74 protein-coding genes and 1 pseudogene are annotated in these 93503 nt (G+C 69.5%); 34 read left to right on the top strand and 41 right to left on the bottom strand.

Annotated elements, in window-relative coordinates; genetic code table 11:
* From ACWDNU_RS18155 to ACWDNU_RS18130, 6 genes are all read left to right on the top strand, one after another.
* On the top strand, nt 1-1768 hold a 1768-nt coding region (locus ACWDNU_RS18155), incomplete at its 5' end, for a prenyltransferase/squalene oxidase repeat-containing protein (protein ID WP_449669706.1).
* Nucleotides 1769-1795: 27 nt separating this feature from the next.
* Nucleotides 1796-2203, top strand: a complete 408-nt coding sequence (locus ACWDNU_RS18150; RefSeq protein ID WP_370937616.1) for a hypothetical protein — start codon at nt 1796-1798, stop codon at nt 2201-2203.
* Nucleotides 2200-2502, top strand: coding sequence for an acyl carrier protein (locus tag ACWDNU_RS18145; protein WP_449669705.1), 303 nt, complete (start codon nt 2200-2202; stop codon nt 2500-2502). Before ACWDNU_RS18150 ends, ACWDNU_RS18145 begins: the two co-directional genes overlap by 4 nt.
* Entirely contained in the window at nt 2499-3512 is a 1014-nt protein-coding gene (locus ACWDNU_RS18140; RefSeq protein ID WP_449669704.1) for a hypothetical protein, read from the top strand. Before ACWDNU_RS18145 ends, ACWDNU_RS18140 begins: the two co-directional genes overlap by 4 nt.
* The gene (locus ACWDNU_RS18135) at nt 3512-4918 is read left to right on the top strand and encodes an amidase family protein (RefSeq protein ID WP_449669703.1); all 1407 of its coding nucleotides are present in this window, start codon (nt 3512-3514) and stop codon (nt 4916-4918) included. The genes ACWDNU_RS18140 and ACWDNU_RS18135 overlap by 1 nt, the downstream gene beginning before the upstream one ends.
* A 24-nt stretch (nt 4919-4942) precedes the next feature.
* Complete coding sequence (locus ACWDNU_RS18130) at nt 4943-6142, top strand: 3-deoxy-7-phosphoheptulonate synthase (protein WP_449669702.1); 1200 nt, start codon at nt 4943-4945, stop codon at nt 6140-6142.
* A 19-nt stretch (nt 6143-6161) separates the two neighbouring features.
* Here the strand turns inward: ACWDNU_RS18130 and ACWDNU_RS18125 are convergent, their stop codons facing one another.
* Nucleotides 6162-6725: a MarR family winged helix-turn-helix transcriptional regulator gene (locus ACWDNU_RS18125; protein WP_370937621.1), complete on the bottom strand. Its 564-nt coding sequence runs from the start codon at nt 6723-6725 to the stop codon at nt 6162-6164.
* Between the two features lie 95 nt (nt 6726-6820).
* Between ACWDNU_RS18125 and ACWDNU_RS18120 the strand changes: the two genes are divergently transcribed.
* From ACWDNU_RS18120 to ACWDNU_RS18105, 4 genes are all read left to right on the top strand, one after another.
* A complete protein-coding gene (locus ACWDNU_RS18120) occupies nt 6821-7546 on the top strand; it encodes an SDR family NAD(P)-dependent oxidoreductase (RefSeq protein WP_370937622.1) in 726 nt (241 codons plus the stop codon).
* 17 nt (nt 7547-7563) lie between these two features.
* Nucleotides 7564-9036, top strand: coding sequence for an MFS transporter (locus tag ACWDNU_RS18115; RefSeq protein ID WP_449669701.1), 1473 nt, complete (start codon nt 7564-7566; stop codon nt 9034-9036).
* Nucleotides 9033-10622 (top strand): tyrosine 2,3-aminomutase, encoded by a 1590-nt coding sequence (gene cmdF, locus ACWDNU_RS18110; RefSeq protein WP_449669700.1) that lies wholly within the window; start codon nt 9033-9035, stop codon nt 10620-10622. The genes ACWDNU_RS18115 and cmdF overlap by 4 nt, the downstream gene beginning before the upstream one ends.
* 69 nt (nt 10623-10691) lie before the next feature.
* On the top strand, nt 10692-11696 hold the full coding sequence (locus ACWDNU_RS18105; protein WP_449669699.1) for an aldo/keto reductase: 1005 nt from the start codon (nt 10692-10694) through the stop codon (nt 11694-11696).
* A gap of 157 nt (nt 11697-11853) precedes the next feature.
* Here the strand turns inward: ACWDNU_RS18105 and ACWDNU_RS18100 are convergent, their stop codons facing one another.
* Nucleotides 11854-13713 (bottom strand): hypothetical protein, encoded by a 1860-nt coding sequence (locus ACWDNU_RS18100; protein ID WP_449669698.1) that lies wholly within the window; start codon nt 13711-13713, stop codon nt 11854-11856.
* A 288-nt stretch (nt 13714-14001) separates the two neighbouring features.
* Entirely contained in the window at nt 14002-14997 is a 996-nt protein-coding gene (locus ACWDNU_RS18095; protein WP_449669697.1) for a hypothetical protein, read from the bottom strand.
* A gap of 227 nt (nt 14998-15224) precedes the next feature.
* Here ACWDNU_RS18095 and ACWDNU_RS18090 point away from each other — a divergent pair, with 227 nt between their 5' ends.
* Nucleotides 15225-18146, top strand: a complete 2922-nt coding sequence (locus ACWDNU_RS18090; protein ID WP_449669696.1) for a tetratricopeptide repeat protein — start codon at nt 15225-15227, stop codon at nt 18144-18146.
* 3 nt (nt 18147-18149) lie between these two features.
* Here the strand turns inward: ACWDNU_RS18090 and ACWDNU_RS18085 are convergent, their stop codons facing one another.
* Both ACWDNU_RS18085 and ACWDNU_RS18080 read right to left on the bottom strand, forming a co-directional pair.
* On the bottom strand, nt 18150-19343 hold the full coding sequence (locus tag ACWDNU_RS18085; protein ID WP_449669695.1) for a helix-turn-helix transcriptional regulator: 1194 nt from the start codon (nt 19341-19343) through the stop codon (nt 18150-18152).
* 114 nt (nt 19344-19457) lie between these two features.
* Nucleotides 19458-19631 (bottom strand): hypothetical protein, encoded by a 174-nt coding sequence (locus tag ACWDNU_RS18080; RefSeq protein WP_449669694.1) that lies wholly within the window; start codon nt 19629-19631, stop codon nt 19458-19460.
* 237 nt (nt 19632-19868) lie between these two features.
* On the opposite strand from ACWDNU_RS18080, the gene ACWDNU_RS18075 reads away from it, so the two are divergent.
* Nucleotides 19869-20771, top strand: coding sequence for a hypothetical protein (locus tag ACWDNU_RS18075; protein ID WP_449669693.1), 903 nt, complete (start codon nt 19869-19871; stop codon nt 20769-20771).
* 56 nt (nt 20772-20827) lie between these two features.
* Here ACWDNU_RS18075 and ACWDNU_RS18070 read toward each other — a convergent pair whose 3' ends face one another.
* The 5 genes from ACWDNU_RS18070 to ACWDNU_RS18050 all read right to left on the bottom strand — a co-directional run bounded on the left by ACWDNU_RS18070 (nt 20828) and on the right by ACWDNU_RS18050 (nt 29243).
* Nucleotides 20828-24001 carry a helicase HerA domain-containing protein gene (locus ACWDNU_RS18070; protein WP_449669692.1) on the bottom strand — a complete coding sequence of 1058 codons (3174 nt, stop codon included), beginning with the start codon at nt 23999-24001 and terminating at the stop codon, nt 20828-20830.
* Nucleotides 23998-24603, bottom strand: a complete 606-nt coding sequence (locus tag ACWDNU_RS18065; RefSeq protein ID WP_449669691.1) for a hypothetical protein — start codon at nt 24601-24603, stop codon at nt 23998-24000. Before ACWDNU_RS18065 ends, ACWDNU_RS18070 begins: the two co-directional genes overlap by 4 nt.
* 11 nt (nt 24604-24614) lie before the next feature.
* Nucleotides 24615-26264: a KGGVGR-motif variant AAA ATPase gene (locus ACWDNU_RS18060; protein ID WP_449669690.1), complete on the bottom strand. Its 1650-nt coding sequence runs from the start codon at nt 26262-26264 to the stop codon at nt 24615-24617.
* A complete protein-coding gene (locus ACWDNU_RS18055) occupies nt 26261-26854 on the bottom strand; it encodes a TIR domain-containing protein (RefSeq protein ID WP_449669689.1) in 594 nt (197 codons plus the stop codon). The genes ACWDNU_RS18060 and ACWDNU_RS18055 overlap by 4 nt, the downstream gene beginning before the upstream one ends.
* 493 nt (nt 26855-27347) lie before the next feature.
* Nucleotides 27348-29243 carry a dihydroxy-acid dehydratase domain-containing protein gene (locus tag ACWDNU_RS18050; RefSeq protein WP_449669688.1) on the bottom strand — a complete coding sequence of 632 codons (1896 nt, stop codon included), beginning with the start codon at nt 29241-29243 and terminating at the stop codon, nt 27348-27350.
* Between the two features lie 709 nt (nt 29244-29952).
* On the opposite strand from ACWDNU_RS18050, the gene ACWDNU_RS18045 reads away from it, so the two are divergent.
* Both ACWDNU_RS18045 and ACWDNU_RS18040 read left to right on the top strand, forming a co-directional pair.
* Entirely contained in the window at nt 29953-33894 is a 3942-nt protein-coding gene (locus ACWDNU_RS18045) for an nSTAND1 domain-containing NTPase (RefSeq protein WP_449669687.1), read from the top strand.
* Between the two features lie 38 nt (nt 33895-33932).
* Complete coding sequence (locus tag ACWDNU_RS18040) at nt 33933-34472, top strand: DUF2165 domain-containing protein (protein WP_449669686.1); 540 nt, start codon at nt 33933-33935, stop codon at nt 34470-34472.
* Here the strand turns inward: ACWDNU_RS18040 and ACWDNU_RS18035 are convergent.
* The 5 genes from ACWDNU_RS18035 to ACWDNU_RS18015 form a co-directional block, all read right to left on the bottom strand.
* On the bottom strand, nt 34414-35139 hold the full coding sequence (locus ACWDNU_RS18035; RefSeq protein WP_449669685.1) for a hypothetical protein: 726 nt from the start codon (nt 35137-35139) through the stop codon (nt 34414-34416). The two genes, ACWDNU_RS18040 and ACWDNU_RS18035, sit on opposite strands and share 59 nt — an antisense overlap.
* A 57-nt stretch (nt 35140-35196) precedes the next feature.
* Nucleotides 35197-36192, bottom strand: coding sequence for an outer membrane protein assembly factor BamB family protein (locus ACWDNU_RS18030; protein WP_449669709.1), 996 nt, complete (start codon nt 36190-36192; stop codon nt 35197-35199).
* 13 nt (nt 36193-36205) lie between these two features.
* Nucleotides 36206-36388 (bottom strand): hypothetical protein, encoded by a 183-nt coding sequence (locus ACWDNU_RS18025; RefSeq protein ID WP_449669684.1) that lies wholly within the window; start codon nt 36386-36388, stop codon nt 36206-36208.
* A gap of 388 nt (nt 36389-36776) precedes the next feature.
* Entirely contained in the window at nt 36777-37220 is a 444-nt protein-coding gene (locus ACWDNU_RS18020; protein ID WP_449669683.1) for an enediyne antibiotic chromoprotein, read from the bottom strand.
* A 267-nt stretch (nt 37221-37487) separates the two neighbouring features.
* A complete protein-coding gene (locus ACWDNU_RS18015; protein ID WP_449669682.1) occupies nt 37488-38543 on the bottom strand; it encodes a ParB/RepB/Spo0J family partition protein in 1056 nt (351 codons plus the stop codon).
* 497 nt (nt 38544-39040) lie between these two features.
* On the opposite strand from ACWDNU_RS18015, the gene ACWDNU_RS18010 reads away from it, so the two are divergent.
* The 3 genes from ACWDNU_RS18010 (at nt 39041) to ACWDNU_RS18000 (ending at nt 44526) form a co-directional block, all read left to right on the top strand.
* On the top strand, nt 39041-39370 hold the full coding sequence (locus ACWDNU_RS18010; RefSeq protein ID WP_449669681.1) for a trypco2 family protein: 330 nt from the start codon (nt 39041-39043) through the stop codon (nt 39368-39370).
* Between the two features lie 42 nt (nt 39371-39412).
* Nucleotides 39413-43198: a P-loop NTPase gene (locus ACWDNU_RS18005; RefSeq protein WP_449669680.1), complete on the top strand. Its 3786-nt coding sequence runs from the start codon at nt 39413-39415 to the stop codon at nt 43196-43198.
* Nucleotides 43199-43764: 566 nt separating this feature from the next.
* A complete protein-coding gene (locus ACWDNU_RS18000; protein WP_449669679.1) occupies nt 43765-44526 on the top strand; it encodes a hypothetical protein in 762 nt (253 codons plus the stop codon).
* 364 nt (nt 44527-44890) lie between these two features.
* Here the strand turns inward: ACWDNU_RS18000 and ACWDNU_RS17995 are convergent, their stop codons facing one another.
* Complete coding sequence (locus tag ACWDNU_RS17995) at nt 44891-45541, bottom strand: response regulator transcription factor (protein ID WP_449669708.1); 651 nt, start codon at nt 45539-45541, stop codon at nt 44891-44893.
* A 5-nt stretch (nt 45542-45546) separates the two neighbouring features.
* Entirely contained in the window at nt 45547-46758 is a 1212-nt protein-coding gene (locus ACWDNU_RS17990) for a sensor histidine kinase (RefSeq protein WP_449669678.1), read from the bottom strand.
* 153 nt (nt 46759-46911) lie between these two features.
* On the opposite strand from ACWDNU_RS17990, the gene ACWDNU_RS17985 reads away from it, so the two are divergent.
* Both ACWDNU_RS17985 and ACWDNU_RS17980 read left to right on the top strand, forming a co-directional pair.
* Nucleotides 46912-47673, top strand: a complete 762-nt coding sequence (locus ACWDNU_RS17985) for an ABC transporter ATP-binding protein (RefSeq protein ID WP_449669677.1) — start codon at nt 46912-46914, stop codon at nt 47671-47673.
* Between the two features lies 1 nt (nt 47674).
* Nucleotides 47675-49564, top strand: coding sequence for an FtsX-like permease family protein (locus tag ACWDNU_RS17980; protein WP_449669676.1), 1890 nt, complete (start codon nt 47675-47677; stop codon nt 49562-49564).
* A gap of 98 nt (nt 49565-49662) precedes the next feature.
* On the opposite strand, the gene ACWDNU_RS17975 is transcribed toward ACWDNU_RS17980, so the two are convergent.
* The 11 genes from ACWDNU_RS17975 to ACWDNU_RS17925 form a co-directional block, all read right to left on the bottom strand.
* Nucleotides 49663-51201, bottom strand: a complete 1539-nt coding sequence (locus tag ACWDNU_RS17975) for a PucR family transcriptional regulator (RefSeq protein ID WP_449669675.1) — start codon at nt 51199-51201, stop codon at nt 49663-49665.
* Nucleotides 51202-51309: 108 nt separating this feature from the next.
* Complete coding sequence (gene fgd, locus ACWDNU_RS17970) at nt 51310-52329, bottom strand: glucose-6-phosphate dehydrogenase (coenzyme-F420) (RefSeq protein WP_449669674.1); 1020 nt, start codon at nt 52327-52329, stop codon at nt 51310-51312.
* 76 nt (nt 52330-52405) lie between these two features.
* Complete coding sequence (locus ACWDNU_RS17965; RefSeq protein WP_449669673.1) at nt 52406-53983, bottom strand: helix-turn-helix domain-containing protein; 1578 nt, start codon at nt 53981-53983, stop codon at nt 52406-52408.
* Nucleotides 53980-55254 carry a hydantoinase/oxoprolinase N-terminal domain-containing protein gene (locus ACWDNU_RS17960; RefSeq protein ID WP_449669672.1) on the bottom strand — a complete coding sequence of 425 codons (1275 nt, stop codon included), beginning with the start codon at nt 55252-55254 and terminating at the stop codon, nt 53980-53982. Before ACWDNU_RS17960 ends, ACWDNU_RS17965 begins: the two co-directional genes overlap by 4 nt.
* Nucleotides 55251-56315, bottom strand: coding sequence for a DUF917 domain-containing protein (locus ACWDNU_RS17955; protein WP_449669671.1), 1065 nt, complete (start codon nt 56313-56315; stop codon nt 55251-55253). The genes ACWDNU_RS17960 and ACWDNU_RS17955 overlap by 4 nt, the downstream gene beginning before the upstream one ends.
* Before the next feature lie 29 nt (nt 56316-56344).
* The gene (locus tag ACWDNU_RS17950; protein ID WP_449669670.1) at nt 56345-57490 is read right to left on the bottom strand and encodes a M20 family metallopeptidase; all 1146 of its coding nucleotides are present in this window, start codon (nt 57488-57490) and stop codon (nt 56345-56347) included.
* Nucleotides 57487-58425 carry a DUF1028 domain-containing protein gene (locus ACWDNU_RS17945; RefSeq protein WP_449669669.1) on the bottom strand — a complete coding sequence of 313 codons (939 nt, stop codon included), beginning with the start codon at nt 58423-58425 and terminating at the stop codon, nt 57487-57489. The genes ACWDNU_RS17950 and ACWDNU_RS17945 overlap by 4 nt, the downstream gene beginning before the upstream one ends.
* A complete protein-coding gene (locus tag ACWDNU_RS17940; protein ID WP_449669668.1) occupies nt 58422-59222 on the bottom strand; it encodes an alpha/beta fold hydrolase in 801 nt (266 codons plus the stop codon). Before ACWDNU_RS17940 ends, ACWDNU_RS17945 begins: the two co-directional genes overlap by 4 nt.
* 8 nt (nt 59223-59230) lie before the next feature.
* Nucleotides 59231-59668: a nuclear transport factor 2 family protein gene (locus ACWDNU_RS17935; protein WP_449669667.1), complete on the bottom strand. Its 438-nt coding sequence runs from the start codon at nt 59666-59668 to the stop codon at nt 59231-59233.
* A gap of 14 nt (nt 59669-59682) precedes the next feature.
* Nucleotides 59683-60690 carry an LLM class flavin-dependent oxidoreductase gene (locus ACWDNU_RS17930; protein WP_449669666.1) on the bottom strand — a complete coding sequence of 336 codons (1008 nt, stop codon included), beginning with the start codon at nt 60688-60690 and terminating at the stop codon, nt 59683-59685.
* Between the two features lie 309 nt (nt 60691-60999).
* Nucleotides 61000-64803 (bottom strand): nSTAND1 domain-containing NTPase, encoded by a 3804-nt coding sequence (locus tag ACWDNU_RS17925; RefSeq protein WP_449669665.1) that lies wholly within the window; start codon nt 64801-64803, stop codon nt 61000-61002.
* Between the two features lie 192 nt (nt 64804-64995).
* Between ACWDNU_RS17925 and ACWDNU_RS17920 the strand changes: the two genes are divergently transcribed.
* Nucleotides 64996-65298 carry a DUF6355 family natural product biosynthesis protein gene (locus ACWDNU_RS17920; RefSeq protein ID WP_449669664.1) on the top strand — a complete coding sequence of 101 codons (303 nt, stop codon included), beginning with the start codon at nt 64996-64998 and terminating at the stop codon, nt 65296-65298.
* 165 nt (nt 65299-65463) lie between these two features.
* On the opposite strand, the gene ACWDNU_RS17915 is transcribed toward ACWDNU_RS17920, so the two are convergent.
* From ACWDNU_RS17915 to ACWDNU_RS17905, 3 genes are all read right to left on the bottom strand, one after another.
* Nucleotides 65464-65589, bottom strand: a complete 126-nt coding sequence (locus tag ACWDNU_RS17915) for a hypothetical protein (RefSeq protein WP_449669663.1) — start codon at nt 65587-65589, stop codon at nt 65464-65466.
* 483 nt (nt 65590-66072) lie between these two features.
* Nucleotides 66073-66918, bottom strand: a complete 846-nt coding sequence (locus ACWDNU_RS17910; RefSeq protein ID WP_449669662.1) for a hypothetical protein — start codon at nt 66916-66918, stop codon at nt 66073-66075.
* Nucleotides 66915-67496 (bottom strand): RNA polymerase sigma factor, encoded by a 582-nt coding sequence (locus ACWDNU_RS17905; RefSeq protein ID WP_449669661.1) that lies wholly within the window; start codon nt 67494-67496, stop codon nt 66915-66917. The genes ACWDNU_RS17910 and ACWDNU_RS17905 overlap by 4 nt, the downstream gene beginning before the upstream one ends.
* Before the next feature lie 343 nt (nt 67497-67839).
* Between ACWDNU_RS17905 and ACWDNU_RS17900 the strand changes: the two genes are divergently transcribed.
* Nucleotides 67840-68406: a dihydrofolate reductase family protein gene (locus ACWDNU_RS17900; RefSeq protein ID WP_449669660.1), complete on the top strand. Its 567-nt coding sequence runs from the start codon at nt 67840-67842 to the stop codon at nt 68404-68406.
* Between the two features lie 27 nt (nt 68407-68433).
* On the opposite strand, the gene ACWDNU_RS17895 is transcribed toward ACWDNU_RS17900, so the two are convergent.
* The 4 genes from ACWDNU_RS17895 to ACWDNU_RS17880 all read right to left on the bottom strand — a co-directional run bounded on the left by ACWDNU_RS17895 (nt 68434) and on the right by ACWDNU_RS17880 (nt 72287).
* The gene (locus ACWDNU_RS17895; protein WP_449669659.1) at nt 68434-69420 is read right to left on the bottom strand and encodes an RNA polymerase subunit sigma-70; all 987 of its coding nucleotides are present in this window, start codon (nt 69418-69420) and stop codon (nt 68434-68436) included.
* Nucleotides 69421-69547: 127 nt separating this feature from the next.
* Nucleotides 69548-70588 (bottom strand): ABC transporter substrate-binding protein, encoded by a 1041-nt coding sequence (locus ACWDNU_RS17890; protein WP_370937650.1) that lies wholly within the window; start codon nt 70586-70588, stop codon nt 69548-69550.
* A 35-nt stretch (nt 70589-70623) separates the two neighbouring features.
* Nucleotides 70624-71490: an ABC transporter permease gene (locus ACWDNU_RS17885; protein ID WP_370937651.1), complete on the bottom strand. Its 867-nt coding sequence runs from the start codon at nt 71488-71490 to the stop codon at nt 70624-70626.
* Nucleotides 71487-72287, bottom strand: a complete 801-nt coding sequence (locus ACWDNU_RS17880) for an ABC transporter ATP-binding protein (protein ID WP_449669707.1) — start codon at nt 72285-72287, stop codon at nt 71487-71489. Before ACWDNU_RS17880 ends, ACWDNU_RS17885 begins: the two co-directional genes overlap by 4 nt.
* A gap of 274 nt (nt 72288-72561) precedes the next feature.
* Between ACWDNU_RS17880 and ACWDNU_RS17875 the strand changes: the two genes are divergently transcribed.
* The 5 genes from ACWDNU_RS17875 (at nt 72562) to ACWDNU_RS17855 (ending at nt 77116) form a co-directional block, all read left to right on the top strand.
* A complete protein-coding gene (locus tag ACWDNU_RS17875; protein WP_449669658.1) occupies nt 72562-74163 on the top strand; it encodes an ATP-binding protein in 1602 nt (533 codons plus the stop codon).
* Nucleotides 74160-74831 carry a response regulator gene (locus tag ACWDNU_RS17870; RefSeq protein WP_449669657.1) on the top strand — a complete coding sequence of 224 codons (672 nt, stop codon included), beginning with the start codon at nt 74160-74162 and terminating at the stop codon, nt 74829-74831. Before ACWDNU_RS17875 ends, ACWDNU_RS17870 begins: the two co-directional genes overlap by 4 nt.
* Nucleotides 74832-75035: 204 nt before the next feature.
* Nucleotides 75036-76175, top strand: a complete 1140-nt coding sequence (locus tag ACWDNU_RS17865; RefSeq protein ID WP_449669656.1) for an alkaline phosphatase family protein — start codon at nt 75036-75038, stop codon at nt 76173-76175.
* A 152-nt stretch (nt 76176-76327) separates the two neighbouring features.
* Entirely contained in the window at nt 76328-76798 is a 471-nt protein-coding gene (locus tag ACWDNU_RS17860) for a hypothetical protein (RefSeq protein ID WP_449669655.1), read from the top strand.
* A 3-nt stretch (nt 76799-76801) separates the two neighbouring features.
* Nucleotides 76802-77116, top strand: a complete 315-nt coding sequence (locus ACWDNU_RS17855) for a winged helix-turn-helix domain-containing protein (RefSeq protein WP_370937656.1) — start codon at nt 76802-76804, stop codon at nt 77114-77116.
* 21 nt (nt 77117-77137) lie between these two features.
* Here the strand turns inward: ACWDNU_RS17855 and ACWDNU_RS17850 are convergent, their stop codons facing one another.
* Nucleotides 77138-80050 carry an AfsR/SARP family transcriptional regulator gene (locus ACWDNU_RS17850; RefSeq protein WP_449669654.1) on the bottom strand — a complete coding sequence of 971 codons (2913 nt, stop codon included), beginning with the start codon at nt 80048-80050 and terminating at the stop codon, nt 77138-77140.
* A gap of 179 nt (nt 80051-80229) precedes the next feature.
* Here ACWDNU_RS17850 and ACWDNU_RS17845 point away from each other — a divergent pair, with 179 nt between their 5' ends.
* Nucleotides 80230-81927, top strand: a complete 1698-nt coding sequence (locus ACWDNU_RS17845) for a CHAP domain-containing protein (protein WP_449669653.1) — start codon at nt 80230-80232, stop codon at nt 81925-81927.
* 47 nt (nt 81928-81974) lie between these two features.
* On the opposite strand, the gene ACWDNU_RS17840 is transcribed toward ACWDNU_RS17845, so the two are convergent.
* Together ACWDNU_RS17840 and ACWDNU_RS17835 are read right to left on the bottom strand one after the other, a co-directional pair.
* Complete coding sequence (locus ACWDNU_RS17840; protein WP_449669652.1) at nt 81975-82787, bottom strand: oxidoreductase; 813 nt, start codon at nt 82785-82787, stop codon at nt 81975-81977.
* A 3-nt stretch (nt 82788-82790) separates the two neighbouring features.
* Nucleotides 82791-83972, bottom strand: a complete 1182-nt coding sequence (locus tag ACWDNU_RS17835) for a cytochrome P450 (RefSeq protein ID WP_449669651.1) — start codon at nt 83970-83972, stop codon at nt 82791-82793.
* A 161-nt stretch (nt 83973-84133) separates the two neighbouring features.
* Between ACWDNU_RS17835 and ACWDNU_RS17830 the strand changes: the two genes are divergently transcribed.
* From ACWDNU_RS17830 to ACWDNU_RS17820, 3 genes are read left to right on the top strand one after another with little or no spacing between them, the layout of a single operon-like run.
* Complete coding sequence (locus tag ACWDNU_RS17830) at nt 84134-84835, top strand: helix-turn-helix domain-containing protein (RefSeq protein WP_449669650.1); 702 nt, start codon at nt 84134-84136, stop codon at nt 84833-84835.
* 33 nt (nt 84836-84868) lie between these two features.
* The gene (locus ACWDNU_RS17825; protein ID WP_449669649.1) at nt 84869-85681 is read left to right on the top strand and encodes a hydrolase; all 813 of its coding nucleotides are present in this window, start codon (nt 84869-84871) and stop codon (nt 85679-85681) included.
* A 32-nt stretch (nt 85682-85713) separates the two neighbouring features.
* Nucleotides 85714-86121 (top strand): hypothetical protein, encoded by a 408-nt coding sequence (locus ACWDNU_RS17820; RefSeq protein ID WP_449669648.1) that lies wholly within the window; start codon nt 85714-85716, stop codon nt 86119-86121.
* A gap of 134 nt (nt 86122-86255) precedes the next feature.
* Here ACWDNU_RS17820 and ACWDNU_RS17815 read toward each other — a convergent pair whose 3' ends face one another.
* Nucleotides 86256-86675 carry a BP74-related protein gene (locus ACWDNU_RS17815; RefSeq protein ID WP_449669647.1) on the bottom strand — a complete coding sequence of 140 codons (420 nt, stop codon included), beginning with the start codon at nt 86673-86675 and terminating at the stop codon, nt 86256-86258.
* Between the two features lie 462 nt (nt 86676-87137).
* Between ACWDNU_RS17815 and ACWDNU_RS17810 the strand changes: the two genes are divergently transcribed.
* The gene (locus ACWDNU_RS17810) at nt 87138-87308 is read left to right on the top strand and encodes a hypothetical protein (protein WP_370937667.1); all 171 of its coding nucleotides are present in this window, start codon (nt 87138-87140) and stop codon (nt 87306-87308) included.
* A 20-nt stretch (nt 87309-87328) separates the two neighbouring features.
* On the opposite strand, the gene ACWDNU_RS17805 is transcribed toward ACWDNU_RS17810, so the two are convergent.
* Complete coding sequence (locus tag ACWDNU_RS17805; protein ID WP_449669646.1) at nt 87329-88054, bottom strand: alpha/beta fold hydrolase; 726 nt, start codon at nt 88052-88054, stop codon at nt 87329-87331.
* 199 nt (nt 88055-88253) lie between these two features.
* Here ACWDNU_RS17805 and ACWDNU_RS17800 point away from each other — a divergent pair, with 199 nt between their 5' ends.
* A complete protein-coding gene (locus ACWDNU_RS17800; protein WP_370937669.1) occupies nt 88254-88667 on the top strand; it encodes a hypothetical protein in 414 nt (137 codons plus the stop codon).
* Nucleotides 88668-88685: 18 nt separating this feature from the next.
* Here the strand turns inward: ACWDNU_RS17800 and ACWDNU_RS17795 are convergent, their stop codons facing one another.
* Entirely contained in the window at nt 88686-91802 is a 3117-nt protein-coding gene (locus ACWDNU_RS17795) for a BTAD domain-containing putative transcriptional regulator (protein ID WP_449669645.1), read from the bottom strand.
* A 371-nt stretch (nt 91803-92173) separates the two neighbouring features.
* Here ACWDNU_RS17795 and ACWDNU_RS17790 point away from each other — a divergent pair, with 371 nt between their 5' ends.
* Both ACWDNU_RS17790 and ACWDNU_RS17785 read left to right on the top strand, forming a co-directional pair.
* Nucleotides 92174-92794, top strand: a complete 621-nt coding sequence (locus ACWDNU_RS17790) for a hypothetical protein (RefSeq protein WP_370937671.1) — start codon at nt 92174-92176, stop codon at nt 92792-92794.
* Between the two features lie 50 nt (nt 92795-92844).
* Nucleotides 92845-93468, top strand: a pseudogene (locus tag ACWDNU_RS17785) (segregation/condensation protein A); the annotation flags it as partial.
* Nucleotides 93469-93503 lie beyond the last annotated feature (35 nt).

The following is a 93503-nucleotide window of genomic DNA, read 5'->3' as shown; positions in this document are numbered from 1 at the left end:
CCGGCTCGGCCCGCTTACGCCGAAGGAGTTGGCCGAGTACGCCGGGCTCGCGCCCGCGTCCGTCACCGCGCTGGTCGACCGGCTCGAGCGCAAGGTGTGGTGCACCTACGCCGCGATCCGCACGGCCGCGTGGCTGGACCGGATCCGCGACCTGCCCGGTCAGGCGGCGACCGCCGGCTACCTGAGCAGCCGCCGCAACAGCGACGGCGGCTACGCCTGGAGCAAAGGGATGGCCTCCGACGCGTGGGCGACGTTCTACTGCACCCAGGGGATGGCCGAACTCGGCGCCGGACTCCCCCGGCCCGGCTCGACGCGGGACTGGCTGCGCCGCACCTGGTCCGGCGACGCGTACGCGATGCTGCCCGGGCAGGCCCCCGACGTATGGGCCACGCATTTCTCGGTGCGCAGCACGGTCGAACTGTGCCGGGACGACCCGCCGGACCGCGGCCGCCTGGTGAGCTGGCTGCGCGCGTTGCAGGCGCCGGACGGCGGCCTCGGCTGGTCGCCGGAACACGCCAGTACCACGGCTTCCGACGTCCGTGCCTGCTTCTACGGCGTGATGTCCTGGCGGGCGCTGCGCATCGCGGAACCGGAACTGGAGCTTCCCTGGGACGGCGCCGCGCTGGTGCGCTGGCTGCGGGATCAGCAGCGGGCCGACGGCGGTTTCCGGTTCGGGGAGTCCGCGGACGTCCCGTGCCTGTGGGCCACGTACCGGGCCACCGCCGCTCTCGAAGCGCTGGGTGCGGCCCCGGACGAGCGGCAGCGCTGCCTCGACTGGATTCTGGACCGGCGGCTGCCCGACGGCTCGTTCGTCCGGTGGGCCGGTTACGACGTCGCCGACGTCTGGGCGCAGTTCTGCGCGATCGGCTCGCTGCGGGCGCTGGGCGCGGACACCGGTGAGCACGCGGGTCCGGTGCTGCGCCGGCTGCACGCGTTGTCCTGTCCCTCGGGCGGTTTCACCTATCGCGAGCCCGAGCACGCCGGGGACGCGCTGAGCACCGCGGCCACCGCGCTGCTCTCGCCCGGCGACGACCCGCGGCAGCAGCAGTGGCGTGCCTGGCTGGCCGGATGCCGGCTGCCGAACGAGGGCGGCGTCATGTACATGCCCGCCCGCGGCAGCGAGGTGCGGTGCACGCTCTGGGCCCTCGCGGCGGGCTCGGCCGCCGCCGACCCCGCCGCGCCCCGGGAGATCGCGGGCTGGCTGCGCGATCTGCAGAACCCGGACGGCGGTTTCGGCTACTGGGAGGGCCGCGGATCGGATCTGGTCTCCACCGCTGCCGCCGTGGAAAGCCTGCGGCTGCTGGGAATCCCGGTCGCCGAAGCGCTGGATGCCTTGCGGCTGCAGGACTTCGTCGCGGGTTGCCGCGCCGAACAGGGCTACCGCAACGTTCCCGGGGCGGAACCCACTCTCCGCGCCGGGCTGCAGGCGGTGCGGATCTTGGCGGAACTGGGCCAGAGCGTGCCCGGCGAACTGGCCGGTCTGCTCGACCGGCACCGGGTGACCAGCGGCGGTTTCGCCAACACCGGTTCGCGCATGCCGGATCTGCTCAGCACTTACGAGGCGGTGGTGACCGCCGACCGGCAGCGGATCCCGGTGGATTCCCCGCGGCTGGCGGTGTTTCTCGACCGGCTCGGCCGCGCGGACGGCACCGCGTGGACACCGCTCGCGCCGGGCGGCGGCGGGGTGCTGGCCGACTGTCTCGGCACTCTGCTGCGCGACCGCGTCGCCGGGCTCCGGACCGCACTGCCCGCCCTCTCCTTGTCCTGAGGGAAAACCGTTCGTCCTGGGGAAATCATGCCCACTGTCACCATTCGCACCGCCGAATTGCCCACCGCCGAACGCCGCGCCATCGCCGTGCGGCTGACCCGCTGGTTCTCCGACCACGACAGCGACCGCAGGCATGTGGTCGTGCGGTTCGAAAAGACCGAAGAGGGCACGGTGTTCGTCGGCGGCATGCCGATCGAGGCTCTCCCGCACGACAGCGAAGGACTGCACCACGCGAGTGTCGTCTGCTGCGTGTCGGTCGGGCGGGATCACGTCTTTTACGAAGAGCTGGCCGCCGTGCTCGCCGACGCGCTCGGCATGACCGCCGGAACTCCGTTCCTCTACCTGGAATTCCGGCCCACGCCCAAGGAATCCGTGTACTTCGGCGTCCAGGGACGACTCCGTCGCGCGGACGCCACCGGAAAGGGAAACCGATGACCTCCTCCCCCGTGCCCACCCTCGACTCCCTCCGGACCCGCACCCGCTCCGTGCTGGCCGGTCTGTTCGGCCCGGAAATCGACGACCTGCCCGAGGACGCGCCGCTCCCGGAGACGCTCGGCGACCGCTACGACAGCCTCGGCGCGATGGAATGCGTCACCGCCGTGGAAAAGGAATTCGGCATCGAGGTCGACTTCGTCGAGCACGACGTCCGGTACACCTTCGCGCGGATGGACCGCATCGCCGAGTTCGTGCACTCCCAGCTGGAAGACCGGGCCGTGTTCGGAGGCACCCGGTGACCGCGCCGGAAATCGAGTTCCGCACGTCCGGGCACACCGGTTCGCCCGCGGTGTGGCTGCGCACGCCGGACCAGCTGCGGGCCGAGGCCGGACTGATCGCGGACGAACTCGTCGGCGACGTCGAGCAGATCGCGAGCTTCGCGCCGGTGGAGCACCTGTTCGGCAGGCTCTTCGCGCAGGTGCTGCCGGAGATCCGCGGCATTCCCGTGCACCACCTCACCCACGCGCCGGCGGGCTTGCCGCCCGAACTGGAGCAGAAGCGCACGCTGTTCGTCTGCCTGCCCTCCAGCTGGCTGGTGCTGCGGCACCTGCTCGGCCAGGTCAAAGCGCTGCCGTCGGCGGTCGCCCTGCACGGGACCGGGCCCACGGTGCAGGCCACCGGCGAGGTGCTGGCCGCGCTGTCCGGCACCGGTTTCCGGGCGTTCGAACTGTTCGGGTCCACCGAGACCGGCGGGGTCGCGCACCGGGAAATCGCGCCGCCGGGCAGCGAAACGGGACGCTGGCAGCTCCTGCCCGACGTCGAGTTCGCCGATCCGGACGAGGGCCCCGGCCAGTGGCTGCACATCCGCAGCCCCCGGCTGGCCCGGCGCGGCGACATGGCCGCCCGGCCCGAAACGTGGCGGCTGCCCGACGTGATCCGCCGCGAGGGCCGGTCCTTCGAGTTCCACGGGCGGGCCTCGGCCCTGATCAAGGTGAACGGCGAGCGGGTGAACCTGGAAGAGCTCTCGGCCGCGCTGCGGAACTCGGTCGACGGCCTGGACGTGGCCTGCCTGCCCGTGCGCGATCCGGTCCGCGCCGAGCACTACGAACTGTTCTACAGCCTCGACCGGGAACACTCGCGCCAGCAGATCTCCGCCCGGCTGCGGGCGGTGCTGCACGATTTCACCCCGCCGCGGGCGATGCACCGGGTGCGGCGCATTCCCCGGACCGCGACCGGGAAGATCGCGGTCACCGCCCTGTACGCGCTCGCGCAACAGGGACCCCGCGCGGCGCTGGAAGAGGCGATCTGATGGCCGCCTCGGCCCGTCCGCTCCCGTCCGATCCCGCCGCGGCGGTCAGCGGCTACGCCGAGGCCGCGGGAATCTCCTGGCCGGACGACCGCCCGGCGCTGCCGGATCTGCTCGGGCTTCCGCTCGCCGACCGGTGCCGCCTGCACGAGCTGGGCGAATGGGACGACCGGAAATGGGCGGAGCAGAATGAAACCTGGCACGCCGTCGCCGACGCCCGGTACCGGGCGGTCACCGCGCGGCGGGGCCCGGGGGCGGGCACGCCGCTGATCCGCGTCGGCGTGAAAGACACCGTCGACGTCGCCGGCCTGCCGACCTCGCTGGGCCTGCGCCATTACCGGCACCATCCGGCCGCGTCGGCCGAAGCGCTCTCCCGGCTCGCCGGGGTCGAGCGCCAGGTGATCGGCAAGGTCGTGAGCACCGAGCTGAACATCGGCGTCGGCTCCGGCTGCGTGAATCCCTATTTCCCGCACATCGACCCCGCGGGTTCGAGTACCGGCGCGGGCGTCGCCGTCGCCGCGAACCTCTGCGATCTCGCGCTGGGCACGGACGTCCTCGGGTCGGTGCGCTGGCCGGCCGGGCACTGCGGCACCGTCGGATTGCGGATGACCCACGATCCGGGGCTGCTGCGCGGCATCTTCCCGCTGTCCCCGCCGATGGACGCGGTCGGCTGGGTGGCGCGCACGGCCGAGGATCTCGCGTTTCTGTGGCAGCGCCTGGGTTTGCGTGCCCTGCTCGGACCGGCCGGGCAGCCGTTGCCTTCCCGTTGCCGCATCGGCGTGCCCGTCCACGTCCGGGAAGGCTCGTGCAGTCCCGAAATGCTGGAAACGCTCGACCTGGCCGCGTCCGCGCTGGCCGACGACGGCAACGAGATCGCCGACCTGAGGGTGGACGACCTCTGGCAGCACCGCGGCTCCGCCTGGCAGCTCTGCGCCCGGCAGGCATGGGACGGCTACCAGCTCTGGCGGCACTGGATCACCGTGCCGTTGCACGCGAGCACCGAACAAGCGCTGGAAGTCGGCGCCCGGGTCAGCGACAGCCAGTACGCGGAGATCCTCGACGCGATGTTCTCCTGCCGACAGGAGAACGCCGCTCGCTTCGGCGACCGCACGCACGCCTGGCTGCTTCCGCTGGATCCCTCTCCCCCGCCCGATCTGCGGACCAGCCGCCCGGTCGCCACCACCATTCCCGCCCCCGGCGAGCCCGGCTACGACCGGCGGATCGGCTACACCCCGATCGCCAGTTTCGCCGGACTGCCCGCCATCGCCGTGCCCGTCCGGCTCAGCCCGGTGAACCGCGCCCCGCTCGGGGTGCAGATCGTCGGGCCGCCCGGCGGCGAAGAACGCCTGATCGACCTGGCCCGGCAGATCCAGCTCCGGCTGGCGCCGTCCGACCTCCGTCCCGCGTGATCACCCCCTCACCAGGAGACCGCGATGATCCCCCGCGCAGTGCTGGAAATCGCCGCCGCCCATCAGCCCGCATGGCCCGCACCGGACGCGGTGGCCGCGGTGCGCAGCGAATTGCGCGCCAGGCCGCCGCTCGTCGACGCGCAGTCCTGTCACGCGCTGGCCGGCGAACTCGAATTCGTCGCCCGCGGGGAGGCCGTGGTGATCCAGGCGGGCGACTGTGCCGAACTGTTCGCCGATTCGGCGCGGCACCGGATCCAGGCCAAGGCTTCCCAGCTGCACCACCTTTGCGAAACCGCCGAAACCGCCGGAGTCCCGACGGTGCGGATCGGCCGGTTCGCCGGGCAGTTCGCCAAACCTCGTTCCTGTGCGACGGAAACCCTGGCGGACGGCGAGGAAATCCCGGTCTACCGCGGGGACGCGGTGAACGGCCTGAGCCCGACCGCCGAGGCAAGGCGGCCTGATCCGGCTCGCATGCTGACCGCCTACGACGTCGCGGCGCGCGGCCTGGACGCTCTTTTCATGCGGCAGCTGCTGCTTTCCGAGGGCAGCAGCGGAATCAGCTCGATGCTGGCGCCGACCTACATCAGCCACGAAGCGCTGTTGCTGGACTTCGAGCAGGCGCTGCTCCGCCACGACCCGGCCCGCGGCGGCAGCTACGCTTCCTCGGCGCACCTGGTGTGGATCGGCGAGCGCACCCGGCAGCTGGATCACGCGCATCTCGCGTTCGCCGAGCAGATCACCAACCCGGTCGGGGTGAAGATCGGCCCGACCGCGACCGCGGACGAGCTGAACGCCGTCGTCGACCGCCTGGCCGCAGGACATCGGCCCGGCCGGCTGAGCCTCATCATCCGCATGGGCGCGGAGAAGATCGCCGGCCGGCTCCCCGCGCTGATGGCCTCGCTCGGCTCGCGGGCCGGGCACGTGACCTGGCTCTGCGATCCCATGCACGGCAACACCCGCAAGACCGGGAGCGGGCGGAAAACCCGCGTGGTGACGGAGATCCAGGCGGAGATCGGGCACTTCTGCCGGATCCTGCGCGAGCACCGGGTGCATCCGGGCGGACTCCACCTCGAGGTGAGCCCCGACCCGGTGACCGAATGCGTGGACACGCCCGCCGAGCTGACCGGCGCGCTCGCACTCGACCGGTACGAGTCCGCCTGCGATCCCCGGCTGAACCCGGTTCAGGCGCAGGAGGTCGTCCGGCATTTCACCCGGCTGCTGTGAGTCCTGGCGGCGGCCGGCCCTAAATCGCCGAGCCCACGTCGCCGACGTGCGAAATGCCGTGGTCGCCGCACCGCGTCTGCACTTCGCCGAGGAGGGTCCGCAGCAGTTCGGCGAGCTGGGCCCGCTGCTCGCCGCTGAGCCCGGAAACCAGTTCGAGTTCCCGCTCGAGCACCCGGTCGACGGTCTGTTCCACCAGCGCGTGCCCGGCCGGCGTCAGCGTCACGTACACGCTCCGCCCGGGCGGTTCGGTGTGCCGTTCGACCAGTCCTTCGCGTTCCGCCCGTGCCACCCGCTGCGAAATCGCCCCCGCGGTGACCAGGGTCAGCCTCGCCAGTTCGCGGGTCGTCAGCGAGTACGGCGGCGAACTGCGCCGCAGCACGCTGAGCAGGTCCAAAGTGGCCGAATCGACGCCCGAGTCGAGCAGCACCCGGCGGCGGTCCTCGCCGAACAGCTTCGCCAGCTGCCACAGCCGGGTCACGATGCCGATGGACTCGGTGGACGTGCCCGGCCGTTCGCGCTGCCAGGCGGCCTCGATCTCGTCGGCCGCGTCCGGCGCGGGGGCATTCCCGGACGCTGCGCTCATCCCGGACCTCCACCTCGGTTGTCGGCTACGCTGCGGGCAGCCTATCATTTAGGCCTAAACGTCAATCCAGGCCAGCGAACACGAAGGAAGGCTAGATGACTCGGACAATCCTGGTCACCGGCGGGGGCACCGGCATCGGCCGGGCGGTGGCGGCGAAGTTCGCCGCCGCGGACGCGGTCGTGCACATCACCGGGCGACGCGAAGAAGTGCTGGTCGCGACCGCCGCCGAACTGGGCCCGGCGGTGCGTCCGGTCGTCTGCGACAGCACCGACCCCGATCAGGTGACCGCCGCGCTGGCCGGGCTCGAAGGGCCGATCGACGTGCTGGTCAACAACGCCGGCGGCAACACCGACTTCGATCTGCCCGAGCAAGACGGGCTGGCCGGGGTGCTCGCGCGCTGGCGGGCCAATCTGGACGCGAACCTGATCAGCGCGGTGCTGACCACCGCCGCGGCCGAGCCCCGACTCGCGGAGGGCGGTTCGGTGATCCACATCGGGTCGATCGCCGCCGACCAGGGCTCCGGGTCCTACGGCGCGGCCAAGGCCGGGCTCGCGTCGTGGAACGTCGACCTGGCCCGCCGTCTCGGCGCGCGCTCGATCACCTCGAACGTGGTCGCGCCCGGCTACGTCCGTGAGACCGAGTTCTTCCGGGACAAGCTGCCCGCCGAGCGCGCCGAGCAACTGGTCGAGGCGACCAGCACCGGTCGCGCGGGGATTCCCGCCGACATCGCCGAAACGGTGCACTTCCTCGCTTCCGCCGGCGCCCGGCACATCACCGGGCAGACCTTCGGGGTCAACGGCGGCGCTCACCCGACCAGGTAGAAAGACACGAGAAGAAAATGGTTGCCTCCGCGGAAGCGCCTCCCTCCGCCGCGCCCGGTTTTCGCGACTGGGCCGGCATCGGGATCGTGCTGCTGGCCACGTTCATGGGCCAGATCGACATGTTCATCGTGAACGTGGCCAGCCCGCCCATCCAAGCCGACCTGGGAGCCAGTTTCGGCCAGATCCAGTTCGTCATCGACGGTTACGTGATCGCCTACGCCGCGGGCATGGTCACCGGCGGCAAACTCGGCGACCGGTTCGGCCGCAAGAAGGTCTTCCAGTACGGCGTGGCGTCCTTCACCGCGGCGTCGCTGCTGTGCGCGCTGTGCCCCACCGCGGAGCTGCTGATCGCGGCGCGGGTCGTGCAGGGCGCGGCTGCGGCCGTCCTGATGCCGCAGGTGCTGTCGATCATCCAGGGCACCTTCGCCCGGCAGGAAGACCGGCGGCGGGCGATCGGGGCCTACGGGTCGGTGATCGGGCTCGGCGTCGTGGCCGGGCTGATCGGCGGCGGCCTGCTCTTGGAGGCGGACGTCGCCGGCCTGCGCTGGCGGACGATCTTCCTGATCAACGTGCCGATCGGGCTGGTCATCCTGCTGATCGCGCCGTCGACGGTGCGGGAGAGCCGCAGCGCGGCCGCCGCACCGCTGGACATGGTGGGCACCGTGCTGACCGCGTCCGTGCTGCCCGCCCTGCTGATCCCGTTGTCGATCGGCCCGGAACAGGGCTGGCCGCTGTGGACCTGGCTCTGCTTCGCCGCCACCGCGCTGCTGACGGCGGTCCTGTTCCGGTTCGAGAACCGGCTCGCCGCGCGGGGCGGCGATCCCCTTCTGCCCGCCCGCCTCCTGCGCAGGCGCGGGTTCCCGGCCAGCATGGCCACGGTGACGGTGTTCTTCGCCGGCAACGCGGGCTATTTCCTGGTGCTGACTTACTATTTGCAGTCCGCGCTGAACCTGAACCCGATGAGCACCGGCGTGGTGTTCGTGCCGCTGGGCGCCGGGTTCGCGGTGGCGTCGGCGGCCGGCCGCAGGCTGGCCGAGCGCTACGGCACGCGGGTGCTGATCACCGGCGCGCTCCTGATGGCCTTGAGCTTCCTTCCGATGCCGTTCATCGTGCATGCCGAGACCGGCACTCAGGCGTTCGCGCTCGCGGCCACCATCGGCCTGTCCGGAATCGGGCAGGGCCTCGTGGTTTCGCCGTTGATCGGCATCGTCATGGCCCAGGTGCCCGCGGATCTGACCGGGGCGGGTTCGGGCGTGCTGAACACCGTCACCCAGGCCGCGATGGCGCTCGGGGTCGCGGGGATCGGCACGCTCTACCGCGCCGCGCTGGGCCGCAACCCGCAGGACACGGCGTCGGTCCCCGCAGGCGGCTTCGGCACCGCGTTCGTAATCACCTGCGGGGTTCTCGCGCTGCTCGCCCTGGCCACCGCGGCGCTGAGCTGGTTGCTCGGCCGCCCGGGAACCGCGAACGAGGCAGGAGTGACATCGTGACGGCAGACGGCGATCAGCCGGTCGAACTCGACGGCACCAAACTGGATCTCGACAGCGTCCGCAGGATCGCCGAGGGCCGGGCGCCGTGCGCGGTGACCCCGGCAGCGCTGGCCGCGGCCGAAAAGAACCGCGCGTCGTTCGAGAACCTGGTGCGCCGAGGCGTTCCGGTTTACGGCGTCACCACCGGGTACGGAGAACTGGTGCACCACCCCATCGGCGCCGGAGACGAGGTGGCGCTGCAGACGAATCTGATCCGCAGCCACAGCACCGGCGTCGGACCGCTCTTCGCCGAGGACGAGGTGCGGGCGATGCTCACCGCCCGGCTCAACGCACTCGCGAAGGGCTGTTCGGCCGTGCGCCCCGCGGTCCTCGAACGGCTCGCGGCGTACCTGAATCTGCGCATCACCCCGGCGGTGCCGGAAATCGGGTCGCTGGGAGCCAGCGGGGACCTCGCTCCGCTCGCGCATGTCGCCGGCACCCTGATCGGCGAAGGCTACGTCCTCGAGAACGGCGAGCGGACTCCGACCGGCCCGGTGCTGCGGCGGCACGGGATCGTGCCGCTGCAGCTGCGCGCCAAGGAAGGCCTCGCGCTGATCAACGGCACGTCGGCGATGACCGGGATCGGCGCACTGGTCGTCAGCCGCGCGCTCGACCAGGTACGGCAGGCGGAGATCATTTCCGCACTGGTCGTCGAAGTGCTGCGGAGCTCGACCGGGCCGTTCCTCGCCGAAGGCCACGAACGGGCGCGTCCGCACCCGGGCCAGATCGACACCGCCGCCAACCTGCGCACGTTGCTGAGCGGAACCGGGCTCGCCGTCGACCACGCTGAGCTGTCTCGCCAGGCTCGCAGCGGCGACGAAGAGGTCTACTTGCAGAAGGCTTACACCCTGCGCGCCGTGCCGCAGGTGCTCGGAGCCGTCCGCGACACGCTCCGGCACGCCGAGACCGCGTTGCGGACCGAACTCAACTCCGCCAACGACAATCCGCTCTTCTTCGGCGGGGACACCGAAGAAGCGATCTTCCACGGCGCGAATTTCCACGGCCAGCCCATCGCTTTCGCCATGGACTTCTGCACCATCGCGCTCACCCAGCTCAGCGTGTTCTCCGAGCGCAGGACGCACCGGCTGCTGAACCGGCACCTCAACGACGGCATGCCCGAATTCCTGATCGCACAGAGCCCCGGCCTGCACAGCGGGCTGGCCGGGGCGCAGTATCCCGCGAGCGCGCTGGTCGCCGAGAACCGGACGATCGCCCCGGCCAGCACGCAAAGCGTGCCTGCCAACGCGGACAACCAGGACGTAGTCAGCATGGGCTTGATCAGTGCCCGCAACGCCCGCCGGGTGCTGGCGAACAACAACTGGATCCTCGCCGTGGAACTGCTCGCCGCGGCCCAGGCCGTCGACGTGTCGGACCGGTATTCGCATCTCAGCCCGCTCGGCCGCGTGACCTACCACCACGTCCGGGCGATCGCCCCCGCCTTGCGCGAAGACAGATATCTGAGCGACGAGATCGAGGCACTGGCCGCGGCGATCGCCCGCGGCCACTTTCTCGACGCGATCGTTCACCACGGGGCCGCCCTGCGGTGACCCCGGCCGCATCGCCGGCCCCTCGACGCCATGGCCTCGAACCCCGTTGACAGCCAAGGGAGGCTCCCGTTGACGTTCGACGACGTCTTGCCCACCCGCGTCCTCGGAACCGACGGTCCCCTTGTGTCCGCGCTCGGACTCGGCTGCTTCGGCATGAGCCACGCCTACGGAAACGCCGACGAGGCCGAATCGATCGCCACCATCCATCGGGCGCTCGACCTCGGCTGCACCTTCTTCGACACCGCCGAATGCTATGGCCCCTTCCACAACGAGGAACTCCTCGGCACGGCGCTGCGCGGCAGACGCGACAAAGCCTTCATCTCGACCAAGTTCGGCTGGGAATACACCCCGGCCGGCGCCCGCGGCAAGCTGAACAGCCGGCCCGGCCACATCCGCCGCACCGTCGACGCGATGCTGACCCGCCTGCGCACCGACCGCATCGATCTGCTGTCGCAACATCGGGTCGACCTCGAGGTCCCCATCGAAGACGTGGCAGGCGCCGCGGCCGAACTGATCACCGGCGGCAAGATCCGGTACTTCGGCCTTTCCGAAGCCGCCCCCGCCACGATCCGGCGAGCGCACGCGGTCACCCCCGTCACCGCGCTGCAGACCGAGTACTCGCTATGGGAACGCCACGTCGAAGCCGAGATTCAACCCCTGTTGCGGGAACTGGGCATCAGCCTGGTCGCCTACTCCCCGCTGGGCCGCGGATTCCTGACCGGAACCGCCAAACCCGCCGAAGAGTACGCCAAGGGCGACCACCGCAGGACGGACCCGCGCTTCCGACGCGAGAATTTCGCCGCCAACACCGCCATCGTCTCGACGGTCGGCGCCGTCGCCGCCCGCGTCGACGCGACACCGGCGCAAGTATGCTTGGCCTGGCTGCTGGCCAAAGGGCAGGACATCGTGCCGATCCCGGGCACCAAGCACCCTCACAGCCTCGTCGAGAACCTTCAAGCCGCGTCCCTGCGCCTCAGCGCCGAAGACATCGCGCAGCTCGACAACGCGGTTCCGCCCGGGACGACGAAAGGCATGCGCTACCGGGAATCCGCCATGCATCTCAACGGCCGCTGACTGTCGCGGGGCCTGTTCCCCGGCGGTCCCTCTCTTGTGCAGTCCCGCCGGGGCGCTTCACCGCAGGTCGGCGATACACCCCGAATCCCCGGCACACGCGCAGTCCCGCCAACCGGTGTCGCGTGATCACGTCCGGGCTGTAGCGCGGGCCGCGAGGCTACTCGCTGCCGATGACGGTCAAGTCGTCCCAGTGCGAGATAACGGTTTTCCGCGCGCTTCGGAGCAGGCCGTCCAACAGTGTCAGGCTGCGCGAGTCGCGGGTCGGCTTGCCTTCTTCGGCTGCTTGTCGTGCCGCATCGTGCACGGAGCGCAGCAGGTGTGGTTGCACGATCACCACTTTGGTCTTGTTCAGGGTGGTCCGCGCCCGCAGTTCGGTGACGAACCCCGACAGTTCCGTGCGCCGGGTGCCGTCGAGCCAGGCCGCCGGGCGTGCGATCCGCGGGGTGGTGAAGCGTTCGACGAGCGCCCGGTTGTCGAGCAGGCGCAGGTTCTTCACCGCTTGCGCCACAACTTCCTGGTATGCCGTCACCGCGACGTGCCGGGTCGACGAGATGCTTTGTGCCCCCTTGACGTGAATGGCGGTCAGCGTGCCGTCGACCAGGTGCAGGAAGTCGGCGACCTCGCCCGCGCCATCGTCGCAGACGAGCCACCCGGTGGTGTAAGTCGTTGCGACCCAGGCGAACAACGAGTGGTCGTTGATCAGGCCGATCGCGTCATGGATGGCCTGGTCGCCGCGCACCGAGGGCTTTTCCTGGTTCACCCGGTGACTGCCGAAATCGGTGAAGTCCAAGTTGGCGAACGGCGGTGCGGTCTGGTTCTGCAGATTGATCTGGTGCTCGTCGAACGTGTGCCCCGACTCGTAGTAGATCCTCAACAATTCACCGTCGCCGACGGCGTCCCGGATCTGCCGTGCCACCGCTTCGTTCGAGGGCGTTCCGGCGAAGCGAACGTCCAGATCGAAGCAGCCTCCCCGGGCGACCGGTTTGATGGACAGCGAGCCGGCCTCGGCCCCCTCGCAACCGACGACCGCGGTGAACGCCGGGGACTGGGGGTGCCCGCGAACTTCGAGGAACGAGTTCCGCAACAGCTCCGCCCGTTCCGTCAGTTCACCGTCCGGGTCCGCCGCGTCGGGGAGTTCATCCGGTTCGGCGATGGTGACGTCGTACGCGCCGTACACGTTGGCCAGTTCGGTCTCCGGCACCGCCAGCTGCCAGAACTGATCCTCCGGCGGTTCGACCGCGAAAGACTTCTCGAACAGGGTGACGGTTTCAGTGGCGGCGGCGAGGAACGTCAGCAGATCGACCCGGAACTTCCAGTAGAGGTGCGACCTCGCCGGACTGACCGTCAGCCTGCCGCGCACTACGGCGGATTCGTCCAGGGGCAGGTAATCGATCACGGCCGCGCTCAACGCGAAGCTTCCGTCCTCATCGTCGAGTACCTCCTGGATCCGCAGACCGCCCAAGGTCTTGCTGTCGGCCTTGGTGACGCGACGGCGATGGACTCCGCGCAGCCACAAAGTCTTCCCGTCGCCCTGGAACGTTCTCCGCAGGATCGCGCTCGGCAGATACCGATAGAGCTTGTTGAACTTCTGCGACCACTTGCGCAACGCCTCGTCGCTCACCGGCGTGTGTATCACCACGAAAGCTCCACGGCGCACCACGACCGTCAACTGGTTGGCGACATCGAGCACCTGTTGGTGTTCTCCCGACCAACTCGGCACCGTGCGACGCTCACGAGCGGACGCATACAGGCCATCCATGCCCAGCTCCAACAGCGATCCGATGCCGTCGATCCGGTCGGACTCGGCGAGCACGACCTCGCCGAGGCAGCGAACCGATTGTGCCCGGCCCCGTGACTCCAGTGCGGTCCGGAGGAAATTGACGAGCGAGCGGAACGCCGCCTTCGGGTCCGCGTCCGGGTGGCAGTGCAGCACCGACACCGAGAACGTCGGTGCCAACTCGGCCAGCCCCTCCAGCCGGGGCACTTGTGAGTCCACAAGGGATTTGTCGATGTCCATCGCACTGCCGTCCTTTCAGCACCGTGATGGCGCATTCTGGAAGCATGTATTCGCTGCGTGTACCGAGTGTGGATCAGATGTGGACCACCGAAAAGGACACCGGCACATGGCCGCCCGCGTGCGGTGAAACTGCCGCCGGGGAGGAGCGGCGCAATAGCGGATTCGTCAGCGCGAACAGGCCGAGGCGGTCTCAAACCGGTGGCCGGACATGGGCTGCCCGGCCAGCTCGACGACTTCATCTCCGGCGCCATCACGGTGTCCCCCCTGACGCATGACCGAACGCCCCGGTCAGCTCACGTTCCAGACCCGTTCTTCGGCGAAGCCGGTGCTCCGCGGTGCGCTCCGATCCGCACACGAACAGTGGTGCCCGTAGACCTCGTTCCCCGCTTCATCACCGTCCCAGCGCGCGCCGTAGGAGCGGCCCGGTAAAAGCCGCTGGAATCGCTGATGTATTTCCCCCGCGCGGTCCACTCGTTGTTGGTGACCGCCGTGCGGACTGGTGACGTCGCGCAATGTCCACACCCGGCGCGGAATGCGATACCTGGCGAAACGCACGCGCAGATCGAACAGATCGCAGGGCTGTTCCAGTTCGCGCACCACGTACGACCGCAGCACCTGCGGTCGCGGAAGGCGGTACCTCATGGCGAAGGCATGCGTGTCGCCTTTCGCGAGCGGCTCGGGCGGCGTGAGGGACATGCGGCCCCGCGCCGTGCCGCCGGCGCGCAGGGTGCCTCCATAAAGCACGTCCACATCGAGCAGGCCTCGCAGTTCGAACGCCGGCGAGGTGAAGTCGAGTTCGTGCAGTCCGTCGTGGTCGGCGACGATGCGGTACTGCTCCAGCACCTCGTGCTGCGGCCGGTCCAGCGTCGCCACCACGTGCAGTTCCGCGGTGTGCCAGACCCCGTCCGGCTGGAGCGGGATGGTCACCACCAGTTCCGCGAGCTGGTCGATAGCCTCGTCGACCCGGCGGCGCACGGTACGCGCGTCGCGGTCGATCCGGGGTGCGGCCCAGCCGACGCGGTCCCGGTACAGCGGCATGCGCACGTCGGCGGTGAGCCCGAAGGCCGCCACGGTGGCCAGGCGCATGTCCTCCGGCAACTGCTCGGTCAAGCCGGTCAGCCGCGCCACGAGCTTCTCCCGGATAGCGACCGGACCGTCGTCCTCCGTGACGCCGCACTGCACGCGCAGCGTCGGGCCGATCCGTTCCCCGATCCTCGCGGCGTGCACTCCGCGGCCTTTGCGCAACGACTTGAGTTCCCGCACCAGTTCTTCATGGGTGTTCATCAACAAGCCTTCCCGCCGATCTTCGACGGCGGGCAGCTTGCGACGGGTTAGTGGACCAGAAGTGGACATGTCGTGGATCGGTCCGTGCTGCCCCGGAAAAGAAGGTGTCCGCGCCCGAGGGCATACAGGACGAAAACTGGCCATTTTCGGTGACACACGAACGGGCGCTTGCACGACCTAGTGAGGGACATCAAGCTCGCAAACAGGGAGGCGGAGTGGATTTTCGGATGCTGGGCCCCATGGAGGCGTGGCACGACGGCGCTCCGGCGCCCCTGGGCGACCAGCAGCAGCGCTTCGTGCTCGTCGTGCTCTTGTTGCACGCCAACAAACCGCTTTCCGCCGACCGGCTGACCGAGATCGTCTGGGGAGCCAACCCCGGGCGCCGGACACTGGTCCGCGGTTACATCAACAAGTTGCGCAAGGCCTTCGCACCGGCCGACGACGTCGCGATCGAGACCACCGCGACCGGCTACCTGCTGCGGGTTTCCCCGGAACAGATCGACCTCCACCGCTTCGACCAGTGGCGTGAGCAGGCCCGTCGGGAGCAGGATCCACGCCGCCAGATCGAGCTGCTCCGCTCCGCAGTCGACCTGTGGCGCGGGCGCTTCCTCGAGGACATCGACATCGACCGGGTGGGCGGCACGGACGTGATCTCGCCGGCCGACAGCTATTTCGACGCCGTCGGCGATCTCGCCGAACTGGAGCTGACCACCGGCGACCACCGATCGGCGCGCGACCGGCTGCGTCGCATCGTCGGCAAGGAACCGGATCGGCAGCGCCACGCCGAACTGCTGATGCGCGCGCTGCTCGCCAACGGTGATCGGGTGGAGGCGATCCGGGTGTTCCACAGCGCGCGCGACGCGCTCGCTGAGCTCGGTCTCGAACCGGAAGCGAGGCTCCGCAACATCGCCGCCCGGGCCGAACGCGGCGAGCCCGGCAGTTCCTTGCCGTCCCGGCCCGGTGGTTTCACCGGCCGGGAAACCGAACTCGACCTGATCGCCGCGGCGGCGGGCGCCGGCGAGAAAGCCGTATGGGTCAGCGGCGCACCAGGAGTGGGCAAGACCGGCTTGGCCGTGGAAGCCGCGCACCGGCTGCGGGAGCGATTCCCTGACGGGCAGTTGCTGTTACGGCTCAACGGGTTCACCCCGAACGTCACCGCGACGACTTTGGGCGACGCGCTCACCCAGCTCTTGCTCGAGCTGGGGGTGCCCGCCGAACAGATCCCCGCCTCGCCGGGGCGCAAGATCACGATGTACCAGAACGAGCTGTACGGCACCCGGACGTTGATCCTGCTGGACAACGCGAAATCCGCCGAGCAGGTCCGCGCCCTGCTCCCGGACGCCCCGGACTGCTTCGCGATCGTGACGAGCAGGCGGGTCGGCGAGCCGGACACCGGACAGCAGGTGCGGCTGGCCCCGCTGCCGCCCGAGGACGCCGCCGCGTTGTTCCGCACGCTGACCGGGCCCTTGCGGGTCACCGGCCGCGCCACCGAGGTGGCCGAAGTGGTCAAGCGATGCGGTCACCTGCCGATGCCGATCCGTGTCTCCGCCGCGTTGTTCCGCCGCCACGACCGCTGGCCGCTGGAACACCTGCTCCGGTTGCTGGCCGAAAACGGGCCCTGGCACGCCGACACCGGTGACGACGCGGGTGCCGCGGCCGTCCGGGTTTCCTATCAGCAGCTGGGCGAGCACCAGCAGGAGATGTTCCGCCTGCTCGGGCACGCACCGGGGCCGCACGTCACCGTCGCGGGCGCCGCTGCGCTGGTGGACAATCCCCTCACCCACGCCCGGCTGGTGCTCGACGAACTGCACGAGGTGTGCCTGGTCGAGGAGGTCACACCGGAGCGGTACCAGATGCTGGACCCGCTCAAGGAGTTCGCCGCGGCCGAGCCCGGCGAGCACACCGGCGCCGTGCTCCGGCTGCTCGACTTCTACCTGGTCACCCTGGCGGACGCGGCGGGGACGGCCTACCCGTTCGAGCGTGCTCGACTGCCCGCGGTGACCCGCACGTCGCCGGTGGCCCGGACCTTCGAGACCCCCGACGCCGCGACGGCGTGGATCACCGCCGAGCGGGACAACCTGGTCGCCGCCATCCGCTACGCAGCCGCGCACGACTTGCCCGAGCACGCCTGGCGGCTGGCGGTGCTCATCTGGCGCTATTTCCACACGACGAGCCAGTTCGACGACTGGGCCGAGACGATGGAACTGGCCCGGCGGCTGGTGACCTCGGACGAGGAGAACACGGCCGGTCAGGCACACGTGCTGCTCAGGCTGGCCACCGTGCACAACCGCCGCGGCGAGCTGGCCGCAGCCCTGGAACTGGCTCGGCGGGCGCTCGCCTGCTGGGTGCGGCTGGGCGATGCCAGGGGCGAGGCCACCGCGTTGTGCGCCATCGCCATCCCGACCATGGAACTCGGCAGGCACGCGGAGGCGATCACCCACTTCGAGGCCGCGCTGGAGAAGTACGAGGAAGCCGGTGATCTGCGCGGGCAGGCACACGCGCTGAGCAATCTGGGCTACCTCAACGAGCTGCACGGCAAGCTGGACGTCGCGCTGCGCCAGCACCGCGCCGCGGTGCCGATCCTGCGCGAAACCCAGCACATGCAGGGATTGGCGCACGTGCTGAACAACCTCGGCTCGGTCCGGCAGCGCCTCGGACTCCCCAGCGAGGCGCTGGTCGACCACCGGGAGGCGCACCATCTCGCCGCCGAAGCGGGTGACGCGTGCGTCATGGCCTACGCGCTGTCCAACATCGGCAACGTGCACCGGTCGGCGGGCCGGATCCTCGAAGCCGAGCGCTACCAGGCCAAGGCCGCCGGCATCGCCGCCGGGGTCTTCGACGCGGACCTCCGCACCCGGCTCTTCCGCGACCGCGCGGCGACCGCCCAGGCCAAGGGCGACCACGTCGAGGCATTGCGTCTCTACGAGGCCGCACTCGAACTGGCGGCCACCTCAGGGAACCAGGGGCATCGGGCTCACGCCGATCGGGGTGTCGCACAAAGCTTGCACCGGCTGGGCCGATGCAAGGACGCCGTCGCGAGCTGGGAGGCGGCCGAAAAGGAGTTCACCGCGCTGGAATTGCCCGAGGCCGGCGAGGTCCGGACTGAACGGGCGGAACTGACCTGCGCCTGTCGCGAGGGGCTGTGCTGAGCTTCAGACTCGCTGGTGCAGCACGCGCCTTAGTTCCGGATAGACCTCGCGGACCGAGGCGCGATCATGCCACCGGCCGAGGTTCCTGGCCAGTTCCCGCAAGTCGAGCCGAATCGTCGCCGAATCGACGTGGGCCGCGTCCTCCAGCGTTCCGGCCAGGGTTTGGCAGCTCTGGTCGACCTCGCCCGCCAGGGCGTAGGCCAGCGACCTGCGGACGCCGAACCGCGCCCGCGTGCGCCGCGAGTCCGCGGGCAGCCGAGTCAGCTCCCGGTCCAGAAGCTCGGCCGCTTCACCGGGCCTGCCGAGGTCGCACAGCGACCAGCCCCGGGCCAGCCCGATCGGGTCGGGAGCTGTGGAGCCGAGCACCGGGTACGCCGATGGGTCGGTGCTCGCCGCGTCGACCTGAAACCGTGCCCTGTCCAGCGCGCGTTCGTACTCGCTGCGATCGCCGGCCAGAGCGTGGCCCTGCGCCTCCCGCCGTGCGGCCAGCGCGAGGGTGCGCGAACCGGCCGGTCCCGCCTGCTGCGCTCGGCGCGCCAGCTCGATCGTGGCGATCGGATCGTGCCGGTAAAGCGCGATCCCGGCTTCCCGCACGAAGGCGTAGCTGACGATTTCGTGGTCCCCACCCGCGACGGCCAGTTCCGCGGCCTTCCTCGTCCAGGACAGCGCGCGCCGGTCGTCACCGGCTTCCTGCTGCATCCACCCGGTGTACTCGGCGATCCGCGCGGCCAGCAGCACCAGGTGCGACCTGGTCGGCTCCGGGTTCTCCCCTGCCAGCGCGCAGAGCGTCCGCACCTGCGCGGTCAGCGATTCCAGCACCACCACCGGACTGGTCTGCATGCCGAGCCGCCGCAGATGCTCGAAGGCTGTGCGGATCCCGATGACCACTCGTTCGTCTGGCACCGGCCGCGGTCCGCCCGCGAGCGTCACGCCGAGCGCGGTGCCGGCCAGCAGCACCTGGCGACGGTCGAGGGTCACCTCGCTCTCCCTCTCCGACCGCGCCGCCGCCAGCAGCGCGCCGCCCGCGCCGAGCTCCCCGTCGCAGAGCCGGGCCATCGAATCGTGCGGCGGTTTCAGCCCGTTTTCGATCTTGCTGAGATATCCCTTGCTGTAGTGGACGCGCTGGGCCAGCTGACCCATCGACAGGCCGGCGGCGATGCGGTATTCCCGCAGCAATTCCCCGAATTTTCCGGTCACCAGGGCCTCCCGCTCCGACTGGCTTCGAGTACAGCACCTGCCCTGGTCCCGCGCAATCACCCGGTCGCCCCCGAGGTGATCGCGGGCGACTGGGGACGCGCTTTCGCCGGCAATTCAGTCGTGCCAGGGGTTTCCGTCCGGACTCGGCGCGGAGGCGGTGGTCGGCGGTGCCGTGTTCGGTTCGTCCGAGGACAGGGCGATACCGCTGGCGGAACCGGCGACGGCCAGGCACAGCACGGCCGTGGCCGAAGCGATGACGGCAGCGAAAGCGGGCGCAAATTTGGCCATGACGAATCCTCCTGAGGAATTGGTGAATTGATTTCGGGCTTTTCCGGATCTGTTCCGGTGCCCATATCGAGGATTCATCAGAGCTTGGACGGCCGACAAGGAGGTGACCGTTTCCCCTTGCGGCGGTCAACGGGAAACGGGCGGGATCCACACCGCGTCCACTTCTGGTCGACAGCGGCGGTGAAATCTCCCCGGTGCTCGCCGGCGCGGTGCCGGCGACGGCCAGGAAGGTGGGTTATGAAGGAAAACGCGGTCTACGACGTCGCCGTTTCATTCACCGAGCAATCGCGGTCCGCGGTCGGGGAGGTGGTCGAGACGAGCCGGCAGCGCGGACTGACGGTCCTGCACGGGCCCGACCAGACCCAGGAGTGGTGGGGGCACAAAGACCGGGGAGACCTGCCGTCCGCGCCGGTGCGGTTCTTCCTGCCGTTCCTCTCCGCCGTGGACGATTTCGGCGCCGCGATGCTGCGCGCGGTCAAGAACGGGGACGAGCACGTGTTGCCGGTGCTCGTCGGTGATGTCACCGTCCCCGCCGAACTGCTGCACCCGCACGTGAGCTACCTGCGGTTCGACCTCGCGCGGCCCGACTTGCTCACCGACGCGCTGGCCGCCCGGGTCGAGGCCGCCGAATCGGCGGGAGCCGAGCAGGCATCGGTCGCCGAGGTGGTGACCAGCGCCCGGCGGCTCACCAGCTCGCCAGCTGTGCCCGCCACGTTCAGCCGGTACGCCGAACAGGAAGCCACCCTCCGATACCTGGGCGACCAGCTCACCGCGGCGATGCCGGGCCTGGAGCGCAGCGGGTTCGTCGGCACTGTGCACCGCGGCGACTCGCGCATCAGCGTCCGGGTCGAGCAGGGCGGTGACACCGTGTACGCGCTGGACATCCAACGCGGGGGTATCGGCGGGGACGAGACGGTGAACTTCGTCGTCGGCAGGCACCAGACCGACACCGGCAGCGTGTGCAGCAACGGCTGGGCCCGCCCGGTGTACAGCACCGAGACCGATGCCGCCGTGCTCGAACTGCACGACTTCTCGGTGCTCGGCCGCAGCACCGGCGAGCCCCGCGTCTACCGCCGGGAAGACCTGTTCGCCGCGCTGTGGCAGCGCATCAACACTGAGGTCGCGGCCGTGGTGCGCTGACTCCACGCGAAAAGCGCCCCTCACCTGAAACGGGTGAGGGGCGCTTTCGCCGTCGGTCACCGGCGCCCGCGGGCCCGGTCGAGCACTTCTTCGAGCCGCAGCGGACTCGGCGGGTGATGGCTCAGGCACAGCGGCACCCGCATCCGGCGGAAGGCGAAATTCTCGCCGGTGGCGTAGAACTGCCCGCGTTCCAGCCGCGAGATGTTGCCCACTGAACTGCCCTTCGCCCTGGCCATCTCGGTCGCGGCGGCCACCTGTGCCGGGCTGTTCAGCCTGCCGAAGAATTGCGTAGTGGCATTGCCGACCACTTGGTTGTGCACTCCCTTCGGTGCCTGGGTGGCCAGCACCAGGCCGAGCCCGTACTTGCGTGCCTGGGAAGCGAGCAGGATGGTGCTCTGAGTGCTGGCCGTCAACGCCGTCGAAGGCGCGACAGTCTGCGCTTCGTCCATCACGAACAGCCCGCCGAGCGGCCGGTCCACGGCCGGATGACGTTTGATCCAGGCGAACACCTCCCATTGGAGCTGGCTGACGAAGCCCTGCCGCTGCTCCTCCGACGGCAACCCGATGAAGCTGATCACCGAGATCCGGGCCCGCCTGCCCGCAGACGGCGTGAGCAGCATCCCAGGGTCGGTCGCTTCCCCCGGCCCGCCGAGGAGCGGGTCGTTGACCACCGCGGCCCGCAGGGTTTCCGCCAGATCGGCGGCCATCGCGGCACCGGTGCTGAGGTTGCTCACTCCCTCCGGCAATTCGGCGAGCAATTCGATGAACCGGTTGAGGTCCCGTTTCCCGGAACGGGCGTAGTGCGTCAGCGCCTCGCGCAGGACCGCCCGGCCGCGAACGGCGCCCTTGGTCTCGTTGGCGACCCTGGCGTGCGGCACCAGCCGAGCCACGGCGGCTTCGACCGAGGCCGCGAACTCGTCGGCGTCCTCGCGGACGTCGGCGAAGTCGGGCAACGGATGGAAGCTGAGCGGACGTCCGCCCGCCCGGCCTGGTGTCCACACCACGACCTCGGTGCTGGCCAGGTATTCCGCCGACTTGCCCGCGTCCCCGGGCAGCCAGTCGTCAGGCGGTTCGGGCCAAGCGTCGCCCAGGCGTGCCAAGTCGTTGTTGGGGTCCAGCACGATCGCCGACACCCCGCGCAGTGCGCACTCCTCGACGATCCGGCGCAGCAGCACGGTTTTCCCGCTGCCGGACCCCGCGAACACGATGACGTGCTTGCGCAGAGACTCCAGCCCGATGCGGATTTCTCCGTTGAGCCCGAGCACGAGTTCATCGCCGGCCGACGCGGACGGTTCCGCGGCCGGGGGTTCCGCCGGTTCGGCGGCCGGGGCCTTCGGCGTGGTGGGATTCGCCTCGGCGAGAGGCGGGATGGCAGGTCTCGCCGGGGCCGGTTCCGGCGGCGGCCGCGTTTCCTGGTGGCCGTTCCTGTTCTGGGCAGGCTGGGGCAGGACGTGGCGCAGCAGCGTGCTGCCGCTGGCAGGCTTGCGCGCCACCAGCCAGGTGATCAACCGGTGGGTCGGCTTGGCCAGCATTTCCCGCAGCGCGCTGAAGGTCCGCACGTCCTCGTCCGACATGTCGAAGCGCCGCACTCCCAGTCGCTCCAGCGCGGTGAATTCCTTGCGGGTGGTCGGCCCGGTCCAGCCGCGGTTGCCCCAGCGGATGAGCACGAGGTGCCGGTCTTTGGCCCCGGCCCGGATGCCCGCCGCGTCGCGGGCGTTGCGCATCCGGCGCAGCACCGTCGTGCCGTGGCCCCCGGAGATGACCCGGAAGGTCCACTGCTCCTGGACGTCGAGCGCGTCGTCGAGGAGCCGGCGCAGGCTGGCGTGCAGCCTTTTCTCGTCCGACAGCGACTCCGGCTGCCACTTCAGATCGTCGTTGCCGAACTCGGTGATCCACGCCTTCAACCCGGCCAACAGCAAAGGAGGAGCGATGTCGTTCTCGTTGTCCTTGCTTATGGCCAGTGCGCTGAGGTCGACCTCGCTGCGCAACCGGGCGAACTCCTCGTCGAGTTCGTCGAGGGAATGATCCGGCACCGCGGCAACGGGTACGGTCTGGACCACTTTCTCGTCGAAGGAACCCAGTTCCCGGATCTCGCCGTGCAGGCAGGCTTCGGCGTGGGCGTGGATCCGCTTGAGCAACTGCCGCGGCGTGTAACTCGTCCAGCTCTCGCCGAACGCGCTGGCGGCTACGGGCCAGGTCGAATGCGGTGCTGCGACGCCGTGCTTTTCGTAGATCACCCGAAGCCACTTCTCGATCAGCTTCTTGCCCAGCGCCGGATCCTGGATCGCCCCGAGGAAAGAGGTCTGGGTGAACCGGTCGCCCACCGTGTCGCTGGCCACGTTCTTCAACCGCATCCAGGTGTAGGGCAGACACGCCACGATAGTCAGTGTCCGCTGGGTGGATTCACGCAGCGCCATCAGGCCGTCGGAGATCAGCGCGATTTCCCGGATCGCCTCGGCGTCGGTCTCCTGGGTGTCGAGGGCGTCCTGCCCCTTGTTGACCACGGTGTCCAGCTGGTCGACCCCCACGACGCACGGTCCGGTCAATGCGAGGACGCGGGAGATGTCGCGTACGAGCACGCGGGTTGGCTTGGCGCGGTGCTGCATGCCCCAGGACCGTCGGTCCTCCTTGCTGCCTTCGTGGCCCTGCAGGTATTCCAGGCCGATGTCCGCGGCGTCGGAGCCGTAGAGCACCAGAGCCCGGATGGTGTCAGCGCATTCCACCGCGATGCGGCTGTCTGCCTTTCTGAGACCGTTGAGCAGTGCGCGCAGGTGATCGGGCTGCAATGCCGACTCGCCCACAATGGCTCTGCTGACCTCATCGGACACCGCCGCACCGGCGCACAACTGCCGAAGCAGCACGGTGAGCTGGCGCTCGCCCTCGTCGTTGGCCCGGTGCAGCTCGCTGCGCATCGCCTCGGCGACGTCATCCCAGAACGCGTCTCCGGTGGTGAGCTCGACCAGGAAGAAGTAGCCGCCCTCGCGCTGCACCATGCGGCGCACCGTGCCGAGCAGGTGGGTCTTGCCCACTCCCTTCTCCCCCTGCACGACCACGCCCACCGGGCTCGGGCCCGTGCTGGTCCTGGCGTCCTCGATGGCCGCCCTGATGTTGTGCTCGACCCTGGCGTGCAGGCCGTCGATGTGCGAGGGCGAAAGGTGCCAGACGTCGTCCGGGGTCTCGGCGGAGTTGATTCGCAGGACGGCCAGGACCTCGCGCAAGTCGTCGGTCATGATTCCTCGATCACGATGAGGTGCTTGTCCTCGCCGCCGACCCGGACGGCGGCGTCGTGGTCGGCATCGGTGAGCACCTTGCGGTTCGAGTCGGGGGCCAAGTGGACGGTGCCTGTCTTCGCCATCTTGACCAGCACGGCGTCCACCTCTTCCTTGTCCGCGCCGTTGAGCTTCGGCCGCAGCCGGGCCAGGCGGATCCAGTCGTGCACGCCCACCGACAGCTCGGCGTAGACGCCGCGGATGAGCGACTCCAGGTCCCCGGACCGCAGCGCCTGCGCCAGCAGGCCGCGCTGGCGCAGGAACGGCACCAGCCGGCGCAGCAGGTCGAGCTGCTGCCTAGCCTGCGGCCCCGAGCGGGACGGCAGTTCCGAGCGGACCAGGTCGGTCATGCACCAGTCGATCCCCTCGTCGGTGATGCGGTGCACGATCGGCCGGAGATTCGTCAAGCTTTCCAGCAGCCCGGCGGCGTTCAGCCGGTCGCGCTCGGCCGGACCGAGCCGGATCTTGTGGTCCTTGGCCAGTTCGGTGTTGAGCATGTCCCGGTTGGCCAGCACCAGCGCCAGCAGTGCGGCTCTGGCATTCGTGGAGTACTGCTCCGGCATTTCGCCGCCTTTCATTGGGTGAACGCGTTGATCCGTCGATCGATCCGGCTCAGCAGTGCCCTCGTCGCGTCGAGGAGCGCCTGGGGCGCGGGCACCCCGGGTCCGTCGCCGTGGGCTCTGCCGAGGAAGGCCAGGTCCGCCGACCGGTCGAGCAGCAGGGCCAGATCACCGCGGTCCAGCGCGGTGGCCATCCCGCGCACGGTGTCCTCGACCAGTGCGAAGCGTTCGGCGTAGGGCAGGGTTTCCGGCAGCGCGCGAAGCGCGTCCGCCGCGGTCCGCAGCGCCTCCTGGTCCGGCCCTGCCCCGGTGGCTGTGAGCAGGTGGTGCAGTTGTCTGGCCACCCGGACAGGCCGCACCTCCGGCGTGAATTCCAGGTGGTGCAGATTGCGCACGAAGCCCGGCAGTTCGTTGCGATCGATGCCGCGGGCGAGCAGGCAGAACAGTTGCCGATGCCTGCCCTCCGGCCCGAGCGTGTGCCGCAGGAACCGTTCGGACTCGGTGATCTGCCAGCGGCTCAGCGGCCCCTCGACCACCAGGCACAAATGCTGGGCCGAATCGGTGGCCTCGGCCAGGAATCCCGGGTCGCCGGACAAGGACCGGTCGGCGCGCACGCCGAGCAGGTGCAGTTCTTCGATCAGTTCCGCGGCGACCTTGGACTGCCGTGCGCTCGACACCAGCACGTCCAGGTCGAACTCACGGCACCGGTCCCTCGCTGCGGCCACGTAGGCGTCACGGTTGTCGGCCAGCACGTCGGTGCGGTCGAAGTCCTGTGCGATGACCGACGCGACCGTTTCCAGCGCGTAGGAGATCTGGTCCGCCTTGGGCACCTCCTCCTCCAGGACCGGCAACTGCTCGCCGAAGCTCCAGTAGGAGACGTAGGGCACCGTGAGGTGGCGCATCATCAGGTCCACCGGGACTGTCTGCGCCAGCCAGTTGCCGAACAGCGGCGCCACGGTCTCGGCGCATTTGCGCTGCCACTGCTCGGCGCGCTCGTACTCGACTCGATTGTCCAATCTGGACAGAATGGGGAGCACCGAGTGCCGGGGCCGGTCGTAGGGCAGGCGGTCACGGGCGCGGTCGGCCCGCTGGGCGACGTCCACCACGTCGTCGAGGTTCTGGTCGTTGGCAGTGAACACCACGACCAACCGGTCCGGCAGATGCGCGGTGCAGATGCCGGCGATGTCGGAGACACCGGTCCGGCTGTCGAGCAGTACGAAGTCGTAGGCCTCGGTCCACGCCGCCCGGCACCGCTCCAGGTACGCGGCGAACCCTCGCCGGTACAGCTCCTCCCAGTTCAGCGACTGCATCCGCTTCGAATAGGAGTCGTCCAGTTTGCCGGACACCACGCGTCCGGCGGCCAGCAGATCGAGCCGGCCGCCTTCGACGCCGACCCGGACGGCGTAGGACTCCAAGTCCCGCGGGGTCCCCGGCGATCCGCCGCTGTGCAGGAAGTCGTGCGCGAGGTCGACGATCCCGCGTTCCGGCTGCTCGACCAGCTTCGGTCCGAAGTAGTGGTGCAGCCCGGGCGCTTCGAGATCCCAGTCCACCGCGAGCACCCGGTACCCCCAGCGCGCCAGCAGCACGGCCACGTTCGCCAGCGTGAAACTGCGGCCCACCCCGCCCTTGTACGAATAGAAGGTGAGCACGGCGCCGGTCGTCATTCGAACCTCGGCAGCGGAGGAGTCGGCGGCAGCACTGGTTCCGGTACCTCGACGAGCGGCCAGTCCGGCCGCCACGGCGGCGCCTGGGCCACCAACTGCGCCAGGTCCCTGGCGAGCTCCTTGACCTTCTGGTGGAACTTGTTGTATTCAACACTCTGCTGATAGCACGGATCCGGGTAAGCGACGTCCTTGAAATCCCGCCAGGCTCGTACTTTTCCCTCTTCGGGGAAATTCTCCGAGTCCGCGTAGAGGATCGGGTAGATCAACCCCTGGGAAGAAGCACCCCGCCCCGCCAGTCCGAGCATCTCCTCCCTTGCCTGCATGCTGCGCATCTCGGCCATGCACCAGGACGACTGAAAGTAGGGCGGGGTGAGCAGCTGAACCATGATCTTGCTGCGCTGCAACGCGTCCCGCAGATTGGACGGCCAGTGCACCGCGCTGGGCATCTGCCGGTCCAGGTACACGTTCAGGCTGCCGTACTCGTCAGCGAGGCATTCACGCAGCCTTCCGTAGAAGTGGTTGAGCAGCCATTTCTGCACGCTGCCGTGACGGCTGTAGCTGATGAAAAGGTCGAACTCGTACTCGGACACGCCAACGATGATATGCGGCGGGCAACGGACGAAAATCGACAGATAATGGAAATTACCTGGACAACTGGCCAGTCAACTGGCCAGAAAGGGGACATGGGCCCGATCCGCCGTCGTAATTGGCTTGCACGAATACCTCGACAGAATCCGGCACACGCGAGCCGAAAGGTGGCTGACAGGTCGCGCGAACGACGACAGATCGCCGGGTAGTCCGACAGAGGCGCTGGCCGGTCTTCGCCGTTCCCGACGGCATCGGACCCGCCTGCTGCACGGCCACGACGGCATCTCGCTCACCCTCCGGTACGCGGACGCCATCCAGCGCTACGAAACCAATCGCCGACGCGGCCTTTCGACTGCCACACGAATCCGCTGAATCTCAGCGAGGAACCATCAGCAACCAGCTCAGGGTCGCCGGACACACTGGCCGGCCCCCGGACCGGAGCTGCCCACGTGCAGTTCCTCGACGGACCGGCCGCACCCCACAACCCGGGCCGTGTCAGCGAACAGCCTCCGCCATCCCCCCGCCATCGATCGCGGACGCGGCGAGCGCACGCATCCGGCGGAGCAGACGAGTCGACACCGGCCGGACCAGCGGATGAACGCCCCCGTTGGTAGCGGCGGCTTCCTGCCACTGAGCGGCACGCGCCTGGTACACCGCAGGATCAGCCAATTCCGTGCACTCAAGGGAATCGGTGTTCAGATCGACAGTGATCGTGTCACCGTCCTCAACGAGCGCGATCGGCCCACCGAGAGCGGCTTCCGGGCCGACGTGTCCGATGACCAGGCCGACCGACCCGCCGGAGAACCGGGCGTCCGTCATCAGCGCGATGGAGATGCCTTTCGTCCGGCACAGCGCGGTGATCCGCGAGGTCGGGTCGAGCATCTCGGGCATGCCGGGAGCGCCCCGCGGGCCTTCGTAGCGGATGACGACCATGTCCCGGTCCGCGAACTCGTCGGGCGTCTCGATGAGCGCCCGCAACAGTTCCTGCTCGCTGTCGAAGACGCGCGCCCGTCCCTCGAACCGGCCGTCGACGACGCCCGTCTCCACTCCGGCCAGTTTGATCACCGCGCCGCCGTCGGGGGCGAGGTTGCCGGAGAGCAGGCGCAGGCCGCCGGTGGGCTTGAATGGTTCGGCGGCGGAGAAGATCACGCGACCGTCCGGGGCGGGCGGGTCTAGCCGCTCGATCTGTTCGCCGAGGGTTTCGCCCGTGCAGGTCAGGGTGGAGCCGTCGAGCAGGCCGTGCCGGAGCAGTTCCGCCGCCACCGCTTGCAGGCCGCCGGCGGCGTCGATGTCCACCATGCTGTACTGCCCGAACGGCCGGGCGTTGACGAGCACCGGGACGGTCCGGGAGAGCCGGTTGAACTCCTCCTGGGTCATCACCTCGGACCAGAAGTCGATGCCGGCCGCGCGGGCGATCTCCGGGGCGTGCAGGACCACGTTCGTCGACCCGCCCAGCGCGATCGCGACGACGGCGGCGTTGCGGAACGCGAGCGGGGTGGCCAGATCGCGCGGCGTTATCGCGCGTTGCGTCATGATTTCCAGGCAGTCCACGATCTGCTCGGGGAACTCCTCGACCCGCCGCGGGTCCTCGGACGCCGGCGACACCATGTGCAGCGGCTCCAGCCCCAGCACGGCGATGAAGGACTGCATCGTGTTGTAGGTGAAGATCCCGCCGCAGCTGCCGTGCCCGGGACAGGCGTTGCGCGCCCACCGCTCGCGCTTGGCCGCGTCCGGGTCCCCGGCGACCTGGAAGCAGCTGACCAAATCGATCGTTTCCCCGGTCTCGGGATCCGTGCCCGGCCGGATCGAACCATCGGAAAGCACCACCGCGGGCACGTTGCGCTCCAGGATCGCGGCCGTGGCGCCGACCGGGGGCTTGTCGCACGCCACCACGGCGACGATTCCCCGCATCTCGCTGCCCTCGAAATGCAGCGACAGCCCGTCGTTCGTCGTCTCGCGGCCGATCAGCGAGTACCGCATCTGCGGGGTGCCGTTGCGCTGGCCGTCCGAGATCCCGCCCGAGTAGTTCGGGGCCAGCAGCCGGACGGGCAGGTCGCGCTCGCGGATCCGGCGCGCGAGGGCATCGTGGATCGCCGTGACCTTGTCCGTGACGCCGACGTAGCAGACGCTGTCCCCCAAGGTCCCGACGACGCCCCACGCGTCCCCGTGGATCTTGTCCACGTCCTGGCCCAGCGACCGGGCCGTGGCCACCGCCTGGCAGTCCTGGCCCGGACGCCACACATCCCGGCGGCTCGACTCGTCCATCAGCTCTCCCGTCTTCGACACGATCGTCCCCATCGTCGCAGATCCGGCCGGGAGCGCAGCTCGGGCGGGGTTCGCCGAAGCCCCCATGATCTCGGCGTCGCCCGGTGCGGCTCGGGGCAGCGACACTTCTCCCTGCGACCGTCGCTTCGGCGGCTGAGAGCGAGTTCGAAACGTATGCGCACCAACGGGCTGGCCGAACACCGGCGAGTTCGTGACGGCCGCGGACACTCGTCAAGGCGAGGCGACGGGGCTGAGCAAGCAGTGCCCGCGCGCCCCGTCACCTCTTTCCTCGCCAGATCACGAGGCCGCTGGGGGCCGGCTCTCGCGAAAAACGATCTGGCGATCCCGCGCCATGGTGGCGGCGCAGTGTCCGGCTTTCTTCCTTGTGTCACCGCGGCGTCACACGAGCTGCCCCCTCGACAGATCGTGCGACGCCGAACCCGGTGCCCGGACGAGCTGACGCCGCTGCCGCGGTCTTCCCGTCCAGTCTGGTGCCGCTGCGCGCCCAGTGGATCTTCCTGACCCGCTCGCCGTTCGGAAACACCGAGGTCACAGACCCGATCAGGTTTTCCGGTCCGGACAGCCGAACGTGCACAGCTGCCCCGGCAGTCCCCTAAACCCAGCCCCGGAAAAGATCACCTTGCGTTCTCGAGCCGCGGTGACCACTATGAATCTCCGCCCGGCAGCGGCAGCCGCATAAGCACGCACGACACCCTGACTGCAGTGGCGACATCGGCTTGGGGAGGGCGATGAGGTGGGCTTCGAGCCGCGTGGGTTATTCGCGGAGCGTTTCGCGTTGCTCTACGCCGAAGCGGGCGATCCTCCGCTGAAGCGGGTGACCGAATCAGTTCTGCGAGCGCGACGGGCCGACGAACGGGGTCGTCCCGTCAGGGTCGCGGCGCAGCGGGTCAGCGACTGGCGACGAGGACGGAACGTCCCTGCCCGCTTCGCCTCGCTGGCGGTCGTCCTGGAGATCCTGATCGGGCAGGCACGCCAGTTGCGTCCCGCCCCGGTCGTGCCCGACCTGTACAACCTGGCTGCCTGGCAAGAGTTGTGGAAGCAGGCACTCGACAGCCCGATTCCCGGCGCTTCCGCAGCTGGTGACATCCCTGAGCAGCCCGGATCCACTGACACCTGCCCTTACCGGGGCCTGGCGTCGTTCAAGCAAGAGGACGCCGGTTCCTTCTTCGGACGCCGTCGCAGCACCGACGCCCTGGTCGCCAGGTTGGCGGCCAAGACAGGCGCGGGCGTGGTCATGCTGATCGGGGCATCCGGAGCCGGGAAGTCGTCGCTGATCGCCGCCGGTCTGCTCCCGAGGCTGGAAGAACCCGGCAGCTGGACAACCGTCACGATGACGCCGCGCGACAATCCGATCCGCGAACTCGCCGCACGGGTGCCCGAACTTGAGAATGCCGTAAAGCTCTTGGCTGATCTGCGCAGTACGGAAGCCGACGACAATTCCACGGCACTGGGACAAGAGGAATCTGACGGCATCGAGGCCGATTTCCTGGCAGCGGTTGATGTCGCCATCGCGGAACACCTCGACCGCAAAGCGCGATCGACGACTCAGCTGGTGCTGATCGTGGACCAATTCGAGGAAACCTTCACCCTGTGCGCGGACGAGTTCCAGCGAAGCCTGTTCGTCCGCACTCTTCACGCCATCAGCAGCTCCGCTTCAGCCGCCAGCGGACGGCCTGCTGTCGTCTTGCTCGGGTTGCGGGCTGACTTCTTCGTCCATTGCCTCGAATACCCGGAACTCACGGCCGCCTCGCAGAGCGGCAACCTGCAGGTTCTCGGTCCGATGACCACCGGCGAGCTGCGCGAGGCCGTCACCGGCCCCGCGAAGTCGGTCGGCCTGCAACTGGAGCCGGGGCTCGTCGACTTGATCGTCCGCGATGTCGGCGCCGGTGCGGCACGCACGCACACCGGATCGGCGGAAAGCCTCCACGACGCCGGAGTTCTGCCTCTGCTGTCGCACGCGTTGCTGGCGACCTGGCAGCATCGCCAGCCCGGCCGGCTCACCGTGGAGGCATACCAGGCAGCCCGCGGAATCCGGGGTGCGGTGGCCGCGACCGCGGAACGGGTGTGGGGCGATCTGGACGAGCGAGGGCAAACCGCCGCGCGCGCGATTCTCCTGCGGCTGGTGCGGGTCAGCGAGGACATGCGGGACACGCGGAGGCGGTCGACCCGGCAGCAGCTGGTCGACCAGGCCGAGGATCCCGCGTCCGCCGAAAAGGCGCTGGAAATGCTGACCGCGGCCCGGCTGGTCACGCTCGACGAGCGATCGGTCGAAATCACGCACGAAGCCCTGCTGCAAGCCTGGCCGCGGCTGCGGAGCTGGCTCGATCAGGACCGGGCCGGCAACCTGCTGCGGCAACGGCTTGAAGAGGACTCGACAGCCTGGGACAGCCAGGAACGCGACGCGTCCTTGCTCTACCGAGGCGCGCGCCTGGAGGCGGCCGCGCAGTGGATGAAGGCAGCCCCGGCCGCTGACGTAACGAGCACAGCCCAGGAATTCCTCGCCGCATCCTCCCGGCACCGCCGCCGAAACAGCTGGGCCCGGCGCGCCGCCATGGCCGCCGTGGTCGTCTTCGCGCTCGTCGCGGCGTCAACGGCGGTGGTCGCCATCCGGCAACGGGACGAAGCCCAGTTCCAGCAGGTCGTCGCCGAAGCCGACCGGCTGCAGGCGTCGGACCCTTCGCTGGCGGCACAGCTCGATCTCGTCGCGCACCAGCTGCGTCCAGCCGATCAGAATGTGCTGACCCGGCTGCTCGCCACCCAACAGAGCCCGCTGGCCACACCGCTGACCGGCCACAACGGCGCGGTGTACTGGACCGGTTTCAGCCCCGACGGAAATGTCCTGGCCACCGCCAGCGCCGACCGCACGGTCCGGCTCTGGGACGTCCGCGACCGCGGCCGACCGCGTCAGCTCGGGGTTCCCTTGGCCGGCTTCGGAAGCTGGGTCGCTTCGGCCGTCTTCACCCCGGACGGCCGCACGCTGATCACCGCCGGCGACGACCACACGATCCGCCTGTGGGACGTCGCAGATCCCGCCCGCCCGCATCCGCTGGGATTTCCGACCGACAGCGGCGGCGGCACCGTTTACACCGCCACAGTCAGTCCGGACGGACGCACCCTGGCCGCCGCCGCCAGCGATCGCACGGTACGGCTGTGGAACATCTCCGACCGCGCGCACCCGGTCCCGCTCGGAAGCCCGCTCGCCGGCCACACCGGACTCGTGCGGACCGTCGCGTTCAGCCCGGACGGTCGCACCCTCGCTTCCGGCGGCAACGACCACACGATCCGGCTCTGGGACGTCACCGACCCCGCCCGGCCGGCGCCACGAGGACAGCCGCTCCTCGGCCATTCCGGCATCGTGCATTCGGTGGCTTTCAGCCCCGACGGCCGCACTCTGGCCAGCGGGAGCGAAGACAAGACCGGGCGCCTCTGGGACCTCTCCGCGCCCGGGGGTCCGGCCGTTCTCGGCAAGCCTCTCCTCGGACACGTCGGAGAGGTCTGGCAAGTCGCGTTCAGCCGGGACGGCCGCATGCTCGTCTCCGGAGGCGACAGCACCGCGCAGCTCTGGAACCTTTCCCGCCCGTCCGATGCGGTGCCGCTGGGCAAACCGCTGTCCGCCAGCAACGGCAACGTTTTCTCAGTCATGTTCAGCCCGGACGGACATACCCTCGCCGTCGGCAGCGGCGACGGCGCGGCGCGGCTGTGGTCGATACCCGACCGCATACTGCTGGGTCACGAATCACCCATCGCATCCTTGGCTTTCAGCCCGAACGGACGCCTCCTGGCCGCTGGTTCCGAAGACAACGCCGGGCAGCTCTGGGACGTCACCGACATAACGCATCCACATCCGCTGTGGCTCTCGAAGACGGGCCACAGCGGGGCCGTCAGCTCGATCGCCTTCAGTCCCGACAGCCGCATCCTCGCCACCAGCAACTACGACAGCACAATTCAACTCTGGAATGTCGCCGCTCCCCCGAGCCCCGCGCCGATCGGACCTGCTCTCCGGCTGAAAACAAAATACGGAAGCCCCGTTCTGTTCAGTCCGGACGGCCGTCTTCTGGTCACAGCCGACGACGATCGAAGCCTGCAACTCTGGGACATCCACGACCCGGCAGATCCGGTGCGCCTAGGCCGGCCGATTCCCGGCAGCACCCCGTCGAACGTGAACTCGGCGGCGTTCAGCCCCGACAGCCGCATCCTCGCGGTCGGCAACGACGACAGCACAGTGCAGCTCTGGAATGTCGCCGACCCCGCACATGCGGCACGTCTCGGACTGCCTCTTGCCGGGCACACGAAACCAGTGCTGTCCGTCGCGTTCAGCCCCGACGGTCGCATCCTCGCCACCGGCAGCGATGATCAAACACTCAGGCTGTGGAACATCGCTGATCCCGCGACCCCGCTGGGCCGGCCTCTCGTCGGGTACACCGAGGCCGTGAACTCCATCGCGTTCAGCCCCGACGGCAGGATGCTCGTAACCGGCAGCACCGATCGAAAATTGCACCTGTGGACCGTGTCGGCGGCGGACGCGACGCCCCTGGGCCAACCGATAGGCATCGATGCGGGCGTCGTCCACATAACACCCTTCTATCCGCACGGGAAAATCCTGGCAACCGGCGGAGAAGACGGCGCCGTCCGAATCTGGGATCTCGACGAGCAGCAGGCCATCCGGCGAATCTGCGCGTCGACCGGCAACGTCCTCACTCCCCGGCAATCGCAACTGCACATCCCGGAAATATCCTACCGCGCACCCTGTGAATAATTCTCTGGAACTTCACGACAAACAGATAAGGTCCAGCCATGCGCATCTTCAGCAGAATCGGCACTCTCGCCGCCGCGGCCACAGTTCTCACCGGGCTGACAGCCTTGCAAATGACCCTTGTCGTCGTCGGCAACATCACGGACTTCGATACGAATCGAGAATTCGTCCATCACGTCCTGGCAATGGACACGACATTTCAGTCACCGCACATGATGTGGCGTGCCATCACCAGCCCCGGTCTTGCCGACGCCGTTTACGTCGCCATCATCGCGTGGGAGCTGCTCACCGCGCTGGCACTCATCGCCGGTTTTGCCGCTTGGATACGGGCTCACGTCGCCGGTCGACCGCTGTCGACAGCGAAACAGCTGTCCAACCTTGGCTGGGTGCTGCAGCTGACGCTTTTCGGGGTCGGCTTCATCGCGATCGGCGGAGAATGGTTTCAAATGTGGCAATCCAGCAAGTGGAACGGCCTCCAGCCGGCCCTGCAAAACCTCATCATCGCCTCGTTCGGCCTCGTGCTCACCCACCTCGCCACGAGGGATTCGAGGCGCGCGGCGGGTGTACCGGACGAGAGCTGACCGGCTGCTCCTTCCGGGAGCACGGCGGCCCTTCCGAACGGAACGAACAGGACTCGATGTCGAGGACCCGGGCGAGAGCCGCGATGACCGAGGAGGCGCAGCCGGGCAGATTCCTGGCGGCCCATTCGGTCGCCAATGCGAGGAAATCGACGAGATCGTTTTCGACGGCGGCAAGCAAGCGCTGGAGTGCCGCGGCCGGGAGTTCGATCACGGGACTGTCGCTCCGCTCCGCGTCGACGGTCAACCGGACGACGTCGCCGCGACGTTCGGCGCACGGGGTGGGATCGTGCCCGAACCAAGCCTGGCCGCCGATCTCCAGGACGCGGTTCCACTCGCGCCAGTCCTCCAGGCCGCTGCAACAACCCGGCAGCAGCACCGCACCCGAGGCGGTGTCCGTCACCCGCAGGCCGCCGGACGCAAACAGGGTGTCGACCGTGAGCAGGCCGTGCAGGAACGACCCCAACTCGTCGGCAGGACGGGGCGGACGGCCGTCATCTCCCGGGTCGACGTCGTTGCAGCTGGCGATGCACATCAACACCGTCCCGACCTCACGGGCCGTGAGACTGCCACCGAGCGCGAGATAGCTGCCCGGTTCGAACTCCGCGACCGGCCAGAGGCCGAAGCCGTCCCGCGCGCGCACCTCGACAACCGGTTGCATCGTGATCACCTGCGCAGTGTCGCGCGAACCCGCTGTCCCCGCCTCCCATTTATCCGGTCCGCCGGCCTAACCTTCCAACCACGCGCTATTCCTGATCGTGCTGGCGAGCAGGGTGCCCTTGGTCAGCGCGAACAGCTGGCCGGTTGCGGCCCCACGCAGCGCCCAGATTCTCCGCGCCACGTTGGTGCGCTTGGCGAGCCGTCCGTCGGAAGTCAGGTGGAACAGCGTCCCGTCGGTGCTGGCGGCCAAGAAGCCGTCGGCCGTCGGGACGACATCGCCGACCAGTCGCTGTCCGACATTGACGCGCCACAGCGGGCGTCCCGCGGTGGGCTCCACAACGATGTAGCCACCGCGGAGTTCGGGCAGCCACAGCAATCCGCCCGCATGTTCCGGCGCCGCAGCCGCGAGGTCGGCATCGGCCCGGACAAACTCGCGGACCGTGTCGGACGACAGGACGATTTCAGCCAGTGCTCGGGGGCCGCAGCGCAGCAGGAAGCGGCCGGGCCCGGCCTCTGCGACAACGGATCCGGCGTCGTTGTCCGCGAGCGGCTGCGGCAGCCGCCATGCGGACAGGTCCCGGCCGTCGCGCCGATCGATCAACCGAACCCGGGTACCGGCCGGTTCGCCGATCAGGAAACCGTCGCCGGCGGCCACGGGCCGCACGGTGTGGATTCGACGCTCGGTTTCCCAGCGGAGCTGCCCCGTCGCGAGATCGAACGCGCGCAGCGGCGTGTATCCGCGCCAGCCGCCCACAAGCACCACGTTCGCTGAAACGACCAGGTGCCCCGGGACAGCGGGAACGTCGGCGGACCAGATCCGCTCTCCGGTCGCCAGGTCCAAACAGGACAGTCGAGGGTTGTCCTGCGGGATCGCCAGACAACGATCACCCACGATGACCACCGCACGCGGCCACGTGCCGACGGGAACATCCCACCGCACAGAACCGTCTGCCGGGTCGAGACTCACCAGCCTGGTGCTGCGCTCGTGCACGATGACCTGCCCGTTCGTCACCGCGAAGCCCGAGGCAACGCCACGCTGGTGCAGCGGCCGCTCCCACCCCACTTCGATCACCGCATCAGACCATCACGATCACCTGACCGGCGGCAACCGGAAAGCGAACGCTGAACAAGAAGGTGTCCCAGGCGCAGCGCGAACTCGCCCAGCCGCTGGTCGAACGGTACGACGAGGTGGGCACGTCCAAGTCGACGGCGGGCCCTACGACCGAAACGGCGACCTCCTCGTCGCCACCTCCAAACATGTGGCGACGGTTCAAGACCAAGCAGTGCTTCGCCTGTTCTGACGAACGCAGACGCAGCGTAGCGAGGGTTAAGCGTCTCTTTCGTCCTCCGGCACCGCAGGGCGAGCGGCGTGAACGCTTCGCTACCGAAATACGCACGTCAAAACTCGACGAAGCGAAGCCAAAACACAGCTGGCACTGCCATAAACCGGACTACTCGCCAAACGTCGGAGATCTTGCAGCCGAACGCCGACGGCACTGTCAACATCGGGGCAGCTTGGCACCCATCGGCAGCGGACGCGCACAGCTCCGATGATCATTCGCACGCGGCCCGCCCTGTTCGCCCACGGGAGAAACGGCGCTGCCCCGGCCGACGGACCGGGGCAGCGCGATCAAACAGCTTCCGGGCTCAGTTGAACGAGATCACCGCGGCCGCCTGCTCGTTGAACGAATCGTTGGTGACAGCGACTCCGCAGACCGAGACCGCACAGTCCACCAGGCCGTACGGACTGCCGTCGGCCTTCACCCCTTGGAAGGTCTTCGTTACGACCAGTTTGCCGGTCAGACCGCCGTTCGCGTCAGTGGTCACGTGCTGAGAAGTAGCCTGCGCGCACACGACTTCAGTGCCTGTCGGCGAACACTCGCCGACCCGCACCTGCTCGTTGCCAGTGAACCCGGAAGCCGTGTAAGAGACGGTGTCACCGCTGTTGAGACCGGTGGACGGTGTCGCCGTGACCGCCTGCGGGCCAGCCAGGGGGGCAGCCGAGGAAACCGACTGCCCAAGTGCGGTCAGCCCGAGCGAGAAAGCGCAAATCGAAGCCCCGAAAGCGATTCGACGACCAATTCGATTCATTTTCACTCCGTTTCATATCTGGATACGTCAACGCTCACAAAAGATTTTCATATTGCCAGAACGGCAGATTCCATCCTAGCCGCGAAATCAAAGGACGTCCATCCCGCGGAACCCGAACCCCGATTCACAAAGCAGCGCGACTCAATCATTCGACAGAAGCATTCGGGCACCATAATTGGCACTGACGTCCGAATGGAGGTGCCAGTACCAGTGACGAGCACTGTCTGAGCGGACCAGCCCACACGACGAAGCAGCGAACTCATCAGGTCATCCGGCTGTCCCGTCCGCGCTCTCTACAGCCAGCCGTTCCGCAACCTTCTGCCACATCTCCGCGCAGCCCTCCGCCAGCCCCAGCACCGTTTCCTTGCAGTGGTCGGGCACGTTGGCGATGATCCGCTCCCAATCCTGCTCGGTGACGGCATTGACGTCCAGCAAGCGCAGCAGCATCCGGCCCGCCCCGCTCAACCGCAGGGACGGGTCCCCGCGCAGGCCGCGAAGGACCAGCGCCCGCTCCTGGGCGAAGATTCTCCCGGCTGATCCGCCGCCGTCAGGACGCCGGTGGCCGCGGCCGGCCTGATCGGCGGTGCGGCGCAACCGTTGCGGCACCGGATCCGCACCGCGGCGAATCCTGGCCAGAACATCCCGGACCGTCCCTGGGGCGAGACCAGCAGAGCGGGCGATGTCACGCAGCGAAGCGTCCGGGTTCTCGGCGATGAGGCGAGCAGCCAACTCCCTGCCGCCCGCACTGTTGATCGGCCGCACGCGACCGTCAGCACCCACCCGGTTGTGCAACTGCGCGCCGCGCCCGGTTGCACGCTGGCGGAGCCCGCCGACAGTGTGCGGCGACAGTCCGGCAGCGGCGGCGATCACCCGATCCGACCAGCTCGGACAGGAAGCGATGATACGAGACGCCGCCGCCGTCCGGTCGGCCAAAGAAAGGGGCAAGCCATGGCTTATGTTCTCGCACACCCCGAGAACATAAGCCGCAGTGTCGTCTCCGTCGAAAAAAAGGACTTCGATCTCCTCCGCACCGCGCAGCACCTGAGCCCGCAGCCGGTGCATTCCGTCGATCACCCTCATCGTGCCCCGTTGCACGATAATAGGCGGCAACTCCGCACCCGATTCAGCGAGCGTTCGCACATGCTCATCGTTCTCGCCGTTTATCCTCGGCGAGTCAGCAGCCAGAAGTGCTTTTATCGGAACTCGAACCGGTGCCCGACGTCGAATTCCTTCCGCCATGGCCAGTACTTTTCTACGCTCTTTGCCAACCATACCAGTGTCATCAGAGACACTCGACGACTCGACCACAATCCCCCCGTGCATCAACGACAGCGTGGTACACACAACACGCGATTCGAACCATCAACTCATATCGACTACCCAATTCCTCCACATGAACACACCTCGCACGTCCGAATGGGCTAACAGGACAATCCGAGCGAATTTTTTACCGCCGAGTTCCGTATTCGACATGGTGATCCACACGAGCCACCCGGTCAAGCAGGTCGGAATCGCGGCGTCAAGAGCGCCTATCAAGTGCGGATTCAGCTGTTCGCCGGCGCGAAAGACCTCGGACTGCGGCGACAGCCGGGGCGAACACCGTTCCGGACCGCCCAGCTCCTGAAGCCGCTTGCAGTAAGCTGATCAAGTCATCCGGCTCCAGGACGATGGAGTCCGTGACGCGAGTCGCCATCGGTGAAGACCTGATGCCGCTGCAGGACGGGGCGATCCGAGTGCTCGATGCGCACGGGTGCGTCGTCGCTGCCGGCGACGGACCCCGCCTCAGCAACCGCCCTCGGCCGGTCTGCCACTCTGTGTCAATGGAAATCGAGCTGAGGGACGCTGTCGTCGCGTTGCGCGACGAACTCCTCGATGCGGCAGCGACGGCCTCGGACGAGCCGGTGGAGTTCGTCGTCGGGCCTGTCGAACTCGAGTTCGGAGTCGAATTGCGCCGGGACGCCAAAGGAAAGGCGGGTTTCAAAGCCTGGGTCGTATCCGCCGATGTCGAAGGCTCCGTCACGTCCGGCCGGACGCACAAGGTGAAGGTGACCCTCGCGCCTCGTCGGACGGGCGGCGGTGACTTGCTGGTCGCGGGCGAGCGAGTGCGCCCGGAGTGCCCGGGCGGAGTCCCGACGGACAGCGAGCGCTGAAAGGATCCGTGCCACTCCGTGGAATGGGAACGAGTAGTCGCGGTGACCGGGACGGCTCCCGGCTCCGGCTACGTGATCGCACCATCGCTCGTCTTGACCTCAGCGCATGTCGTGGACGCGGCGGGTGAGCGGGCGACCGTGTTCTTCCCCGGCCAGCGGGGAGTGTTCACCGGCGTGGTCGCGTGGCGTGGCACGCCGGGCGGCAGCGACGACGCGGCTTTGATCGAGGTCGACGACGCCGGGTGGGCGCCGCCGCTGTCCGGCGCCGTCGATTGGGGCCGCCTGGTCACGCATCGGCCAGGAGCTCAGTGCGAGTGCGGCGGCGTCCCGGATCTTGTCCAGCGTCCTGACCGGGCGATCGACGTTCTGCAACTCACCGGATTCATCAATCCGGGCGACCGAGCGGTCGGTGAGCGGTACGTCATCAATCTCGGCTCTCATCCGCCGGCCGGAAGGTCGCCGTGGGGCGGGATGTCCGGCGCGGCGATGATCTGCGAAGGGCTGGTGACGGGTGTCGTCGCCGCCGAGCCGGCGGATCGTGTGCACTCCGCCCTGGAGGCGGTGCCCGTGTTCGTGCTGTTGCGAGAGCCGGCCTTCGCCGAGATCGTCGCTCGTCACTCGGGTACCACATCGGTGACGTGCGACGCCGTCGAGCTGCGCGGCTTGGCCGATCCGCAGGCACGGTCGTCGGCAGGCGATTCGCTGATGTCCCCTGCCGGGCTGCTGGCGCCTCGCCGGGCAGTGGTTCCCTTCCACGGCCGAGAGGAGACGCTCGCGAAGCTGGATGCTTGGGCGAAGAGCGAGGGCCCTGGCGCGTGGCTGCTGCACGGACCTGGCGGCCAAGGCAAGACGAGGCTGGCCCACCAGTTCGGAGCCAGCCGAGTCCAGGACGGCTGGGCCGTGCTGTGGCTCGACAAGGACGCACCGATGCGGTCTCTGGACGTGCTGGCCGGCGTCAAACCGCCAACCCTGGTCGTCGTCGACTACGCCGAAGGCCGAAGCCAGCAGTTGGCGGCCCTGGCAGACGTGCTGGCGCGGCGTCGATCCTCGGCTCCGGTCAAGCTGCTGCTGATCGCCCGCGCCACCGGCGCTTGGTGGCGCGAGTTGCCGTCGGCGGGCGACGCCATACGGGACGTAGTCGACATCGCACAGGTTTCCGCACTGCCCGCCCTGGACGGCGACAGCGAAAGTTGCACACAGAGCTATCTTGAAGCGGTCACCGCGTTCGGCGCAGCCGCATCCCGCATCAGCGGATCTGACGCAACCGCCTGGAGCGCCGCCGCGGCCGCGATCAAAGAGCGCCCCTTTCGCGGGTTGAAGGCGGAGACCGTCCTGGGTGTGCACATGACCGCACTCGCCGACCTTCTGGACGCGATCGCGGAATCGGCGCGGCCCACGGCGGACGCTCAGCGAGGCCCCGAAGACCGCATGCTTGATCACGAACGCGGCTACTGGCGGATCGCCGCCCTAGCCTCGGGATTGTCCTCGTTCGCCACACCGGCGATGCTCGACGACATCGTCGCTGCCGCGACTGTCGTCGCACCGGACGGCAGAGACGAGCTCGACGACCTTCTGGCGCGAATTCCATCCGTAGCCGACCTTCCGCTGGGACAGCGTGAGACCGTTCGGTTGTGGCTGCTCGCTCTATACCCCATAGCCGACAACGGGAAGTTCGAAGGCCTGGGGCCTGACAGGTTGGCTGAGCGACTGGTTGGCCGGCTCCTTCTCGACCGCGACCGCCCGTGCGTGCTCGAAACACTCGCGGCTTCGGTGTCCGAAGAAGAAGCGCAGGCCATACTCACGGTGACCGCACGGGCCGCCGGACATGCCGCATTCGGCTCGATGGTTTCCGCGGCCGCGACCGCACTGTGCTTGCGCCACTCCAAATTCCTCTTAGCAGCTGTCGATACTGCTACGCAGGTCGAGGACCCGACGCCACTTATCGATGCTCTCACCGGATTCTCGGAAGACCTCGAGGCGGACAGTTCCACACTGGGTATCCTGGTCTTCGCTTTCCCTGAGCACAGCGAAGTGCTGGCGGATGCCGCTGTCGCTATCACTGCGGCGTCGGTGCGACGTTGCCGCGAACAGTCTCCCAAAAGCAGCGCTGACGACGCTTACCAGGCAGTGATGCTGCAACATCATGCATTGCGCCTCAACAAAATAGGTCGATACGACGACTCTCTCAGCGCAATCACCGAGTCTGTCAAAATCATGCGCCAACTACAGAAAACCCGCCCAGACGCGCCGCCCACCCTCCTTTTCCCTGCTCTCAACACGCTGTCCAGCAGCCTGAAGGGATTTGGCCGATTCGACGAAGCATTGGATTGCATCGACGAATCGGTACGCCTTCAGCGCGGCAGCCTCGAAGGCAGCGCAATGACAGTTTCAGATGCCCGCTGGTATGCGACGAGCTTGGCGGACCTCGGCAATATTCTCGAGCTCGTCGGCAAGCCAGAAGAGGCAATTGACGCAATAAACGAGGCGACTGACATACGCAGAGCTCTGGCCGCCTATGAAAACAGTGAAGACCTCGCCGACCTCGCCAGCAGTCTCAATAGCCAGTCGAACATTTTGGCGAATTTGGAGCAGCATTCAGAAGCGCTGACCGCAGCCCAGGAATCTGTTGGCATCCGACGACGGCTTGCGGAATCGCATCCCGACGCTCACTCCGCCACCCTTGACATGTCCTTGTACGGCCTCGCGTCACGGCTGGGCGATCTGGGACAACACGAACAAGCGCTTGAGGCGATCACGGAGGCCGTAGAAATCGAACGCCGCCTTGCCGAGCGCCGTCCCGCGGTCTACGCGGTCCGTCTCGCGGAGAGCCTGCGCCTGATGTCGACCTTCCACCACAGCCTGGGCCGCCTTGCCCACGGACTTGCTTGCGCTGCAGAGGCAATTGACATCCAGCGGCGGCTCGCCGCGGACGGACACTGGACTCGCCTGTCCGAACTGGCGGACAGCTTGAGCAGTTTCGCGAGCATCTCCCGCGGCCTCGGGCAAATCGACGACGAACTCTCGGCTCGCCTCGAAGAGATCGAGGTCGAGCAGCGTCTGGTCGAACATGATCCGGTTCACCTGCGTTCACTGGTCCCGGCTTTAGTCGGCCTGTCTGAATGCCGAAAGGAGCGCGGCCAGACAGAGGAAGCACTCGAGGCGATCACCGGCGCGGTCGAGGGCTGCCGGCGACTCGACTTCCTCGAAACGAGAGCACGTTTGGAGCTGCTCGCCGATTTGCTGTGCGACCAAGCGAATCTTCTGCACGACCTTGGCAGGTACGATGCCGAGGCCTCAGCTCTATCAGAAGCGGCCAGCATCGTGCGCTGCGCGAAGCGGGACGGGTCACCAGCCCACTCCGAGGACCTCGCTTCAAGGTTGCTCGTGCTGTCTGACGCCTTGTCCAGCGCCGGCCGGATCGAGGAGGCGGAAGTCAGCGCGAGCGAAGCGGCCGATGTGCTGAGAAAGCTCGATGAGCACCAGCCGGGGGCATGTACGCGCGACCTCGCGACCAGCTTGGGAATACAAGCGCTCCACCTCGAGAGCTTGGACCGCAGACAGGACAGCCTCGACGCGATTGTCGAAGCGGTGGAAGCGCTGCGCCGAGACCGACGCACCGGCACGGTCGATAACCTCCTGTATACCGGGTTCCTCCATCTGCTCGCCGTCCGACTAGCAGAATTTGGCAGAAAAGACGAGGCGATCGCTGCGATTAACGATGCGATCGACGTCGAACAGGAAACGCTCCGCGAGATGTGTCCAGAAAATACCGACAATATTACCGAGTACCAACGCCTGCTTGAAAAGTTGCGCTCCGCAAAACCCTGATGAATCAGGGCCGACTCAGCCGCCGCGTTCTCCCGGTTCGATGCAGACCTTGGCCTGCGACAACCGTCCGCAGTTGTGGTCACGGCCTGAGTTTCCGACCCCACCCCGCCTGTGCCTGGCCCGTTCTCTCCTCGACAGCCGCCGGAGCCGATCTACACAATGTGTGCTGCGGCGTCTCACACGAGAACCCACGTCACCGGTGCAGAACGTCGCCGAAGGCGAAGACGCGCGTCCTCGTACGCGACAGGTCAGAGACGACAATCGGCTGATCCGGTCTAAGGCGTCCTCCCCGCTAAGGGCCTCGGATGTCCAACAAACTGCCCCGTCAGGTTGACCGGACACACTGCTCCATCAGAAGCATCCCCAAGCTCAGGGACGTGCAAGACGGCCACCGGGCACGCATCGCCCACACGAGCACCAGGCTCCGGCTCGGACGCCCGCCAGAGCGCCCCCCACCTCGTCCGGTAATCAATGGGGGACGTCCCCAAGATCCGCTAAGTTATCTGTTGTCTCGGGCCACCGAGAGCGACGGCCCGTTGATTTGGGTCCGGTACGAGGGGAATCAGATGCACAAGGGTTTTGTCATGTCCGTCGGCCGTTCGGCCGTTGCGATCGCCGCGCTCACCGCGCTGGCGGCGTGTTCGTCGGAAGCCACCACTGCCCCGTCGGGCGCCGCGCCCGCCCGCGCCGAGGTTTTCGGCGCGGCCGGTTACCGCGGCATCGCCCCGGGGATGGCCAAGGAAGCGGCCCTGGCCACCGGGAAGCTCGCCACCGCCCCGGTATCCATGCTGGACGGCTGCACGGTCCTCAGCTGGCAGGGCGGCCCCGCGCCGGACCAGGGCAGACTGGCCGCCGAGGCCGAGGTGCAGCGGAAGGCCGACGACCTCAACGCCAAGGCGGACGCGGCGGACCGGGAAGCGAAGCAGCCTGCGGGCAGGTCCGCCGCGGAGTTGGCCAAAGCCGCCGCGAAGGACGCGGAGGCGGCTCAGCTGGCGGCGGACTCCGCGATGGCGATCGCCGATCTGGCCGGCAAGCGAGAAGAGCGCGACAAGGCGTTCGCCGCGGCCGGTGGCGCCTCGTTCGGCAAGAACGGCTTGCACGAACTGGGCGCCCCGCCCGACGCCAAGACCGCGGAGGGCATCGGAACCGGATCCTCGCTGGCCGACCTGCACAAGGCGTACGACGCGCGCGGCCTGAAGGAGGGTCCGGCCGGGCGGTTCGAGCTGCCTATCGCGGAGAAGCCGGGGTGGCACTTCGAGTTCACTCCTACGGCCGACGGGAAGGTCGGCGGAGTGGCGATCGCCGAAAGCGCCGCGAAGTGCCGTTGATGGCGAGCTGCGCGCGCTTCTGAGTCCATTGTGGACTTGTGGAGGCCTCCTTGCCGCTGCGGCAAGGAGGCCTTCATTTTTCAGCGGTGACCGATGGGGGTGCCACGGCTGGGGCACGCAGGCCGTCAGCTTTGGGCATGCCTTGCCGCCTTCCGATCCACCCGCCCGACTTGCACGCGTTCCCCGAGCCACCGGTCCTTCGACATATCCGGATCCTGGTAGTCCCCGTCGAGCACCGCCCGTGGCTGCCAAGGAACCCAGCCCCGCGGTCCACAAGATCCGCCACTTCAAGGCCAATAATCTCGGCTAATTTCGCTGCATTTTTGTTCAAGGAAGAAACCGGCTTGGGAACCCCGCAGACTGGTCAGAGTGCGTCGCGAAGGTAGGCCAGAACAGCCAGAACTCGCCGGTGCACATCGGGAGCGACGGGCAACTCCAGTTTGCTGAAGATATTGCCGATATGTTTGGCCACCGCCGCTTCGGTGACCGACAGCTGGGTCGCGATCGCGGCGTTGCTCGCGCCTTGGGCCATGCAATCCAGCACTTCGCGTTCGCGACCGGTCAAGCGGGAAAGCGTGGGACTTTCCCGGTTCCTGGCGAGCAACTGGCGAACCACCTGAGGATCTACCACCGTTCCGCCCGAGGCGACGCGGCGGATCGCGTCGGTGAGGACGTCGATGTCGCCGAGGCGATCCTTCAGCAGGTAACCCACTCCCGCTGAGTCGGAGCTCAGGAGTTCGGCAGCGTAGGTCTGCTCGACGTACTGGCTCAGCACGAGCACTGGCAGGGCCGGCTGGGTGGCTCTCAGCCGCAGCGCCGCGCGTAGTCCTTCGTCGGTGTTGCCCGGGGGCATCCGCACGTCGGTGATCACCAGGTCGCATTCCGTCCTGGCGAGCGCTGCCAGAAGTTCCGGTGCCGTGCCCGCCTGGACGACCACTCGGTGGCCGTGGAATTCCAGGATTCGCACCAGCCCTTCGCGCAGCAGGACCGAATCCTCGGCCACCGCGATCCGCAACCCGGTCACGGCAGGGGCTCGCTGGGGATGCGCACGCGCACCACAGTGGGGCCGCCAGGAGGGCTGGACAGCGCCACCGTTCCGCCGACCACCGCCGAGCGGTCGGCCAGCCCGGCCAGGCCGCCGCCCGCGTGCTGGTCGGCACCGCCCCGGCCGTTGTCCCGGATCTCCACCAGCAACACGCCTTCCTGGTACCGCGCGACGACCTCGGCCCGGTCGGCGCCGCTGTGTTTGACGACGTTGGTCAGCGCTTCGCTCACGGCGTAGTAAGCGGCGCTCTCGGCCGAATCCGGCAGCCTCGCACCGACCGCGGTGTCCAGCCGCACCGGCAGGGCGCATCGGTCCGCCAGATCGCCCAGCGCGGCGTCCAGCCCCCGGTCAGACAGGATCTTGGGATGGATGCCGCGAATCAGGTCGCCGAGTTCCGCCAACGCGAGTTTCGCCTCTGTGTGGGCACGGTCGACCAGAGCGCCTGGGCCGCTTCCGGCGTCCAGTTGGGTCCGCGCCAGGCCCAGCACCATCGCCAGCGAGGTCAACCGCTGCTGGGCGCCGTCGTGCAGGTCGCGTTCGATCCGGCGGCGTTCGGCCTCGTGCTGATCCACCATCCGGGCACGCGAGCGCCGCACTTCCACCAGTTCGAACTCGTCGCCGCCGCGGGCCGGCTCCAGCATCACCCGGGTCACCCTGGCCCGCGCGGCGGCCGCCGCGGGCAGCACGAACACCGCAGCCGCCAGCGCGATCGCTCCGATCGGCACAATCACCCAAGCGAGACCGCTTCGCACCATCGCGGCCCCGGCGGGCACCCATTCGGACGGGGACAACGCAACCACCAACGGCGCCAGGATCATCGTGCAAGGCAGCACCACGCCTACCAGCACGACGATCAAGTCGAACGCCCACAGCAGGGTGGCGAGCAAGGCGGTGTAGCCCAGTTCCTGCCAGGTGCCCCGCTCCCGCAGCCTGGCTTTCGACCGTCGCCACCAGCCGCCCGCGCCCGGCGGGCGAAGAGCGACCGCCACCGGCACGGGGCTGACCCACCGCAGCCTGCGCCGCTCCAGCCGGGCGACCGGGATTCCCAGTTGGCACAGCAGGAGCAGCGGCCCCACCCCGATCGCCACCGGCGCCAACGCCACTCCCGCACCTGCTGTCGCCACGATGACCAGCAGGCAGCCGACGCCCAGTGGCACACCGCTCAGCAAGTACGCCGCTGAACGCACAACGCCGGCTCTCGACCTGTCGCGCACCACGGCCCCCTCTGTCGAAAACCACCATAGAACGGCAGGTCCGAATGGTGGGGTATATCCAGCACTACTCCTGGACACCTGCCTGCGCCCGTGTGCGGAGGCTTGGTTCAGGGTTGGCTTGAGCGCATGGGATCTTCGCCATCGGCTGATGCCGTTCGTCTGGTGCGCCTGACCAAAGTGCACGGCGCCGCGCCGCACGAGGTGGTGGCGCTGAACGCGATCGACCTGGCATTCCGCCGGGGCACGTTCTCCGCTGTCATGGGTCCGTCCGGCTCCGGCAAGACGACGCTGCTGCAGTGCGCGGCCGGTCTGGATCGGCCCACCGACGGCGCGGTTTTCTTAGGGGACACCGACATCGGCGCCTTGTCCGAACGGGAGCGCACCGCGTTGCGCCGGGACCGGATCGGGTTCGTTTTCCAGAGTTTCAACCTGATGGCGCCGCTGACAGCCGTGCGGAACGTGGCGTTGCCGCTTCGCCTCGCCCGGCGCGGGGCGGAAGCCGATCGGGCGCGCCGGCTGCTCGAACAGGTCGGGCTGGGCAACCGAGCCGGACACCGGCCAGCCGCGTTGTCCGGTGGCCAGCAACAGCGGGTGGCGATCGCGCGCGCGTTGGCCGGCGACCCCGAGGTGGTGTTCGCCGACGAACCGACCGGGGCCCTGGACAGCCGCACCGGTCGCGAAGTGCTCGTACTGCTGCGGAAACTCGTCGATGACGACGGGCAGACCGTGGTGATGGTGACGCACGACCCGGTGGCGGCGGCGTTCGCCGATCGGGTGACGTTCCTCGCGGACGGCCGGGTCTCCGGTCATCTGGACGATCCCACCGCTCGAGTGGTCGCCGACCTGATGACCGCGCTGGAGGAAACCGCGCCGAAGGAGGCCGGCTGACATGCTGTGGCTCGCCTTGCACACCCTGCGCGGCCGGCGCGTGTCGTTCGCGGGAGCGTTCCTCACGCTGGTTTTCGGCGTGGCCATGATTTCCGCGGCCGGCACGGTGATCGCCGTGTCGGGAGACGATGCGGGTACAGCCGATCAGGCCGCCCGTACAGCTCTGGCCGAGGCGGGCAACCTGTTGGCCCTGTTCGCCGGCATCGGCGGATTCCTGACGATCTTCATCGTGGCGAGCACCTTCTCGTTCACGGTCTCGCAGCGTCGCCACGAGTTGGCGTTGTTGCGGATGGCCGGAGCCGACCCTGGTCAGGTGCGCCGGATGGTGTTGACGGAGACGACGGTCCTCGGCACGACGGCGGCCGCGGCGGGCGCGTTGCTCGGCGTCCCGCTCGCCTCGGTGCTCAGCGGCGTCCTGGTATGGAGGCAGGTGCTGCCCGCCGGCATCGAATTGCCGTTGACGCCTTCGCGGCTGGTCGCACCGCTTCTCGCGGCGTTCGTGCTCGGCTTGGTGGTCGCGGTCCTCGGCGCGTGGCCCGCCGCGCGCCGAGCCGGAGCGATCCGCCCTGTGGAAGCCTTCCGCGAGGCGGTCGTGGACACCCGCCCGATCCCCCGCGGCCGACGGATACTCGGCGTGCTGGGCATTGCCGCCGGACTGGGGCTGGTGTTGCTGTTGCCGCAGGTGCCCTCGGACGGCCAGCTTCCGCTCGCTCTGTTCACCGCTCAGCCGATCGTGGTCGGCCTGGCGCTGCTGGCACCGGCGTTCGTCCCTCGGCTCACCGGGCTCGTGGTCGCGCCTTTGGCGGCGTTCACCGGAGGCAGCGGTCTGCTGGCGCGAGAGAACCTGCGCGCCGCGATCCGCCGGACCGCGTCCTGCGCGGCTCCCGTCCTGGTCACGATCGGAATCACCGGTTCCCTGCTCGCCGGCACGGACCTGCTCGGGGCGGCGGGACGCGCGAGCGCGGCGAAACTGTACACGTCGCAACTCCGGGCCACCGGGGACAACCTGGACACGGCTGTGCCGGGCGTACGCGCAGCAGTGCTGCTCGAGGACGTGACAGTAAGCGCGTTGGTACAGCGCACAAGCAGGGAGGTGGCTGCCGTCGGCGTCACCGGGAACGGCGTCTCCGGCGTACTCGGACTGGGCACGACCATCGGTGACCCGACTCAGCTCACCGGCTCGACCGCAATGCTGGGGAGACGGCAGGCAGCAGGCTTCGACTTGGCGGTCGGTGACTCCGTGCGCCTCCGGATGCCCGATGGCGCAACGGTTTCGGTCAAGGTGGTGGCGCTCTACGACGGCCCGCCTTTGACCACTCCCCTGCTGCTCCCGGAACAACTCGTCGCCCAACACCGAACGCTCGGCGCTCGCCCACCCGCGCTGCACGTGGCGCTGAACGATCCAGCGGACACCGCCAGGGTGGAAAACCTGTTGGCAGCGAAGGGTTACCAGGTGACGCTGACGGCAGCATGGCTGGCGACCGCAGCGGGGTTCCGTGAGGACGGCATGCGAATCGGCGCGGAACTGCTGGCGTGGTTCGCGTTGCTGTACACGCTATTCGCTGTCGCCAACACAGTCACCATGTCGTTCGGCGAGCGCGCGAGCGAGTTCAGGCAGCTGCGATTGCTCGGCGCCCAACGCGCGCAAGTGTTGCAGATGGTCCTGTGGGAGGGCGCGGGAATCGCGCTCACCGGTCTCGCGTTGGGAGCGGCGGCGGTCGCACTGGCAGTGGGCGGGCTGTGGCAGGCGGTACGGTCGGCAGGGCTCGACATCCCGCTCGACCTGCCGTGGAGCCCGCTGCTCTCGATCGCTGCGGGATGTGCCGTGGTGCTGCTGGCTGTGTCCACAGTGGCCACAATGGTGGTGATGCGTCCGTCAGACGCGCGTTGACCGGACGACGGCTCCGGCTTTTCGATCGGCCACGGCACAAGACTTCCGCCTGAAGTCCACGGATCGAGATCCAGTGAAACATACCGATCAGTACTGTTTCAGGGCCGCCCCTGCCCGTCTCGCCAGGGGCCGTTGGGAGACACCAGAAGCCGGGTTTGCAGTTCGATCGTGAAGCGTTGCACGGGATCGTCCAGGTCGACCGCGCACAGTTCTTCGATTCGTTGCAGCCGGTACCGGAACGTGTTGCGGTGTATGCGAAGTGCAGCCGCAGCACGGGTGGCGTCTCCGCCGGCGTCGAACCAGCAGCGAAGTGTGTTCAGGTACTCGGCACCGCGTGGGAAGGAGTCGCGGCGCAGTACGTCTAGGGAGCCTTCTAGCAGGGCGGGGCGTTCGGCGGCTACTTCTGCCAGTTCGGCGATCAGGACGTGCGGGAGCAGGTCTGTCAGGTGGGCCGTCACCGGCACAGTTCGGGCGGCCAGTACACCTGCGGCGTGCCGGAGGGGAGCTAGTTCGGCGCGGATTTCGGTACCGGTGGTGCAGGGGCGGCTTAGGCAGGCCACCAGCGGTGTGGCTGCCGGGGCACGGCGTCGTAGGCGTTCGGTGAAGTCGGCGGGGCCCGAGCCGGGGGTGGAGGGGAACAGGACGAACATGAGGGAACCCAACACGGCGGTCGCCGTCGCCGGGTCGAGCATTCGGGCGCAGCGTGCCAGGGCTCCTTCGAGGTCGGGGGTGATAGGGCCGAGGGCGGCGAGACGCCATCGGCACGAAGGGCCGAGACGTTCGGTCAGCGCTTCCAGTGATCCGGAGCCCGCTAGCAGGCCGCGCAGCAGCTCGGCGCGGATCGTGTCTTCGTCGTTTCGTACGGCGGGTTCGTCGACGAACCAGGCAGCGGCGGCCGTCGACACGTCGTCCAGCAGCCGAGGCACGGAAGCGGACGATCGACGTGGCGTGCAGAGGACGTAGCCGACGATCACCCCGGCGGAGTGGATCGGGGCGGCCCAGTGGGGGCCTTCGAGGTGCGTGACGCTTCGTACCTGGGCGAGTCTCGCTCGCAGTTCCGCTGGGACACGTCGGGCGAGCACCATGTCGCCGGTGAGTGTGTCCACCGGTTCGCTGCAGCCGAAAGCGAGCACGCGGAAGGCCGAATCGGCGATCACCACGGCGCCGTCCAGGGCGAGGGCCGCGCTTTCGGCGAGATCGTAGAGGCCGCCTGCGGTGGGGGCCGCGCAAAGAGTGCCGAACCCGGACAACAGTGACTGCACTACCGTGCTGATCTCCGTCCATCCGACCTCCGCCACCAGTACTGGCACGGCTGCGGTCGTGAGGTCCACTCCAGTGGGCAGAGTCCGGACGACGAGTGCTGCGGATCCCGCGCGGTCGGCGGCGGTCAAGGCTTGCGCCAGGTCGTCGGCAGTCGGGCGGGGTGTCGTCAGCAGCACCAGTTGGTGACGGCCGGGCAGCCGGGCGGGGTCCCACGGCGCCGCCCCGGCCAGCGGGCGGTCCAGGCCCGAGGCGGGGGCCGCCACGCTGAACCAGCCGCGTCGTGCGCTGACCAGGAGGGTCAGCCGGATCGTCCCGTCCGGCGGAGGGAGATCGGCGGCGATCGGTCCTCCTGGCCTGGCATCGACTGCCGTCATCGGGGCCGCTCCTTCCGTCCACGCCACGCTGCGTGGGAGGAAGGCTAAGCAGCGTCCGGAGCGCCGTCAGTGGGCTCACCGCACTGCGAAGACCGCTCGGCAGGGCTCTCAGCCCAGCTTGCGCAACCGCGGCAGGAGATCCTGCCGGGCCAGGTCCAGGAAGCGAGCTTGGTCGGTGCCCGGCGCGTGCAGCACCAGGTCGGTGAAACCGGCGTCGACGTACGGGCGGATCCGTTCGACGACCTCGTCGGGATCGGACGAGACGATCCACCGGGAAGCGACCTGGGACGTCGGGAGTTCGTCGGCGACGCGCTCCATGTCGACGGGGTCGGAGATGCCGTGCTTCTGCTCGGCGGTCAACGACAGCGGTGCCCAGAACTGGGTGTTCGCGACGGCGGCCTCCGCGTCGGGGTCGTAGGACAGCTTGATCTCGATCGAGCGCGCGACGTCCGCGGGCTTGCGGCCTGCTTGCTCGGCTCCGGCGTCGACAGCGGGCTGCAGCTTCTCCGTGTACAGCTCCATGCCCTTGCCGCTGGTGCAGATGAAGCCGTCCGCCACTCGGCCGACGTACTTCGCCACCACCGGACCGCCTGCCGCGACGTAGATCGGCAGGGGCCGCGCGGGGCGGTCGTAGACGGTCGCGTTTTCCGTTTGGTAGTACTCGCCGTCGAAACTCACCCGCTCCTCCGTCCACAAGCGACGGATGAGGTCGATCGCCTCCCGCAGCCGGGCGAAGCGTTCCTTGAACCCCGGCCATTCCATGCGGGCGACCGCGACCTCGTTGAGCGCTTCGCCGGTGCCGAGACCGAGCAGGACGCGTCCGGGATACAGCGCGCCGAGCGTGCCGAAAGCCTGCGCCACCACGGCCGGGTGGTAGCGGAAGGTCGCGGTCAGCACGCTGGTGCCGAGCCGGACCCGTTCGGTCCGCTCCCCCGCCGCGGCGAGCCAGGCCATCGAGAACGGCGCGTGGCCGTTCCGGTGCCGCCAGGGCTGGTAGTGGTCGCTCACCAACACCGAATCGAAACCCTGCTGTTCGGCGAGGACGGCCAGCTCCACCAGCGGTCGCGGTCCGAACTGCTCGGCCGATGCCTTGTAGCCAATGGTGATTCGCGCGGTACGTGTGTCCATTCCGGACACTCAACCGGCCGAGCCGCGCCGGGTCATCGTGCACCGCGGACGAACAACTGCCCGCCGTTTTGTGCGGTCAGCTGGATTCGTCCCAGTCGACGCCCGAGGCACGCGTGGCCAGGTGCACGGCCAGGCGGTCGTCCGGATCGCCGAGGTCGACGGGCAGCAGCTCGGCGATCCTTTCCATGCGCTGCATCACGGTGTTGCGGTGGACGCCGAGAGCGGCTCCGGCGGCCTTCGCCGACGACTGGAAATCCAGGTAGCACCGCAAAGTACGGACCAGGCCGCCGGACGGGTCTGCCTCGTCGAGCGGTGCGAGCAGGTCCGCTGCCGCGCCGCGCAACGGAGCGGATCCGTACCAGCCCGCGATCAGCTTCCGGGCGCTGCCTGCGTCGACGTGCTCGACTACTGCCCGGCGGTGCGAGGTGTGCGCGAGCAGGGCCGCGCGGCGGGCCTGCTCGGCGGAGCGGCCGATGCCTGCCGCTCCCGTCTGTGCGCGGCCTACTCCCGCGCACAGCCGCAGCCCTGGATGCTCCGCTTCGACGGCGGCTAGCGTCCTCGCGAGCCGGTCGAGCAGCGGGCCGGGATCCGCGGCCTCGGCGGTCAGCCAGAACAGCCATCCCTCGCCGCGTTCGACGAGCCTCGCGTCGATGCCGTGTTCGGCCAGATGTGCTTCCAATTCCGTCCCCAGCGCGGACATCCGGAGCGCGGCCGGGGCGTCCGCCGCCTGCACCTGCACCGCGGTGTGCCGTCCGGCGAGCCGCCAACCGAGCGCGGTGGCCCGCTCGACGGTGCGGCGTCCCGGTTCGCCGGGCTGTTCGAGGATCTCGCTGAGCAGGAGCGAACGGCGCCGGTGTTCCCGTTCGTCGCGGACGGCCTCCCCGGCCACGTGCACCGCGAACGACAGCGCCGCGATCGCGATCGCGCGCCGGACCGGTTCGAGCAGCACTCCGGCCGCGAACCGGGGCCGCCGCACCGCGATCCAGCAGACCGCGGGCCCGGTCGCGTCGATCTGGACCGGGTGCAGCATCAGTTCGCCGTCCGTCCCGACGGTCAGGGCGACCGGCCGCGAATCGGCCAGCAACGCTGGGTCGGCGCACCTGCCGAGCAGCGCATGCACCTCCGGATCACCGGCCACGAAACGGGCTTCGGCGTCGACGAGCGCCACCGGTTCGCCGAGCGTCGCCGTGAGCTGCGAGGTGAGCGTGTTCGCGTCGGCGGGCGGACGCTGGAAGCGGCGCGAGGCGTCGCCGAGCACGCGCAGGCCCGCGATCTCGGGGGCGCTGACGTAGGGCTCGAACGCGGTGATCACGCCGGTGGGAGTGATGTCCTCGACGCCGATGAGCGGCAACGCCAGCCGGTCAGCGAGCCTGCGGGTGGCGAAGGGCACCGGCCGGTGCGGGCGGGCCGCGACGATCCCGGACAGGCCCGTGCTGCCCGCCAGCCGGATCGCGAGATCCGCTGCGAGGTCGTCGAGGACGAGCTGGTCCCGCCCGAACACCACGACGCTGCGCGGGGCGAGTTCGGAAATCTCGTGCACCGCGGAACCCGCGACGACCGCCCCGACGGGCCTCTTCAGCCCGGATTCGCCCGCGAGCACCTCGTAGTGCTCGATCAGGTTCAGGTCGAGCAACTGGGCGAGAGTGACCGTCATGGCGCCACCGGCTCCAGGATCGGTCCCACCGCGGTCGCCTGCAGGCGCGCGGCCGGCACCGGAACGTAGGTCATCAGCGCCTCCTTCACCGGGGTTTCGCGCAGGGTGCGGGGATCGGCCCCGGCGCGGATCGCGGCGTCCCGGGCCAGCTGCCGGGCGCGGGCCGCCGAATCTTCCCTTCCGCCGGCACCCTGCCAGAAGATCCGGTCGACCGAGCCCGCCGCTTCCGCGGTCGCTGCCCCCACCGCGGCCGCGAGATCGGCGTCCGGCGGCCTGAGCGCGTCGGGCAGCGGCCGGTCTCCGATGAGTACGACCGGGAGATCGTCGTGTCCGTACCGCGCGCGGGCGACCGCTGCGGGGAGAGAACCCTCGCGGTCCAGCACGGTCAGGCGCGGGAGGCGCCAACCGATCCGGATCCCGCCGAATTCCCTATGTGCGCCTGATTCGGGAAGCAAACCGTCGCGAGTCGTCCCGACAAGGATCTGGCTGCCGGTCGCTTCCACCACCACGGCCGCGGGCACTCCGGCCAGCCGGGCGGCACCGTGCAGCAACGCCGCCCGGGCCGCCCCGAGGCAGGCCGTGGCGTGGCGCTGCGCGGCGAGTTCGGGCAGCACCGTTCCGTCGCCGCGCACCAGATACAGCTCGGCCTTCGGATTGTGTTTCCGGACCGCGGTGCCCAGTTCCTCGATCCGGGCGCGGGTGAACTCGGCCAGGGATGCGTCGAGTACGGCGGTGTTTTCCCGTTCCAGCAAGCCGATCGCTTCTGTCTCGCTGCCTTTCCGCACGGGGACATCCGGGCCGAGCACTTCGGCGAGCAGGGTCGCGGCCTGCTGTTCGTGGTCGGGGTTTTCCAGCCCGTGGACTCCGGATACCGCGACCGCGCGGACATTTCCCGCGCACCGGCGGGCGAATTCGACTACCGCAGCGAGGTCCAGCGGTGCCGACGCCGTGCCGTCGTATTCGTGCCCGCCCCGGACCGTCGCGACTGGTCCCGCGAGCGCGGTGGACATTTCGACTGGCCAGCCCGCCAGCGGCGGCAACGCGGTCGCGCCGCCGATCCGCAGGATCCCGATCCGAGATCCGGTGGGCACGGGTTCCGGCAGGATCGCCACGACCCGGTCGACCGCTTCGGCATCGACCTTCGCCAGGAGCGCGTCGAGCAATCGCGCTGCCGAGTCGGTTCCGCGATAGGACGCCACAATTCGGCTCGTTTCGTCCAACGCCGCGGCTCGGCCGGAGACCGCGTCAAGCCCCACTCGCACCACGCTCATCGGGCACCGGCCAAGGATGTCGAACCGTCGAATCGCACCGGGTCGACGGCGTAGCCGAACGCGCGCGGCCCGGCCGCAGCGTGTCCTTCGGGCGTGTGCCACCGCTCGTCGACCGGGCTGGCGAGCACGTGCACTTCCTGGCCGACAGCGAGGTCGACGGTCTGCGTCAGCGCGCTCGTGTCCGCGTCCGCGACGGCGATCAGGTCCGGGACCGTGGCCAGCACCGTGCCTTCCCGGCTGACGATCAGGTTCTCGTTCTGGAAGTCGATCCGCGCGAAACCCTCTGCGGTGTCGAGGGAAACCACGCCGCGCGGCCAGCCGTCCGAGGAGTGCTGCAGGACTTCGGCGACGGTTCCGGTGCACACCAGGCGTCCGCCGCAGGCGCGCAGGTACGGCTCATACCCGGGTTCGGCGAGCGCAGCGCCGATCCGGGCGCACTCGCTGATCGACCCGACGGCGCCGAGCCGCGCACAGTCTCCCGCGGTCACCCGATACGCGCTGATCAGCGCCACGAGACCCAGCGGCGGCAGCACGGCCCGCACCAGCTCGCCGAGCACGGCGTCGGAGCCTTGGCTGAACTCGGCGACCACCCCGGAGCCGCCGACGACGGTGATCGGCGAGACGGAAAACCCGGCCAGCCGCAGCAGGGTCAGGTCGATGGACGGCAGGGTGCGGTGCATCAGGTCGAGGTCGAGGCACGGCAGCCCGAGTTCGGCCGCGACGGCCAGCGGGACGGCCACGTTGACGCTGCCGAGCTGGATCGGCAGGACCGCCGCGCACTTCCGTCCGGCGCGTGCTTCCACCGCCGTCCGGAGAGTCTCCGCCTCGCCGGTGCTGTGCGCTTTCTCGACGAGGGTGTGCGGGGTTCCGGCGGACACCACGGGGAGGACGAGGGCGTCCGGCGGCAATTCGCCTGCCGTGACGAGCGGGATCGGCCCGTGCCGCCGGACCGCCGCGACCAGGAGCTGCTGCCCCAGGTACGGGTCGCCGCCGCCTCCGCTCCCGAAGTGCACGGCGCCGCGCACCACGTCGTCGATCGCGGACTCGGCGACGTGCTCCATGCGCAAACCTTAACCGGCGTTGTGGCTGCTCATGAGGTCGCGACACCCCGGAAACCGGCGTACAGCCGGGCGAAAGCGCGAGCGGCGGCGGTCAAGTCGGCGACCGGCACGTACTCGTCGGCGGTGTGCGCGACGGTCATCGATCCGGGTCCGTACACGACGGTCGGGATGCCGAGCTGGTTGCGGAGGAATCGCGCGTCCGTGCCGAGTTTCAGCCCGCGGACCGGCGCGTCGCCCGCCGCCCGGCGGACCTCGGCGACGAACGGGTGGTCCGGGTCCAGTTCGGATCCTTGGGCGAAGGCGAGGACGTCCGCGTCGTAGTCGAACTTGCCCGCGGCGTCGATCAGCCCGGTCACGGTGGCCAATGCCTCGTCCCGGGTCTGGCCGGGCAGCACGCGCCGGTCGATCCGCACCCGGCATTCGGCCGCCACGATGTTGACGGCGGTGCCGCCTGCGATGGTTCCCGCGTTGGCAGTGGGGATGCCTAGGAACGGGTGCTCTTTGTCGCCGAAATCGGCCAGGTGGAGCGCCGTGACGATCCGTGCCGCGTCGGCGACCGCGGAGTGTCCGGCCGCCGGGTCGCTGCCGTGTCCCGCCCGGCCGCGCACCACGATCTCGACCATCAGCGAGCCGCGTTCGGCCACCCCGACCCGCAGCTCGCTCGGTTCGGGCACGACGGCCGCGTCGGCGTGTACGAGCCCGGCCGCGACCAGCGCCTCGGTCCCGAACCGGCCGCCGGTCTCCTCGTCGGCCACGAGGTGGAAGACGATGTCCGCGGGCGGCACGATTCCGGCGTCGCGGCAGGCGCGCATTCCCTCGATCGCCGCTGCGATTCCACCTTTCATGTCGCAGGCGCCCCGGCCGTAGAGCAGCCCGTCCCGGACCAGGCCGCCGAAGGGTGGCACTGACCAGTCCTCTTCGGACACTGGCACGACGTCCACGTGCCCGTTGACCAGCAGCGTGGGGCCCTCGCCGGAGCCGATGCGACCCAGGATCGACGGGCGGCCCGGCTCAGGCTCGAAAATCTCCACCTCCGCGCCCAGTTCGCGCAAGGCCGTGTACAGCGGTTCGACCACGGGTCGCTCGCCGCCGGGCGGATTCTGTGTGTCGCACCGGATCAGGTCCGCGGCCAGTTCGGTCACCCTCGCGGTTTGGACGGCGGCTGCGGGGTTCATGCTGGCTCCTCGATGTCTGCGGTGATCGCGCCGAGGGCCTCGTCGTCGAGAAAGCCCAGCGGGGCAAGCCCTTTCGCGAACCCCAGCAACGCGGGCCGGAACGCCACGACCTCCGCGAAGAGGTCGGCGGCCTCCCGGTGCCGTCCGGAGCGGGCGAGCAGGACCGCGCGCCAGAAGTCAGCCTCGCGGTTGTCCGGCCCGATGACCTCCGCCGCCGACGCGAGGGCGCTCAGCCGTTCGTCCAACTCGCCCGGCGAGACACCGTCGAACGGTCCGAGCGTCAGGCCGCGCGCGAACATCACCCCGCCGACCTCGCCGAACGCCCGCGAACGCGGGAGAAGCCGTGCCAGTTCGGCGAGCGGGTCCGGGTGGTCGTCGACGCGCAGATCGACGACCACCTCGTTCCACGGCGTCGGACTACGACGGCCCGAGACCACCAGCAGCGTGGCCGACTGCGAACCGCGCACGTCTCCCCCGGCGCCGTCCGCGGCCTGCAGCCCGGCGAGGATGCGGTCGGCGAGGTCGCCGTCCGCGGTCTCGAAGGCCTTGAGCGCGGCCTGGCACACGTCCGGGGCGGCCAGCATGTTCCCTTGCACCGTCACCTGATGCCCGCGCGCGGAACCGGCGTGCGGGGCGCACGACTCGCCGGTGTGCGTACCCACCGAACCCCGCGCGTCGACGATTCCCAGCTGGCGGTACGCGGAATCCGGGTCCTCGGCGACCAGCAGATCCACAGTGGACGGTGCGGGTACGCCCGCCCGCAACAGCTCCAGGCCGCGCGGCCCGTAGTCGACGTTGACGAACGCCTGAGTGGCCACCGCGCCGACGCCCGCCTCGGCCCAGGGCAGCAGCGTGCCGACGCCGAAGAAGTGGGTCTGGGCGCCGACGCCGAGCCATCCGGTGACCGGATCGCGCGCGACGATCGAGTACGTCACGACCTTCCTTCCTCGACGGTCGCGAGGTGTTCCCGGAGAAGGTCGGCCACCTGATCGGTTTCCTCCAGCATCGGCAGGTGACCCGTCCCCTCCAGCACCTTCGCCGTGCCGCCGGTGGCTTCGGCCAGTTCGCGCGACATCGCGGGCGGGCAGGTCGGATCCTCGGTGCCGGCGACCGCCAGCACCGGCGCGGCAACCTTTCCGGCCAGGTGCCGGATGTCCGCGCCGAACGCTCCGTAAAGGATCTCGGCGACCACCGTTGTCGGCCGGGTGCCGACCGCCTCCGCCATCACTTCCTTGATGCGCGCCGAGTCGCTGTGCTTTCGGCCCACGATCTGCGGGACCTGACCAGCGAAATACCCCGCAGTCCCCTCGGTCTCGAGCTCGCGCACCATCGCGGCGATCGCCTCGGCCGGAACCCCGGTGCCGAGCGTCGAACCGAACGTCGCGACGCTGCGCACGCGTCCGGGATGCAGCGCCGCCAGCGCGACGCTGATCGTGCCGCCGAGAGATCCTCCGGCCAGATGCACCTCGTCCAGCCCGAGCGCGTCGAGGACCGACAGGACGTCCGGAACGTAACCTTCCTCGACGGTGAACGGGCCGGTCTGCCCGGAGTTTCCATGCCCGCGCAGGTCTGGCGCCACGACCGGCCGGTTCAACCGCGCGGCAACGTCTTTCCAGACCACCGCCGCGGAGTTGATCGGATGGAGGAGCACGAGCGGGACGCCGGGCCGGTCGTCTTTCGTGCGCAGAACCGACAGCTTCCCGGTCCGTCCTTCGACGCTGACGCGGTCCAAATCCGGCCTCATTCCGTTCCGTGCTTGGGCATCTGCGGGTCCTGGACGCTGACGTGCATGTGCCAGATCCGCCAGTCCGGGCCGCCCTTGCCGTCGTCGCGGCGGAAGAATTCGGTGGTGCGGAACGGAGTCGGGACCGCGTCCTGCTGGCCCGGGGCGAGCACGTCCGCGGTTCCCTCGGCGGTGAGCAGCGCGACGTCGCCGAAAACCTGGACGTCCGGGCCGACGGTGTCCTTGATCGCGGTGATGCTCAGCCCGATTTTCGCGGCGTTGACCCACAACCGGTGCTTGTCGAGGACGCCGTGGTAGGTGTGGCCGTTGAGGTTGAACTGGTGGTAGCCGTCGCCCTCCGGGAAATACTGCAGCATCCGGTCGGCGACGAGGCCGACGTTCGCCACGTACCAGCCTTCGTGCACTTCGAGGATCCGCTCGCGGTCAGTGCTCATTGGTCGTGCCCCTTTCAGTGAGTGAATTCGCCGGTGAGTTCGCCTACTGCGGCAAGGGTTTCTTCCGCGCCGTCCGCGACGACGGTCGCGATGGCGACGTTGTCCGCCCCCGCGTCGAGGTATTCCTTGAGGCGTTCCCGCGCGGTGTCCTGGCCGCCCACAACGCCGAAACCGTCGAGCCAGGCATCCGGCATCTCGGCCGCGACCACCTCCGGACCGCCACGCGAAAGCATGTCCGTTAGCTGTTCGTTGGCCCCGACCGCGCCGAACAACGGTCCCGGACCAGTCGCGGCAAGGTAAAAGGCGAGAACCGCCTTGAGCGCTTCCCTCGTGGCGGCCGCCTGCCCGGGATCCCGCGTGACGTTGGCCGCCGCGAGAACAGTGATCGTGATGTGCTCGTCCCGACCGGCCGCGCGCGCCGCCTCGTCCAGCTTGCGCCGCGCGCTCCGCACGTATTCGACCGGCGCGAGCGCGCTCACCAGCAGACCGTCGGCCAGCCGTCCGGTCAGGTCGAGCCCCTTGTCTCCCAGCACCCCGGTGAACAGCGGCACCCGCTCCGGAACGGGGTGCGTGATCGCGATCTCGTGGAACGCGGCGAACCGGCCCTCTTCGTTGATCGTCTCGCCGCCCAGCAACCCGCGGACCGCGGTGAGGGTTTCGCGCAGGGCGCTCATCGGCGACCGCTGCGTGAGCCCCATCTGCGCGGTCCAGGCGGGAACGCCGTGCCCGATCCCGGGCATCAGCCTGCCCGGGTAAGCGCGGGCCAGCGTGCTGATCTCCATGGCCAGCAACGCAGGATGCCGTACGACCGACGACACGACGCCGATGCCGACCGGGAGCCGCGACGTCGCCCCGAGCGCCAGCGCGGCGCCCGCGATGCCGCCGAGGAAGAAGTAGTCCTCCGGCAACCACAGCTCCCCGAACCCGGCGGCTTCCGCGGCGGCGGCCTGTGCGCCGATCTGTTCCGGCGGAGTGGTGCTGCCGAGCAGCACACCCAGACGGCTGCGAGAGGTGCGGGTCATCGGCGGGCTCCTGTCGTGCGGGATCACAACGTCGAGCACGACGGTAGGGAGGGCGGCGGGTTCGGTGCTTCGGGCTGGGTGACGAAACGGGGGAAGTCAGGTGGTGCACGGTGCACTATGGAGAGTCCGGTCCGTGCGATCGGGGGAAAGCCGCGCATCGCCGATTCTTCGCGTCCGCCACTGCCCGGACGGCCCCGCGGCAAAGGCACGTTGAACGGCGCTAGGCCCGGCACAGCTCTGCCGCATCACGCGAGCCAAGCCGATCACCGGGAACGTGGTCTTGGCTCGAGGCGATGTCCGCTCGCTGGGTCAGCAGGGAAGTTCGCGGGGCAGGTCGGGGAAATACCGGTGCCATTCCTCAGCGCTGATCGCCGGTGCCGCCATCGCGCAGATGCCGTTCGCCGCGTGGTCGATGTCGGATTCCAGCAGGCGGACCAGATGGTCTTGCCCGCCAGTGGCCAGCGTGTGGCCGTCGGGGGCGAAGGCCGCCGCGTAGACGCGGTCGGTGTGCGCCGCCAGGGTCGCCAGTTCCCGCGGCCTATGCGGGTCAGCGACGCTCCACAGTCGCACGGTGAGGTCCGCGCTGGCGGAGGCCAAGGTCCGGCCGTCCGGGCTGAACGCCACCGCGTGCACGATGTCGGTGTGCCCGGACAGCGTGATCGGCTGGCCGGTGTGTCCCGGCACGGTCATGTCCCAGAGGCGCACGTTGTGATCCGAGCTTCCGGTGGCCAGCGTCCGGCCGTCGGGGCTGAACGCCACTGACTTCACGTTGTCGGTATGGCCGGTCAGCGGGGGAAGCTCCGACGGCCGCCGCGGGTCGTGCAGGTCCCACAGCCGTGCTTTGAGGCCGGAATCCGCTGCGGCCAGCAGGTTTCCGGCCGGGCTGAACGCCACGGAATTGACGCTGTCGACGTCGCCGGCGGCGGTCAGCACGGCTCGTTGCCTGCTGCCGGCCACGTCCCACAGCCGCAGCGAGTGGTCCGCGCTTCCGGTGGCCAGGGTCCGGCCGTCCGGGCTGAACGCAACCGCGTTCACCGAGTCCGTGTGTCCGGTCAGCACCGACCGCCGGACTGGGCGCCGAGGGTCGCCCACGTCCCACAGGCGAACGGTGCGGTCGTAACCCGCGGTCGCCGCCGTGCGTCCGTCGGGGCTGAAAGTCACCGCGTTCACCGCGCCGCGGTGCCCGGTGAGCGTGGGCAGTTCCTGGGGTTCTCCGGCGTCGCCGAGATCCCACAGCCGCACTGTGCCGTCGTAGCCGGCGCTGGCCAGGACACGGCCGTCGGGTCGGTAGGCCACGCCGTAGACGGAGTCGGAGTGCCCGGCGAGCACCCGCCCGGCCAGGTCCCACAGCCGGACCGAACGGTCCACCGAACCGGAGACCAGGGTGTGGCCGTCGGGGGTGAACGCCACCGCGACGGCCGGGCCGGTGTGGCCGTTGAGCACCACGAGCCGCTTGGGGTTCCGCGGATCGGTGACATCCACCATGGCGACAGTACGGTCCAGGCCGGCGATCGCGAGGGTGTCGTCGCGCGGGCTGAACGCCAGCGCATGGGCGTCCGAGGTGTCGGGCAGGGTGGCCAGATTCTCCAGCGATCCGCTGCCGGTGCGCCTCCACAAGCGAATGACGTGGTCACGGGTCAGCGTCGCCAGCACGGCGCCGCCTGGGCTGACCGCGACCCGGTCGATTCCGGCGTCCGCGGCGACCACTGCCGGGTCTCCGGCCCGTCCGGCGCCGGCGAGCCGCCAGAGCCGGACCGTCCGGTCCCAGCTTCCGGTGACCAGGGTGGCGCCGTCCGGGGTGAACGCGAGCGTGTTCACCAGGTCGGTGTGCCCGGTCAGCACATTCAGTTCGCGCGGACGCCGGGGGTCGCGGACATCCCACAGGCGCGCGGTGCGATCTTTGCCCGCGGTAGCCAGCACCGGCTCGGTCGGGCTGAACGCGATCGCGATGACGCTGTCGGTGTGTCCGGTCAGCCGGGCCAGTTCGCCCGGCCGCCTCGGATCGGTTACGTCCCAAAGGCGCACAGTCCGGTCGTTGCCGCCGGTCGCGAGGATCTTGCCGTCCGGGCTGAAGGCCGCCGACCAGAGCCGGTCGGTGTGCGCGGTAAGCGTCGCCGCCAATGCGGGATGGTGCCGATCAGCGATGTCCCACAGCCGTACGGTGTGGTCTTCGCTCGCAGTCGCCAGAGTCCGGCCGTCCGGGCTGACGGCCACCCGCTCGACGCTGCCGGTGTGTCCGGTCAGCCGGGTCGCGTAGCTGGCGCCGAAGGTGCCGAGCACCCCGTTGTACGCCTGCGCGGAGGGTGCCAGCCGGTAGGCGGCGAGGCTGAGCTGCGCCGCCAGCGCCGGATCGGCGGCGCGCAGGGAGACTGCCTCGGCGGCCACCTTTTGCGACAACAGAACGTTGCGGCTTTCGACCGCCGTGCGTTGCGCGCGGACCGCGGTCAGCGTGGTCGCGATCGCCGTGACGAGCAGTATGCTCAGCAGCGCCACCAATTGCCTCAGCCGGAGAGCGCGGCGTCTGGCCGCCTCGCGTTCCCGGTCCTCGGCGGACAGGCTGGCGTCGAGGAACTCTCGTTCGGCGGGACCGAGAACCACGTCGGCGGTCGCCGCCCAGTCCCGGGCCTGCTCCAGCCGGGCGCCCCGGTACAGTGCGCCGGAATCCCGCCCGAGGGCGATCCACGTCCCGGCGGCTTCGGTGAGCCTGCGGTGCACCCGGAGACCTTCGCGGTCCTCGGCGATCCAGTCGCGCAATCGGGGCCAGCACGCGATCAGCGCCTCGTGGGCGATCTCCACGCTGCTTTCCGCGAGAGTGAGCAGCCTGGCGCTCGCCAGGCGTTCCAGCACCGCGGCCGTGTCAGGGTCGGCTACGTCCAGTTCGTCCCTGGCGATCCGCCGCTTCGTGTCCTCGGTTCCCTCGCCCAGCGCGACAAGCCGGAGAAACAGCGCTTTCACCAGTCGTCGCTGGTGCTCGGGCAGCTCGGTGTAGATGGATTCGGCGGTCTGCGCCAACGCGCCGTGGATGCCGCCCGCGGCCAGGTAGCCGCCCAGAGTAAGAGTGTTGCCGCGCCGCCGTTTCCAGGTTTCGCGCAGCGCGTGCGAAAGCAGCGGCAGCACCCCGGCCCGCCCGTCCGTCCGCGCCACCAGTTCGGCCAGGAGCGCGCTCTCGATCGCGCAGCCGTCGCGGATCGCGGGCTGGGTGATCGCCCGCCGCAGCTCCTCCGTGTTCAGCGGACCGACCACGACCTGGCCGTCCCGCAGCGCGGCCACCAGGCCGGGATGGGCGGTGCAATGGGCGTAGAAGTCCGCGCGAATCCCGAGCACGACCCGGCAACGGCTGCTCGGCGCGGCGACGGCCGCGGTCAGCGCCTCGATGAACCGGATCCGCTCCGCCGGGTCCCGGCACACCGTGAAGACCTCTTCGAACTGGTCTATCACCAGCACCAGCTCGGCATCCGCCTGCCGGTCCGCCAGCGCGCGCCGGGCCAGGAGGTGCAGGGCGCGCCGGTCCGCGCGCAGTCCGGCATCGACGGATCCCGGTGCGGCGCCGGTGATTCGCGCGAGGTGGACCGCGCACTCCTCCAGCGGGGACGGTCCGGGCGCCAGCAGCACGACCAGGTGCCCGGCATCCCGGAGCCGGGGAATCAGACCGGCCCGCAGCAGCGACGACTTGCCGGCGCCGGAAGCCCCGAACACGGTGATCATCCGGTTGCCGCGCAGGCGTTCCGCGGTCTCGGCCACCAGGTCTTCGCGGCCGAAGAAACACGCCGCGTCCTCGGGCTGGAACGCGGCAAGGCCGACGTAGGGCGACCGCGAGCCGTCGTCGGCGGCCGGCGAACCGGCCGTCGCGAGTTCGGCCGCGAGTGCGTGCCAGCGCCGCTCCCATTCGGCCACGTCGCCGTCGCAGGCGCGCACATAGGCACGGGTCACCGCCAAGCTCGGCAGCTTCCGGCCCGCCGCCGCACCGGACAACGACGCGGTCGAGTAGTGCACCCGGCCGGCGAGTTCCCGATAAGTGGGGTGCCCGGCCTTCTCCCGGAGGCCGCGCAGATCGGCCGCGAACCGCAGAAGGGAACTGTCCCCTTTGTCGAGCGGCCGCTCCCGTCGCGCCATGCCCCTCCCCTGTCCCGCCTCGCTGATTGTTCACGAATTGATTGTTCACCGTCCACAGGCCGACCCGAAACAACCCGTCCGCACTAAACAAGCACCGGTGACCGCCACCTCATTCCGCGAGGACGGCGCGCACCGGCGAACAGATGCGAATTTCGCGGAATTCCAGCAACACCCAACCGAAAGGTGCGGAAAATGAGACTCTCGACCAGCTTATTGGCGGCAGCGGGGATCGCCCTCGCGACGATCGCCTCGCCCGCCGTCTCCCATGCGGCTCCGCTCGGCGCGGTGAGCCTGATCGACTCGCCCTGCGGCCAGTGGAAGGACGCCAACACGGCCTATTACAAGCACTGCGACTGGAACACCCACGTCGAGGTTCGCGTGAACTATTTCGGCGGCGGCGGTTACAATTTCTGCGACACGCAGCCGTTTGTCGACATCCCGGTCGGGCCCGCCGACCGCGTTCTGGAATCGGTGTTCACCGGCCATCTGTGCTGATTCCGCGCGCGATCTGCTGACCAGGGCGCGCCCGGCATCCGGCGACCGCATCGCCGGATGCCGGGCGCGGCGCGTCAGCGGGTAGCCCGGAAAGACCTTGGCGGGCCGCCCCTTCCAGCACGAAGGAACAGCCCGCCCTTGGCCTGTCGCAGTGCGGCCGCCTGATCAACGCTGATACAGAGCCGCCACTCCCATTCCGATCAGCATCAGCAGGAACAGCACCTGTTTCACCGTGACGGTCATCGAACCGGTGACCTTGACGGTGAACCTGTTCTCGCGGCGCCCAGGCACCACTTCACCTCTTTCCGTCCCCGGATGTTCTGCCGGCCAGGCCGCTGCCTGGCGAAGCCGTCGCCGTCCGGGCCGCGGCTTTCCCGGCTCGAGCTCGGGAAACCCGCGAGAGGTGCGATTTCGAGAGCGCGGAGGCCCTCGGACGACCAAAACGACCGGCCAGCCGCGCCTTTCTTCCTCCTTCGGCACCGCGAAGGCGGTCGGACGCCGGTATCCGCTCAGCTGCACTCCCACCTCCTTGCCTGGACCGGGCCTTGCCTCGCAACTGTCTGTCCGCTCGCTCCTCAGTCTCGGACCGGGCGGCCCGTCCGCACTACGCGATCGCGATGACCGGTGGGAGCGCCGCGCCGAACGAGGAATAGTGACCAGTTCTCCGGTCCGCGGACAGTTCAACTTCGCCGTCGGCCGCAGCAGAGGGTCCGGACTCGGCGCTTTCCACGCCTTCCCTGCCGGCACAGCCTCCACGAAGCAACGGCCGGACCGTCACGCGGTGAGATGCTGTCCCTCCTTCGCGACGTCGGGGCAATTGGTCCATCCCGTCACCCGCCGGCCGCCGATCCTGACGACGACCCCGCGTTTGAAGGCGCCCGGGTCGATGCCGTCGTAGTTGTGCCGGATCACCGTCCGGTGGAACGAGTCGGAGGCCACCAGCACGAGGGACGAGGGAGCGTGCCGCAGGAGTCGCTTCAGCTCCGGCGAGTCGAGCAGCCGGCACGCGACGTCCAGGTCCTCCCCGTAGGGGCCGAGGTTGTCGTAGCGGACCTCGCCGGCGTGCACGGCGACCCGCAGCCGGATCTCGCTGCCGGGCGCCGCCGCCGCGTTGTGTTCGGCCAGCAACCTGGCCAGCTCCGGGACGACCGAGGTCAGCAGGACCGATTTGGGCGCCTCGCCGGCGGGCCGGACGAGCACCACCGCTCCGTCGCCGCGGTCGACGATCGGGTCGCGCAGGTCTTCGCCGATTCCGCCTTCGCGCAAGGCGCAGTCGAGCAGCCCGAACAGATCGTGACGCAGCCGGGCCCGGCCGGGGCCGGTCCTGGCGGTCGAGCCTTCGATGTCGACCGCCACGATCGCACGATGCGAAGCAGACCATTTCAGCCTCGCGTGCGCCACCTGCGACCACGAAGGCCGCGGGGTCCGCGCCGCGTCCGCTTCCTGCCGGGCGGTGTCCGCCTCGTCGACGTCCTCGGCCATCCAGCCGGCGAGTTTCTCCAGACCGGCGCGGACGTCGTAAGGAGCCTCGTCGTCGGCATGGCGTTCCAGCAGCGAGTAGAGCCGCGGGAGCGAGATCTGGTCCGGCGCGGGCTCGGGGCCGGTGTTGTCGCTCGTCACGACGCTTCCTCCTTCCCGGCGGGTGCCGCGGGTTCCTCGGTGAGCAGCAGGTCCGGGCCCAGCGCCGCGGCCAGCTCGTCGCGCGCGTTCTTGAGGTGCACGCGAACCGTGGACTCGGCGATTCCCAGCAACTCGGCGATCTCCCGGGTGGACCACTGCTCGTACCAGCGCAGATGCGCCACCCGGTGCCGGGTCGGCGGCATGCGGTCGACCACCTTGCGGCAGGCCTCCAGCCTCAGCGCGCAGACTGTCTTCTCCCAGGTGTCCTCCGGTGCGCTGGCCCCGGCCCGGCGTTCGACATGTTCGGTGCCGACCTCGACGCGGTCGGCGGCTTTCCAGCGGCTCTTGGCCTTGTTGCTGACGACGACGAACAGCCAGGCCCGCTGCTGCCCGGGTTCGCGACCGCGCAACTCGTCCCAGCCGCGCGCGGCAGCGTGGAACGCCTCCTGCACAAGGTCGTCCGCGGCGGCGCGATCGCCCTGCACCAGCGTCACCGCGTAGCGGTACAGGTCGCGCGCGACAGCGGTGAACAAGTCGGCGACCTCCTTGGCCGCCTGATCAGAGATACGGCGCGGCATCGCCGCCTCCGCACGCTCGACGCGGTCGCGGGCCGACCCGCACGGCTGTCGCCGCGGCGACCAGGCACGCCTCCGGCCGCGTGCTGTCGCCGGTGCTCGGCGAGCACCGCATCCATTCCGAGGACACAGGTTTCACACCAGTACTTCTCTCGAAGCCGCGGAACCGTTTAACCGCCGCGAGGCGACGGCTCATCGCCCCAGTATCCCGGCGCCGGCTCCCGATGAGCCGGGAACCCGCGCACAGACCCGGATGATGGACGACAGCCGACGCACTTGGCGCACCGATGAGGTTTCCGCGCCTCACCCGTCTGTACCTGTGAAACCCGCGCACAGGAGGACTGGCATGACACGGAAACTGGCCTACGGCATGAACCTGACCCTGGACGGCTACATCGCCGCGCCCGGGGACGACATCGGGTGGAGCGGGCCGAGCGACGAGTTGTTCCAGTGGTGGCTCGACCGGGAACTCGCCAACAGCCTGTCGTTGTACGGGCGCAAGCTGTGGGAGACGATGAGTTCCTACTGGCCGACCGGCGACCAGCAGCCGGGCGCCACCCCGGCGCAGGTCGAGTTCGCGCGGAACTGGCGGGACACGCCGAAGGTGGTGTTCTCCTCGACGGTCGGCAAGGTCGGCTGGAACACGCGGCTGGCGACCGGCGACGCGGTCGGCGAGATCACCCGGCTCAAGGCCGAGGACGGCGGTCCGATGAGCATCGGCGGTGCGACGCTCGCCGGGGCCGCCATGCGGGCCGGGCTGGTCGACGAGTACATCGTGGTCACCCATCCGGTTCTGGTGGGCGGCGGCACGCCGTTCTTCACCGCGCTGGACCGCTGGGTGAAGCTGAATCTGGTGGAGACGCGGACGTTTCACGGCGGTGTCGTGCTGAGCCGCTACGAGACGAGGCGGTAAGCACTGGCGACTCGTCCAAGACGGGCCTCACCGTGTCGGGGGCAGCCCCAGCCAGGGCTTGCCGGTGACGTCGAATCCGGTCAGCTCGGCGATCTTCCCGTCGACGATGTGCAGGACCGCGACGTTCAGCAGCCGGTGTTCCGCGGCACCGGGAGTCCGGAGGTACAGCGCGGCGGCGGGCATGCGGTTGACCGTCGTGGCGATGCAGCGCCAGTCGTCGTACCCGCGCTGGAAGAGCCCGGCGGAGACCCAGCCGTCGACTGCCTCCTTGGCCGTCCTGGTCACGGTGCCCGGATCGGGCAGCATCGCGAAGCGCAAATCGGCGCGCAGCAAGGACATCAGCCCGTCGATGTCGTTGCGTTCATGGGCGTCCATATAGGACTTCACCACGCCGCGTTCGTCGTCCGACAGCTTGTCGGGGCTGCGCCAGTCGAGGCGGCGGCCGGGCAGCTGCTCGCGCATCGTGCCGCGCGCCCGCTGCAGTGCGCTGGTCACCGACGCGACGGTCAGCTCAAGAGCACCGGCGGCCTTCGACGCGGGCCAGCCGAGGGCGTCGCGCAGGATGAACACCGCTCGTTGCCGCGGCGGCAGGTGCTGGACGGCGACGATGAACGCCAGCTCGATCGTCTCCCGCGCCACCACCGATTCCTGCGGGTCCTCGGGCAGCATCGGGTCGGGATAGGGCTGCAGGTACGGCAGCTCGGAATCGGGGTACAGCACGGGCGTGCGGTCGGTGCGCTTGTCCAGGAAATCGAGGCAGGCGTTGGTCGCGATCCGGTAGAGCCAGGTCCGCAGCGCGGAGCGGCCTTCGAACGACTCTCGCTTGTGCCACGCCCGCAGGAACGTCTCCTGCGTCAGGTCCTGGGCGTCCTCGTAATTCGCGAGCATCCGGTAGCAGTGCACCTGCAGCTCGCGCCGATGCCGCTCCGTGACGAGCGCGAACCGCGCCGGGTCGCCGGATCTGACCGCCGCGATGAACGTGGTCTCGTCGGTACCCAGTCTTGCGTCGGTCATGGTCGTCCATCCTTCCACCGGTGCGAGGGAGCTACCAGGATTGACGACGCGGCGGGCGATTTCTCATCGGTCGCACCGAACTGCTGTGCCCAGGCACCACAGGGCACCCGGGCACAGCAGCTCCGCATCAATGCACCGCGGTCACGAACTTGTCCGTGTAAGTCTTCCCGAGATCGATCTGCTTGCCCTTCACATCAGGATTGAACGCCTGCAGGACCGTCAGGTTGGTCTTCGGCCCGTCCGGCGGCATGATCCCGGTCGGGTTGTAGATGCCCTTCTCGTTGTCGAATGCCTTGGCGTAGGCGTCTTTCCCGGACCCGGCGTAGTAGTCGGCAGGCATCACGTCCGCCAGCTGCGCACCGTTGTGGCCCTGGATCCATTTGAGGGCCTCGACATACGCGTTGACGAGCTTCTGCACCACCTGCGGGTGGCTGTCCACGTACTTCGTGGTCATGTACAGCGACGTCGCCGGATACTGGCCGCCCAGCTGCTGCTTCGTGCCCGCCGCGGTGCGCATGTCCAGCAGGACGAACGCGGCGCCCTGGGCAAGGGCCGTGGACACCGTCGGCTCGGTCGTCATCGCACAGTCGACGTTGCCGTGCTGCAGGGCGCCGATCAGCGTGGCTCCGGCTTGCACGCCCACGCGGTGGATTTTCGTCGGGTCGACGCCGTTCTTCTGCGCCAGGTACTGGGTCAGGAAGTCCGTGGAGGAACCGAGATCGGTCACGCCGAGGTTGCGGCCGGACCAGTCCGCGGGCGAATGGATCTGGCCGCGCACCTCGTTGCGGCACAGTTCGACTTCGCCCGGCGTGGTCAGCATCGACACCACCGATTCCAGCGACTGGCCGAGGCCCTGCATGGCGATGGTGTGGTCGTAGAACCCGCCGACGCCGTCGACCTTTCCGGCGACCATGTTCGTCGTCGCGTCGACTCCGGCTCCCTCGTCCTGCAGGGTCACGTTCAGGCCTTGCTGCTGGTAGAAACCGAGCCGCTGGGCGAGCATGAACGGCAGGTAGATCTGCTTGTTCAAGCCGCCGACCATGATGCTCACCGGGGTGCCGGTCCCGCCGGTGGAGCTGGTGCCTGCGTTCTGGCTCGCGGTCGAGGCGCAGCCGGCCACGGCGAGCAGCGCCGCCGCGAGCACGGCCGCCAATTTCTTCGCGGACACGGGGATCTCCTTTGTTCGAACGGACAATCGGGGGGTCACAGGTCCGGACCGGACAACTGGGCGGGCCGCCAGCGCAGCAGCCGGCGTTCGAGGCGGGTGATCAGCCATTCGGCGATGAGCGCGACGACGCCCATGATCACCATCGCCGCCCAGACGCCGCTCGCGTCGAACGTGCCCTGGGCGTTCTTGATCAGCACGCCGAGACCCGCGTAGCCGCCGAGGAATTCGCCGACGATCGCGCCGATCAGCGCGAAGCCGAAGCTCACGTGCAGGCTCGCGATGATCCAGGTGAACGCCGAGGGCAGCACGACCTGCCGGGTCACCTGCCACCGCGAAGCGCCGAGGATGCTGGCGTTGGCGATGAACGTCCGGTCGACCTCGCGAGTGCCCTGGAAAGCGTTGAAGAACACTCCGAAGAACACCAGCACGATCACCAGCAGGATCTTCGATTCGAGGCCGAGGCCGAACGCCAGCACGAAGACCGAGCCGAGCACGATCCGCGGAATCGCGTTGAGCACCTTGATGAACGGGCCGAACACCTCCGACAGGAACCGGATCCGGCCGAGTGCGATGCCGCAGACGATGCCCAGCACCGTGCCGATCGCGAAGCCGATCAGCGCCTCTTCGATCGTCGTCCAGATCTGGCTGCCGAGCGATCCGAGCGCGGTGCCCTCGGTCACCCACGACCGCAACCGGTCGAAGATGCCCGACGGAAGCCCGTACAGCACGATCGCGTGCTGGTCTCCTTGCACGAGCAGCTGCCAGCCGCCCAGGATTACCACCAGCACCGCTGCCTGGACGGTGTGGACCAGGAAGGCGTGTGTCCGGCGGCGCGAACGGCGAGCAGCGGCTGCGGCAGCGCCAGCGGCGGGGTTCGCGGGCGAGTCCACTTCGGTCGTCATGCTCCCGCCTCCCCGCTGATCCGGGTGGTCTGCGCGTACGCCAGGTCGACCTCGGTGCGCAGGGCGTCCCAGATCCGCTGGTACAGGTCGACGAACCGGCGCTCGAACCGGATTTCCTGCACCACCCGCGGGCGCGGCAGGTCGATGGCGAACCGGGCCTTGACCGTCGCCGCCGGGCCCGCGGTCAGCACGACCACCGTGTCCGCGAGCGCGATCGCCTCTTCGAGGTCGTGGGTCACGAACACCACGGCGGGACGGGTAAGTTCCCACAGGGACAGCAGTTCGTCGGACATCTTCGCCCGCGTCTGCACGTCGAGTGCGCTGAACGGCTCGTCCATGAGCAGGATCCGCGGCTCGTTGATGAGGTTCTGCGCGAGCGCGACCCGCTTGCGCATCCCGCCGGACAGCTGGTGCGGGTACCGGTCCTCGAACCCGCTCAGCCCGACCCGGCGGATCCAGTCCCGCGCGCCGGACACCGCCGCGGCCTTGGCCACGCCGCGGAACCTCGGGCCCGCGGACACGTTGTCCAGCACCGTTTTCCAGGGCAGGATCGCGTCCGTCTGGAACATGAACCCCACCCCGGGCGTGATGCCCGAGACGTCCGCGCCGTGCACCCGGACCGAGCCGGTCGACGGCTGTTCCAGGCCTGCGACGAGGGTCAGGGTGGTGGATTTGCCGCAGCCGGTGGGTCCGACGACCGCGCAGAATTCGCCGGGAGCCACCTCCAAGTCGAGGTCGCGCAGCGCGGTGTAGGGCTCCGGGCCCTCGGTGGCGAACTGCTTGACGACGTCCCGCATGGCGATGGCGGCGCCGGGCGGTCCGGATCTGGGTGCGTGCACGGTGGCGTCCTCTCGATCGGGGCCGATTCCGTTCGAGGAGGCTAAGAAGCGCCGCGCGGCGGCGGAATGTTGCGTGCGATACCAGCGATCAGTGCGCTTTTCTCGGTTTCTGCTCATTAAGTGCACGCCGGACCGGACGATCCGGGCGTACCGGCCGCGGTTTCTTGGCATCCGCGCGGTCTCGTGGTGTCATGCGGGACGCCCCTACGACAAGTGGCAGAGCGGAGCGGTCATGTGGCGGTCACGTCCTCTCGCCTCGCAGATCCTCGTCGCCGTGCTCGGGATCCTGCTCGCCACCGTTTCGGCTGGCGCTCTGCTCTACGTGAAGCTCGCCGGACAGACCCTCGACACCCAATACGGCCAGCGCGCGCTCGGGATCGCGAAAACCGTCGCGCAGATGCCGTCCGTCCGCGACGCCCTCGTGCGGCGCGACCCCGGCCACGCCATCCAGGCCGCCGCCGAGCAGGTCCGCCGGGCCACAGGCGCGTCATACGTCGTCGTCACCGACAGGTCCGGGCTGCGCTACTCCCATCCCAACACCGCGCTCGTCGGCGAGCGCATCGAGGAACCGGTGGCGGCCCTCGATGGACAAGGCCACCTCGGCATCGACAACGGCAGCCTCGGCCGCTCCGCCAACGGCAAGGCACCGATCTCCGGCCCCGGCAGCGGGATCGTGGGCCAGGTTTCGGTGGGAATCCTCGAAGAACAGGTCACGAGCGAGCTGGTGAGCGACATTCCCTGGGTGCTCCTCTACTCCGGGTTGGCGCTGGCCATCGGGATGGCGGCGTCCCTGCTGCTTTCCCACCGGATCAAGCGCGCGACCTTCGGCCTGGAAGTCTCCGAGATCGCTTCCCTGCTCCAGGAACGCGAAGCGATGCTGCACGGCATCCGCGAGGGCATGGTGGGCCTCGACCGGCACGGCTGCGTCGAGGTGATCAACGACGAAGCCCGCCGCCTGCTCGCCATTCCCTCCGCCGCCCGCGGCCGCGATCTGAGCGAACTCGTCCCGCCCGGCCGCCTCCGCGACCTGCTCACCGCGCCCGCCGCCGACGACGAGGTCGTGCTCACCGACGAATTCCTGTTGGTGGTCAACAAAATGCCGGTCGTCCTTTCCGGACAGGACGCCGGTTCGGTGATCACCTTGCGCGACCGCACCGAAATGGAAGGCCTGGTGCGCGAACTCCACGCCGTCACCGGTCTGACGACCGCTCTGCGCGCACAGGAACACGAATTCGCCAACCGGCTGCATGTCCTGTCGGGACTCCTGGGCCTCGGCGAAGCGGAGGAAGCCGGCCGCTACCTCACCGAAATCGCGCACGGCCCCGCCGCGCAGGCGACCGATCTGCGCGCCCGGTTCTCCCCGCCCGAACTCGCCGCGCTGCTTTCGGCCAAGGTCGCCATCGCCGCCGAACGCGACGTGCGCCTCGAGGTCGATCCCGGTTCCGGGCTCGACCTCAGCACCGCCGACCCCGGCGCGCTCGTCACCGTTCTCGGCAATCTCATCGACAACGCCGTCGACGCCGTTGCCGGACAGCCGGGAGAACGCCGGGTGCGCGTTCTCGTCGACACCCTCGGCCCGGACGTCCGCGTGGTCGTCTCCGACACCGGGCCCGGCATCCCCGAGGAAACGCTGCACGAGATCTTCATTGACGGCTACTCCACGAAAACTCCTCGCCCCGGCATGCGGCGCGGCCTCGGTCTCGCCCTCGTCTACCGGCTGGTGCGCCGGTCCGGCGGGTCGATCACGGTGGACGGTTCGGCCGGGGCGCGATTCGACGTGCTGCTCCCGAATTCCCGTTCCCGCGCCGCGCTCGCGCCGGCGGAGTACGCATGACCATCCGGACTCTCGTCATCGACGACGACTACCGCGTCGCCGCGATCCATGCCGCCAGCATCGACCGCGTGCCCGGCTTCGCCTCCGTCGGCCAGGCCCACACCGCGGCGGAAGCCCGCGCCCGTGTCGAGGAACTCCAGCCCGACCTGCTGCTGCTCGACGTCTACCTGCCCGACGAAGACGGCCTCTCCCTGCTGCGCGATCTGCGCTCGGGAGGCGCCCCGCCCGGATGCATCGTCATCACCGCTTCCCGCGACCTCGGCACGGTCCGTTCCGCGATCCAGCTCGGCGCCGCCTACTACCTGGTCAAGCCGTTCGGTTTCGAGCAGCTGCGCGAACAGTTGACGGCGTACCGGAGCTGGTGCGAACGCGCCTCCGGGAGCGGCGACGTCGATCAGGCCACAGTGGACAGTCTGTATTCCGCTCTCCGCGGCCCCGCGCCACGCACGGACCCGCTTCCGCCGACCATGCGCAAGGTGCTCGACACGCTCCGCCGGGCCGGGCAGCCGCTCGGCGCCGAAGCGCTCGCGAGCACGCTGGGCATCAGCCGTCCCACGGCGCAACGCCATCTGAGCGAATTGCACCGCCGCGGTTTCCTCAGCCTCGAACTGGAGTACGGGAGCGCGGGCCGCCCGACGCACCGGTACGCGGTCGCCGCCGAGCGCTGATCCGGGCGGCCCGGACTCCCGGCGCGAACCCGGCGAACAGACCCTTCCGCGCAATCGGCGATATCCCGGGCAGGACAAGGGAATCCGGTTGCTCCCATCGGGGTTTCCCGGTGGCCGGGGCGCCGGCGGCGGGCGATCATTCAGCGGAACCGGCGCGACCGGAGCGTCCGGCCGCCCGCCCGCCGGAGCACCGAAGGGATCGCCATGGCCGCCACCGGCCCGATCGACCACGTCGTCGTCCTGGTCCAGGAAAACCACACCACCGACAACTATTTCCGCTCGATGGCCGCGTTCGGCGCGAACGTCGCGACCGGCTGGCCGGTCTCCCCCAACCCGCCGAAGTCCGACCAGCCGCACGACCGCAAGGCCTACTACCGCTGGCTCACGAAGAAGAGCACCGGCGCGCACGTCCAGTTCGACACCGTCGCCGACCTGCCGTTCTACGCCTGGCTCGCGGCGAGCGGCGCGTTCGTCGAGAACCACTGCGCGGGCTACGGCACCAATTCGACGCCGAACCACCTGCTCATCGTCGGCGGCCAGACGCCCACGCTGCGCAACCCGCCGCGCAGCCAGGCCGACCCGGTGTGGGACATGCCGTCCCTGCCCGGGCTCGCCGCCGACCACGGCGTGAGCTGGAAGGCCTACACCGGCGCCAGCGGGTATCCGGTCGAGTTCTACCAGCAGCTCAAGGGGTCGCCCAACATCGTGCGTTCGGCCCAGATCATCGCCGACGCCCAGTCCGGTGCGCTGCCCGCGCTGTCGATGGTCTGGCACGACTCGCCGTATGACGAGCACCCGCCCGCGGACGTCAGCAAGGGCGAGGACACCGTGTGGCAGGTCGTCGACGCGATCGTGAAGGCCGGACTGTGGGACTCGACGGTCTTCCTCCTGACCTGGGACGACTGGGGCGGCTTCGACGACCACGTGGCCACGCCGAACGTCGAGATCACCCCGGACGGCGTGCAGCTCGCCTACGGCCCGCGCGTGCCGCTGCTGATGTTCGGCGGCCGGGTCAAACCCGGCATCGACCACCGCTGGTCCTGGCATCCGAGCATCCCGAAGACCGTCATCGACCTGCTGAAGCTGCCGAAGCTGGGCGTCCCCCGCGTCGACGGCGACCACGGGCTCGCCGATCTTGTCGACCTCTCCCCCGGCGCGAAACTGAACCCGCCGCCCCCGGCGCATGGCACCGCGATCACCCAGCCCACGCCGCCGAAACCCACTCCGACCCCGACTCCGGTGCCCCCGCCTCCGGTCGCCAAACCCGCTCCGGTCGGGCCGATCCTGCTGCGCGGCGGGGGCACGCTGCCGCCGCCGAATGATGTGCCGTTGACCGTCCACTGAGGACTGACCGGCCCGGCACACCCGGGCCGCATGGCGTCGGACAGCACTGCCGTCAGCTCTCAGGCAAGTACTTGCCTATGGGGAAAACGCGAGGTACTTTCTCCTCAGGCAAGTACTTGCCTGAGAGAGTGCGCCGCGGAGGAGTGGCAGCAGTGAGCGAACCAACGAACGAGCCGACGCCCGAAGAAGCGGCGGCGGCGCTGCGCACGGCCCGCGAGAGCCGGGAGCGGATGCTCGCGTCCGCGCTGGGCGCTCGGTGGATTCCGGTCGTCGCCGGTCTGGTCGTGTTCGGCTACACCGTGGCCATCGATCTGCTCCCCTGGACGCGACCCTGGCTGACCTTCGTCGTGCTGGCCGTCGCGCTGATCCTGGTCGTGCTCCTGCGCACCAGGACCGGCGGCAGCCTGCTCGGCCAGCCGGTCTCGGTGTCGAGCCGGGCCTTGCCGCCCGCCGTCTTGCGCGTCGCGCCTGTCCTCGGGCTGGCGATCGTCGCGGCCGTCGCCGTCCCCTTGCTGCACATCCCGCACGGCACGATCGTCTACGGCGCGCTGGCCGGGCTCTATATCATCTTCCTCGGCCCCAGGTTCCAGCTGTGGCTGCTTCGCCGGCGAGACAAGGACTGAACGGTGGCCGAGCTCGACCAGCTCCTGTTGGACCCGACGAGACTGGCCATCGTCGCGCTGCTCTCCGCCGCCGAATGGGCGGAGTTCGGGTTCGTGCGCGACGCGGTGAAGCTGTCCGACTCCGCACTGTCCAAACAGGTCTCCACGCTGTCGAAGAACGAGTACGTCGACGTCCGCAAGGGCTACGTCGGCAAGCGGCCGCGGACGTGGCTCAACCTGACCGACAGCGGCCGCGACACCCTCGCCGGACACCTCGCCGCCCTCCAAACCATTGCCGTGCAAGCACGTTCGGACGGCGCCAAGCAACCGCGCGACTGACTCGGCGCCGCGCGGACCGGGTCACGGCGAGGACGGCGGCACCGGACCGTTCGCCTGGTCAGCGCCGCCGATCGTCTGCCACAGCCGCCGCGCTTTCTCGTGGTGTTGCTGCGCCAGATCAGGGACGCCGGCCGCGGCGTCGAGATCGCCGATCAGCTGCCAGCACGCGGCTTCATCCTGCCGGTCGCCATGCCGGTGGAACACCTCCGCGGCGCGCTCCAGCACCGGCCCCGCCCGGTCCCGATCACGCTGGCCCGCATAGACACGGCCGACTTCCAGCAACGTGTACGCGGCGCACCGTTCGTCGGCCAGATCCTCGAAGGCCGAAAGCGCCTGCCACAGACAGCGCAGCGCCTCCTCCGGATCACCGCGCTGGTCGTGCAGACGACTGCACCGGCGCAGCACGACAGCCACCCGATGCCCGTCGCCGAGCGCCCTGGCCTGGCGCAGCGCGGCGTCGAACCAGAACTGCGCCTCGTCGAGGTCGCCCCGCACGAGCCGCAGCACGCCGATGGAACACGACAGCTGCGCTTCGAGATGCGGATCGCCCTCGGCGACCACGATGGCGTGCGCCTGCTCGACCCGGTCGAGGGCTTCGGCGTAGCGGCCCTGGACCCGGCTGACGGTGCCCAGCATCGTCATCGACAACGCCTCGCCGCGCTTGTCCCCTCGTCCCTGGCACAGCCTGGCCGAGGATTCCAGCGCCCGGGTCGCCGCGTCGAACTCGTCGCGGTAGATGTGCAACTGCGCCAACCCGCGCAGCAGTACCGATTCGCCCCGGACATCGCCCACGGCCACCACCGCGTCCAGCGCCAGCCGGTGCCCGTGCTCCCAGTCCTGATACCGGCACCGGTGGTCGTAGTAGGTGACGGCGGCGGCCGCCAGTTCCCAGGCCGGCTCGGCCATTCGCCAGTCCGCGGCCAGTTTCACCGCGGCGAGCAGGGTGTCGCGTTCCGCGTCGAACCAGCCGGCCGGGTCGGCCAGAAGCCGGTCCGCAACCGCGCCGGTCAACGGACGGCGCGGCGCGGAAGCGGGCACCGGGACCAGAATCCCGGCGGGCAGCCGGGCGGCGGCGCGCCCGGCGAGATCCAGCCAGGACGCCAGCACCCGGGCGATCGCGTCCCGCTTCTCCTCCTCGGGCAGCCCGGCGGCGACCTCGACGGCGCAGGTCCGGATCAGGTCGTGCAGGCGGTACCGCGGCTGGCCGACGGCGTCGGTGGCGGTCAGCCGCACCAGGTTGGCGTCCACGAGGAGGTCGAGCACCTCGTCCGCGTCCGGGCGGTCCAGCAGCGGGCCGAGCACCCAGCCGGGCAAGGTGCAGGCGCCGAGCAAGCCCAGCAGGCTCAGCGCGCGCACCGCGTCGGCGGGCAGCAGCCGCAGGCTCAGCCCGACGCTGGCGCGCACGCTCAGGTCCCCGATCTTCAGCTCGGCCAGCCGCCGGGATTCGTCCTCGAGCCGTTCCCGCAGCACCCGCAGCGTCCAGGCCGGGCGGCCGGCGAGCTTGGCGCCCGCGATCCGGATCGCCAGCGGAAGGTTGCCGCAGCAGCCGAGGATCGCGTCGGCCTCCTCGGGTTCCTGCTCGACCCGCCGCTGCCCAACGATGCCGGTGAACAGTTCCCGCGCTTCCGGCGGGCTCAGCATGTCCAGGTCGAAACGGCGGGCACCGGGCAGATCTGTCAACAAGGTGCGGCTCGTAATCACGACCGCGCAGCCACCCGCCCCGGGCAGCAACGGCAGCACTTGATCGGCGTGGCCCGCGTCGTCGAGCACCACCAGCATCCGGCGCCCGGCCAGCAACGACCGGTACAGCGCGGCCCGAGCCGACAGCCCGTCCGGGATTCCGCTGCCGGTGATCGAGAGCGCACGCAACGCCTCGGCCAGCATCAGGGCCGGGTCCTGCGGCTCGTCCGAGGTCGCGGCGAGGTCGAGGTAGAGCTGGCCATCCGGGAAAGCGGCGCTCGCCAATCGCGCGGCGTGGGTCGCCAGACAGGATTTGCCGACCCCGGGACCGCCCGCGATAACCGCCACCGGGACGCGGTCCGGCTCCGGCGCGTCGAGCAGCCGGGCGATTTCGGCGAGCGTGTCGGCCCGGCCGACGAAGTCCGGGACGTCCAGCGGCAGTTGGCGCACCGGCAGCGCCATGACCGGTTCGGGGGTTTCCGTTGGTACGGCGGAGGATCCGGTCGCCGGGACCTCCAGTGCGGGATCGGCGGTCAGGATGCGCTGGCGCAGCGCCTGGACCGGCGGGGTCGGGTCTACGCCGAGCTCGCCGGTCAGGGTCCGGCGCAGCCGTTCGTAGGCCTGCAGTGCCTCGCCCTGCCGACGGCACCGGTAAAGGGCGACCATCAAGTGTTCGGCGATCTGCTCGTCGTAGGGATGCTCGCGGGCCAGGACCCGCAATTCCTCGACGACCTCGCGATGCCGTCCCAGATCCAGTTCGATGCCCAGGCAGCGTGCGTGCACGGCCACGCGCTGGTCGTTCAGCCGTGCCGCTTCGGCCTCCAGAACCCGGCTGGAGATGTCGGCCAAAGCGTTGCCGCGCCAGCAGGCCAGCGCGCGCCGCAGCGCGGCAGCGGTCTCGGCCGGGTCCGTACTCCGTTCGGCGAGGTGCCGCTCGCGGTCGAACTCCAGCAAGTCGAGCTGATCCGGCGCGAGGCGGATCAGGTAGCCGCCGCGGCGCGTGCTGATCAACGAGGCGGGCGCTCCGCACCCGGCGAGATTGCGGCGCAGCCCGGACACTGCGTCCTGGACCTGGCGCACCGCGGTGGCGGGTTCTTTCCCGTCCCACATCACCGTGACGAGCCTGCCCATGGCGACGAGGTTGTTGGCGTCGAGCAGAAGCGCGGCCAGCATCTTGGCCTGCCGCGGCCCGTCGAAGCGGACCTCGCGCCCGGCGATCCGGGCGTGCAGCGGCCCCAAAACGCCGAATCGCATGTTCCCCCCAGAACAGCGCCGCCCCGGCAGCTCTCGCGCTAGGACAAATCTAGGACGACCGGCGGGAGCGTGTCCATAGCGTCCCGCTCGCCGGCACCGGAGACCGGCAGGCGGGCGGTGCCCGGCGTCCAGTCGCACCAGCGCGCCTGAGGACAACCGACGGTTTTGGGGGAATAGTCATGTTTTCCACGCATCACCGCCTCAGATCCCGGCTCCTGGCCGGGCTGATCGGGGCGGTTCTCGGCGGGGCCGCGCTGGTCACTGTCAGCACGCCCGCTTCGGCCGCGACCGGCGGCCAGATCGTGAGCATCGCCAACGCGAACCTCGGCAAGGGGTACTGCAGCACGAACAGCGCCGGCGGCACCGGCTTCGACAACAGCTGCACGGGCGGCGGCGAATTCTGGTGCGGCGACTTCGTTTCCTGGGTGTGGCAGCAGGCCGGGGTGCCCGTTCCGGCCAGCGCGCCCGCCTCGGTCCCCAGCTGGATGAACGTCTCCGCCTATCACTCGCTCGGCAGTGGATACGTCCCGCAGCCCGGTGACGCGGTCATCTTCGGCGACGACCGGTACCCGACCGACGGTTCCCACATCGCTATCGTCACCGACTACAGCAACGGGCTGCTGTCCGACGTCGGCGGCGACGAGGGCGGCAGCGGAAGCGGCAGCGCTTTCTGGTCCAGCAGCAAGGTCCAGGCCGACGAGGGCAACGGCGGCCCCTGGAATCCGCACGACAAGCTGTTCCCCGGCAAGAGTTACGAGATGTGGGTGCTCGGCTACGTCAGCAGCGGCACGTCCACGCCTCCCCCGCCGCCTCCGAGCACGCTGCCGCAGGGCGGCTCCGGGATCGCGGCCGACACCAACGGCGGCTTCGCCACCGCTTGGCGTGGCCGCGACGCCAACAACAGCCTCTGGGTCGGCACCGGTTCCGGCACCTCTCTGGCGTCGTACGGCGACCCGTGGGCGCTCGGCGTCGCCGCGAACACCAAACCCTCGATCGCCACGTTCCCGGACGGCAGCTGGGTCACCGCGTGGCAAGGCCGCGATGCCGGGAGCAGCCTGTGGATCGCCACCGGCAAGGGCAATTCCATCACCGCCAAGGGCAACCCGTGGGCGCTCGGCGTAGCCCCGAACACCAGCCCCTCGATCGTCCCGCTCCCGAACAACCAGTGGGCGGTCGCCTGGCAGGGCCGCGACGCCAACAACAGTCTCTGGCTGGCGACCGGGCAAGGTGCGTCCATCACCGCCAAGGGCGCTCCGTGGTCTCTCGGCGTCGCACCGGGTACGAGTCCTTCGCTGGCGCCGTTGTCCAACGGCGGCTGGGAAGTCGCTTGGCAGGGCCGCGATGCCAACAACAGCCTCTGGCTCGGCACCGGGTCCGGCGTCGCTCTGTCTTCCTACGGCGATCCCTGGGCGTTGGGCGTTGCCGCCAACAGCAGCCCCTCGATCGTCACGCTGCCCGACGGCGGATTTGAAGTGGCGTGGCAGGGCCGGGACGCCAACAACAGCCTGTGGCTGGCCTCCGGCCGGGGCTCGTCCATCACCGCCAAGGGCGACCCGTGGGCGTTGGGGGTCGCCGCAGGCACCAGTCCTTCGCTGGCACCGCTTTCCAACGGCGGCTGGGAAGTCGCCTGGCAAGGCCGCGATGCCAACAACAGCTTGTGGCTCGGTACCGGGGCCGGGACCTACTTCTCCTCCTACGGCGATCCGTGGGCGTTGGGGGTAGCCGCGAACGCCAGCCCGTCGATCGTCACGCTGTCCAACGGTGGCTTCGAGGTGGCTTGGAAGGGCCGGGACGCCAACAACAGCTTGTGGCTGGCGACCGGCCGGGGTTCGTCGATCTCCGCGAAGGGCGACCCCTGGGCGCTCGGCGTCGGCTGACCCGTCCTCGTGTCCTGCGGGCGCGCCCCGCAGGACACGAGGCGTTCCTACTGGATCGGGCGGGTGACCAGTTCGTCGAAATCCCGGTCGGGCAGGGTCCGGTTGAGCTTCAGCAGTTCCTCGGCGTGCAGGCCGACGGCATACCGGGTGTCCGGCGGATCAGCTTCCACGGCCCGCCGGATGGTTTCGGCGACGACCGCGGGATCGGCGCCGTCCGCGAGACCGGTTTCGGACTTGCTCGCCATCGCCTCGGCCATTCCCGCGTACGGGCCATGACCGGAGTATTCCCTTAGCTGCGCGGCGGTCTGGTCCTCGAATTCGGTTTTGATGATGCCGGGCTGAATCACCACTACCTCGATGCCGAAGGGGCGGACCTCCATGCGCAGCGTGTCGGAGTAAGCCTCGAGCGCGTGTTTGGAGGCGTAGTACCAGGCACCGAGCGGGAGGCTGATCTCCCCGCCGATCGAGGAGACATTCACGATCCGGCCGGACCCCTGCGCGCGCATCGCTGGCAGCACAAGCTGGACGAGCCTGGCCGGCGCGAACACGTTGACCTGGAACTGATCCCGCGCCGCGTCCAGCGGGACGTCTTCGGCGGCTCCGTGCAGCACCGTCCCGGCGTTGTTGATCAAGACGTCGATCCGGCCCTGTTCGTCCAGGACCGTGCGGACGACGCGGTCGAGGTCGGTCTCGCTCCGGGCGTCCATGGCGAGCGGATGTCCGCCTGCGTCGCGGAGGTAGTCCATTTTGGACACTCGTCGCGCGGCTCCGTAGACGGTGTAGCCCGCCTTCGGCAGTTCCAGAGCGGTGGCGCGGCCGATTCCCGCTGACGCCCCGGTGAGCAAGCACACCTTCGACATGGTTCAGGCCTCCCAGGCGACGGGCAGGTGGTGGACGCCGTAGATGAGCATGTCGGAGCGCAGGGCGACGTCTTCGGAGGGAACGGCGAGGCGCAGCGACGGGAACCTCGTCAGCAGGGCGGGCAGGGCGACCCGCATTTGGACACGCGCGAGTTGCTGGCCGAGGCATTGGTGGATGCCGTGGCCGAAGGCGACATGTCCGCTCGTTTTGCGGCGCAGGTCGAGCTTTTCCGGTGCGGGAAAGTGCGCGGGGTCGTGGTTGGCCGCGGGCACCGAGATGGTCACCGACTCCCCCGCCGTCACCGGTTCACCGCCGAGTTCGAGGTCTTCCAACGCGGTGCGCACGGTGAACGGGATAATGCTCAGGTAGCGCAGCAGTTCTTCGACCGCGTTGTCGGCCAGCTCTCGGTCGTCGCGCAGGAGGGCGAGCTGGTCAGGGTGTTCGAGCAGCGCGAAGAGGCCCAGCGCGAGCATGTTCGTGGTGGTGTCCAAGCCCGCGGCCAGCAGCGAGAAGCCGATGTTGACCAGTTCGGTGTCAGTGAGGTCGCTGCCGGTGAGATCGCTGAGGATGTCGTCCGCGGGGGCTTTTCGTTTGGCAGCCACCAATTCGCCGATGACGCCGAGCACCGCGCCGTAGGCTTCGCCGATCTCCTCCGGCGTGTTGTCCAGCCGGAAAAGCGCGAGCGCGTGCTGCTGGAACCGGTCGCGTTCGGCGTAGGGAACCCCGAGCAGTTCGCAGATCGTCTGCGCTGGCAGCGGTTGCGCCAGTGCCGGGACGATGTCGGCCGGGCTGCCGCGTTCGGCCATGGCGTTCAGGCAGTCGTCCGCGATCTCCTGGATCCGTTCGGTGAGCCGACGCATCCTGCGGACGGTGAACTGACCGGCGAGCAGCCGCCGGTAGCGGGTGTGCTCGGGTGCGTCCATGCTGCCGAACATTCCCGGCGGCGCGGGTTGATCGCTGGCGGCGGCGCCGGGGATCGGCAGGTGCCGCAGTTCGGCTCGCGCGCTGAACCGGCGGTCGGCCAGCACTTCGCGGGCCAGCGCGTGTCCGGTCACCAGCCATCCGGCGTGTCCGTCCGGGTAGTCCAACCGGCTGAGCGGACTCTTCTCGCGCAGTTCGGCCAGCCCCCGCGGCGGGTCGAACGGCAGGCCGGCCGGACGTTCGGTCGGCAGTGTCCTGGTCATCGCCAGCTCCCTTCCCGTGAACCTCTTGCGGGAAACGGTAGGGCGATGTTTTATTTGCTCGCAAACGTTGAATTCATATCTATGCAGGCAGTGGCCGATTTATCGATGCACTAGCTTGCAGCTGAATGCACCGGTGGCGGATCCGGTCGAGGGCGGAGACGATGTCAGGCGGCAGGTTGAACTACCCGGAACGACAGCGCATCGCGGCCGGATTGGCGGACGGGCTGAGCTACGCCGAGATCGGCCGACGGCTGGGCAGGCCGAAGTCGACGGTGATCCGCGAGGTCGCCCGCAACGGCGGAGCGCACGACTACCGGGCCGACCGCGCCGAACAGGCCGCCCGGCGACGAGCGCGCCGCCGCACCCCCGCGGCGCCGCCAGCCCCGCCGGTTCGGGCAGCGGCGGATCCGCGGACCCGGAGCGACTTCGAGACGCGCTTCGCGCGGATGGCCGCCCAGACCGGAATGCCGTCGATGATGGCGCGGGTGCTCATCTGCCTGTTCACCGCCGAATCCGGCAGCCGCACCGCGACCGAACTCGCCGCCCGGCTGCGCGTCAGTCCCGCGTCGGTCTCCAAAGCGGTGGCCTGGCTGGAAGAACGCGGCCTGCTGCGGCGCGAGCGGGACGGCCGCCGCGAGCGCTATCTCATCGACGACGACGTGTGGCAGCGGGCCTGGCTCGCCAGCATGGAAGGCATCGCCCAGTGGGCCGATTTCACCCGCCACGGCGCGGAACTGTTCGGCGGGGACACGCTGGTCGGCGCGCGGCTCCTCGAGACAAGCCACTGGCTTCAGCACATCCGGCAGGACATGATCGACGCCGCCGGGCACTGGCGGCAGGGTTCGCGCGCCGCGCGGTCTTGACCTCCAGCGAACTGGAGGTGCCAGGGTGCTCGCATGACCATCTGGATTTGCGGGACCTGCGGCGTCGAGCATCCCGACACCGCGGAGCCGCCCGCCGGGAGCTGCCGGATCTGCGCCGACGAACGGCAGTACGTCCGCGCCTCCGGGCAGGTTTGGACCACAATGGACAAGCTGGCCGCCGAGCCGCACGACCTGGTCCACGAAGAACCGGAACCGGGCATCCATCGCCTGCACCGAGAGCCGGAGTTCGGCATCGGCCAGTGGACCTACGTCGTCCAGACCGATGAAGGCAACCTCCTGTGGGACCCGCCCAACGCCCTCGACCAGCCGCTGCTCGACAAGATCGCCGAACTCGGCGGCGCCGCGGCGATCGCGGCCAGCCATCCGCACATGTACGGCTCGCAGGTGAGCCTGAGCCACCATCTCGGGAACGTTCCGGTACTGGTGCATTCCGCGGACCGGCAGTGGGTGCGACGGGAAGACCCGGTGATCCGCGAATGGCATGGCGCGGAACGGATCCTGCCCGGAATCACCCTCGTCGAAGCGGGCGGGCACTTCCCGGGCGCCGCTGTCGCCCACGTCGCGGCGGGCGCGCTGCTGGTCGGCGACACCATCGTGCCGGTCGCCGCGCCGGGCTGGGTGACGTTCATGCGCAGCTACCCCAACCAGATCCCCCTGTCCGCCGGCCTCGTCCAGCGGCTCGCGGACCGGCTGGAGCCTTACGAATTCGACCGGCTCTACGCCCTGACCGGGGCCGCTCTGCGGACTGACGCGAAGGCCGCCGTGCTTCGCTCCGCCCAGCGCTACATCGCCTGGGTCGACGGCACGAACGACCATCTCGGCTGATCTGCGTTGCCTCGCCGACTACTGTTCCCGCCATGGCGAAGTGGACCCGGTGGTTCCAGCTCGACGGTTGTTCCGACGCGCTCGGGCAAGACGAGCACGCCTTCCTCGCCGCGCTTCAGCACGCGGCCGCGCAGTGGGACGTCGGCTACGCCGCCAGCTGGGCGATCCGGGACGAGGAGGAGCACCCGTGCCTGCTCGCCGTCGTAACGCTCAGCGACCCCGTCCGCCGCGTCAGCCTGGGCCAGTACGGCGTGCACTACCGGAACGAGCGCGCGCGAGGCGACCTGCTGCACGACTGCCTGCACGAACTCCCGGACGAGCCGACACCGCTCGCCATCGACGCGAGCGGCTCCCCCGAGCACCTTGCCGCCGAGTGCGCGGCTTGGTTCGAGGCGATTCTGCGCAAGCCACTGGCACTGGGTCGGCCACGGTCGACTTGACGCCGAAACCGGGAAGTTCGGCGACATCAAAGGATCCGCTCTCGCACGAACGCCACGTGCGCTGACCTTTGACCGCGGCGAGGCGTGCGTTCGAGCTGGGGACGGCCGCGCGACCGTCCCCAGCTCGAACCCGCTCAGTTTTCCGGCGTCACCGAAACGACTTTAATGGTCCACGGGCAATACTGCTTCACTTTCCATTCCCCCGCATTGCTGACTTCGTGCGGCTGTCCGTCGCACGCTTCAATAGTGCTGTCGGCCCAGTGGAATGTCGCGGGGTCGATGTGCCAGTCGTATCCGGTGTTGACGCCGGAGGAGCCCCGGACGATGTCCCCGACGGGAATTCCCGGATGGGTGGCCTGGCCGTTCATGAGTCTGACCGCCTGGTCCGCGTCGGCCTGCTTGAGCAGTTCGACCCGGTAGACGTCGCCGCTGGAGAACACCTGGATCGTGGCGATGTAGGCAGAGTCTTGCGCGGCGGCGGTCGCCGGGCCGCTTCCCAGCAGCAGCGCGCCGGCGGCCGCCGTGCCCGCCAAAACCGTCGTGAGCGTACGCATGTGCGGTTCCTCCCTTGTCGTCCTTCTCGGGGCGATTGCCGCCCGTTTCCGACCGTAGCGTCGGATCGGCGGGGAGGAATCAAGCTTTCGTGCACGGTGAATGCATATTCGTCCCGATACCGAGAGCGAGCAGTTTCAGGAGCTTTCCGCTTCCGCCACTATCCTGCGACAGCGCGGCCAACTGCCGAAGCGGCGATGGAAGTCCGCCGCAAGAGTGTCACCAGCGGCGACGACCAGCCGGACCACTACCGGGTGCAGCACCGTCCGGCCGATCGCGCTGGCGAGGGCCGGGACGTGCCGGGAGATCCGTTCCGAACTGCCTGCGACGAATATTCCAATAGACCCTCAATCCCGCTCAACCGAGCCTAAATAATCCTCAAATCGCCCGCTTCCGGCTCCGCGCCGTCGTAGTGTTTCCGCTACTGGATTACGAGAAAGCACAGCTGTCCGTCAGGGGGAATCATGCTGGAAGCATTCGTCATTCTGGGCGGGGTCGTGATCGTTCTGCTCGCGGTGGGGCTGGTCGTGGTTTCGAAGGACGCCGGCCGCAAGGCCAGCCGGGACACCGCGCGCCCGGAGCAGCGCACCGGCGCCCAGCGCGGTTACTTGTTCCTCGACCAGCCCTGGAGCTGACCACCCGGCGCGGGCGGGCGTCAATCCCGTCCGGCGTGGACGATCTTCTCGGCGAGCAGCCGGGGGTTGGTGAACACGACCTCGTGACTGCCCGGCAATTGCACCAGCCGGTGCAGTCCGAGCCGTCCGGACATCTTCGGATGCCACCCCCACTCGCCGGGAGGCAGCGCCGTGTCGTCGGTGCAGTTCAGGAAGCTCTTGGCGATCTCCAGCCGGGAGAACCTCGACAGGTCGAGCCGGTCGAGGAAAGGCCGGTACGGCGTCGGAGACAACTGGCGGTAGGCGGCAGCCGCGCGGTCGAGGCCGACGTCCTGGATGAACGCCTCGCGCCAGATCGGGAACGGCAACATCACCGTGTTGTCGCCCGACCCGCGGGCCAGCTCCGCGAACAGCTCGCGGTAGTGCGGCGGCAGATCGTCCTCGACGCTGGTGCCCGGCCTCGGCACGAACGCGCTCCAAAACACCAGGCGCCGCAACCGTTCCGGGATCTCCTCGGCGACCCGAGCGATCACCGACCCGCCGAAACTGTGGCCGACCAGCACGACGTCCGAAAGATCCCGGTCCACGCCGAACCGCTGGATCGAGCGCACGCAGTCCTCGTGAGTGACCGCCTTGTCCACGCCCTTGCCGTGCCCGGCGACAGTCGGGCTGTGCGCGGCGTGCCCGAGTTCTTCCAACCGGGGAACGACCGCGTTCCAGGCCGAGCCGTCGTGCCAGGAACCGTGCACCAGAACGAACGTGAGCATGACCGAACCTCCGTGAGCCGATGTGCGGAACGGGGCGAAGGGCAGAAGCTAATACCGGCTCCGGGGAGCGGTCCCGGGCGCCGATCCCTCGGCGGACTGGACACCCGCTGAACATCCGCTGGACCCGCCGCCTCGGCGCCTTGCGAGGCCCCGCGCGGAGCCAACACAGTGGGAGGACACGGAAAACGAGGGGGTTGTCATGCTCAGAGCCAGCGCACTCACGGCCGTCGCGGCGGGCTTCGTCGCCGCTGTCCCGTTCGTCACGGGCGCGGCGGCGCACGGGTACGGGTGCTGGACCACCGGCCCGATCGAGCTGGCCAACGAAGGGGTGTGGAGGTACTTCAACCGGGTTTCGTGGTGTGTCCAGGACGCGAAGATCACGTCGGTCCAGCTGGCGATCACGCACGAGGTCGTCAACCAGGCCTGCCGGTGGGTGGGCGTGCTCGAGCAGGAGCAGGAACCCGCGAAGGACGGCATCGGCCGGACGGTCTACGACCGGGGCGAGTTCTCGTGTCCGGGCACGATCGGGGCCGACGGGGTGAACCCGTGGCTGGCCGTCACCGTCGAGCCGGACGGCACCTACACGGTGGACAAGAGCGGCATCCGCTGGTGACGTCCCGCGGAACCGCCGTCATTCGTCGCGGCGGAGCCGGGAAAGGAGCGCGAGCGTCCGGGTCTCCCCCGGACCCTGCCCGGTCTCGCGGTGCACGGCGAGCGCGTTGCGGGCGTGTTCGGCGGCGGCCGCGGGCTCGTCGCGGGCGAGCAGGGCGCCGGCCAGCGCCGTCAAGGCCTGGCCCTCCAGCGCCCGGTAGCCGGCCCGCTCGGCGAGCGCGAGAGCCTGCCGGGCGGGTTCCGGGTCCGCGGTGACCGTCGTCAGGCCGATGAGGGCGTCCGCTTCCGGGTACCGGTCGCCGGTCTCGCGGATGAGGGCGAGGGCCTGTTCGTACCGGCGGATCGCCTCCGGCCGGTCGCCGAAGCGGGCGAGCACGGCCGCCAGAGCCGCCAGCGCCTCCGCCTCCGTGCGCGGATCGCCTGCTTCCCGGGCGAGCGCGAGCCCCGTGCCGGCGCATTCGAGCGCCATGGCCCGGTGGCCGCGATCGCCGTGCGCCAGGGCCAGCCGGCTGCGGGTTTCCGCTTCGCCGCCCCGGTTCCCGGCCTCGCACTGCAGGTCGAGGGACTGGCAGAGCAGTTCCACCGCCTCGGCGGTCCGGCCGCGGGCCTGCTGGGTCTGCCCGAGGTTGGCGAGGCTGATCGCTTCGCCGTACCGGGACCCGATGCGGCGGTACCGGTGCAGCGCCTGGGTGTAGTGCCCGGCGGCTTCGGCGAGCCGGCCCATTTCCCAATAAACGAGCCCGAGATTGCCGAACGCGACCGCCTCCCCGGCCGCCTGGCCGATCCGCCTGCTGAGCGCCAGCCCGCGGCCGAACCGGTACGCGGCGGCGGCGAGCCGCCCGGACTGCCAGTAGACGCACCCCAGGTTGCCGAGCACCGCGGCCTGCGCCTCGACCCAGCCCGCCTGCCGCGCGAGCAGCAACGACGCCGTGTACTGCCGGACCGCCTGCTGGTACCGGCCCTGGCGGAAGTACAGGTCCGCGAGGCTGAGCCGGACGGCGGCCCGGGCGCGGGGTTCGCCGTCCGCGTCGGCGGCGGCCAGGCCCGCTTCGGCGACCGCGAGCCATTCGACGCGGCGCATGCACATCCAGAAGTACCCGCGCAACGCGTCGGCGAGCCGCCACGCCATCGGCCGCGGGCCGCCATCGGCCGCGAACCGCACGGCGGCGACCAGGTTGGCGCGTTCGGTGTCCAGCCACGCCGAGGCCTCGCCCAGCCCGGCGAACACCGTCGGGACGCCGGACACCGGCAGCCGCAGCATGTGCGGGTACAGGAGACGGGCGGCACCGTCCGCTGATGCCAGGTACCAGTCGTACAGGCGGCGCAGCGTCCGTTCGCGGTCCTCGGCGGGCTCCAGCTGTGCGGCTTGTTCGGCGGCGTACCGGCGAAGCAGGTCATGGAAGCGGTACCGGTCGGGCGCGCGTTCGACCAGGTTCGCGGCGGCGAGCCGGTCCAGCAGGACGGCCGCCCGCACTGTCTCGATGCCAGCCAGCGCCGCCACAGCCCTGGCGTCGAAATCCGCGCCGGGAATCAGGCTCAGCAACCGGAAAAGCCGCTGGGCGGCGGCGGGCAGGGCGGCGTGGGACAGATCGAAAGCCACCCGCACCGCGGTCTGTTCGTCGCCCGGCACCGCGAGGGCGGCGAGGAGGTTGCCTTCGCGCAGTTCCGCGACGTAGTCCTCGATGCCCGTGCTGGGCCGGTCGGCGAGGTTGGCGGCCGCGATCCGCAGCGCGAGCGGGAGATGGACGCACAGTTTGGCGAACTCGGCCGCCGCCTCGGACTCGGCTCGGACGCGCTCGTGGCCCAGCACGCCCGCGAGCAGTTCGAGGGCTTCGTCGGGGCTGAGCACGTCGATCGTGATCCGGCGCGCGCCGTTCACCGCGACGAGACCGGTCAGGCGGTCTCGCCCGGTCACGACCGTCAGGCACCCGGGTCCGGCGGGCAGCAACGGCCGGACTTGATCCGGGTTGACGGCGTTGTCGAGCAGGACCAGGATCCGCCGATCGGTGGTGAGGGTTCGGTACAGGGCCGCCGCGGTCTCCGCGTCGGAAGGGATGCGCGAGGGCGAAATTCCCAGCGCGGCAAGGAATTGCGCGAGGATTTCGGCCGGAGCCGCCGGGACGCCCGGTGCGTGGCCGCGCAGGTTCGCATAAAGCTGCCCGCCGGGAAAGCGCGCCCGGACGCGACGTGCCCAATGCACGGCCAGCGCTGTCTTGCCGACGCCCGCCGTTCCGGAGACCACGGCGATGCCGCCGGTCGCCAGACTGTCCAAAAGGGACAGTTCCGTCGTCCGTCCGGCGAACCCGCGCGGTTCGGCGGGCAGCTGCTTCGGAACCCGGTGCACCGCGCGGGGTTCGGCGGGAGCCGCGGCGGCGGGGTCGCGCAGCACGGCCGCGTGCGCCGCCTGCAGTTCGGGTCCGGGGTCGATCCCGAGTTCGTCGGCGAGCCGCGTCCGCACCTGTCCGTAGAGCCGGAACGCCTCGCCCCGCTGCCCGAGCGCGTGGTGGGCGCGGATCAGGAGGGCCTGCACGGCTTCGTCGAGAGGCTGTTCCGCGGCGGCTTCCGCGATGCCGGGCAGGACCTCCGCGGCGGCACCGGTGTCGATCATCGCCCCGGCGTAGCGGCAAAACGTTTCCCGGCGCTCGGCGATCAGCGAAACGACCTTCGGGTGGTCGGCGAGCGGCGGCAGGTCGGCCAGCGGCCTGCCGTGCCACAGCCGGAGCGCCTCGCCGAGCGAAGCCGCGACGCGGGCGGTGTTGGCGTCGCGGTGCGCGTCGTTCGCCTCGGCGATGAGTTCGCGGAACCGCCACAGGTCGACGTCGACCGCGTCGTGACGAACGGCATAGCCCCCGCCGACATGCGGCAGCACCCCGCTGCCCGCTCGCGGCGCACGGCCGGGTTCCAGCAATCGCCGCAGATGCTTGACGTGGGTCTGGACGACGTTCACCGCGCTCGGCGGCGACCGGTCGCCCCACAACGCGTCCACGAGATCCCGCAAGGCCACGGCGTCCCCGCCGGCGAGCGCGAGCAGCCCGAGAACCGCGCGCCGCCCGGGCGGGCCGAGATCGAGTTCGGTCCCGTCGCGCCAAGCCCGCAGGGAACCCAGCACTTGGATGCGTACCGCACTCGTTGCCACCGTCGCCCCCAGCTGTCGGCTGCGAGCCAAAACGCTCTCGGCTGCCCGCCAAAAGTAATGCGCCCGGCGGCCGGGGCACAAGAAAATGGCTCCGCCCGGGCTAAAGTGCCGCCGACAGCCGGATGCACGCCGAGCCCGTCCGCCGGAAACCCGTTCGTTTCCAGTCCTTTGTGGACTCACCGCGAATCGCCGACGTGTTCGCTTGATCTCCCGAATCCCGTTGCGGATGCTCCGTTTCCGGCCGGGATTCGCTGTCCAATCGCCGTCCAGTCGCCGTCCAGTGCCCCCTGATGAGGTAGTCGACGGCGGCCCGAGTCGCCGAATGCCCGATTCCCGAAATGTGCCCCACATCGGACATGAAAGAGGATGAAATGAAAAATCGTGCCTGGAAGGCATGCACCCGGGCGGTGGTGGCGATCGCTGTCGGCGTGCTGGCCCTGACCACGGGAGTGACGACGGCGTCCGCCTCCAGCTCGGCCCGCGCCTCCCTGATCGACGTGACGCACGGCCCGTTCGACCTCGTCCTCGCCGGCAACGGGGCTAGAGCCGCCGCCCCCGCCGACGACCCGATCACCGCGTTCCACGGCTTCAGCACCTTCCAGAAACTCGTGGTCCAGTCCCAGGGCTTCGACCTCGAAGGAGAAATCCACGGCAAACTCCGCAGCTACAACTTCAAAGCCCTCTACCAGGTCTACAACCTCCCGGCCTCGGACAGCTGGAAGGTGTGGGTCTTCAGCTTCAAGCACGACAGCAGCCGCAGCGTGCTGAAGGAAACCTTCCGCAACGAGCAGCTGATCGACGTCGACATCGACCTCAAGTTCCACGTCGCGGCCGCCAACCTGCGCGGCGTGTCCACCCTGCGGGTCGGCTTCGAGACGCTGCGGCTCGAATTCAACGGGACGACCAAGGACTTCACCGTCGTCAACGGCGCCTCCGGCGGCGCCAAGGACCAGAACAACAACGACGTCCCGGTCGACTTCCAGCCAGTCTGACCGGGAGCTGACAGCCGACCCGCGACACGTCGGCGACGGCGGCGACTGCCACCGAATTACTCGTCGTCTCCGCGACGCTGCTCGACCTGAAGGCGGCCCGGCTGCTGCCCTCGGGCGAGATGACCGACGCCGACGACCTCGAACTGCTCGACGCCCGCGACCTGCTGTTCGCCCGCCTGCTCCAGTACCGGGCGTTCAAGCAGGTGGCCGAACTGCTCGCCGAGCTGGAAGCGGCCGCGTTGCGCCGGTATCCGCGCTCGGTGGCGCTGGAGGAGCAGTTCGAGGGGCTGCTGCCCGAGGTGACCCTCGGCGTCGACATCAGCGCGTTCGCCGAGATCGCGGCGGCGGCGTTCCGGCCGCGCCCGGTCCCGCAGGTCGGCCTCGCGCATCTGCACATGCACACCATCTCGGTCGCCGAGCAGGCCGAGCTCGTCCTGGCCCGGCTCAAGGAACGGGGGCCCGGCGGCTGGACGACCTTCGCCGAACTGGTGGCCGATTGCACGGTCCCGGTGGAAATCGTCGCCCGGTTCCTGGCGTTGCTGGAGCTGTACCGGGGCAAGACCATCGCGTTCGACCAGCCCGATCCGCTCGGCCCGCTGGCCGTGAGCTGGCTCGGCGAGCTGGATCCCGACGCCGAAGCGGCGGCGTTGACGTTCGAGGAGGACTACGGATGATCGAGGTAGTGGTGGAGTTCACTTCCGAGCCGCTC

The organism is Amycolatopsis sp. NPDC003676 (assembly GCF_053587275.1).
Note: the sequence above shows the minus strand (reverse complement) of the source record. Positions and strands in the feature narration are given on the sequence as shown.

Bases quoted from the DNA above. Each gene is read 5' to 3' on its own strand.
- ACWDNU_RS18000 (WP_449669679.1), top strand. From the start codon at position 43,765: ATGCACAAGGGTTTTGTCATGTCCGTCGGCCGTTCGGCCGTTGCGATC.
- ACWDNU_RS18025 (WP_449669684.1), bottom strand. From the start codon at position 36,388: ATGTTTGGAGGTGGCGACGAGGAGGTCGCCGTTTCGGTCGTAGGGCCC.
- ACWDNU_RS18065 (WP_449669691.1), bottom strand. From the start codon at position 24,603: ATGCCGGAGCAGTACTCCACGAATGCCAGAGCCGCACTGCTGGCGCTG.
- ACWDNU_RS18040 (WP_449669686.1), top strand. From the start codon at position 33,933: ATGCGCATCTTCAGCAGAATCGGCACTCTCGCCGCCGCGGCCACAGTT.
- ACWDNU_RS17835 (WP_449669651.1), bottom strand. From the start codon at position 83,972: ATGACCAGGACACTGCCGACCGAACGTCCGGCCGGCCTGCCGTTCGAC.
- ACWDNU_RS17850 (WP_449669654.1), bottom strand. From the start codon at position 80,050: ATGCGATTCGGCGTTTTGGGGCCGCTGCACGCCCGGATCGCCGGGCGC.
- ACWDNU_RS17950 (WP_449669670.1), bottom strand. From the start codon at position 57,490: ATGAACCCCGCAGCCGCCGTCCAAACCGCGAGGGTGACCGAACTGGCC.
- ACWDNU_RS17840 (WP_449669652.1), bottom strand. From the start codon at position 82,787: ATGTCGAAGGTGTGCTTGCTCACCGGGGCGTCAGCGGGAATCGGCCGC.
- ACWDNU_RS18060 (WP_449669690.1), bottom strand. From the start codon at position 26,264: ATGACGACCGGCGCCGTGCTCACCTTCTATTCGTACAAGGGCGGGGTG.
- ACWDNU_RS18120 (WP_370937622.1), top strand. From the start codon at position 6,821: ATGACTCGGACAATCCTGGTCACCGGCGGGGGCACCGGCATCGGCCGG.
- ACWDNU_RS17925 (WP_449669665.1), bottom strand. From the start codon at position 64,803: ATGGCGCGACGGGAGCGGCCGCTCGACAAAGGGGACAGTTCCCTTCTG.
- ACWDNU_RS17905 (WP_449669661.1), bottom strand. From the start codon at position 67,496: ATGCCGCGCCGTATCTCTGATCAGGCGGCCAAGGAGGTCGCCGACTTG.
- ACWDNU_RS17870 (WP_449669657.1), top strand. From the start codon at position 74,160: ATGACCATCCGGACTCTCGTCATCGACGACGACTACCGCGTCGCCGCG.
- ACWDNU_RS17900 (WP_449669660.1), top strand. From the start codon at position 67,840: ATGACACGGAAACTGGCCTACGGCATGAACCTGACCCTGGACGGCTAC.
- ACWDNU_RS17830 (WP_449669650.1), top strand. From the start codon at position 84,134: ATGTCAGGCGGCAGGTTGAACTACCCGGAACGACAGCGCATCGCGGCC.
- fgd (WP_449669674.1), bottom strand. From the start codon at position 52,329: ATGGACACACGTACCGCGCGAATCACCATTGGCTACAAGGCATCGGCC.
- ACWDNU_RS17865 (WP_449669656.1), top strand. From the start codon at position 75,036: ATGGCCGCCACCGGCCCGATCGACCACGTCGTCGTCCTGGTCCAGGAA.
- ACWDNU_RS17790 (WP_370937671.1), top strand. From the start codon at position 92,174: ATGAAAAATCGTGCCTGGAAGGCATGCACCCGGGCGGTGGTGGCGATC.
- ACWDNU_RS17825 (WP_449669649.1), top strand. From the start codon at position 84,869: ATGACCATCTGGATTTGCGGGACCTGCGGCGTCGAGCATCCCGACACC.
- ACWDNU_RS17875 (WP_449669658.1), top strand. From the start codon at position 72,562: ATGTGGCGGTCACGTCCTCTCGCCTCGCAGATCCTCGTCGCCGTGCTC.
- ACWDNU_RS18125 (WP_370937621.1), bottom strand. From the start codon at position 6,725: ATGAGCGCAGCGTCCGGGAATGCCCCCGCGCCGGACGCGGCCGACGAG.
- ACWDNU_RS18115 (WP_449669701.1), top strand. From the start codon at position 7,564: ATGGTTGCCTCCGCGGAAGCGCCTCCCTCCGCCGCGCCCGGTTTTCGC.
- ACWDNU_RS17935 (WP_449669667.1), bottom strand. From the start codon at position 59,668: ATGAGCACTGACCGCGAGCGGATCCTCGAAGTGCACGAAGGCTGGTAC.
- ACWDNU_RS17885 (WP_370937651.1), bottom strand. From the start codon at position 71,490: ATGACGACCGAAGTGGACTCGCCCGCGAACCCCGCCGCTGGCGCTGCC.
- ACWDNU_RS18095 (WP_449669697.1), bottom strand. From the start codon at position 14,997: ATGAACACCCATGAAGAACTGGTGCGGGAACTCAAGTCGTTGCGCAAA.
- ACWDNU_RS17805 (WP_449669646.1), bottom strand. From the start codon at position 88,054: ATGCTCACGTTCGTTCTGGTGCACGGTTCCTGGCACGACGGCTCGGCC.
- ACWDNU_RS17845 (WP_449669653.1), top strand. From the start codon at position 80,230: ATGTTTTCCACGCATCACCGCCTCAGATCCCGGCTCCTGGCCGGGCTG.
- ACWDNU_RS18015 (WP_449669682.1), bottom strand. From the start codon at position 38,543: ATGCACGGGGGGATTGTGGTCGAGTCGTCGAGTGTCTCTGATGACACT.
- ACWDNU_RS17810 (WP_370937667.1), top strand. From the start codon at position 87,138: ATGCTGGAAGCATTCGTCATTCTGGGCGGGGTCGTGATCGTTCTGCTC.
- ACWDNU_RS18075 (WP_449669693.1), top strand. From the start codon at position 19,869: ATGAAGGAAAACGCGGTCTACGACGTCGCCGTTTCATTCACCGAGCAA.
- ACWDNU_RS18150 (WP_370937616.1), top strand. From the start codon at position 1,796: ATGCCCACTGTCACCATTCGCACCGCCGAATTGCCCACCGCCGAACGC.
- ACWDNU_RS18070 (WP_449669692.1), bottom strand. From the start codon at position 24,001: ATGACCGACGACTTGCGCGAGGTCCTGGCCGTCCTGCGAATCAACTCC.
- ACWDNU_RS18135 (WP_449669703.1), top strand. From the start codon at position 3,512: ATGGCCGCCTCGGCCCGTCCGCTCCCGTCCGATCCCGCCGCGGCGGTC.
- ACWDNU_RS18145 (WP_449669705.1), top strand. From the start codon at position 2,200: ATGACCTCCTCCCCCGTGCCCACCCTCGACTCCCTCCGGACCCGCACC.
- ACWDNU_RS17800 (WP_370937669.1), top strand. From the start codon at position 88,254: ATGCTCAGAGCCAGCGCACTCACGGCCGTCGCGGCGGGCTTCGTCGCC.
- ACWDNU_RS18010 (WP_449669681.1), top strand. From the start codon at position 39,041: ATGGAAATCGAGCTGAGGGACGCTGTCGTCGCGTTGCGCGACGAACTC.
- ACWDNU_RS18100 (WP_449669698.1), bottom strand. From the start codon at position 13,713: ATGGACATCGACAAATCCCTTGTGGACTCACAAGTGCCCCGGCTGGAG.
- ACWDNU_RS17975 (WP_449669675.1), bottom strand. From the start codon at position 51,201: ATGACGGCAGTCGATGCCAGGCCAGGAGGACCGATCGCCGCCGATCTC.
- ACWDNU_RS17955 (WP_449669671.1), bottom strand. From the start codon at position 56,315: ATGGAGCACGTCGCCGAGTCCGCGATCGACGACGTGGTGCGCGGCGCC.
- ACWDNU_RS18090 (WP_449669696.1), top strand. From the start codon at position 15,225: ATGCTGGGCCCCATGGAGGCGTGGCACGACGGCGCTCCGGCGCCCCTG.
- ACWDNU_RS17985 (WP_449669677.1), top strand. From the start codon at position 46,912: ATGGGATCTTCGCCATCGGCTGATGCCGTTCGTCTGGTGCGCCTGACC.
- ACWDNU_RS17920 (WP_449669664.1), top strand. From the start codon at position 64,996: ATGAGACTCTCGACCAGCTTATTGGCGGCAGCGGGGATCGCCCTCGCG.
- ACWDNU_RS17895 (WP_449669659.1), bottom strand. From the start codon at position 69,420: ATGACCGACGCAAGACTGGGTACCGACGAGACCACGTTCATCGCGGCG.
- ACWDNU_RS17930 (WP_449669666.1), bottom strand. From the start codon at position 60,690: ATGACCCGCACCTCTCGCAGCCGTCTGGGTGTGCTGCTCGGCAGCACC.
- ACWDNU_RS17980 (WP_449669676.1), top strand. From the start codon at position 47,675: ATGCTGTGGCTCGCCTTGCACACCCTGCGCGGCCGGCGCGTGTCGTTC.
- ACWDNU_RS18080 (WP_449669694.1), bottom strand. From the start codon at position 19,631: ATGGCCAAATTTGCGCCCGCTTTCGCTGCCGTCATCGCTTCGGCCACG.
- ACWDNU_RS17880 (WP_449669707.1), bottom strand. From the start codon at position 72,287: ATGCGGGACGTCGTCAAGCAGTTCGCCACCGAGGGCCCGGAGCCCTAC.
- ACWDNU_RS18020 (WP_449669683.1), bottom strand. From the start codon at position 37,220: ATGAATCGAATTGGTCGTCGAATCGCTTTCGGGGCTTCGATTTGCGCT.
- ACWDNU_RS17820 (WP_449669648.1), top strand. From the start codon at position 85,714: ATGGCGAAGTGGACCCGGTGGTTCCAGCTCGACGGTTGTTCCGACGCG.
- ACWDNU_RS17965 (WP_449669673.1), bottom strand. From the start codon at position 53,983: ATGACGGTCACTCTCGCCCAGTTGCTCGACCTGAACCTGATCGAGCAC.
- ACWDNU_RS17815 (WP_449669647.1), bottom strand. From the start codon at position 86,675: ATGCGTACGCTCACGACGGTTTTGGCGGGCACGGCGGCCGCCGGCGCG.
- ACWDNU_RS18130 (WP_449669702.1), top strand. From the start codon at position 4,943: ATGATCCCCCGCGCAGTGCTGGAAATCGCCGCCGCCCATCAGCCCGCA.
- ACWDNU_RS17960 (WP_449669672.1), bottom strand. From the start codon at position 55,254: ATGAGCGTGGTGCGAGTGGGGCTTGACGCGGTCTCCGGCCGAGCCGCG.